Annotated in this window: 115 protein-coding genes and 1 pseudogene (1 of these 116 running past the window's edge); 42 read left to right on the top strand and 74 right to left on the bottom strand. The window is 58.2% G+C overall.

Annotation, left to right across the window (positions count from 1 at the left end; genetic code table 11):
- The 6 genes from infB to pnp form a co-directional block, all read left to right on the top strand.
- Positions 1-1,391, top strand: the 3' portion of a protein-coding gene (infB, locus tag J2S31_RS05715; RefSeq protein WP_336886593.1) for a translation initiation factor IF-2. The gene continues 1,123 nt to the left of window position 1, outside the view; 1,391 of the gene's 2,514 nt are visible here — the last part of the coding sequence; the start codon falls outside the window, past its left edge; its stop codon occupies positions 1,389-1,391.
- A gap of 40 nt (positions 1,392-1,431) precedes the next feature.
- Positions 1,432-1,728, top strand: a complete 297-nt coding sequence (locus J2S31_RS05710; RefSeq protein ID WP_237098103.1) for a DUF503 domain-containing protein — start codon at positions 1,432-1,434, stop codon at positions 1,726-1,728.
- 22 nt (positions 1,729-1,750) lie between these two features.
- Positions 1,751-2,107, top strand: coding sequence for a 30S ribosome-binding factor RbfA (gene rbfA, locus J2S31_RS05705; protein WP_237098102.1), 357 nt, complete (start codon positions 1,751-1,753; stop codon positions 2,105-2,107).
- Positions 2,100-3,029 carry a tRNA pseudouridine(55) synthase TruB gene (gene truB / locus J2S31_RS05700; RefSeq protein WP_237098101.1) on the top strand — a complete coding sequence of 310 codons (930 nt, stop codon included), beginning with the start codon at positions 2,100-2,102 and terminating at the stop codon, positions 3,027-3,029. The genes rbfA and truB overlap by 8 nt, the downstream gene beginning before the upstream one ends.
- A gap of 152 nt (positions 3,030-3,181) precedes the next feature.
- The gene (gene rpsO, locus J2S31_RS05695; protein WP_237098100.1) at positions 3,182-3,451 is read left to right on the top strand and encodes a 30S ribosomal protein S15; all 270 of its coding nucleotides are present in this window, start codon (positions 3,182-3,184) and stop codon (positions 3,449-3,451) included.
- 19 nt (positions 3,452-3,470) lie between these two features.
- The gene (gene pnp, locus J2S31_RS05690; RefSeq protein WP_237098099.1) at positions 3,471-5,576 is read left to right on the top strand and encodes a polyribonucleotide nucleotidyltransferase; all 2,106 of its coding nucleotides are present in this window, start codon (positions 3,471-3,473) and stop codon (positions 5,574-5,576) included.
- 72 nt (positions 5,577-5,648) lie between these two features.
- Here pnp and surE read toward each other — a convergent pair whose 3' ends face one another.
- A complete protein-coding gene (surE, locus tag J2S31_RS05685; protein WP_237098098.1) occupies positions 5,649-6,407 on the bottom strand; it encodes a 5'/3'-nucleotidase SurE in 759 nt (252 codons plus the stop codon).
- Between the two features lie 78 nt (positions 6,408-6,485).
- A complete protein-coding gene (locus J2S31_RS05680) occupies positions 6,486-7,073 on the bottom strand; it encodes a peroxiredoxin (RefSeq protein WP_237098097.1) in 588 nt (195 codons plus the stop codon).
- A 268-nt stretch (positions 7,074-7,341) separates the two neighbouring features.
- On the opposite strand from J2S31_RS05680, the gene J2S31_RS05675 reads away from it, so the two are divergent.
- Both J2S31_RS05675 and J2S31_RS05670 read left to right on the top strand, forming a co-directional pair.
- Positions 7,342-8,241 carry a cation diffusion facilitator family transporter gene (locus tag J2S31_RS05675; protein WP_237098096.1) on the top strand — a complete coding sequence of 300 codons (900 nt, stop codon included), beginning with the start codon at positions 7,342-7,344 and terminating at the stop codon, positions 8,239-8,241.
- A gap of 10 nt (positions 8,242-8,251) precedes the next feature.
- The gene (locus J2S31_RS05670) at positions 8,252-9,016 is read left to right on the top strand and encodes an MBL fold metallo-hydrolase (RefSeq protein ID WP_237098095.1); all 765 of its coding nucleotides are present in this window, start codon (positions 8,252-8,254) and stop codon (positions 9,014-9,016) included.
- On the opposite strand, the gene J2S31_RS05665 is transcribed toward J2S31_RS05670, so the two are convergent.
- Complete coding sequence (locus tag J2S31_RS05665) at positions 9,017-9,304, bottom strand: 2-nitropropane dioxygenase (protein ID WP_237098094.1); 288 nt, start codon at positions 9,302-9,304, stop codon at positions 9,017-9,019. It lies immediately after the preceding gene.
- A 157-nt stretch (positions 9,305-9,461) separates the two neighbouring features.
- Between J2S31_RS05665 and bioD the strand changes: the two genes are divergently transcribed.
- Genes bioD through J2S31_RS05650 form a run of 3 tightly spaced genes read left to right on the top strand, consistent with a single transcriptional unit; the run spans position 9,462 to position 12,870 of the window.
- On the top strand, positions 9,462-10,178 hold the full coding sequence (gene bioD / locus J2S31_RS05660; protein ID WP_237098093.1) for a dethiobiotin synthase: 717 nt from the start codon (positions 9,462-9,464) through the stop codon (positions 10,176-10,178).
- Between the two features lie 7 nt (positions 10,179-10,185).
- Complete coding sequence (locus tag J2S31_RS05655) at positions 10,186-11,193, top strand: NAD-dependent epimerase/dehydratase family protein (RefSeq protein WP_237098092.1); 1,008 nt, start codon at positions 10,186-10,188, stop codon at positions 11,191-11,193.
- Positions 11,194-11,214: 21 nt separating this feature from the next.
- On the top strand, positions 11,215-12,870 hold the full coding sequence (locus J2S31_RS05650) for a formate--tetrahydrofolate ligase (RefSeq protein ID WP_237098091.1): 1,656 nt from the start codon (positions 11,215-11,217) through the stop codon (positions 12,868-12,870).
- A gap of 29 nt (positions 12,871-12,899) precedes the next feature.
- On the opposite strand, the gene queD is transcribed toward J2S31_RS05650, so the two are convergent.
- From queD to J2S31_RS05635, 3 genes are read right to left on the bottom strand one after another with little or no spacing between them, the layout of a single operon-like run.
- Entirely contained in the window at positions 12,900-13,268 is a 369-nt protein-coding gene (gene queD / locus J2S31_RS05645) for a 6-carboxytetrahydropterin synthase QueD (RefSeq protein ID WP_237098090.1), read from the bottom strand.
- On the bottom strand, positions 13,269-14,642 hold the full coding sequence (bioA, locus tag J2S31_RS05640) for an adenosylmethionine--8-amino-7-oxononanoate transaminase (RefSeq protein WP_237098089.1): 1,374 nt from the start codon (positions 14,640-14,642) through the stop codon (positions 13,269-13,271).
- Between the two features lie 16 nt (positions 14,643-14,658).
- Entirely contained in the window at positions 14,659-15,765 is a 1,107-nt protein-coding gene (locus J2S31_RS05635; RefSeq protein ID WP_237098088.1) for an NAD(P)/FAD-dependent oxidoreductase, read from the bottom strand.
- A 262-nt stretch (positions 15,766-16,027) separates the two neighbouring features.
- Between J2S31_RS05635 and J2S31_RS05630 the strand changes: the two genes are divergently transcribed.
- Positions 16,028-16,657: an L-2-amino-thiazoline-4-carboxylic acid hydrolase gene (locus J2S31_RS05630; protein ID WP_237098087.1), complete on the top strand. Its 630-nt coding sequence runs from the start codon at positions 16,028-16,030 to the stop codon at positions 16,655-16,657.
- A gap of 42 nt (positions 16,658-16,699) precedes the next feature.
- On the opposite strand, the gene J2S31_RS05625 is transcribed toward J2S31_RS05630, so the two are convergent.
- From J2S31_RS05625 to era, 7 genes are all read right to left on the bottom strand, one after another.
- Entirely contained in the window at positions 16,700-17,251 is a 552-nt protein-coding gene (locus J2S31_RS05625; RefSeq protein ID WP_237098086.1) for an FMN-binding protein, read from the bottom strand.
- Positions 17,252-17,362: 111 nt separating this feature from the next.
- Complete coding sequence (locus J2S31_RS05620; RefSeq protein ID WP_237098085.1) at positions 17,363-17,935, bottom strand: FMN-binding protein; 573 nt, start codon at positions 17,933-17,935, stop codon at positions 17,363-17,365.
- Between the two features lie 105 nt (positions 17,936-18,040).
- Entirely contained in the window at positions 18,041-19,369 is a 1,329-nt protein-coding gene (locus tag J2S31_RS05615; protein ID WP_237098084.1) for an OprO/OprP family phosphate-selective porin, read from the bottom strand.
- Positions 19,370-19,522: 153 nt separating this feature from the next.
- Positions 19,523-19,777 carry a (2Fe-2S) ferredoxin domain-containing protein gene (locus tag J2S31_RS05610; protein WP_237098083.1) on the bottom strand — a complete coding sequence of 85 codons (255 nt, stop codon included), beginning with the start codon at positions 19,775-19,777 and terminating at the stop codon, positions 19,523-19,525.
- Positions 19,778-20,103: 326 nt separating this feature from the next.
- Positions 20,104-20,580, bottom strand: a complete 477-nt coding sequence (gene bfr / locus J2S31_RS05605) for a bacterioferritin (RefSeq protein ID WP_237098082.1) — start codon at positions 20,578-20,580, stop codon at positions 20,104-20,106.
- 24 nt (positions 20,581-20,604) lie between these two features.
- Entirely contained in the window at positions 20,605-21,366 is a 762-nt protein-coding gene (gene map / locus J2S31_RS05600; RefSeq protein ID WP_237098081.1) for a type I methionyl aminopeptidase, read from the bottom strand.
- Entirely contained in the window at positions 21,353-22,282 is a 930-nt protein-coding gene (era, locus tag J2S31_RS05595; RefSeq protein ID WP_272908604.1) for a GTPase Era, read from the bottom strand. Before era ends, map begins: the two co-directional genes overlap by 14 nt.
- A gap of 70 nt (positions 22,283-22,352) precedes the next feature.
- Here era and hemW point away from each other — a divergent pair, with 70 nt between their 5' ends.
- Together hemW and mazG are read left to right on the top strand one after the other, a co-directional pair.
- The gene (gene hemW / locus J2S31_RS05590) at positions 22,353-23,489 is read left to right on the top strand and encodes a radical SAM family heme chaperone HemW (protein ID WP_237098079.1); all 1,137 of its coding nucleotides are present in this window, start codon (positions 22,353-22,355) and stop codon (positions 23,487-23,489) included.
- Positions 23,486-24,304, top strand: a complete 819-nt coding sequence (gene mazG / locus J2S31_RS05585) for a nucleoside triphosphate pyrophosphohydrolase (protein ID WP_237098078.1) — start codon at positions 23,486-23,488, stop codon at positions 24,302-24,304. The genes hemW and mazG overlap by 4 nt, the downstream gene beginning before the upstream one ends.
- A gap of 18 nt (positions 24,305-24,322) precedes the next feature.
- Here the strand turns inward: mazG and J2S31_RS05580 are convergent, their stop codons facing one another.
- From J2S31_RS05580 to J2S31_RS05565, 4 genes are all read right to left on the bottom strand, one after another.
- A complete protein-coding gene (locus J2S31_RS05580; RefSeq protein ID WP_237098077.1) occupies positions 24,323-24,691 on the bottom strand; it encodes a hypothetical protein in 369 nt (122 codons plus the stop codon).
- A 91-nt stretch (positions 24,692-24,782) separates the two neighbouring features.
- Positions 24,783-25,364, bottom strand: coding sequence for a hypothetical protein (locus J2S31_RS05575; RefSeq protein ID WP_237098076.1), 582 nt, complete (start codon positions 25,362-25,364; stop codon positions 24,783-24,785).
- A 30-nt stretch (positions 25,365-25,394) separates the two neighbouring features.
- Positions 25,395-25,715: a TfoX/Sxy family protein gene (locus J2S31_RS05570; RefSeq protein ID WP_237098075.1), complete on the bottom strand. Its 321-nt coding sequence runs from the start codon at positions 25,713-25,715 to the stop codon at positions 25,395-25,397.
- A gap of 152 nt (positions 25,716-25,867) precedes the next feature.
- Positions 25,868-27,004 carry a glycosyltransferase gene (locus J2S31_RS05565; RefSeq protein WP_237098074.1) on the bottom strand — a complete coding sequence of 379 codons (1,137 nt, stop codon included), beginning with the start codon at positions 27,002-27,004 and terminating at the stop codon, positions 25,868-25,870.
- Between the two features lie 55 nt (positions 27,005-27,059).
- Here J2S31_RS05565 and J2S31_RS05560 point away from each other — a divergent pair, with 55 nt between their 5' ends.
- The 5 genes from J2S31_RS05560 to J2S31_RS05540 all read left to right on the top strand — a co-directional run bounded on the left by J2S31_RS05560 (position 27,060) and on the right by J2S31_RS05540 (position 30,328).
- On the top strand, positions 27,060-28,001 hold the full coding sequence (locus J2S31_RS05560) for a DUF5685 family protein (protein WP_237098073.1): 942 nt from the start codon (positions 27,060-27,062) through the stop codon (positions 27,999-28,001).
- Positions 28,002-28,015: 14 nt separating this feature from the next.
- Positions 28,016-28,294 carry a zinc-ribbon domain-containing protein gene (locus J2S31_RS05555; RefSeq protein ID WP_237098072.1) on the top strand — a complete coding sequence of 93 codons (279 nt, stop codon included), beginning with the start codon at positions 28,016-28,018 and terminating at the stop codon, positions 28,292-28,294.
- On the top strand, positions 28,294-28,878 hold the full coding sequence (locus J2S31_RS05550) for a DedA family protein (protein ID WP_237098071.1): 585 nt from the start codon (positions 28,294-28,296) through the stop codon (positions 28,876-28,878). Before J2S31_RS05555 ends, J2S31_RS05550 begins: the two co-directional genes overlap by 1 nt.
- A gap of 25 nt (positions 28,879-28,903) precedes the next feature.
- Positions 28,904-29,650 (top strand): J domain-containing protein, encoded by a 747-nt coding sequence (locus J2S31_RS05545; protein WP_237098070.1) that lies wholly within the window; start codon positions 28,904-28,906, stop codon positions 29,648-29,650.
- Positions 29,651-29,860: 210 nt separating this feature from the next.
- Positions 29,861-30,328, top strand: a complete 468-nt coding sequence (locus J2S31_RS05540) for an SH3 domain-containing protein (RefSeq protein ID WP_237098069.1) — start codon at positions 29,861-29,863, stop codon at positions 30,326-30,328.
- 36 nt (positions 30,329-30,364) lie between these two features.
- Here J2S31_RS05540 and J2S31_RS05535 read toward each other — a convergent pair whose 3' ends face one another.
- The 11 genes from J2S31_RS05535 to J2S31_RS05485 form a co-directional block, all read right to left on the bottom strand.
- Positions 30,365-32,776 carry a sucrose synthase gene (locus tag J2S31_RS05535; protein WP_237098068.1) on the bottom strand — a complete coding sequence of 804 codons (2,412 nt, stop codon included), beginning with the start codon at positions 32,774-32,776 and terminating at the stop codon, positions 30,365-30,367.
- A 1-nt stretch (position 32,777) separates the two neighbouring features.
- Positions 32,778-34,910, bottom strand: a complete 2,133-nt coding sequence (locus tag J2S31_RS05530; protein ID WP_237098067.1) for an HAD-IIB family hydrolase — start codon at positions 34,908-34,910, stop codon at positions 32,778-32,780.
- Positions 34,911-34,939: 29 nt separating this feature from the next.
- Positions 34,940-35,809, bottom strand: a complete 870-nt coding sequence (locus J2S31_RS05525; protein ID WP_237098066.1) for a PfkB family carbohydrate kinase — start codon at positions 35,807-35,809, stop codon at positions 34,940-34,942.
- An 88-nt stretch (positions 35,810-35,897) separates the two neighbouring features.
- A complete protein-coding gene (locus J2S31_RS05520) occupies positions 35,898-36,926 on the bottom strand; it encodes an ABC transporter ATP-binding protein (protein WP_237098065.1) in 1,029 nt (342 codons plus the stop codon).
- 3 nt (positions 36,927-36,929) lie between these two features.
- Positions 36,930-37,742, bottom strand: a complete 813-nt coding sequence (locus tag J2S31_RS05515) for a carbohydrate ABC transporter permease (RefSeq protein WP_237098064.1) — start codon at positions 37,740-37,742, stop codon at positions 36,930-36,932.
- Complete coding sequence (locus tag J2S31_RS05510) at positions 37,739-38,617, bottom strand: carbohydrate ABC transporter permease (protein WP_237098063.1); 879 nt, start codon at positions 38,615-38,617, stop codon at positions 37,739-37,741. Before J2S31_RS05510 ends, J2S31_RS05515 begins: the two co-directional genes overlap by 4 nt.
- Positions 38,598-39,887 (bottom strand): ABC transporter substrate-binding protein, encoded by a 1,290-nt coding sequence (locus J2S31_RS05505; RefSeq protein ID WP_237098062.1) that lies wholly within the window; start codon positions 39,885-39,887, stop codon positions 38,598-38,600. The genes J2S31_RS05510 and J2S31_RS05505 overlap by 20 nt, the downstream gene beginning before the upstream one ends.
- A gap of 172 nt (positions 39,888-40,059) precedes the next feature.
- On the bottom strand, positions 40,060-41,490 hold the full coding sequence (locus J2S31_RS05500; RefSeq protein ID WP_237098061.1) for a sensor histidine kinase: 1,431 nt from the start codon (positions 41,488-41,490) through the stop codon (positions 40,060-40,062).
- Positions 41,491-41,493: 3 nt separating this feature from the next.
- The gene (locus J2S31_RS05495) at positions 41,494-42,162 is read right to left on the bottom strand and encodes a heavy metal response regulator transcription factor (protein ID WP_237098060.1); all 669 of its coding nucleotides are present in this window, start codon (positions 42,160-42,162) and stop codon (positions 41,494-41,496) included.
- Positions 42,163-42,167: 5 nt separating this feature from the next.
- Positions 42,168-42,383 carry a PA2169 family four-helix-bundle protein gene (locus J2S31_RS05490; protein ID WP_237098059.1) on the bottom strand — a complete coding sequence of 72 codons (216 nt, stop codon included), beginning with the start codon at positions 42,381-42,383 and terminating at the stop codon, positions 42,168-42,170.
- 82 nt (positions 42,384-42,465) lie between these two features.
- Positions 42,466-42,741, bottom strand: coding sequence for a hypothetical protein (locus J2S31_RS05485; protein WP_237098058.1), 276 nt, complete (start codon positions 42,739-42,741; stop codon positions 42,466-42,468).
- A 117-nt stretch (positions 42,742-42,858) separates the two neighbouring features.
- Here J2S31_RS05485 and J2S31_RS05480 point away from each other — a divergent pair, with 117 nt between their 5' ends.
- The 6 genes from J2S31_RS05480 to bcp all read left to right on the top strand — a co-directional run bounded on the left by J2S31_RS05480 (position 42,859) and on the right by bcp (position 48,505).
- The gene (locus tag J2S31_RS05480) at positions 42,859-43,602 is read left to right on the top strand and encodes an SDR family NAD(P)-dependent oxidoreductase (RefSeq protein ID WP_237098057.1); all 744 of its coding nucleotides are present in this window, start codon (positions 42,859-42,861) and stop codon (positions 43,600-43,602) included.
- 108 nt (positions 43,603-43,710) lie between these two features.
- Complete coding sequence (gene gatB / locus J2S31_RS05475) at positions 43,711-45,153, top strand: Asp-tRNA(Asn)/Glu-tRNA(Gln) amidotransferase subunit GatB (protein ID WP_237098056.1); 1,443 nt, start codon at positions 43,711-43,713, stop codon at positions 45,151-45,153.
- Positions 45,154-45,199: 46 nt separating this feature from the next.
- Positions 45,200-45,775 carry an Lcl C-terminal domain-containing protein gene (locus J2S31_RS05470; protein ID WP_237098055.1) on the top strand — a complete coding sequence of 192 codons (576 nt, stop codon included), beginning with the start codon at positions 45,200-45,202 and terminating at the stop codon, positions 45,773-45,775.
- 12 nt (positions 45,776-45,787) lie between these two features.
- Entirely contained in the window at positions 45,788-47,401 is a 1,614-nt protein-coding gene (locus J2S31_RS05465; protein WP_237098054.1) for a tetratricopeptide repeat protein, read from the top strand.
- Between the two features lie 358 nt (positions 47,402-47,759).
- On the top strand, positions 47,760-48,029 hold the full coding sequence (locus tag J2S31_RS05460) for a hypothetical protein (protein WP_237098053.1): 270 nt from the start codon (positions 47,760-47,762) through the stop codon (positions 48,027-48,029).
- A 14-nt stretch (positions 48,030-48,043) separates the two neighbouring features.
- The gene (gene bcp / locus J2S31_RS05455; RefSeq protein WP_237098052.1) at positions 48,044-48,505 is read left to right on the top strand and encodes a thioredoxin-dependent thiol peroxidase; all 462 of its coding nucleotides are present in this window, start codon (positions 48,044-48,046) and stop codon (positions 48,503-48,505) included.
- Positions 48,506-48,508: 3 nt separating this feature from the next.
- On the opposite strand, the gene J2S31_RS05450 is transcribed toward bcp, so the two are convergent.
- Positions 48,509-49,921: an aminopeptidase P family protein gene (locus tag J2S31_RS05450; RefSeq protein ID WP_237098051.1), complete on the bottom strand. Its 1,413-nt coding sequence runs from the start codon at positions 49,919-49,921 to the stop codon at positions 48,509-48,511.
- Between the two features lie 135 nt (positions 49,922-50,056).
- Here J2S31_RS05450 and J2S31_RS05445 point away from each other — a divergent pair, with 135 nt between their 5' ends.
- Positions 50,057-50,722, top strand: coding sequence for an SOS response-associated peptidase (locus J2S31_RS05445; RefSeq protein WP_237098050.1), 666 nt, complete (start codon positions 50,057-50,059; stop codon positions 50,720-50,722).
- 15 nt (positions 50,723-50,737) lie between these two features.
- On the opposite strand, the gene J2S31_RS05440 is transcribed toward J2S31_RS05445, so the two are convergent.
- From J2S31_RS05440 to J2S31_RS05425, 4 genes are read right to left on the bottom strand one after another with little or no spacing between them, the layout of a single operon-like run.
- Entirely contained in the window at positions 50,738-51,358 is a 621-nt protein-coding gene (locus J2S31_RS05440; protein ID WP_237098049.1) for a methyltransferase domain-containing protein, read from the bottom strand.
- Complete coding sequence (locus tag J2S31_RS05435; protein ID WP_237098048.1) at positions 51,355-52,149, bottom strand: formylglycine-generating enzyme family protein; 795 nt, start codon at positions 52,147-52,149, stop codon at positions 51,355-51,357. Before J2S31_RS05435 ends, J2S31_RS05440 begins: the two co-directional genes overlap by 4 nt.
- 10 nt (positions 52,150-52,159) lie before the next feature.
- Entirely contained in the window at positions 52,160-53,098 is a 939-nt protein-coding gene (locus J2S31_RS05430) for a phosphoglycerate dehydrogenase (RefSeq protein ID WP_237098047.1), read from the bottom strand.
- Positions 53,098-54,294 (bottom strand): TraB/GumN family protein, encoded by a 1,197-nt coding sequence (locus J2S31_RS05425; RefSeq protein WP_237098046.1) that lies wholly within the window; start codon positions 54,292-54,294, stop codon positions 53,098-53,100. Before J2S31_RS05425 ends, J2S31_RS05430 begins: the two co-directional genes overlap by 1 nt.
- Before the next feature lie 220 nt (positions 54,295-54,514).
- On the opposite strand from J2S31_RS05425, the gene uvrB reads away from it, so the two are divergent.
- Positions 54,515-56,503 (top strand): excinuclease ABC subunit UvrB, encoded by a 1,989-nt coding sequence (gene uvrB / locus J2S31_RS05420; RefSeq protein ID WP_237098045.1) that lies wholly within the window; start codon positions 54,515-54,517, stop codon positions 56,501-56,503.
- A gap of 21 nt (positions 56,504-56,524) precedes the next feature.
- Here uvrB and mrdA read toward each other — a convergent pair whose 3' ends face one another.
- Genes mrdA through J2S31_RS05400 form a run of 4 tightly spaced genes read right to left on the bottom strand, consistent with a single transcriptional unit; the run spans position 56,525 to position 60,809 of the window.
- Complete coding sequence (gene mrdA, locus J2S31_RS05415) at positions 56,525-58,441, bottom strand: penicillin-binding protein 2 (protein ID WP_237098044.1); 1,917 nt, start codon at positions 58,439-58,441, stop codon at positions 56,525-56,527.
- Positions 58,442-58,465: 24 nt separating this feature from the next.
- Complete coding sequence (mreD, locus tag J2S31_RS05410; RefSeq protein WP_237098043.1) at positions 58,466-58,960, bottom strand: rod shape-determining protein MreD; 495 nt, start codon at positions 58,958-58,960, stop codon at positions 58,466-58,468.
- A gap of 3 nt (positions 58,961-58,963) precedes the next feature.
- The gene (mreC, locus tag J2S31_RS05405; RefSeq protein ID WP_237098042.1) at positions 58,964-59,785 is read right to left on the bottom strand and encodes a rod shape-determining protein MreC; all 822 of its coding nucleotides are present in this window, start codon (positions 59,783-59,785) and stop codon (positions 58,964-58,966) included.
- 1 nt (position 59,786) lies between these two features.
- On the bottom strand, positions 59,787-60,809 hold the full coding sequence (locus J2S31_RS05400; RefSeq protein ID WP_336886592.1) for a rod shape-determining protein: 1,023 nt from the start codon (positions 60,807-60,809) through the stop codon (positions 59,787-59,789).
- Positions 60,810-61,067: 258 nt separating this feature from the next.
- Here J2S31_RS05400 and J2S31_RS05395 point away from each other — a divergent pair, with 258 nt between their 5' ends.
- Positions 61,068-63,014 (top strand): SurA N-terminal domain-containing protein, encoded by a 1,947-nt coding sequence (locus J2S31_RS05395; RefSeq protein WP_237098041.1) that lies wholly within the window; start codon positions 61,068-61,070, stop codon positions 63,012-63,014.
- Between the two features lie 6 nt (positions 63,015-63,020).
- On the opposite strand, the gene thiD is transcribed toward J2S31_RS05395, so the two are convergent.
- The 5 genes from thiD to J2S31_RS05370 all read right to left on the bottom strand — a co-directional run bounded on the left by thiD (position 63,021) and on the right by J2S31_RS05370 (position 68,505).
- Entirely contained in the window at positions 63,021-64,409 is a 1,389-nt protein-coding gene (gene thiD, locus J2S31_RS05390) for a bifunctional hydroxymethylpyrimidine kinase/phosphomethylpyrimidine kinase (protein WP_237098040.1), read from the bottom strand.
- 94 nt (positions 64,410-64,503) lie between these two features.
- Entirely contained in the window at positions 64,504-66,327 is a 1,824-nt protein-coding gene (glmS, locus tag J2S31_RS05385; protein WP_237098039.1) for a glutamine--fructose-6-phosphate transaminase (isomerizing), read from the bottom strand.
- 10 nt (positions 66,328-66,337) lie between these two features.
- Entirely contained in the window at positions 66,338-67,543 is a 1,206-nt protein-coding gene (glmU, locus tag J2S31_RS05380) for a bifunctional sugar-1-phosphate nucleotidylyltransferase/acetyltransferase (protein ID WP_237098038.1), read from the bottom strand.
- 39 nt (positions 67,544-67,582) lie between these two features.
- Positions 67,583-68,335 carry a sugar phosphate nucleotidyltransferase gene (locus tag J2S31_RS05375; protein ID WP_272908603.1) on the bottom strand — a complete coding sequence of 251 codons (753 nt, stop codon included), beginning with the start codon at positions 68,333-68,335 and terminating at the stop codon, positions 67,583-67,585.
- Positions 68,317-68,505 carry a helix-turn-helix domain-containing protein gene (locus tag J2S31_RS05370; RefSeq protein WP_371831645.1) on the bottom strand — a complete coding sequence of 63 codons (189 nt, stop codon included), beginning with the start codon at positions 68,503-68,505 and terminating at the stop codon, positions 68,317-68,319. The genes J2S31_RS05375 and J2S31_RS05370 overlap by 19 nt, the downstream gene beginning before the upstream one ends.
- Positions 68,506-68,759: 254 nt before the next feature.
- Between J2S31_RS05370 and mtaB the strand changes: the two genes are divergently transcribed.
- The 3 genes from mtaB to smpB are packed head-to-tail and all read left to right on the top strand — an operon-like array spanning position 68,760 to position 71,352.
- Positions 68,760-70,103, top strand: coding sequence for a tRNA (N(6)-L-threonylcarbamoyladenosine(37)-C(2))-methylthiotransferase MtaB (gene mtaB / locus J2S31_RS05365; RefSeq protein WP_237098035.1), 1,344 nt, complete (start codon positions 68,760-68,762; stop codon positions 70,101-70,103).
- Positions 70,091-70,879 (top strand): SAM hydrolase/SAM-dependent halogenase family protein, encoded by a 789-nt coding sequence (locus J2S31_RS05360; protein ID WP_237098034.1) that lies wholly within the window; start codon positions 70,091-70,093, stop codon positions 70,877-70,879. Before mtaB ends, J2S31_RS05360 begins: the two co-directional genes overlap by 13 nt.
- An 11-nt stretch (positions 70,880-70,890) precedes the next feature.
- Positions 70,891-71,352, top strand: coding sequence for an SsrA-binding protein SmpB (smpB, locus tag J2S31_RS05355; RefSeq protein ID WP_237098033.1), 462 nt, complete (start codon positions 70,891-70,893; stop codon positions 71,350-71,352).
- Between the two features lie 44 nt (positions 71,353-71,396).
- Here smpB and J2S31_RS05350 read toward each other — a convergent pair whose 3' ends face one another.
- The 5 genes from J2S31_RS05350 to J2S31_RS05330 are packed head-to-tail and all read right to left on the bottom strand — an operon-like array spanning position 71,397 to position 76,425.
- Positions 71,397-72,293, bottom strand: coding sequence for a DMT family transporter (locus J2S31_RS05350; protein ID WP_237098032.1), 897 nt, complete (start codon positions 72,291-72,293; stop codon positions 71,397-71,399).
- Between the two features lie 6 nt (positions 72,294-72,299).
- Complete coding sequence (gene hisH, locus J2S31_RS05345) at positions 72,300-72,914, bottom strand: imidazole glycerol phosphate synthase subunit HisH (protein ID WP_237098031.1); 615 nt, start codon at positions 72,912-72,914, stop codon at positions 72,300-72,302.
- Entirely contained in the window at positions 72,915-73,502 is a 588-nt protein-coding gene (gene hisB / locus J2S31_RS05340) for an imidazoleglycerol-phosphate dehydratase HisB (protein ID WP_237098030.1), read from the bottom strand. It lies immediately after the preceding gene.
- Positions 73,503-73,522: 20 nt separating this feature from the next.
- A complete protein-coding gene (gene dxs, locus J2S31_RS05335; RefSeq protein WP_237098029.1) occupies positions 73,523-75,514 on the bottom strand; it encodes a 1-deoxy-D-xylulose-5-phosphate synthase in 1,992 nt (663 codons plus the stop codon).
- Between the two features lie 20 nt (positions 75,515-75,534).
- On the bottom strand, positions 75,535-76,425 hold the full coding sequence (locus J2S31_RS05330) for a polyprenyl synthetase family protein (protein ID WP_237098028.1): 891 nt from the start codon (positions 76,423-76,425) through the stop codon (positions 75,535-75,537).
- A 593-nt stretch (positions 76,426-77,018) separates the two neighbouring features.
- On the opposite strand from J2S31_RS05330, the gene nhaD reads away from it, so the two are divergent.
- Positions 77,019-78,353 carry a sodium:proton antiporter NhaD gene (gene nhaD / locus J2S31_RS05325; RefSeq protein WP_237098027.1) on the top strand — a complete coding sequence of 445 codons (1,335 nt, stop codon included), beginning with the start codon at positions 77,019-77,021 and terminating at the stop codon, positions 78,351-78,353.
- Between the two features lie 2 nt (positions 78,354-78,355).
- On the opposite strand, the gene J2S31_RS05320 is transcribed toward nhaD, so the two are convergent.
- Together J2S31_RS05320 and J2S31_RS14715 are read right to left on the bottom strand one after the other, a co-directional pair.
- Entirely contained in the window at positions 78,356-78,916 is a 561-nt protein-coding gene (locus tag J2S31_RS05320; protein ID WP_237098026.1) for a ComF family protein, read from the bottom strand.
- Positions 78,917-78,931: 15 nt separating this feature from the next.
- Positions 78,932-79,078, bottom strand: a pseudogene (locus J2S31_RS14715) (double zinc ribbon domain-containing protein); the annotation flags it as partial.
- Between the two features lie 118 nt (positions 79,079-79,196).
- Between J2S31_RS14715 and J2S31_RS05315 the strand changes: the two are divergent.
- From J2S31_RS05315 to tgt, 3 genes are read left to right on the top strand one after another with little or no spacing between them, the layout of a single operon-like run.
- Positions 79,197-80,396, top strand: coding sequence for an aspartate aminotransferase family protein (locus J2S31_RS05315; RefSeq protein WP_237098025.1), 1,200 nt, complete (start codon positions 79,197-79,199; stop codon positions 80,394-80,396).
- Between the two features lie 35 nt (positions 80,397-80,431).
- The gene (locus J2S31_RS05310; protein ID WP_237098024.1) at positions 80,432-82,198 is read left to right on the top strand and encodes a mechanosensitive ion channel family protein; all 1,767 of its coding nucleotides are present in this window, start codon (positions 80,432-80,434) and stop codon (positions 82,196-82,198) included.
- Positions 82,191-83,300, top strand: a complete 1,110-nt coding sequence (tgt, locus tag J2S31_RS05305) for a tRNA guanosine(34) transglycosylase Tgt (RefSeq protein ID WP_237098023.1) — start codon at positions 82,191-82,193, stop codon at positions 83,298-83,300. The genes J2S31_RS05310 and tgt overlap by 8 nt, the downstream gene beginning before the upstream one ends.
- 8 nt (positions 83,301-83,308) lie before the next feature.
- On the opposite strand, the gene J2S31_RS05300 is transcribed toward tgt, so the two are convergent.
- Both J2S31_RS05300 and J2S31_RS05295 read right to left on the bottom strand, forming a co-directional pair.
- The gene (locus tag J2S31_RS05300; protein WP_237098022.1) at positions 83,309-83,656 is read right to left on the bottom strand and encodes a hypothetical protein; all 348 of its coding nucleotides are present in this window, start codon (positions 83,654-83,656) and stop codon (positions 83,309-83,311) included.
- Between the two features lie 104 nt (positions 83,657-83,760).
- On the bottom strand, positions 83,761-84,564 hold the full coding sequence (locus J2S31_RS05295; RefSeq protein WP_237098021.1) for a class I SAM-dependent methyltransferase: 804 nt from the start codon (positions 84,562-84,564) through the stop codon (positions 83,761-83,763).
- A gap of 181 nt (positions 84,565-84,745) precedes the next feature.
- On the opposite strand from J2S31_RS05295, the gene J2S31_RS05290 reads away from it, so the two are divergent.
- A complete protein-coding gene (locus J2S31_RS05290; protein ID WP_237098020.1) occupies positions 84,746-85,222 on the top strand; it encodes a hypothetical protein in 477 nt (158 codons plus the stop codon).
- 6 nt (positions 85,223-85,228) lie between these two features.
- On the opposite strand, the gene sfsA is transcribed toward J2S31_RS05290, so the two are convergent.
- The 17 genes from sfsA to J2S31_RS05205 form a co-directional block, all read right to left on the bottom strand.
- Positions 85,229-85,918, bottom strand: a complete 690-nt coding sequence (sfsA, locus tag J2S31_RS05285; protein ID WP_237098019.1) for a DNA/RNA nuclease SfsA — start codon at positions 85,916-85,918, stop codon at positions 85,229-85,231.
- A 36-nt stretch (positions 85,919-85,954) separates the two neighbouring features.
- Positions 85,955-87,469: a complex I subunit 4 family protein gene (locus J2S31_RS05280; RefSeq protein ID WP_237098018.1), complete on the bottom strand. Its 1,515-nt coding sequence runs from the start codon at positions 87,467-87,469 to the stop codon at positions 85,955-85,957.
- Positions 87,470-87,490: 21 nt separating this feature from the next.
- The gene (gene nuoL, locus J2S31_RS05275; RefSeq protein WP_237098017.1) at positions 87,491-89,362 is read right to left on the bottom strand and encodes an NADH-quinone oxidoreductase subunit L; all 1,872 of its coding nucleotides are present in this window, start codon (positions 89,360-89,362) and stop codon (positions 87,491-87,493) included.
- A 4-nt stretch (positions 89,363-89,366) separates the two neighbouring features.
- Positions 89,367-89,666, bottom strand: a complete 300-nt coding sequence (gene nuoK / locus J2S31_RS05270; protein WP_005011796.1) for an NADH-quinone oxidoreductase subunit NuoK — start codon at positions 89,664-89,666, stop codon at positions 89,367-89,369.
- 8 nt (positions 89,667-89,674) lie between these two features.
- Positions 89,675-90,262, bottom strand: coding sequence for an NADH-quinone oxidoreductase subunit J (locus J2S31_RS05265; RefSeq protein ID WP_371831628.1), 588 nt, complete (start codon positions 90,260-90,262; stop codon positions 89,675-89,677).
- Between the two features lie 157 nt (positions 90,263-90,419).
- A complete protein-coding gene (gene nuoI / locus J2S31_RS05260) occupies positions 90,420-90,917 on the bottom strand; it encodes an NADH-quinone oxidoreductase subunit NuoI (protein WP_237098016.1) in 498 nt (165 codons plus the stop codon).
- A 17-nt stretch (positions 90,918-90,934) separates the two neighbouring features.
- Positions 90,935-91,954, bottom strand: a complete 1,020-nt coding sequence (gene nuoH / locus J2S31_RS05255) for an NADH-quinone oxidoreductase subunit NuoH (protein WP_237098015.1) — start codon at positions 91,952-91,954, stop codon at positions 90,935-90,937.
- A 28-nt stretch (positions 91,955-91,982) separates the two neighbouring features.
- Positions 91,983-94,463, bottom strand: coding sequence for a molybdopterin-dependent oxidoreductase (locus J2S31_RS05250; protein ID WP_237098014.1), 2,481 nt, complete (start codon positions 94,461-94,463; stop codon positions 91,983-91,985).
- Between the two features lie 21 nt (positions 94,464-94,484).
- Positions 94,485-95,759, bottom strand: a complete 1,275-nt coding sequence (gene nuoF, locus J2S31_RS05245; protein ID WP_237098013.1) for an NADH-quinone oxidoreductase subunit NuoF — start codon at positions 95,757-95,759, stop codon at positions 94,485-94,487.
- 3 nt (positions 95,760-95,762) lie between these two features.
- Positions 95,763-96,239: an NADH-quinone oxidoreductase subunit NuoE gene (gene nuoE / locus J2S31_RS05240; protein ID WP_237098012.1), complete on the bottom strand. Its 477-nt coding sequence runs from the start codon at positions 96,237-96,239 to the stop codon at positions 95,763-95,765.
- Positions 96,239-97,441, bottom strand: a complete 1,203-nt coding sequence (gene nuoD, locus J2S31_RS05235) for an NADH dehydrogenase (quinone) subunit D (RefSeq protein WP_237098011.1) — start codon at positions 97,439-97,441, stop codon at positions 96,239-96,241. Before nuoD ends, nuoE begins: the two co-directional genes overlap by 1 nt.
- Positions 97,432-97,977 (bottom strand): NADH-quinone oxidoreductase subunit C, encoded by a 546-nt coding sequence (locus tag J2S31_RS05230; RefSeq protein WP_237098010.1) that lies wholly within the window; start codon positions 97,975-97,977, stop codon positions 97,432-97,434. The genes nuoD and J2S31_RS05230 overlap by 10 nt, the downstream gene beginning before the upstream one ends.
- Positions 97,974-98,558 (bottom strand): NADH-quinone oxidoreductase subunit B, encoded by a 585-nt coding sequence (locus tag J2S31_RS05225; protein ID WP_005011814.1) that lies wholly within the window; start codon positions 98,556-98,558, stop codon positions 97,974-97,976. Before J2S31_RS05225 ends, J2S31_RS05230 begins: the two co-directional genes overlap by 4 nt.
- On the bottom strand, positions 98,549-98,902 hold the full coding sequence (locus J2S31_RS05220) for an NADH-quinone oxidoreductase subunit A (protein ID WP_237098009.1): 354 nt from the start codon (positions 98,900-98,902) through the stop codon (positions 98,549-98,551). The genes J2S31_RS05225 and J2S31_RS05220 overlap by 10 nt, the downstream gene beginning before the upstream one ends.
- 437 nt (positions 98,903-99,339) lie before the next feature.
- Positions 99,340-100,680, bottom strand: coding sequence for a hypothetical protein (locus tag J2S31_RS05215; RefSeq protein WP_237098008.1), 1,341 nt, complete (start codon positions 100,678-100,680; stop codon positions 99,340-99,342).
- A 105-nt stretch (positions 100,681-100,785) separates the two neighbouring features.
- A complete protein-coding gene (locus tag J2S31_RS05210; RefSeq protein WP_237098007.1) occupies positions 100,786-103,089 on the bottom strand; it encodes a glutamine amidotransferase in 2,304 nt (767 codons plus the stop codon).
- On the bottom strand, positions 103,086-103,802 hold the full coding sequence (locus tag J2S31_RS05205; protein ID WP_237098006.1) for a DUF4159 domain-containing protein: 717 nt from the start codon (positions 103,800-103,802) through the stop codon (positions 103,086-103,088). Before J2S31_RS05205 ends, J2S31_RS05210 begins: the two co-directional genes overlap by 4 nt.
- A 208-nt stretch (positions 103,803-104,010) precedes the next feature.
- Between J2S31_RS05205 and J2S31_RS05200 the strand changes: the two genes are divergently transcribed.
- The 4 genes from J2S31_RS05200 (at position 104,011) to J2S31_RS05185 (ending at position 108,768) form a co-directional block, all read left to right on the top strand.
- Positions 104,011-105,111 carry a 2-aminoethylphosphonate aminotransferase gene (locus J2S31_RS05200; protein ID WP_237098005.1) on the top strand — a complete coding sequence of 367 codons (1,101 nt, stop codon included), beginning with the start codon at positions 104,011-104,013 and terminating at the stop codon, positions 105,109-105,111.
- 3 nt (positions 105,112-105,114) lie between these two features.
- Positions 105,115-105,810, top strand: coding sequence for a hypothetical protein (locus J2S31_RS05195; protein WP_237098004.1), 696 nt, complete (start codon positions 105,115-105,117; stop codon positions 105,808-105,810).
- A 161-nt stretch (positions 105,811-105,971) separates the two neighbouring features.
- A complete protein-coding gene (locus tag J2S31_RS05190; protein ID WP_237098003.1) occupies positions 105,972-107,507 on the top strand; it encodes an NADH-quinone oxidoreductase subunit N in 1,536 nt (511 codons plus the stop codon).
- 76 nt (positions 107,508-107,583) lie between these two features.
- Positions 107,584-108,768 (top strand): tetratricopeptide repeat protein, encoded by a 1,185-nt coding sequence (locus tag J2S31_RS05185; protein WP_237098002.1) that lies wholly within the window; start codon positions 107,584-107,586, stop codon positions 108,766-108,768.
- Here J2S31_RS05185 and dtd read toward each other — a convergent pair.
- From dtd to J2S31_RS05160, 5 genes are all read right to left on the bottom strand, one after another.
- A complete protein-coding gene (dtd, locus tag J2S31_RS05180; RefSeq protein WP_237098001.1) occupies positions 108,752-109,189 on the bottom strand; it encodes a D-aminoacyl-tRNA deacylase in 438 nt (145 codons plus the stop codon). The two genes, J2S31_RS05185 and dtd, sit on opposite strands and share 17 nt — an antisense overlap.
- A gap of 24 nt (positions 109,190-109,213) precedes the next feature.
- Entirely contained in the window at positions 109,214-109,399 is a 186-nt protein-coding gene (locus J2S31_RS05175) for a hypothetical protein (protein WP_237098000.1), read from the bottom strand.
- Between the two features lie 62 nt (positions 109,400-109,461).
- Positions 109,462-110,367: a tellurite resistance TerB family protein gene (locus tag J2S31_RS05170; protein ID WP_237097999.1), complete on the bottom strand. Its 906-nt coding sequence runs from the start codon at positions 110,365-110,367 to the stop codon at positions 109,462-109,464.
- 25 nt (positions 110,368-110,392) lie between these two features.
- Complete coding sequence (locus tag J2S31_RS05165) at positions 110,393-111,646, bottom strand: FG-GAP repeat domain-containing protein (protein WP_237097998.1); 1,254 nt, start codon at positions 111,644-111,646, stop codon at positions 110,393-110,395.
- Positions 111,647-111,678: 32 nt separating this feature from the next.
- Positions 111,679-112,500 carry a lipoate--protein ligase family protein gene (locus J2S31_RS05160; RefSeq protein ID WP_237097997.1) on the bottom strand — a complete coding sequence of 274 codons (822 nt, stop codon included), beginning with the start codon at positions 112,498-112,500 and terminating at the stop codon, positions 111,679-111,681.
- A gap of 118 nt (positions 112,501-112,618) precedes the next feature.
- On the opposite strand from J2S31_RS05160, the gene J2S31_RS05155 reads away from it, so the two are divergent.
- Both J2S31_RS05155 and J2S31_RS05150 read left to right on the top strand, forming a co-directional pair.
- Positions 112,619-113,701, top strand: coding sequence for a formylglycine-generating enzyme family protein (locus J2S31_RS05155; RefSeq protein ID WP_237097996.1), 1,083 nt, complete (start codon positions 112,619-112,621; stop codon positions 113,699-113,701).
- 23 nt (positions 113,702-113,724) lie between these two features.
- Positions 113,725-113,862 (top strand): hypothetical protein, encoded by a 138-nt coding sequence (locus J2S31_RS05150; protein ID WP_237097995.1) that lies wholly within the window; start codon positions 113,725-113,727, stop codon positions 113,860-113,862.
- Positions 113,863-113,872: 10 nt separating this feature from the next.
- Here the strand turns inward: J2S31_RS05150 and J2S31_RS05145 are convergent, their stop codons facing one another.
- Positions 113,873-114,790 carry a hypothetical protein gene (locus J2S31_RS05145; protein ID WP_237097994.1) on the bottom strand — a complete coding sequence of 306 codons (918 nt, stop codon included), beginning with the start codon at positions 114,788-114,790 and terminating at the stop codon, positions 113,873-113,875.
- Positions 114,791-114,939 lie beyond the last annotated feature (149 nt).

The raw sequence follows: 114,939 nt of genomic DNA, 5'->3' as shown, positions 1-114,939 counted from the left end.
CCCAGCACATCGGCGCGTACCAGGCCAAAATCAACGGCAAGCCCATCACCTTCCTCGACACGCCCGGCCATGAAGCCTTCACCGCCATGCGGGCGCGCGGCGCACAGGTGACGGACATCGTCGTGCTCGTGGTGGCGGCCGACGACGGCCTGAAACCGCAGACCAAGGAAGCGATCCACCACGCCACCGCGGCGGGCACCCCGCTGGTCGTGGCCATCAACAAGATCGACAAGCCCGACGCCAAACCGGACGAAGTGAAAAAACAACTGGCCGACCAGGGCCTCATTCCGGAAGAATGGGGCGGGCAAACCATCATCGCCGAAGTATCCGCCAAAATGGGGACTGGGCTTGAAAACCTGCTCGAAATGCTACTCCTGCAGGCGGAGATCATGGAACTGAAAGCCAACCCCAAAGTGCGGGCGCGCGGCACGGTCATCGAGTCGCACCTCGACAAGGGACGCGGCCCTGTTGCCACCATCATCGTCGAAAAAGGCCGCCTGAAAGTGGGCGACCCGTTCATCGTCGGCAACTACTTCGGTAAGGTGCGCGCATTGACCAACGACCAGGGCCACCCCATCGACGAGGCGACGCTCGCCATGCCGGTGGAAGTGGTCGGCATCCCGGAAGTGCCGGATGCGGGCGACAAATTCATGGTGGTCAAGGATGAGAAACGCGCGCGGCAGTTGAGCCAGCTCAAACTTCAGCGTCAGCGCGAGACCGCACTTTCCGCCAAGCCGCGCATCAGCATGGAAGACCTGCACCAGCAGATCATGGAAGGCAAGATCCAGGAGTTGAACCTCATCCTCAAGGCCGACGTGCAGGGTTCCATCCAGGCGGTGCAGGAAGCCGTGACGCGCGTCGGTACGGACAAGGTGCGCATCAAGGTCATCCACGACGCGGTGGGCGGCATCACCGAATCCGACGTGCTTCTGGCCAGCGCCTCGAACGCTATCGTCATCGGTTTCAACGTGCGGCCCACGGAGCAGGCGGCGACCATGGCCCAGCAGGAAAACGTGGACGTGCGCATGTACGGCATCATTTACGACGCCATCGAAGATATCAAAAAAGCGATGGAAGGCCTGCTGGAGCCGACGTTCCGGGAAAAAATCACCGGGCGGGCGGAGATCCGCGAGGTATTCACCATCCCGAAGGTCGGTGTGGTGGCGGGCTGTCACGTGCTTTCCGGCACGCTGGAGCGCAACCGCCGCGCCCGCCTCCTGCGCGACAACGTGGTGGTGTACGAGGGCAAGATCCAGACGCTCCGCCGGTTCAAGGAAGACGTGAAGGAAGTCGCCTCCGGGTACGAGTGTGGCCTGTCGCTGGAGAAATTTCAGGATGTGAAGCAAGGCGACATCATCGAGCCGTTCGTGCTCGAGGAAGTCGCCCCGTAAACGCATTCGGCACGGCGCCGGTTCTTTGCAAGGGCTCGCCATGAAAGTGGGATGTTGCGCCATCAAATTGTTTCTGCACGGCAACGAGTCGCTGAAAGGCAAGCGCAAGGTCATCCGCGCCATCAAGGACCGGGTGAAAAACAAATTCAATATCAGCATCGCCGAGGTGGGAGACCAGGACAGGCACCAGAGCATCCATCTCGGCATTGCGGCGGTCAGCGGTGACGGTCCTTATGTGGAGGGCCTCATGCAACAGGTGGTCAATTTCATCGACCAGATGCACCTGGCCGAAATGACGGATTACCAGATAGAAGTTTTGAACCTCGGCAAAGGCTGATCCAGGAAGCCGGGAAATCATCATGTTTCGCTATAAACGGTCCGAACGGGTCCAGGAACTGCTCCTGGAAGAGCTGTCTAAAATGGTCCAGCACGAGCTGAAGGACCCGCGGATCGGCTTCGTGACGCTGACCCGGATCGCCCTTTCGGACAACCTGAAACACGCCAAGGTGTTTGTCAGTATTCTGGGCACCGATCAGGTACGGGAAGAAGGCCTGAAGGGGCTGAACAGCGCAAAGGGTTTTCTGCGCAGTCAGTTGGGCAAACGGCTGTACCTGAAAGCGATCCCCGAGCTGGATTTCAAGCTGGATACCTCCGGGGACCAGGTGGACCGCATCACCCAGCTCCTGAGGCAAATCCACAAAGACGACGATGAATAAAATCATCAATCTGTACAAGCCCGCCGGGCCCACCTCGTTCGACATGGTGCGGTCGGTCCGGCGCCTGCTGAAAGTCAAAAAAGCCGGACACATCGGCACCCTGGACCCCCTGGCCGAGGGCGTCCTGCCCATCTGCCTCGGCCAATCCACCAGAGTCATCCAGTTCCTGACCCCGCTGACCAAAGTGTACCGGGCGACGATGACGCTGGGTGTCAGCACCGACACGCAGGACCAGCAGGGCAAGGTGCTGGAGCGGCGCGATCCCGCCGGGGTGACGGAAGAGGATGTGAAAGACCTTCTGGCCCGGTTCGTGGGGCCCCAGAAACAGGTGCCCCCGATGTATTCGGCCAAAAAAAAGAATGGGATTCCCCTTTACAAATTGGCCAGAAATGGTATTACTATCGACAGAAAACCGGTGGATATCCGGATCCATGCCACCGAGTTTATCGAGAAGATCGACGAGCAGGTCCATTTTCGCGTGCATTGTTCCGCGGGGACCTATGTCCGCACCTTGTGTCATGATATCGGCGAAACGCTGGGGTGCGGCGCCCACATGTCGCACCTGATTCGGGAGAAGGTGGGCGAATTCGATTTGGAGTCTTCCCTGTCTTTGGAAGAGTTGGAACTCGCCAAGGAACAAGGCAACCTTTCCACCAAACTCCTGCAAACGGAACAGGCTCTGGATTTCCTGCCCGAAATTCAGGTCCATCCGGATCGAGTCCAATCCATTGCCCACGGCCGTGCCCTTTCCAAGGCCTGGGTTCAGCATTCTCCCAACCGGTTTGGACCGGGAATGAATTTCCGTGTGACAAACGAAGACAACCGCCTCGTGGCCATCGTCGAGCCGCTGGTGGATCAGGACCGGTTTATCAATCTGGAACCGGACGAAATTGCTTTTAAGCTCAAACGCGTTTTGATTTGAGTTTGTGACTTACCTGCCGGAGGGGCTGGAATGTTTTCGCAGGGAAAATTCCGCGGACACACTGAACTGAACGACCGTGGTGTGAATTTTTTCTACGAAAACATTCGGCACATCTCCGGCAGAACGCAGAACCAATTTAGGAGGTGTCAGCAATGGCATTAACGAAGGAGAAGAAACAAAACATTATTGAGAAGTACAAGGTAACCGAGCAGGATACCGGGTCTTCCGAGGTGCAGATCGCACTCTTGACCGAGCGCCTGAACTACCTGAACGACCATTTCAAAACCCACGGCAAAGATCATCATTCCCGCCGGGGTTTGATCCGTATCGTCAACAGGCGGCGCAAACTTTTGGACTATTTGAAACGGGAAGACCTGGAACGATACCAGAAGATCATTCAGGATCTGGGTATCCGACGCTAATTTTATTGGAGACAAGTGAATGCAAAAGAAGGTAGAGACCGTCCTGGACGGCAAAACCCTGTCGCTGGAAGCCGGATGGCTGGCCAAGCAGGCCAACGGCTCCGTCGTCGTCCGCCAGGGCGACACCATGGTGCTGGTCACCGCAACGATGGCCGCCAGCGCCCGCGAGGGTATCGATTTTTTTCCGCTGACTGTTGATTTTCGCGAACGCACTTACGCCGCGGGACGCTTCCCCGGCGGTTTTCTGAAACGGGAGGCACGGCCTTCCGATCCCGAAACGCTGGTCTGCCGGTTGATCGACCGGCCGATCCGTCCCATGTTTGAGGACAATTTCAAAAACGAAACGCAGGTCGTTTGTTTCGTCATTTCTCACGATCAGGAAAACCCGGCAGACGTCGCCGCCATCACCGGCGCCTCCGCCGCCCTGCTCATCTCTGACATTCCCTTCCACACTCCCGTTGCCGGCGCCCGCGTCGCACGCGACAAGGAAGGCAAGTTCCTCATCAACCCGACTCTCGAACAGATGGCGGAAAGCGACCTGAACCTGGTCATGGCCGGAACGGCCGACGCCATCACCATGGTCGAAGCGGGAGCGCAGGAACTGGACGAGGCGACCATGATCGAAGCTCTGGCTTTCGGCCACGAGCACATCAAGGAAATCGTGAAAATCCAGGTCGAACTGCGCGAGATGCTGGGCAAGGAAAAAGCGAAGGTTGAGGTTCCGGAGGTCAATACCGAGCTTCAGGACAAGATCGTCGCCTTCCTGACCCCCGGCATGGAAAAAGCCATGCAGATCCCCGGCAAGCAGGACCGCCAGGATGCCATCGATCAGTTGAAGGAATCCATGAAGGAGCAGTTCAACCCGGAAGCCGATCCGGACCTGGAAGCGGAGATCAAGGGGCACTTCAAGAAAGTGGAAAAGGAAGTCATGCGTCGCCAGACTCTGGAAACGCAGACCCGGGTGGATGGACGCAAACCGGACGAAATCCGGCCCATCACCTGCCAGACGGGCTTCCTGCCCCGCGCGCACGGTTCGTCCATCTTCACCCGCGGCGAGACCCAGGCGCTGGTCACCACCACGCTCGGCACCTCGTCTGACGAACAGCGCATGGACACGCTGGACTTCCGCGGCAGTAAAAGCTTTCTGCTCCATTACAATTTCCCGGCGTTCTGCACCGGCGAGGTGAAATTCATCTCCGGTCCGGGCCGCCGCGAAATCGGCCACGGCATGCTGGCGGAACGCGGCCTCGCGCCGATGCTCCCCAGCCGTGACGACTTCCCCTACACCATCCGCATCGTCTCCGACATCCTGGAATCCAACGGATCGTCCTCGATGGCCTCGGTGTGCGGCGGCAGTCTGTCGCTCATGGACGCGGGCGTGCCGGTGAAAAAAGCGGTAGCGGGCATCGCCATGGGCCTCATCAAGGAGCAGGACCACATCGCCATTCTGTCGGACATCACCGGCACCGAAGATCATCTCGGTGACATGGACTTCAAGGTTGTCGGCACCGATGCCGGCATCACCGCCCTGCAGATGGACATCAAGATCGACGGGTTGACCAAGGAGCTGATGGCACAGGCACTGGAACAGGCCCGCGCCGGACGCCTGTTCATCCTGGGCGAGATGGCCAAGGCGCTGGAAGCACCGCGCCCGCAGATGTCCAAGTACGCGCCGCGCATCACCACCATAACGGTTCCGGTGGACAAGATCCGCGACGTCATCGGCCCGGGCGGCAAGGTGATCCGCGACATCATCGACAAAACCGGTGTCCAGATCGACATCAACGACAGCGGTCTGGTGACCATCGCCTCGGCGGACGAAGCCGCCGCGGAAAAGGCGATCGGCATCATCCAGAACCTCGTGCAGGACGTCGAGGTCGGCAAGATTTACATGGGCAAGGTGAAGAAGATCATGGACTTCGGCGCCTTCGTCGAAATCTTCCCCGGCACCGACGGGTTGGTTCACATCTCGCAAATCTGCGACCGCCGCATCAAGCGCGTCAGCGATGAAATCTCCGAAGGAGACGAAATCGTGGTCAAGGTGATCGACGTGGACCGCAACGGCAAAGTCAAGCTGAGCCGCAAAGAGGCCATGCGCGACGAAGCCGAAGCCGCTCTGCACTGAGTCGCAAACCAAACGCAAAACGGGTTCAGGGATTGTCCCTGAACCCGTTTTTTTTGTTCCTCGCTTAGAGGTTCAAAACTCCAGCTTCCATTCCTTGATGCGGTCCAGCGCATCGTGCCGCGTCAGGTCGTAATGAATGGGCGTGACGCTGATGTAGTTCTCGCGCACCATCTCGCAATCGGTGCCCGGCTCCACTTCCATGAATGTCATCTCTCCCGCCAGCCAGTAATAAATGTTGTTTCTCGGGTCCACGCGTTTGTCGAATTTTTCAATAACCCTCGACTTGCCCTGCCGCGTCACCGCCACGCCTTTGATCTTCTCGCGCGGCACGGCGGGAATATTGACGTTCAACGACACGCCTTCCGGCAGGCCGTGTTCCAGCACCAGCGGGTAAAGCTTGCGGATGAACTCGGTGGCCACGCTGAAGTCGCGGCTCTCCCACGAATCCAAAGACACCGCAATGGCGGGCAGGCCCATGGTCGCCGCCTCCGTCGCCGCCGAAACGGTACCGGAATAAATGATGCTGGTGCCCACGTTGCCGCCGTGGTTGACGCCGGAGATCACCATGGCCGGAGGCTCGTCCAGCAGTTCCGTCACCGCAATCTTAACGCAGTCCGCCGGGGTGCCGGTGACGGCATAGCCGATGAGGCCGTGCTCCTGGTTTTTCACCGGAAGCGCTTTCAGCGGGCTGGCCAGGGTGATGGCATGCCCGACGGCGCTCTGTTCGCTTTCCGGCGCTACGATGATCACGTCGGTCAGCGGCTGGAGCGCCCGCCACACGGACTGGATGCCGGCGGCGTAAAATCCATCGTCATTGGTCAGAACAATCATAAGCAAAAAAAACAGGCGGAGCCCGCAGGTTCCGCCTGCCTGTCTGGAAGAGCCGTCAATAATGAAGCTCTCGGTGAATCAACCGTGTTTCTGGAAATACTCCTGCGACTCCTGCGGGCCGGGCTTCATGGCATCCTTGCCCTGGCTCCAGTTGGCCGGACACACTTCGCCATGCTGTTCATGATGCTGGAGTGCGTCGAGCATGCGGATGGCTTCGTCGATGTTGCGGCCGAGAGGCAGATTGTTGATGAGCTGGTGTTGCACCACACCGTCCTTGTCGATCAAAAACAGGCCGCGGAAGGCGATGCCACCGTCGGCGAGCACGTCGAAAGAAGCGCTGATATTTTTATCCAGATCCGCAACCAGCGGGTAATCGATCTTGCCGAGACCGCCCTTTTTGCGGTCGGTGTTGCGCCACGCGAGATGGGAAAAATGGCTGTCGATAGAGACGCCCAGCACCTCGGCATTGCGTTTTTTGAATTCGTTGATCTTGTCGCTGAAAGCAATGATTTCCGTCGGGCACACGAAGGTGAAGTCGAGCGGGTAGAAAAAGAGGATTACATATTTTCCACGGTAGTCCGAGAGTTTGATCTCTTTGAAGCTCCCATCCGGCATGACGGCCTGAGCGGTAAAATCGGGGGCTTGCTTTGCAACTAATGTCGCCATGTTCAACTCCTCTTTCTATAAATGTTAAATTAAAAGGGTTTCAATGTAGCACAAACGATTGTCCGGCTTCAAATGAAGCGAACGGCGGCAGGGGGCCCCGAAAACCCGCGCACAACCCCGGTTTTCCGCGCCCTGCGGACCGCCTTGACAGGCTTTCCGGCTCCACCTAAAATGAGAAAGCTCTTATAAAACTGGAATCTATCTGGTTTTCCGGAATGGGTGTCGCTTTTAGAATTAGATGCCCCTCCCCCACCAAAGTTTCAAAATAATGAAAACCGTCCTCGTCCAAAACAAACTGAAACTGGCCATCTTCCTGACCTCCTTCGTCATGGTGGCGGAAGCCGTGGGCGGCGTTCTGGCGCACAGCCTGTCCCTTCTGAGCGATGCCGCTCATATGCTGACGGACGTCTTTTCGCTGAGCCTCAGTTGGCTGGCCCTCAAAATCGCCGACAAACCGGTCACCGCCACCAAAACCTACGGCTACCACCGGATGGAGATCTTCGCCGCCCTGCTCAACGGAATTCTCCTGTTTATCATGGCGTTGTGGATTCTTTGGGAGGCGTTCGAGCGGTTTCAGTCGCCCCTCCCGGTGCACACGCCGACGGTCATGGTGGTCGCCCTGCTGGGCCTCGCCACCAACCTGTGCGTCATGTATTTTCTGAAGGATTCCGTCGGCCACGGGCATCACCACGACCTCAACCTGAAAGGCGCGTTTTACCATGTGATCGGCGACACCCTTGCTTCCGTGGCGGTGCTCCTGGGCGGCGTGGTGATGTGGTACACTCAATGGTACGTGCTGGACGTGGCGATCGCCACCCCGATTTCGCTCATCCTGATGTGGGGCGCGCGCTCGATCATCGCCGACTCTTTCCACATCCTGCTGGAGGGCGTGCCGCGCGGCATCTCGCTGAAAGATGTGGAGCGGGAGCTCACGGCCATCCCGGCGGTGGAGGACATCCACGAACTGCATGTGTGGTGCATCTGTTCGAATATCTATGCGCTCAGCACGCACGCACTGGTGAACAACAGCAAGGTCTCCCAGGTGGAAGACACTTTGAAGGAAATAAAGGCGCTGTTGAAGGACCGCTTCAACATCACCCATTCAACCATCCAGTTCGAGTTCAGCCCGTGCGGTGCGTCGGAAGCGTTGTGTGACATGAAACACTGAACGGTCTGATATGAAACTCGTCTTTCTCGGAACGGGCACCTCCACCGGCGTGCCCACCATCTGCTGTCCCTGCGATGTCTGCCGCTCCGACGACCCGCGCAACAAACGCCTGCGCGCTTCGGTCATGGTGCAGAACAACGGCTTCAACCTGTTGATCGATACGTCCACCGATCTGCGCCAGCAGTGCCTCAACCACGACATCGACCGCATCCACGCCGTGCTCTACACGCACCATCATGCCGACCACGTGCACGGCATCGACGAACTGCGCGTGTTCAATTTCTTTCACAAAAGCGTCATCCCCTGCTACGGCAACGCCATGACGCTGGAGGCGATTCAGCGCAACTTCAACTACATCTTCAACGGCCACAAACCGATGGGCGGCGGCATCCCGCAACTCGACCCGATCGTGATCGATTCCAACCCGTTCGAACTGGGCGGCCTCCGCATCCTGCCCGTGGACATCACCCACGGCAACATGACCATTCTCGGCTACCGCATCAACGACCTCGCGTACGTCACCGACTGCTCCGGCATCCCGGAGGAAAGCGTGGACAAGCTGGAGGGGCTGGATGTGCTGGTGCTGAACGCACTCGGCTTCGAGCCGCACCCGACGCACTTCTGCCTCGACGACGCACTCAGGGCCATCGACAGGCTGAAACCGAAACGCGCCATCCTCACGCACATCAATCACAAGTTCGATCACGAATCGGTGAATAAAGAACTGCCGGAAAATGTGGAACTGGCTTACGACCGGATGGAAGTGGAGGCGTGATCAGTCGAGGTCGAAATCGCGGAGGGGTTTGGAGCTGTCCTTGTCCACGTGCTTCTGCGCTTCCTTGAACTTCTCGTCGAGCAGGCGGGAGCGGTCCTTTTCAATTTCATTCTGCTTCTTGAACAGGCTCTCGGCTTCCTTGCGGTGGCGGTCGAGGTCTTTCACCATGTCGGAAAGGTTGCCGACGGGCTTTTTCTTCTCTTCTTTCCACACCACCTGCCCGGTCTTCTGATCCACCTGCAATTTGGCTTCACAGCAGGGACAGAGAATTTCAATCTTGTTGCTCATAAAACGCCTTGTGGGTTGAACCGATAAAACGACTCCAATGACCCAAATTATATCAGAGAGCCGGGGCCCTGAAAAGGGAGCCTCCGGCCAAATTCACATTGGCAACGCCCGCCGCCTTGCCTACAATGAACGAGTTTATTAACGGAGATCCCTGTTCATGTCCGCAAATGGATACTTCATCACCGCCACCGACACCGGCATTGGCAAAACCGTGGTCACGGCGGCGCTGTTGACGCTGTTTCGCCAGCACGGGCGGAACGCGGGATTCATCAAGCCCATCGAAACCGGCGTGGACACTCATTGCAGTTCCGCCGCCAACTCCGATGCCAAATTTCTGCTGGAATGTTCCGGACTCAATGAGCCGCTGGAAGTCATCTGCCCCCTGCGGCTCAAAACCCCCGCCGCGCCGTACCAGGCCGCCGAGGTCGAGAACAAGGAAATCGACCCCACGGCCATCGAGGCCGCCTGCCGCAAACTCGCGGAGCGGTACCATCCGTTATTGGTCGAAGGCGTCGGCGGACTGCGCGTGCCCATCACCCCGAGTTATCATGTGATCGACCTCATCGCCGCGCTGGGCTTTCCGGTCATCCTCGTTGCTGGGTTCCAGCTGGGCACGCTCAACCACACCCTGCTCAGCCTCGACGCCCTCCACGCACGCGGCATCCCGGTCAAGGGCGTGATCTTCAGCGACCGCAAGGAGGAGGGGCTGACGGACGTTGAAGCCCTGCAACCGGCGCTCATCTCGCACCTGTCTAAAGTCCCGGTGCTGGGCCGCCTGCCGTTCATCGACGACCTGTCCACCGACAGCTTCACGCCGGAAGTGTGCGCCCACCTGGAACAGATGATCAACCTGCCCGCGCTCCTCGATGGATAACGAAGCCATGTCCGACGCACCCGACCTGAACGGCGCGCGCGTGCTGGTGACGGGTGCCGGCGGATTCATCGGCAGTCACCTGGCGGATGCGCTTCATCGACAAAACTGCACGGTGCACGCGCTGGTGCGGAATCCCAAACGCGCAAGGTGGCTCGACGAAAATCGCATTCAAGTCCATACCGGCGATCTCCTGCAACCGTCCACCTACCGCGACCTGCTGAAACAAGTGAACGTCGTTCTCCACTGCGGCGGCACGGTGCGGGCGCGCCATCTCTCCGACTTCAACCGCAACAACGTCACCGCCTGCAACAGCCTGTACGAAACCTGCCTCGAACACGGCAGGCACCTGAAGTCCATCGTGCACCTGAGCAGTATCGCCGCCTCCGGTCCCTCGCCCGTGGACACGCCAATCGACGAGACCGCGTCGTGCCGGCCGCAATCGGATTACGGCCATTCCAAGCTGGCGGGGGAAGTGATCGCCCTCACCTTCTCGCGCTTCCTGCCGATCACCGTCCTGCGCCCGCCGGTGGTGTACGGCGAACGCGACAAAAATCTTCTCGACTACATCAAACTCATCCGTAAAGGCTGGAACGTGCACCTCGGGCGCAAACCCAAAATCCTGTCGCTCATTTATATCGACGATCTCACCCGCGCCATCCTGCACGCCGCCGCACGCACGCAGAAAACAGACCGGGTGCTGTTCGTCACCGACGGCAAGTGCTACTCGTGGGATCAAGTCGCCGGGGTGGTGCAGGAAATATTGAATGTCCGCGCGCGGCGTATCGTGCTGTCGCAGACCGCGCTCACGGCGTTGGCTTTTTTGTCCGAAACCTTTTCGAAATTCAGCAAGGAACCGCCGCTTCTCGACCGCCAGCGTGTGCGCGACATCGATCAGGGTGCGTGGACCGCCTCGCCCCAGCGTTTTTTTGACACGTACGGATTTCGACCGCGTTATGATTTAAAGGAGGGGCTGACCCGCACCATCGACTGGTACCGCGAACACCGCTGGCTGTAATCTTAAAGAAGAGGAGACGCCATGCCATCCGATTCCCCCACGCCGCAACTGCAACCCATCGCCGAAATCGGCGCGAAGCTGGGCCTGACGGAAACCGACCTCGTGCCCTACGGCCACACCAAGGCCAAGGTGCGGCTGAACGTGCTGGAGAAGCATCCGCCGAAGGGCAAGCTGATCCTCGTTTCCGCCATCACTCCCACCGCCGCGGGCGAAGGCAAGACCACGACCACCATCGGCCTGGGCCAGGGTCTGGCGAAGCTGGGTCAGCGCGTGTGTCTGGCTCTCCGCGAGCCCTCGCTGGGACCGTGCCTCGGCATGAAGGGCGGAGCCACCGGCGGTGGTAAAAGCCAGGTGCACCCGGCCGACGAGATCAACCTCCACTTCACCGGCGACTTTCACGCCGTCACTTCCGCCAACAACCTGCTCTCGGCACTCCTCGACAACCGCATCTACCACGAGGGCATGAGCCAGATCGACCCGCGCCGCGTTCAGTGGCGGCGCGTCATGGACATGAATGACCGCGCCCTGCGCCACATCGTGCTGGGCCTCGGCGGTATCCTGCAGGGCGTGCCGCGCGAGGGAGGATTCGACATCACCGCCGCCTCGGAAATCATGGCCATCCTGTGCCTGGCGGAAAACTTTGACGACCTCAAGAAACGGCTGGCGCGCATCCTCGTGGCGTTCACCCACAACGACGAACCGGTGACCGCCGACTCGCTCCACGCCACCGGCGCGATGACGGCGCTCCTTAAAGACGCGCTCATGCCCAACCTCGTGCAATCGACCGAAGGCGTGCCCGCGTTCATCCACGGCGGCCCCTTCGCCAACATCGCGCACGGTTGCAACTCGGTGATCGCCACCAAGATGGCGATGGGCCTCGCCGACTGGGCGGTGACGGAGGCGGGATTCGGCTTCGACCTCGGCGCCGAAAAATTTTTCGACATCAAGTGCGTGAGCGCGGGGCTGGACACCGCCGCGGTGGTGCTGGTCGCCACCTGCCGTGCGCTCAAACTGCATGGAGACGGCAAGTCCAACGACCTCACCCGGCCCGATCCGGAAAAAGTTGCGAGAGGCCTGGTCAACCTCGACAAGCACGTCGAGAACATCAAAAAGTTTTGCGAACCGCCCATTGTCTGCCTCAACCGTTTCGACACCGACACCGACGCCGAAATCCAGATCGTACGCGAACATTGTGAGAACAAACTGAAAGTGCCGTTTGCGGTGAGCGATCATTTCTCCAACGGCGGCGCGGGCGCGATGGAGCTGGCGCGGGCTGTGATGCAACATGCGGAGAAAGTACCCGATCCGTTTCATCCCCTCTACGACTGGACCGAAGACATCCCGACCAAAATCTGGAAGGTCGCCAACGGCATGTACGGCGCGGAGAAGATCGAGTACAGCAAAAAAGCGGAACGCGATCTCAAAAGCCTGGTCAAATGGGGTTACGACAAATTGCCGGTGTGCATCGCCAAAACGCAGTCGTCGCTCTCCGACGACCCCAAGCTGTACGGGCGGCCTTTGGGATTTACGGTGACGGTGCGGGAGATTCTATTGTCGGCGGGGGCGGGATTCGTCATCCCGGTGACGGGCGAGATCATGCGCATGCCGGGCCTGCCCGCCAAGCCGCAGGCGGAGAACATCGACGTCGTCGATGGACACATTGAGGGGATTAAATAAACCGCAGCATGTTGTTGGGCTAAGGGAATTTATTCAAAATAGGCGGCGCCGCTTTCCGGAGTTTCGTACACCTCGACCCGCTTGACGCGGGCGTGCTGTTTGGTGATGGATGCCTCCAGCTGCTTGAACAGCCAGCGCGCGATGTTCTCCGCCGACGGATTTTGCGTATCAAACGGCGGCACCTCGTTGATGTTGTGGTAATCGAGCTGAGAGAGAATATCATCCACCTTCTTTTTCAACTCGACAAAGTCGATGCCGACGCCGATCTCGTCGAGTTCCTTCGCCTCGACGGTGACGTTCGCCGTCCAGTTGTGGCCGTGCAGGTTTTCGTACTGGCCGTCGTAGCCGCGCAGTTGGTGCGCGGAGGAAAATCGGGTGGTGATATAGACTTCGTACATTCAGACCTCGCTCAACACGTCATGGATACAGTCGCGCGCCGTCATCATCATCGATCGGATGCTGTCCGGATCGATGACCAACGGCGGAATGAAATAAACCACGTTGCCCAGCGGGCGCAGGAACAGTCCGCGCTGGAGCGCCTTCTTATAAATCCGGTACCCCACCCTCTGCGTGATGGGAAATTCGGCGAGCGTGTCGCGGTCGCGCACCAGTTCGACGGCACCGATGAGTCCCGTTTGCCGAAACTCGCCACACCACTTGAGTTCCTTTAAAACCTCGCCGCATTCTTTCATGGTGGCGATGCGCTCCTTGAGCGCATCCCAGAATCCGTCTTCCGCGAACAGTTCGAAGGTGGCATTGGCGGCGGCGCAGGCCAGGGGGTTGGCGCTGTAACTGTGGCTGTGGATGAACAGCTTGAACGTCTCGTAGTCGCCGTAAAACGCCTGGTAGATGCGGTCCTCGGTGAGCGTCGCCGCAAGCGGCAGATAACCGGAAGTAATGCCTTTCGACAGGCACAGGAACGTCGGCTTGTGGCGCAGTTGTTCGGAGACGAACAGTCCTCCGGTGCGGCCGAAACCGACGGCGACCTCGTCATAAATCGTATGCACGCGCAGGGTCTCGCAGGTGGTCTGCAGTTTTTCGAGGTACACCGGCGGGTACATCTTCATCCCCGCCGCGCCTTGCACGAGGGGTTCGACGATGACGGCGGCGATGTTCTGGTGTTCCTCCACCAGCGCCTTTTCCATGGGTTCAAAACATTCCGCCTGACAGGTGTCGCGCGTGAGGCCGTAGGGACAGCGCAAGCAGTCGGGCCCTTCCACTTCCAGGTTATCCATCAATACCGGTTCGAACTTGTCGCGGAACAGGCTGATGCCGGACACCGACAGCGCGCCCAGCGTTTCACCGTGGTACCCGCCTTTTAAATAGATGAAGCGTTTTTTCTCCGGCCTGCCGGTCTGCGCCCAGAACTGGAGGCTCATCTTGAGCGCCACCTCGACCGACGTCGAGCCGTTGTCGGAGAAAAACACCTTGGTGAGGTTCGGCGACGACCATTCAATCAGCTTGTGCGCCAGGTCCACCGCCGGCTGGTGCGTGATGCCGGCGAACATGACGTGCGCCATCTTCTGCAATTGATCGGTGATGGCCCGGTTGATATGCGGGTGGTTGTGGCCGAACAGGTTCACCCACCACGACGAGATGCAGTCCAGGTACCCTTTCCCTTCCCGGTCATACAGATAGAGGCCCTCGGCGCGGTCGATCAGCAGAGGCGGTTCGGCCTCGTGATCCTTCATCTGCGTGCACGGATGCCAGATGTAATGGAAGTCGCGGATGAGATCTTCGTCGCGCGGCGGTGCGTTTTTGGGGAGTTTCATAACGTCCGGTTTGCGTTCACATGTCGTAGCGCGCCGGATCGAACTCGGCGATCAATTCCGGCACGTCGCCTGTCACGATCCCGGCCATGTAGTCGGCCTGGTTCGGCGTCTGTAAAATTCCGTTACGGAAATGGCCCGTGGAGTAAAACAGGTTGCCGAATTTACTGCTGGCCCCCATGACGGGCATGCGGTCCTCCGCGGCGGGACGCAGGCCCGCCCAGGTTTCGATGAGCGGCGCATCCTTGATGGCGGGCAGGATGGCGGCGGCGCGATCGATGATGGCCTGAATGACATCGTCCTGGATGAGGCCGTCGAATCCCTTGTCCTCCATCGTCGAGCCCAGCACGAATCCGTTGCCCTGCCGCCACGGTGCGATATAAGTGCACATGCCGTGGATGGTGTAGGCGAGCTTCACTTCGTCCACATCGACGCGGCACATCTGGCCTTTTATGGGACGCACCGGCAGGGAGACGCCGAGCACCGTGCCCAGTTGTTGCGACCAGCTCCCGGCCGCCAGCACGAAGCGTTTCCCCAAAATCTCGCCGGTGTCCGTGACGGCGGCGTACACTTCCGAGTTGTCGCGGCGGAACCCGGTGACGCTTGCGGTCTCGACCATGACGCCGAGTTTCGCCGATGCCGCCACCAGCGCGTCGTGCAGTTGCCGGTTGTTGATCTGTGCCTCGCCGACCCAGATGCAGGCGCCGACGTCCGGCGACAGGTGCGGCAATCTTTCCTTCACTTCGGCAGGCGACCACACCGCGTGCGGCACGTTTTCCGATTTGAAGAATTGCAGACGCTCGTCCCACTGGTCATCAAGGGATTTCTCCGGCATGATCGATCCCGCGTCGGACAGAAAAACGTCTTTCCCGCTCACCGCGGACACCTCTTCGATGAAACGCGGGTATTTGTCGAGCGACTCGCGGCAGAAGCGGAAAAAGCGGTTGGCCTCCCGGCATTCGCAGTAGGGAGCCAGCATGCCCGCGGCGGCACGCGAAGCCGCAAGGGAGTGCATGGGGTCGCCCAGCACCACGATGTTCCAGTCGGGGCGGGCCTGTTTGATTTTGAAGGCGATGCTGTGGCCGATGACCCCGGCCCCGACGATCACCACATCATACTGCGGCACTGCGTGAATCCTTGTTCCATTGCGGGTTATTCAAAGCCTCATTGTATACGACTTTCCCGGGCCAGACCACACAAAGCCCGGATTTTACATGCCTCCAGCCGTCGGGCGGCCGGGCGCCCGCCCGGAGTTTGCTTGAACTGCCGGCGTGGGATGTGGTACTTTTTTACCTGTCCAGAACTCTTGCCAGGCGGTTCCCGATCCATTTCATCCGATCCCTGGACGCCCGGCCTCAATTCACGTCACGCAACCTGAAGGATGGACCATGTCCAAGAATACCGAACAGACCGAGACCAACGCTTCCGAACGCATTGAACCGATGCTGGCGCACCTGAAGGTGGGCGGCCAGAACATCGACCTCGACCGTATTCGCACCCACTTCAACCAGATGTGGGAATTTGAGAACGGCGACACCCTGTCTGAGGAAGAGCAGTATCTGACCACCATCGGGCTGTTCATCTACACCTGCCACAACGCGCTGGAGGACTACAGCATCAACGTCATCCGGGCGCGGCAGTACATCACCGACGCGCTGGCGGCGTGGCTGGCCCCGGAAACGGACAAACAGGTGGCGGAAGAGAAGGCCTCGGACAATCCCTTCAAGACCTTCGTGGAGAAGGAACAGCCGCGGGCGGAGGATTACTTCAGTTGGCGGCACTTCCTGATGGAAGTCAAAAAGGCGAGCGACAAGGAATTCCAGTTCAAAATGAAATCCTGCTGGTTCCACAGCCTGTTCATCCGGCTGGGACGGGCGGACTACATCGAGACCGCCTGCAACTTCGACCGCATTCCGGCCGAAGCCCGCACCGATTACGTGAACCTGAAGCTCAACAACACCTTCGCCAAACTGGGCACGTTCTGCCAGTTCCGCTACACCCCCGCAGAAGGCGAGTGATCCACCGCGCGCTCCTGTCAGGGGGCGTCAGGACCCACTTCCTCAGCCCAGGATGCCTTCCACCTTGTCGATGAAAATCACTTTATAGGCGGCGACGGCCTTCTTCACGCCGCGCGTCATGGACCGCACCGAAAGGGTGGCGCCGGTGATGTTGTTGATATTATTGAAGGGGTCTTCTGAGTCTCTGCCGAAAAACTGGCGCATGAAGGGCTCGAACCGCACCTCCCAGCCATGCGGCTCGCGGTACACCATGATTTCCACATCGCGCACCGTACCGTCCGGATTGATGACCACCATGAAGGTGATGGGGTAAGAACGGCCGATTTCATTGCCCACCACCATGTACCCCGTGGGTTTTTGATTGTCGTCCAGGCCAATGTACCAGGTGAGACGGCGTTCGTCGTAGCTTTCTCCCAGAATGTTGGAGATGGCCTCACGCTGGGCTTCACTGAGCCACACTTTTTTCTTTTTGACGACGCGGACATTGGGAAACGCGAGCTTCAGCGCTTCCATCTTGGTCAGAAAGACGGTCTCCACGTACTCTTCTTCACCGAACACCGCGAGGGTGGGGAGAAGGACAAAGGTGGCAATCAAAATTAAAAATACAAACCCGCCCAACCCGGACCGGCAGTCCGGGTGGACGGGTTTATAACCCGGTGTTTGCATAGGGCGATATTATAAACAACTAACTGGATTTGTCCAAAATCATTTGGTTTTGTCCAAAAACAGCACCTTATACACGGCTACGGCCTTTTTCACACCATTGGCGATGACCCGTGCGGAAACGGTAGCCCCCGTGATGATGGTCGGGGTGAAGTCCGAGTCGGCCTTTTTCCCCTGAAACTGCTCGGCCCACGACTCGTAACCGCCCCGCCAAACGCGGGCTCCTTCAAAGCTCAGAACTTCGACAGCCTTGACGGATCCGTCCTGATTCAACACGGTCACGTAGCTGATGGGCCAGGACCGGTTTTTGACCGTTTCAAAAACGGCGTAGCCGAGCGGAGTGCTGCCCTGCATGCCGACGTACACGTTGATGCGCTGCTCGTGTACTTTCTGATCGGACATTCTGGCAATGGCGTTGCGCTGTGCCTCACTGAGCCAGATTTTTTTCTTAATGACCTTGGTGACTCCAGGGAACAGGTGCTGAAGCGCCTCTTCCTTGGTGCTGACACTCAACGCATGGGCCGGAACTGCTGTCAGCCCGATCCACATTGCCAGCATGATCAACGCCAGGCCCCCATAAAGCGGGTTGGGTTTCTTCGCGTTCAATTTATTCATGAGCGATCCTCTTTGTGAACAGCTAAATATTAACAAATTTATTATGACCGGGCGGCTGAACAGCCGATTTTTTCCTCCTCTCAAACCACCCGGTAACGGTTTTTCTTAGAAGAACATGTAAGCCATGCCCAGGTTGACCTCCTGCGAGCTGGTGTTATTACCCCGGTCCTGATTGGTGTAATCCAGCTTGATGGCCACGTTCGGCGTCGGGAACCAGGCCACACCGCCGGTGAATACATCGGCTTCCTGGCTGGGATCCGCCGCAGAGCCGATCGGCATTTCGTCCTGGGTGTCGATGCGCTCATACATGCCGTGCAAAACCAGATCATGCGTGGTTGCCACCTTCGCCAACTGGAAAAGATGGATACCTGCCTGCAGATTCCATGCAAAAATATTGGTCGGAACCTGCGAGGTGGTAGACGTCCCCGGCGTGATCACGTTGTTGGCGGCATTGAACTTGTTAATTTCCCGCGCATTATTGATGTGAATGTTGACAATGGTGGCGTTCATTTCGAACCAGCGTTTCCGGAACTTAACGTCCGCTTCCACCAGCGTCGTCCGGGCACTGCTGTCGATGAAGTTGTGCGAGGTGTCGCCGGTGTAGAAAGACATGCCGAACTGAAGACCCGGCACCATATTGGGCAACTCCACGCGACCCGTCACAGCCAGGTCAGAGGCGATCGCCTCATCGGGCTGAAGCCGTCCACTGCGGATACCGCTGGAACCGGTGAATTGCCCCTGATTTCCACCAGCACCATGACCGTTGCTGAAACCCACCGGGCGCAAGGATTGCAGGGAATTGACTACGTAGAAACGGTAGTTCATACCACCCAGCACGTTCCCAAAGGTACCGAACAAACCACCACCGGTGCCGTTCCAGGACGTCGGGATGACCCGGGTTTGGATTTGCGGGCGCTCCACCGTCCAGAAGAAAACCGGCTCGTGGAATTCGTTGAGGAAGCCCACGGGGATCAATACCGTACCCGCCCGGACGTTCACGCGCGGATCCAGCAGGAAGTCGAGGTAACCCATCTCGAATTCCAACTCCTGCGCCGCGTGCTCGTAATCGATTTCCGCGTTCAGGAAGATCCAGTCGTTGAACTTGGCGTTGATGCCGATGACGAAGCGGTGCGCGTCGAACTCGCTGGTCCGTTCGTCCATGGGCATCTTCAGATGGGTTTCACCGTAACCGGTGACGTTGACGTTCCTGCGGAAAGTGCCGACTTCGTCGCGCAGACCGTCGATTTCTTCCGCCATCAACTCAACCTGTTTCTCCAAAGCTTCCAGGCTGGCGCCCTCTTCCTCGATGATGATGATCTCACCACCTTTGCCGATTTCCTGCTCTTCAATGATCAGATCTCCGGGCTCGGCCCAGGCGGGAGCCCCGCCCAGAATCATGCCCAGACACACTAACGTTGCAAGTGTTTTTTTCATTACCTCCTCCAGATTTTTCAGATCGCGCCCGTATGGGATAGCTAAATCTTTCAGGGCGAATAGACTACAAAAAAATGCCGACACCCCACCCTTACGGGAAGCCGACACCTACCTTGGCAACCATCTTTTTTAACTGTTATGGAAAATGGAATTTCACTCAGGAGACCTGCGCAACAACTTGAGAAGCACATCCTTCGGTTTGCGCACTTTGATCACACGATCCGGCGAGTCGATCTGCACCGCCGCCCCCCCGCCGCAACGGCCCATGCACCTGGACCCGCGAACCTGTCCCATAGCTTCGGGATGCTCCCGGTAATGACACCGCAATGTGCGCAGAACACTCTTCGATCCCCAGGCTTTACAGCCTGGGCCCTGACATACCTTGATGGAAGTGTCGTGGCCAATCATGGATCTGGATGCCTCCAAAAATCAAAGATTCTGAAATTCATTATCATTCTTATAAAACCATTAATAGCGAAATTGAGAATCATTGTCAATAGAGTTTCACAAATATTTTCCAAATACAACCTAACCTATTTATTTACAACTATTTATGACAAAGAAAGGCGGGCGGACGTCTTTGCAAAATCGCTGGGTTTTGCCGGTTTGAAAAATGAAAATGGTGGGTCGGGTTAGCCGGTATAAGGGAGACACGGAACGCGTTCAGATAAAAAAAAACCGCCCGGGTTTCCCCGGGCGGCCTGGAAAACGGGTTGGAGTCCGTGTGAGAAGTTTTATTCTTCGGTCTTCATGTGTTCGGTGAGGTAATTCTGAATGCCAATGTCCTTGATCCGCGAGAACTGGGTTTCCAACCAATCACAGCTCTCTTCGGAGTCTTTCAGAATGTCATCCAGCAGTTCCTTGGTGACGAAGTCGTTTTTGTCGAGGCACAGGCGAATGTGCTTCTTCAATTTATCGACATGGTCCTTTTCGTACGCGTATTCGCTTTTGAGTTGCTCTTCGCAATTTTTGCCGACCGGAATTTCCTCATACCGGGCCATATTGGGGATGCCTTCCAGAAACAGGATTCGCTCGATGAGCTGGTTGGCGTGTTTCATCTCATCCATCGACTCTTCCCGGCTGTGCGCGGCCAGCTTTTCATATCCCCAGTTTTCCTGCATCTTGTAATGCAGGTAATAAATATTGATGGCGGTCAATTCCCCCGTCAAAATATCGTTGAGCGCGTCGATGATTTTTTTATCACCTTTCATTAGTCGCTCCTCCAGATAGAACGTTTAAAAAGTGGTTCCTTCGGTTCGAGTTAGAACTTCCGCTCCATCCGCCGTGACCAGAATGGTGTGCTCGAACTGCGCGGACAGGGAGCCGTCCAGCGTGACAGCGGTCCAGTTGTCGTCCAGAATCCGCAGTTCGCGCCCACCCATGTTGACCATCGGCTCGATGGTGAACGTCATGCCCTGCCTCAGCTCCATGCCCTGCCCAAACTGGCCGAAGTGAAGCACCTGGGGTTCGTCATGAAATTTGATTCCAATGCCATGTCCGCAGAACTCCCGCACCACGGAATAGCCCTGCCTTTCCACGTACTGCTGAATGGTGGCGCCGATGTCGCCCAGGTGGGCGCCCGGGCGCACCACGTCGATGGCCTTGTGCAGGGCGATCTTGGTGGCTTCGGTGAGTTTCTGGGCATTCTTCCGCGGCGACCCCACGAAGAAGGTCTTGTTGGTGTCGCCATGGTATCCGTCCACAATGGTGGTGATGTCCAGGTTGACGATGTCTCCGTTGCGCAGCTTGCGGTCGGAGGGAATGCCGTGGCACACTTCATCGTTCACCGAAGTGCAGATGCTTTTGGGAAAACCACGATAGTTCAGGGGAGCCGGAATGGCCCCTTTCTTGATGATGTAATCGTGACAGATCTGATTGAGCTCGTTGGTCGTCACACCCGGTTTGATATACGACTCAATCATCACCAGAACCTCCGCGGCCAACCGGCCGGTCACCCGCATCTTTTCTATTTCTTCATCCGTTTTAATGGAAACCATGTTTGTATCCGAACTCTTTCAGGTCGCGAACATTGTCGCGCCACCGCTCTTTCACTTTAACATACAGGTTGAGGAATACCTTGTTACCGAACCGCCGCTCGATCTCTTCGCGTGACCAGGTGCCGATCTTCTTCAGCAATTTTCCACCGCCACCGATGACGATTTTTTTTTGAGATGCCTTTTCCACGAAAATGGTTGCATCGATCACCAACATACCACGTTTTCCTTCACGCAAACCATCCACCACCACCGCCACGGAGTAGGGGATTTCCATCGCGGTGAGCTTGAACACTTTTTCGCGAATGATTTCCATTATCAGAAATTCTTCGGGTGCGTCGGTGACCATGTCTTCAGGAAAATAGCGCGGCCCTTCGGGAAGGCGCTTGAGAATCACCCGCTCCAGCAGGTCCAGCCCGTCTTCTTTCAATGCCGAAATGGGCACGGTTTCGACAAACGTCCCACGCGCGTTGATCTCGCTGGTCAATTCCAGAATACGCGCCTTGGGGATCAGGTCGATCTTGTTGATCACCAGGATTTTCGGCGTGCGCGACTGCTTCAGGGATTCCAGCACGAACGCATCGTCCTCCCCAAACCCCTGGCGGGCGTCGACCATAAACAGGATCAGGTCCACATCGCCGCAGGTGCTGAGCGAGGTCTTCACCATCTCCTCATTCAACTTGCGCGCGCCCTGGTGGATGCCCGGCGTGTCCATGAGGATGATCTGCCCTCCTTCCAGATGGCAGACGCCGGTGATCCGGTTGCGCGTGGTCTGAGGACGGCGCGACATGGCCGCCAGCTTCTCGCGGACAAGCCGGTTCAGCAACGTCGATTTGCCGACGTTGGGCTTGCCGATCAGGCTCACGTATCCAGATTTGAATCCTGCGTCGTGGGTGGTGATGTTGTGGGCACTCCTCAAAAATGCGGGCTATACGCCGAAAATGTTAGATTGTATTATAGGTGAAACCAGAAACCAAGTCGTTAACGCAATGGACCCTGTCGGCCTTTACATCCACATTCCCTACTGCCTGCACAAGTGCGGCTACTGCGATTTCAACTCGCATCCGGAGAACGCCTCCGAGCGGGAGCGGTACGTCCCGGCGCTGATCGAGGAAATCCGTCACTACGCCCCCCGGCTGGAGGGTCGGCGGGTGGCGACGATCTTCTTCGGCGGAGGCACGCCCACCACGCTCCCGGCGGGCGACCAGATCCGCGTCCTCAAAGCCTGCAAGCGCTATTTCGACGTGACCGACGATGCGGAGATCACCACCGAGGCCAATCCCTCCACCGTGGAGACGGAAAACCTGAAATGCCTGCACGCCGCCGGGATCAACCGCCTGAGTGTCGGCGTGCAGTCGTTCGATGCGGCCGAGTTGAAAACCCTCGACCGCGTCCACAGCGTCGAGGAAATTCACCAGACGGTCGAGCGCGCCCGCCGGGCGGGATTCGACAACCTGTCGCTCGACCTCATGTTCGCCCTGCCGGGGCAGTCGAAAGCCCGCTGGCAGGATAACCTGGAGCAGGCCATCGCCAAAAACCCGGAGCACCTCTCCGCCTACAACCTGACTATCGAACCGGGCACGGCATTTCATAAACTGCACGAGGCGGGGGAACTCGCCGTGCCCTCGGAAGATTTTCAACTGGAGCTGTACCAGTACAGCATCGAACGCCTGGCCGAAGCGGGTTACGAGCATTACGAGATTTCCAATTTCGCCAAACCCGGTTACGAGAGCCGTCACAACACACTGTACTGGGAAAACGGCGAGTACCTGGGACTCGGCGCCGGGGCGTCGTCTTATCTCGACGGGGTTCGGTTCAAAAACTTCAACACGCCCGCGCACTACATCGACCGGGTTCAAGCTGATGGTCATGCGGTGCAGACCGAGGAAACCCTCGACGCCCGCCGCGCCATGGGCGAAACCCTGATGCTGGGCCTGCGCCTGAAACGCGGCGTCAGCATCCCGAAATTCGAGCAACGCTTTCAGGTGGCGTTCGAGAAAGTGTTCGGCTCCGTCGTCGAGCGCCTGCGCGAGCAGGAACTGGTGTCGGTGCACGGCGACCGGCTGGCCCTGTCCACGCGCGGCTTGTACCTGGCCGACTCGGTCATCCTCGAATTCATCGAATGAACCATTCCAACACCAACAAGGAAGGCAACATGAACGAAAACGCCGCCAAAGCGTTCGGAGAGCTGGTCGACATCGTGGACCGGCTGATGGGAGAAAACGGTTGTCCGTGGGACCGCGTGCAGACGCGCGAGTCGCTCAAGCCCTACCTCGTGGAGGAAGCCTACGAGGCGCTGGAAGCGCTCGACCACAACGATCCGGAAAAGATCAAGGACGAGTTGGGCGACCTGCTCTACCAGATCCTGTTCCACGCCAAGATTTCCGAACTGCAGAAGGAGTTTGATATTCGGGACGTGGTCAACACCATCGCCGACAAGATGGTGCGGCGGCATCCGCACGTCTTTAAGGAAGGCGAACTGCACACGCCCGACCAGGTGGTGGACCAGTGGGAGAAGATCAAGAAAACCGAGAAGGCCAGCCGGGACCGCCAGTCGGTGCTGGACGGCGTGCCCCTGCATTTGCCCGGACTCAAACGCGCGCAGAAGTTACAGAAGAAGGCGGCGAAGCACGGCTTCGACTGGGACCGGATCGACGAGGTGTTCGCCAAGCTGGATGAGGAGATCGCCGAGTTCAAGGAAGCGGTGCGGCACGGCGACGAGGCCCACGTGGAAAGCGAACTGGGCGACATCTTATTCGTGCTGGCCAACGTGGCGCGCTTTCAGAAGCTGGACGCGGAGGAAGCGCTCCGCCAGACCAACAACAAGTTCGTACAGCGCTTTCATTATATCGAAGAGCAGGTGACGAAGCAGGGCAAGACGCTCAAGGACACGCCGCTCGAAGAGATGGAACGCTACTGGCAGGAATCGAAAAAGAAATAGCAGGCCCCCCTCCCCTTCTTAAAGATGCTCACCCAGCAGGATGAACGGCGCCATGGCTCCGGCGATGTGCCACAACGAACAGGCGACGATCCACGCCAGGTGGCAGAACATGGGAAGCGCGTGCGGCGCACGGTTGGCGGTATCACCAGCGCGGTGCACACCCCAGGCGACGTTTCCGATCAGTGACACGATGCCAAGGATCGGCCACAGCATCACCGTCGCCTCGTTGGCAAACACCACTGTGATGCGCGGCCAGTAGTGAACGGGCGCAATCGCCTCCAGGTGCTGATTGAGCAGAGCGAGCCCGGAGATCACCATCACGTTGTACCCGGCGGTGACGATCAAAAGCAAAACATAAGCCCAGCAGTTACCGGGAGTGAGTTTCATAACCACCTCTCTTGAAAGCGTTCAAGGGAACTTCACCAACCACGTCACTCCGCGCCATCTCATGGCCGAAAAGACGTTCCCTTCCCCTGTCTCAACCACAACTGTCCTTGCCTCCAAAACTTTCCGGATGGTCCGTCCAGCCTACGGTACCGCCGGCGTTTTTCATTTGCACCCACCACACGCTTTCCTCCGCTTTTTGCAACTGTCCCCAGCAGTCCTCGCGCGGGGTTTTGCACAGGGGGTCGTCCTCCGCCAGGTTCAGGATAAAAATGAATTCTTCCTCGCCGACTTTTCCCTGGTGCCAGTACTTGAAATACCCTTCGCCAATATAGTGGAGGATATAAATCGTATCGCCCTTTTTGAACTGCTTGTGCGGGACCACCACTTTCATGATGCCGGGCTTCGCGTGGACCTCCCCCGTAACGGCCTCGACGTGTTCGCCCTCCTTCACATCCCCAATCACCTTGCCGTTGGGCGAGTCCTTCAGGTCCACGGATTCCACCGCACGCCAGCGACCGTAGGTACAGCACTCGAACGGGCAGATGTTTTTGGAAATATAAAACTCAGGCGGGCTGTCAGCAGATTCCGCTTCTCCGCAAAGAGCGGGGCTTGCCATCCCGATCCAGACAAACAGGATGAGTGCGCTCCTCCCACACTTAGATGTCCAATTCATAAAAAGGTCTCCACTTTCATGCGCGCCCCCTCATTTTTTGGAATCGTCCACCGCCACGGCCTGCCTGGCCCACGCCATCAGCATGTCAGCGTTTTCCAGCACCTTTGTAGGAACTTCGTAATAGTTTTTGAGGGTCTGGCCCGGGCGCGGCTCAAACGGTTGCATGCCCTCTTTCACATACTGGGAGACGGTGCCTCTATCGGTTTTGAAATAAAGCGTATTGTTATAAATGATAGCGAAAAAAACGTCATTGACGTACAGCCCGTGGCCGCCGAACATGGCGCGGCAACGCACCGGTCCCAGCCCCGCGAGCTGTTCCAGAACAAAATCGGTGTAGGAGGAATCGGTCATACATAGACTCAGAAAAACGGCAAGGCCCCGCGAAGCCAGGAATCGCCGCAAAAGGGCCCTCTCTATCATAACGCCAAATGGATTTACCTTGAGGAAATTTCAGGCCGCCGGAAACCCTGAACGGGTGCAGGCACCCCGCTCAATACGGCCATTCAGGTAGGCGAGGCGTAGCGGCGTCCCCGCCACATGGATTGCTTTTTAAACAGCACGTGGATCATGGAGTTGACGAGGATACCACTCACCACGATGCCGCCCAGGGGCAGAATCCAGATGCACCAGCCGGAAAGACCCAGTTCCTCGCACAGGCTGACTTCGGTAAACAGCACCACGAGCAGGGCAACGGTGGACACCGCCTGCATCCACGCCGAGGCATCGAACGCCGCGTTGGCGATTGCCAGCAACCAGGGTGTCACGGTGACGCCGAGGATCATCGCAATGTAGTAAACCGTTTTCGGGATCGACTGTTTGAAGGCGAGGAACACGTTCTTGCGCCAGCCCTCCCAGATTTCCTTGAACGAGTGGTACATGCGTATGGAGAACAGGGCTTTGCCGTCGGCGGCAAGCATGCGCGCTCCGTTGTGCTTGGCCACACGGGCCAGGCTGATGTCCTCCAGGATGCGGGCACGCACAGCCTCGTGCCCGCCCATCTTGCGGTACAGGTCGCGGGTGATCAGGATGAATGCGCCGAAACCCATCGCGTGCGGATCGTTGGGGTCGGCGATTTTGCGGAAGCGGCTCAACCCCGCGATCAGGCCGAAGATCACCGGTTGCACCGCGCGCTCCCAGAACGAACCGAACAGCGCGCGCGGCATCAGAGTCAACAGGTCCAGCCGCCGCAGTTGCATGAAATGCACCGCCGACGCCAGCGCGTAGGGTTCGAATATGGGATCGGCGTCGGTGAACAGCAACAGTTTTCCCCTCGCCACCTGGCTGGCCTGGTGCAGGGCGAAGGGTTTGCCGTACCAGCCTTCCGGCAGGGGCGCGCTCTGGATGCTTTTCAGGCGCGGGTGTTTCTCTTTCAACGAGCGGATGATATCGGACGTGCGGTCGGTGGAGTGGTCATCGACAACGATGACTTCGAACTCGGGGTACTCCTGCTGAAGGAGCGACGTCAGACAGGCTTCGATGTCGCGTTCCTCGTTGCGGGCAGGCACGCAGACGGAGACGAACGGCATGCTGGGCAACGGCGCCGCCGCCGGGCGCACCCGCACCAGCGACAGCATGTTGGACCCGAAGTACACCACGACAGTCAGGACCACTATTATTTGCAAAACCGTGAGCCACACCATCTGCTACAATACCGGGAAAAAGTGAAACCCTGCGACCTTCAACACGGACAACTCCATGCTGGGACTGGTCAAACCCTACAAAATGGAACTGCTGGTCAAGGACTGCACGTACTACAAGCTGTACTATTGCAGTGTTTGCCGGCACCTGGTGCGCAACCATTCGCGACCGTACGCCTTCATCAACAGTTACGAGGGCACGTTGTTGGCGATGCTCTACAACGAAATGGTAGTGCAAGACATTGAAGCGGTCAAGGACCGCTGTTCGGGCGTGCCCATCGCCAAAGTCGCCGCCCTGCCGCCGGAACACGAGGCGGTGCAACTGGGCGCGGCGGTGTCCCTGCTCGCTTTTGTCATCAAGTTTCAGGACAACCTGGAAGACGAAACCGGCTTCTGGCTGAAGCAGTACAACGGCTGGGCTCGGCGCCGCCTCAACCGCACCTTCCGCAAAAGCAAAAAGCTGTACGACCGCTTTCACATCGACCTCGAATACGTGGAGAAGGAGATCGCCGCCCTGCACCGCATGGAACAGGATGCGTCGGTGACCAACCTTGACCGTTTTCTCGATCAATGGGGAAACGTGTTCGCACACATCATGACACAGGCGTTCCGGGACAAAATCGCCAAGGACCGCTTCGAGGCGCTGTACGCGTTTTTCTTCGAGCTGGGCCGCCTCATCAACCTGCTCGACGCCATGGCCGACCTGCACGCAGATCATTCGGCACGCCGATTCAATCCCATCCTGCGCGCCGAGCCGGGGTTGAATTTAACCGATGAAAATTGCCTGCGGGATACCTATAATAAGCACTTCGAAACGGTCCACGCGGGCCGCGACCGCATGCTGAACCGCCTTCCGGATCTCGACCTGCGCGACGCCTGGCCGATCGTGAACAACATCGTCACCTACAGTCTGGACCGGGAAGCGCGCAAGGCGCACGACGCCATGGTGCTTCGAAAGCCCGTTTCCGAAAAGATGTTTTTCAACTGCAAGGATTTTTAACAACAGGAGAGACTATGTTTTGCCCCAACTGTGGAGCGGAGAACTCGGATCAGGCCAACTTCTGCACGCGGTGCGGCACGCAGATCGTGGACAATCCCGAAATGCGCACTCCCCAGCAATACCAGCAACCCGGTCCGCCCCAGCAGGGAAATCCGCAGATGCCCCGCGGCTATTACGAGCGCCCGGACTTGAAGGAAACTTTCGTCCACAGCGCCACCTCCGGCGCCGGCACCTATGCCGGATGTTGCTGTATGAACGCCTTGTCCAACCTGCTTTGCGACGCCTGTGAATAATGTCTCCCGAGACCATTGAAGGTCTGGTCGCGGATTACGGGTACGGCATCGTTCTCGTCGGCACCTATTTCGATCATTACGGCATCCCCCTGTTTCTGGTGTTCGGCGGCATCGCCGCGTCCAAAGGTTTGCTGAACGTGTACGGCGTTCTCCTGTGCGGGTTTGCCGGGGGCTGGATCGCCGACCTGTTCCTGTACTTCCTCGGTTACAAAACGGGACTGGCATACTGGATGCGGTTTGCCTGGGTGCGGAGCATGGAAAGCGCCATCGCCACCACGCACCGCATGTTCCAGACACGCCCGGCGGTGGTGGTGATCCTCGGCCGCTTCCTGTTTGCGGTGTCGAAAATCATTCCGCCGTTCGCCGGGATGATCCACTACGATGCGCGCCGTTACATAGTGTATTCGTTTCTGGGCAACGTGCTGTTCTCGGTGGCCTACACCGCCGCCAGCTTTTATTCGGGTCCGGTTGTCCTCGACGCGCTGGGGGAACTGGAGTGGGGCAACGTAGCGGCCACGCTGTGTTTTATTCTGGTGTTGTACTTCATCGCACGTCGTGCCCTGCGCGCACCGCGCCGTCCCTGACCGGACCATTCGATCGGCATCTCCTATGACGCAAAAAAACTATTACGAAATCCTGGGGGTGGCTCCCGACGCAACGTACGCGGAAATCAAAAAAGCCTACCGCGTGCTGGCCAAACAGCATCACCCGGACAAGAACCCGGAAAGCCGCGGCGGCCACCACGATCGTTTCGCGGAAATCGCGGAAGCCTACCGCGTGTTGTCCAATCTGAACCGGCGCAGGGACTACGACGCACAACGGTTCGGTGCCCCGCCGCCGCAATCCGGCCCGCAGGGTCCGCACCGGTTTTATCGCCCGCATTATTCCGGCTATCCCTATTTTCAGTACGACTTCATCACACCCTTCATTCATTCGTTTTTTGTCGGTGATCTGCGGGCGCGTCCCACGGACAAGGACCGCTTTCAGCGCCTGTTCCTGAATCCGAAAGTCCTCGCCGTCGCCATCTTCGGCGCGCTTTACTTTTTCAAGTTCTTCACGTCCATGGCCGGGGAAGTGACGGACAAAAACATCGAAAAGAAACTGTTTCAAACACAGTCCTATTATTTGTCGGTAAAAAACGGCGAGGGCACGGAAAAGAAAAAGCGAGTGAAACCGGATCTGTACAATGAAGTGAAGGTGGGCAACCGCATCGAGAAGGATTTTTTTTCATTCACCTACCGTTTGAACGACCGTGAAATTTCCTACTGGGATCTGCCGCGCTTCCTGTTGCAGGTGGGGATGATCCATCTGGTGCTCTCCGGCGGCCTGTGGTGGCTGGAGCGTGGCCGGCGGTGAATGCGGCTCGCATTTGCGGCCAATTGAATCTGCCCCTCGATGGTGGTAAGCTGGTTGTCAGCATTTCATATTGCGGACGGCCTACGCCCTGCAATTTCAATCCCGCCGGAGCGGCTTGCCGTCTCCGGTTCCGTCGTATCCCACTTTTTCAGCATGTTTCAAGGTTTTCGTACCACAACCCAGCAATCAACTTCAAACCCGGAACCAACCATGCGTCGCTTTAAATATTCTCTCGCGTCCCTTTTGATTCTCGCTGTCGCCGCCCTGTCCGTTCCCTTTACCTCCATTGAGGCGCAGGCTCTGTGCATCAACGTCAAGAAAGCCAATCTGCGAAAAGGTCCCGGCCTGAATTACGAAAAACTGTGGGAGGTGTTCAAATACATGCCGTTCCAGCAGTTGGCCAAGAAAGGCGAATGGTTGCGGGTGCAGGACGTGGATGGCGACATCTACTGGCTCCACGAGAGGCTGATCACCAACGATTTCAAATGCGCCGTGGTGAAGCAGAACAAAACCAACATGCGCACAGGACCCGGCACCAACCATTCACGCGTGCCGTGGAGCCCGGTGGACAAGTACTTTTCGGTGAAAGTCCTCAAGGTGGAAAACAACTGGGTGCACATCGTCGATGCGATGGGCGACAAGGCGTGGGTGTACCAGCCGCTGGTATGGATACGCTGACCTTTCCTGCGCATTCCATTTCATCCCAAGACCGGTTTATTTAGGCATCAATGCATCCGCCCGTTTCTTGTAAAACAGGTGGAACAGCAGGTTGCAGTACTGATCCAGTTCCTTTTTCTCCTCCGACAGCTCCGAGTAGTTCCAGAATCCATACAGCTTCGCGAACTTGAGCAGTTTCTCCGAGTACAGCTTCCACGTGTAGGCTTCTTTCACGCGCGCAATGGCCTGGTTTGAAATCGTTTTCCAGTAAGTGGCGTCCGTACCGGCGCGCGCCAGGAATGTCACCAAAGGTTCGCTGATCAATGACGGATGGGTGGGGTTGATGAGAAATCCGTTTTTACCGTTCTGGATGACCTCCTGCGGCCCGCCAAACTGAGTGGCGAACACGGGCAGGCCACTGGCCATGCCTTCCAACACCGTCAGCCCGAACGCTTCGAACAATGCGGGTTGCACGAACACCCCCTTCCGGTCACCGACGATGCGGTATATCTCCGCCCCGTTCTGACGCGACGAGTTTTCCACCCAGCGGATTTTGGAATACAGATCGTACTGCGCGATCAGCTCGTACATCCTCTTGAGCTGGTGCCGTTCCTCATCGTCGTCCACGCCCTCCTCGCGGATCGATCGCGTCACCACGATGAGGTTGGCGAGTTCCTGCAACTTTGGACTCTGGCCGAACGCCTCGACCAGTCCCGTCAAATTTTTGATTTTATCCAGACGCGCCATGGTGAAGATCGGCGGCTTGCCGGGATCGGCCAACTCGCCATATGCCTCGGGTCCGGCTTGGGAAAACAACCGTTCGGTCAGCTCTTCCGTCTGATTCTCCAACCGCTTGTTCTTCTGCGTGAATGGAAAGTACAACGACTCATCCACTCCCGGCGACACCACATTGAACTTCGGGTGATGCAAATGAATGCCGTTAGCCACCTTGTACAGGCCGGGCATGGAAAACAGGCGGTACGATTCGTACTGTCCCATGCTGGTGTCGGTGCCCGCGATCTCCTGCGCCGTGCTGGAGATGATGATGTCCGCCTTGTTCATCGCAATGAGGTCGGCGGTGAATTGCAAAGAAAAGTTGTAATCGGGTTCGAGGTCTTTCCAGTACAACGCGGAGAACAGGTATTTGGGTTTTTCCAGCGCGTGCGCGATGTTGCACTGAATGACCTGCAACCACGAGGCGAGGAGGGAGGCCACCAGGTTGCCGTCGGAGTAATTGCCGACGATGAGATCGGGCTTGCCGCCGAGTTCCGTAAGCAATTCGTTCTTCGCGTCGAGCGCAAATTGCTCCAGGTACGGCCACACGCGAAATCGCGATACCCAATGCGGCACGATGTTCTGGTTCTCGTCCCTGAACGGCACGCGCAAAATCCAGCAGTTCTGCGTGCCGTGGATTTTCTCCAAGCGGTGATCGCAGGTGGTGCCTTCGCTTTCCGGGATCAGACGGGTGAGGACGAGGATTTTCGGCTGGACCTTGAGCCCTGCGTTCTTGAGCGAAGTCTTCAAAAACTTTTCAAGGGCTTTCACCTGGTCGAGAATGTAAACGATCTGCCCGCCCGTGTCCGGCCTGCCCAGCACGTTTTCCTGGCCAAACCAGCCATGTGGTGAAACGATCGCAACCCGGCTCACCATCGGAATAACACTGATGAATTCCTCCAGGTATTCCGCCCGCGGCTCCTCCAGCAGGTTCGCCAGCAGTTGCAGATTCTTCAGCACCCGCCCGACGGTATCGCCGAACCCGTCGCAAAACCCCAGGCCGCGCAAATAACTTTTTTCATTCTGAATGGATTCCGTTTCCCTGCGCCTCTCCAAATGGCTGATGGCCTTCTGCAACGCATCAAACAACTGGTGGGGATCACGGATGATCTGGCCGTCGATCAGAATCTGCTCGCCGTTGATGCTGTGGATTTTCATGAAGTCGCAAAGGTGGGCCTGCCACTTGCTCCACTCGCCTTGCAGTTTTCCCGCCATGAAGCTGTTCAGAAACCGTTGGCCGGAACCAATTTTCCGGTGATCCCGGATCACGGGACCCAGGCTGTAAAACGGGCCGAAGTTGATCTCCAGTTTTTTTTCCGCCGGCTCGTAAGGGTAGCCCGCGACGACTTCGCGGTAATCGAGAAACTCCTCCGGGTCCAGTTCGTCCACGGTTTCTTCATTTTTATGAAACCGGTAAAAATGGTACTGCCCCACTTTGGCCCGGTACAGAAGTACCGCATACTGATCCATCAACAACATCTCCTGCGTCCGCGAAAGAAAATGCTGCAGGCCTCCAAACCTTCCCATCTCCGGGTGCGCTTCGTGTTTATGTTTCAGGTACGCCTCGGATTTGAGCACAATGTCATTGCGCAGGAAATGCTTCTGCGGTTCGTGATCCAGTTCGTAAATGAACTCGCGAAAGCACCGGACCTCTTCTTCACTCAGAAGCGTTGCGATGGAATACGAATCGTTCACCTCACGACTCCAGGAAGCGGTAACGGTGAATGCCGTCGATCACCCCCGCCGCGTATTTCTGCTTGGAAAAATAAACGCCGCGTTTGCCTCTCAGCATCTCCATTTCCTTGCTGTAGTTGCCGACGACCACGCCCTTGGGATCGCCCCGCATCATTTCCTCGTCATTTCCGGAATCGCCGGCGACCAGAAAGTTTTCCAGCGGAATTTCCCACTTGTAGCTGAGGTAGCGGAGGGCCTTCCCCTTGGAGGCCCGTTGCGGGAGAATGTCCAGAAACTGCTGGTGCGAGTAAATCATCTGGTAGCGGCATCCGTTGCGGGTCAACAGGTCGTGCGCCTGTCTCAGATATTCTTCCTTCGGTTCCATGTAGTAACTGACCTTGAACTCGCGCTCGGTTTCCGGTTCCTGCGGTTCCAAAAATGGCAGCGTCGCCAACAGTCTTTTGATCTTCTCCTTGTCCCATTTCTGGCGCAGATGCATGGCCCATCCCTTGTCCAGGTTGCCGGGCCCGCCGTAATAAATTTCCGCGCCGACGGAGGTGATCAATATTTCCGGAACGGGAACGTTGTGCTCCTTTAAAAATTCCAGAGCGGAATCGATGGTGCGCCCGGTGGCCACGCCGAACGCGATGGATTTTTTATAAGGTTCGATCAATGCCAACAGTTTTTCCAGCGATTCCGGGTCACCGGTCAGCGTGTTGTCAATATCGCAGACGATCATCTTGTTGCGACTCAACATTTTGATGGCAAGAGGATCGCCGTCGATGGCATACAGATCCTTGTGCGAACCACCCCTCAGGCTCTGGATGGTTTCCAGATAACGATCAATGTGCGCATCCCAGGTATAGTGCTGGCGGACGTTGTTGATGCCGTTACCGGAATACTTCTGCCACAGATCCGGGTCCACGAGAATCTGCTTGACCGCGTCGCTGATGTTCTTCGGCTCCGAGACATCGATGAGGATGCCATTCTGACAGTTCTTGGCAATGTCCACCGGCCCGCCGTCGTTGGTGGCGACGATGGGCACGCCGCAGGCGGCGGACTCCAGCAGGGTCAGGCCGAACGGTTCGGTGAGCGCGGGGTTCACGAACACGCCCCGGCGCAGGGCCACCATGCGGTATAACTCCGGCACCTCGTACGTGAAGTCGTGTTTTTTCGGGATGGCGAGTTTGCCGTAGAGATCGTGCTTGTCCATCAGCAGAAGCGTTTCGATGAGCACGGACTTCTCGTTCTCGCCCATGTCCATGATGTTTTTGCGGATGCCCAGGAACACGGCGAGATTGGCGATGGCCTGCAACTCCTTGCTTTCGCCGTAGGCTTGGATAAGCGCGCCGACGTTCTTACGCTTGTCCGGGCGGCACAGGGCGAGGATGAGCGGCTTGTCCGCGTTCAGAAAAAACCGGTTGAGTTCGTCGTTGATAGCCACCCGCGCCTGCCGGCTGTGTTCGTTTTCCTGTTCTTCCGCGTAGTAAGGAAAGAACCGCTCCAGATCAAGCCCCGGCGGATTGACCAGATATTCCGGTACGGTGTTGTGCGCGTACATGCCGTACTGCTGTTCCACCTCCTGATGCGTGCTGGTGACCACCAGGTCGGCGCAACCGATGATTTCCTCTTCAACCTTAATTCTATAATCGATATGGTACTTCTTGTTCATATCCTCATCCGACAATCCGTCATCGTGCAGTTTGGATTTCTTGGATTTGCCGAGCGAATGCCCGGTGAACACAAACGGCACGCCGAACAACGACGCCAGGTGCCGCGCCACGTAACCGCCATCGGCGTAATGCCCGTGCACGAGGTACGGGATGTCATCCTCGCGCTTGATGTACTTCACGGTCTTGTCGATGAATTCATCGAGGTGATTCCACAGCAATTCCTTGCGGATGTACTTGCCGCCACCGCAGGGAATGCGCACGATGCGGACTTTTTCCGAGAGGGTTTCCACCGGAACGGAATAGTCCTCCGAAACACGCCGGTCGCGTATGAGGCGGGTGAACAGGTCCACGCGCCGCACTTCCGGCCGCTTGCCCAGTTCCTCCGCCAGCTCAATGACGTACTTCACCTGGCCCCCGGTGTCCGCGTCCCGGCCCATTTCAATATTCCGGGAGCGGACAAGCCCGTGGATACTGAACATCATGATGTACAGCCCCTGGCTGTTCTGCCCCATTACCTGACGAACCGATAAGGTTGGTAAAATTTGTTGTCACCGGGCAACGCACCCTGCACGCCACACAATCCGGTGGCGAACACGCAGGCGCGTTCCAGAACCGATTGCAACGGCCAACTCGCCATGTAGCCCAACGACAGCATGGCGCTGAACCCGTCTCCCGCACCGACGGAGTCCACCACCTCGTAACTGTCGTCCGGAGTGCAGTGGAACACATTACGGTTCCCGGTTTCATATATAACACTGGCCTTGCTTCCATTCGTCACGCAGACCAGCCCCAGCTTGTAACGTTCCGCCAAATACCGCGGAAGCTCCGCAACCGGCCTGTCAATATTGAGGAGGTTTTTGATCTCCCGCAACTCATGCCGGTTGGCCTTCAGGATGTCGCAGTTCTTGAGTGAGGATTCGATCACGGCCCGATCATAAAACGGGGCACGCAGGTTGATGTCCAGAAAGAACGTGGACTTCAGCCCCATCTTCTTTTGGATTTCGTGCAGGGTTTCGCGCGACGTGCTGTTGCGCTGAATGAGCGTGCCGAAGTACGTCAGCGGGATGTCATCACGAAACCGTTTTTGCAGATAAGGATCGACCTCGATGAAATCGTACGCGCGGTCCGGCAGAATTTCAAAGCGGTGGCCGTTGCCGGAATCGGAGGTGACCGTCACCTCGCCTGTGGGATGATTGGGGTCGATCTGGATGCCCTCGGTGGGGAATCCGTGGCTTCTGGCGAATTCCAGGATTTCGCGGCCCTCCGCGTCGTCGCCGACCCGGCTGATGAAGTGCACGGGGATGCCCATTTTATGCAGATGAAACGCATAGTTGAACGGCGCACCTCCCAGCCGCTTTCCACTTTCAAATTTGTCGAACAAGACCTCCCCCATTACGAGAACCGGTCCGTATGGTCGATGCACCCGCATTTCCGGAATCCTCCTCTTCAATCAATCAGCAAACAAAACATCAATCAAAATGACAATCTGTTATTCTAAAATCCTCATCGTCAAAAAACATCAAATAATTTTTTTCGATGCACAGCGCCACGCGATCTCCCTCTTTCATGTCTGAACCTTCGCACACGCCACAGAGCGGAGCACCCGCCACCTCCACCGCGGCGAAAGTCCGGTCACCAAGCACTTGCGTCCAGAGGATCGTATAGGACCCGCGCGAATCGGGATTGACGATAACGTGTTCGGGACGCAGGCCCGCCCTGGCGACGTTATCCGGTGCCGGTTGCCGAAATAATTCGTTCATCCCTTCCGGTGCCAGGACATTCAGCGGAGGAAAACCAAAAAACCGGGCGATCTCCAGAGTCTCCGGCTCCCGGTATAGAGTGGCAGGCGGTCCCACCTGCCGGATGCGCCCGCCGTCCAAAAATCCCACGCGGTCGCCCAGCACCATCGCCGAATGCGCATCGTGTGTCACGTAAACGAACGTTTTTCTCAACTGCCGGTGCAGTTGTTTCAATTCCATTTGCAAGTGATCGCGCAACCGCGGATCAAGGTTACTGAGCGGCTCGTCGAACAGGAACACCGCCGGATCGCGCACCAGCGCCCGGCCGATGGCCACCCTTTGTTTCTGACCGCCGGAAAGGTGCGCCGGGATTTTCTCGCGCACGTCGGTCAACTGCAGGCGTTCAATCGTCTTGGCCACTTTCTCCATCATGTCCGCCTTCGGCCATTTCATGTTCTCCAGCGGAAACCGGATATTCTCCTCCACCGTCATGTGCGGATAGAGTGCGTAATCCTGAAACACATAGGCAACGTTGCGTTCCCTGACGTCCTTTAACGTGACATCGCATCCTTCAAACCAAACCCGTCCCCTGTCCGGAAATTGCAGGCCCGCGAGCAGGTTGAGCAGGGTGGTTTTGCCTCCCCCGCTTGCGCCGAGGATGATGAAGAACTCCCCCTTCTCCACACCGAGGTCGATGCCGTCCAGCACCGGGCGGCCGCCAAAACCGTGTGTGATGTCTTCAAGCCGAATGGCGTGCATGACCTATCCCTTGATGCCGCTTCCCACCATCCCGCGCACGAGGTGCTTCTGTGCAACGATCACCGCGATCAGGATCGGAAAGGTGACCAGGGAACTGGCGGCGGCAATCTCCCCCCACGGAAATTCGTATTGCCCGGTGAACAGCGTGATGCCGACCGGAATGGTGCGCGACGCGTAGGACGTGGTGTACGTCAACGCAAACAGAAACTCGTTCCAGCAGAAAATGAGTCCGAGAAGCCCCGCGCACACCATGCCCGGCACGCCGAGCGGCAGGTACACGCGATGGAATGCGGTCCACGCCCTGCATCCATCCACCCGCGCCGCGTGATACAGGGTGCGTGGGATTTCCTCGAAGTAACGCGTCATCACCCACACCACCAGGGGCACGGTGAACAGGCTGTACACCAGAATGAGACCCCACACCGTGTCCATCCCTCCCAGCGCACCCAACACTTCATACAGAGGCGTCACCACCGCCACCTGCGGCAACATGAACACCACTAGCAGTGCCAGAAGGATCGCCTCGCGGCCGCGCGCCATCAGCACACACAACCCGAACGCACCCATCGTGCCGACCACGAGCGACACCGCCGTCGCGCCCAGCGACACCCAAAGGCTGTTCGTCACCACGGCAAGGAATGCTTCATTTTGCAAAACCGCGTGGTAGTTTTCAAAACTGAACGACCGTGGCCACACCGGCGGCAGTTGCGCCACCGTTCCCGGTGGCTTGACCGAGGTGAGCCACAGCCAGAAAAAAGGCCCCAGGCTCCATACGCACAAAATAAAGAGAAAGAGGAAATGGTTCATCCGCCTCATGCCGCACGCCTCCTGTCCTTGACGACCGTCACCGCAAGCCAGGTCAACGCGGCCATCATCCCCACCTGCATCAATGCCACGGAAGAGCCATACCCGAACTGCAACGCCTGAAAGTACGTGCGGTAAGCATAAATCGAAAGCGTTTCCGTACTGTTCGCCGGGCCGCCCCCGGTCATCACATAGATCACATCAAATACGCGGAAGGCATCCAGCAGGCGCAGGACTAGCGCCGTAAGAATTGCAGGACGCAGTGCCGGAAGCAAAATGCGCATCAGCAAACGGAGCGGCGGCGTACGGTCCACCCGCGCCGCCATCAGCATTGTCTCCGGAATGCGTTGCAGTCCGGCGAACAGAAGGAGCGTCATGAACGGCATCGTCTTCCACACGTCGGCGAGGATGGCGGCATGGAGCGCCAGATCCGGGTCCGCCAGCCAGTACACGGGACCCTCCACCACGCCCAGCGTCTGCATGATGTGGTTGACGATTCCCGCTTCCGCGTGGAACATCCATTGCCACAACCGCGCGCTGACCACGTTCGGGATCGCCCACGGCAACAGCAGAATCGTTTTCCACCACACCGATCCCGACCCGAACCGCAAATACAACGCGAACGCGAACCCAATGACAAATTCCAATGCCACCGACACGCCGGTGAAGTACAGCGTGTTGGTCACCGCTTTCCAGAAACGCAAATCCTCTCCGAACAGATATTGGTAATTCGACAGGCCCACCCAGCGGTCGATGCCGAACAGCGTCACTTTGTTTTTGAAACCGAGGAGCGCGATTTCGAAAAGCGGCCAGGCCACCAGCAGTCCGGGCAGGACCAACAGCGGGCCGAGAAACAGCAGGCGGTCTTTAAGCTCCGGTTTTATCATTCAGCACCCGTGTCAAACGTTGAAGGTCCGCGTCCATCAGGCGCATCGCCTCATCTATGGAATACACTTTCCCCAACCCGCCGCTCAGGTATGCCTGCATCGACTGCGACAGCGGCATGTACAGCGGGGTTGCCGGACGCGGCACGGCGTGCGTCATCACCTCGAACAAAACGTTCACAGGCGGCGGGTCCGGGGGCGGATCGCTCCGCAAAACCGATTTGCGCGCGGGGATCAATCCCAGCTTATGCCACAGGGTGCGCTGAACTTCCGGTCGCGCCAGAAACGCGATCCAGGCCCGCGCCGCATCCGCAACCGGCGTGTCGCGGTGCATGCCGAGGAGGAACCCGCCCAGCGTGCCGTGCCCGGTCTCACCCGCCGCCACCGCAGGCAATGACGACATCCACACCTTTCCCGCGACTGACGAATCCGCCTGTTGCAACAACCGCCACGCATACGGCCAGTTGCGCATGAACACCGCCTGCCCGTTCTGGAACACGTGACGGCTCGACTCCTCCGCCATCGCCAGCACGGAGGGCGGGGAGACGCCATCGGTCAACAGACTCCGCATGAAGCGGAGACGCGGCTCGATCAGCGCTCGGTTCAAGCGTCCGCCCCCCTGCGGCAACAGCCACGGCTGGCCGCGCGGCAGAAACTCCGTGAAATTACAGATCAATCCCTCGTACTGACGGGCCTGCCAGACGAACCCGTAAAGCCGTTCGTTGGATTCCACCCGCATGATGGTTTTTGCCATCGACACCAGCTCACTCCACGTGGCGGGGGGACGGTCGAATCCGTGTTTCTGCAACAGGTCTTTGCGCGAATACAGCACACCGCCATCGACAAACAACGGCACGCCGTAATGTTTTTCTCCAAACGTGCCTGCCTGCACGCTGGCGGGAAAGAAATCGCTCCACTTCTCCGGCGGCAGAAGATCGGTGAGCGGCGCCAGCAGTCCGGCCCGCGCAAACTCCGCCATCCAGATGACGTCCAGAGCCAGCACGTCGATGCCGCCGGGTCCGCGGGTTTTTAAATGCGTCAGGTAAAACTGGTGCTGGTCGTCGGTGCCGGTGGGAAGCGCATGCACGCGTATGCGATACTTTGGATACAGGCGGTGAAACTGCTCGACCAGGGGATCGAAGGTTGCGTTGAAACCGGGAAGGGAGAACTGGTAGTAGTGAACCGTGGTGTAAGGCTCAGGCGGCGGGCCGGAGAACAAACAGCCCGTAACGGCAAGCAACAGGAACATGAACACAATCCGCAGTCTGACCATGAATCTCCTGTGGAATGTGGATTAGATAATGAACACAGGGTACCACGGAATTTTATGATTTGCAGAGCCGGGCTGAGCCCGGGATCAACGGGGTCCATTCAGTGGGCGAACGAAGATCCGAGGCTCCGTTTGCTGCGGGCCACGCCCGCTGCCATTCCGAGGAGCCGCAGGTTCAGGCGATTTTGCGGCCCGCGGCGCGGTCCTTGGGCAGGCGGATTTTGAACCGGGTGCCCTCGCCCACTTTGCTTTCCACTTCGATGGTGCCGTTGTGCATCTCGACGATGTGTTTGCAGATGCTGAGACCCAGCCCACTGCCGCCTTCGGAACGCGACCGCGCTTTGTCCACGCGGTAAAAGCGGTCGAAAATCCACGGCAGGTCCGCTTCCGGGATGCCGATGCCGTTGTCCTGAATGCTCAGGAACGCGTAATCGCCCAGATCCTGCAGGGTGATTTTGATGAGGCCTTTCTCCGGCGTGTACTTGACCGCGTTGTGCAACAGCGTCCACACCATCTGCTTGAGGCGGTGGCCGTCGCCGACGACTTCCGCCGATTCCAGGTAGGCGATCTTGATTTCGATTTCCTTTTCCTCGGCGAGAATTTCCACGTTCTTGCACACGTCCTCGATGACGGTGACGAGGTTGACGCGTTCCGACTCCATGGGCAACTGTCCCTCGTCTGCCCGCGCGAGGATGAAGAGATCATCCAGAATGTGCGACATGTAGTTGATCTCTTCCAGGTTGCTGGACAACACCTCCTGGTACTCCGAGGGTTTGCGCAGTTTGCTGAGAGCGAGTTCGCTCTGTCCTTTCATCACCGTGAGCGGTGTACGCAGTTCGTGCGAGGCATCACTGCTGAACTGGCGGATTTTAGCGAACGACCGCTCCAGCCGGTCCATCATATCGTTGAAGGTGAGAGCGAGGTTGCCGATTTCATCCTGCACCGCGGGAACCGGAATGCGCCGGCTGAGGTCGCCGCCGCTGGCGATGTCGCGCGCAGTGTGAGTGATCTTCGCCACCGGTTCCAGAGACCGCCGCGCCAGGAACCGTCCCACCAGCGCGCTCAACAGCAGGACCGTCGGCACTCCGGTGAACAGAAAAATGCGCAGGTTGCGCATGGTTTCCTTGACGCCTTCGAGCGACGTGCCCACCTGGATGAGGTTCACCAGCGTGCCGTCACGGAGCACCGGCATGGTGATGACACGGATGGGGTGGCCGTCGGCGACGGTGAACGTCTCGTACGTCATCTCGCCTTTCAGCGCCCGCCCGTAGGCATCCTGCGACAACGGAAACTTGGAGGCGTCGATGTTTTTCGAGCGCGAGCCGACGTTGCCGGAGCCGTCGTAGATGCGGTAGAACTTGTTCAGGTTGCCGTAGCCCAGAAACTGCTCGAAGAAAAACTCGAGACCCGGAAGCGGTGTGCGCGAGTAATCGAGTTGCGCGGTCTTGCGCACCACGCTGGCAGACAGCTTCAGCGAATGGTCAATACTCTCGTACAGGCGGTTGTTGAGGAAGTAATAGAGAATGATGCTGAACAGAATCAGGATGATTCCCAGCAGGGCGACGTACAGGGCGGTCAGTCTGGAGCGAATGGAATTGAATACCATCTTCTATTCCCTCATCACATATCCGACGCCCCTCAAGGTGTGCAGTAATTTGTGATCGTATTGCTTGTCGATCTTCTTGCGAAGGTGGTTGACGTACACGTCGATGACATTGGTGAATGTGTCGAAATTGTAATCCCACACATGCTCGGCGATCATCGTCCGCGTGAGCACCTTGCCGGCGTTGCGCATGAAGTATTCCAGCAGGCTGTACTCCTTACCCGTCAGTTCGATCTCCTCGCCGCCACGCTTCACCTTGTGGCTGACCAGGTCGAGCGTCAGGTCGCCGACCTGCAGAACGGTCTTGGTCTCGCTCTGCCCCCGCCGCAACAGCGAGCGGATGCGCGCCAGCAGTTCTGAAAAAGCGAAGGGCTTGGTCAGGTAGTCGTCGGCGCCCTGATTGAGCCCCGTCACCTTGTCTTCGACGGAATCCTTGGCGGTCAGCAGGATGATCGGGGTGTTGATGTTCTTCGTCCGCAGGTGGGCGAGCACATCGAGTCCCTTGATCTTCGGCAACATGAGGTCGAGGATGATGAGGTCGTAGTGGTTCATCTCCGCCAGGTTCTGGCCTTCCTCGCCGTCCGTGGCGACATCCACGGCGTAGGTCTCCTCTTCCAAACCTTTCTTGATGAATCCGGCGACTTTTTTCTCGTCCTCAACGATCAAGATACGCATACCCACTACTTTTTGTTGTCATCCCATTTTTTCTGGACTTTGTGGAGATCGATCTCCCCTTTCAGCATCTGGACGTGCTTTTCACAATCCTTGATCATGGCCGCATACATGGCGCGGCAGGTTTCGTCGTTGGCGTCTTCCATCGCCTCTTTGCATATTTTCAGCGCCTCTTCCGTGGTGCTGAGGGCTTTCAGGATATTTTCGTTGAACTTGCTGGTCATGAAATCGTGTCAGAAGATATTGATATTTTTATTGTATCACCGATTCAATCGGTGGGTATTGTAAACATTGCAGTTTTTGGTTTCAATCTTCTTTGCCGGCATCGTTTTGATTTTCCTCGGCAAATTGCTTTCCGAACATGTAATGCACAAGCAGAACCCCCAGGGCCACGCCCATGTAGGGGATGCCCTCGACAAGATAAATCAGGATACGCCCCAGCACGCCGTAATCGCGGGCAAAGTTACCCAGAATGAGGGTGCCGGAGCGTTCCAGCGCCATGAAAATCATCTGGATGATGAGCCCGCAGACGAATCCAATGAATCCGCCGAACAGGTAGTACACGTACTTCAGATTGGCCATGCCGGTGCCTCCGGAACCGTTGAAGGAATTGCGGTGTTTTGCGGCGGCCTGAAATGGTATATTTCAGACAAAGCCATTATATAGATGAAGCAACCATATTTGTATGGGGAATCGGCCATGAGACTTGAAAACAAGACCGTCATCATCACCGGCGGCGGCACCGGTATCGGGTTCGCCTGCGCAGAATTGTTTCACAAGGAAGGCGCGCGCCTCGCCCTGTTCGGCCGTCGCAAGGAACTGTTGAAGGCGGCGGCAAAGCGGCTCGGCGAAAACGTGCTGGCCGTGCCGGGGGACATCACCCGCCAGGACGATGTGGACATGCTGGTCGAACTCACCCTCAAAGAGTTCGGGCAGATCGACGTGCTGGTCAACAATGCCGGGACGCTGGGCGGCTGGCCCCTGCACCAAACCGAAAACGATGCCTGGGACGAGGTGCTGAACGTCAATCTGCGCGGCCTGTTCCTGTTGACCCGCCGTGTGCTGGCGCACATGGTCGAGCGCAAATCCGGCTCCATCGTCCACATCAGCTCCATCCTCGGCCTTGTCGCCGTGCCGCAGACCGGAGCCTACAACGTCTCCAAAGGGGCGCTCAACCAGCTTTCCCGCTCCATCGCGGTGGAGTATGGCCCCTTGAACATCCGCTCGAATGCCCTCTGCCCCGGCATGGTGGAAACCGACATGACGGAGGCATTGCGCGACAACAAGGAGTTGATGGAAGACTGGAAAGAGCATTATTATCCGATGCGCCGCTTCGCGAAGCCGGAGGAAGTGGCCAACGCCTGCCTGTTTCTGGCCAGCGACGAGTCGTCCTTCATCACCGGCACGGTGCTTCCCGTGGACGGAGGCTTCACCGCCATGTAGAGAAAGTTGACGGCTTTTTCCACCATGTAATAGAATCTCAAAAATCAACCCATAGCCCGGCCTCCAGCCGCAATGCAAACCGGCCCCGGCCCCGAACACGTACGCCTCATGAAATACGAAACGGTCATCGGACTCGAAGTCCATGCCCAACTCAAGACCCGGTCCAAGATTTTCTGTTCCTGCTCCACGGAATTCGGCAAAGCACCCAACGAAAACACCTGCCCCGTGTGCCTGGGCATGCCCGGTGTCCTGCCGGTGCTGAACCGCAAGGTGGTGGAATTCGCCATGAAGGCGTGCCTGGCCACGCACTGCGAAATCCAGCCGATGAACCAGTTCGCGCGCAAAAACTATTTTTATCCCGACCTGCCGAAGGGCTACCAGGTATCGCAGTTCGACCGGCCCATCGGGCTCAGCGGCCACCTGACCATCCAGACGGCGGACGGGCCGAAGCGCATCGGCCTCACCCGCATCCACATGGAGGAAGACGCGGGCAAATCCATCCACGGTGAGAACCTGGGCGACCCGGATAAGAGCTATGTCGATTACAACCGCACCGGCGTGCCGTTGATCGAGATCGTCAGCGAGCCGGAACTGCGGAGCGCCGAAGACGCGCGCGAATACCTCGTTGCTCTCAAATCCGTTTTGCAGTACGCGGACGTGAGCGACTGCAACATGGAAGAAGGCAGTTTCCGTTGCGACGCCAACGTGTCGCTTCGCCCCGCCGGGCAGAAAGAGTTCGGCACCCGGGTCGAGTTGAAAAACATCAACTCCTTCAAGTTCGTGCAGAAGGCCATCGAACACGAGGTCGAACGGCAGACCAAGATCCTCGACCAGGGCGACCAAGTGGTGCAGGAGACGCGGCTGTACGACGCCAACCGCGGCGTCACCTACTCCATGCGCTCCAAGGAAGAAGCGCACGACTACCGCTATTTCCCGGAACCGGATCTCGTACCCGTGGTGTGCGACGCGGACTGGATCGAGTCCATCCGCCGCGAACTGCCGGAGATGCCGGAGGAAAAACGCCAGCGTTTCGTCGAGCAGTACGCCATTCCCGAGTACGACGCCGGGGTGCTGACCACCTCGCGCGCGCTCGCCGATTATTTCGAGCAGTGCGTTGAGTTGTTCAATCAGCCGAAGCTGGTCAGCAATTGGATCATGGGCGAACTCCTGCGCCTGCTCAACCAGGACGACCGCGACATCGGCGACTGCCCGGTGACGCCGAGGAAGCTGGCCGGCATGCTGAAGTTGATCGATGCCGGGACCATCAGCGGCAAGATTGCCAAAACCGTGTTCGAGGAGATGTACCGGACCGGCAAGGAACCCGCCGCCATCATCGAGGAACAGGGGCTGACGCAGATTTCCGACGAGGGAGCGCTGGGCCAGATCGTGGACGACATCATCGCCGCCAGCCCGGAACAGGTTCAGCAGTTCAAGGACGGGCGGGACAAGGTGCTGGGGTATTTCATCGGGCAGGCGATGAAGGCGAGCAAGGGCCAGGCCAACCCCGGCCTGCTCAACAAATTGTTCAAGGAGAAGCTGGGGCAGGCCTGAAGCGCCGGGGTTTTGTTTCGGACGGGTTTTTTATAATATGAAAGGAATGAAACCGAAAACGCAATCTCTCCAGTCCGCCCTGTTTTGCCTTGTGGTGTGTACCGCGCTGGTGTTTGCGGGCGCGCCTTCCGCTTCTGCTTTTGATATGGCGGTGGAGGCGTGGTCGGCCGACAAACGCTTTGCCGACCACGGCGACGGCACCATCAGCGACACGCGGACGGGCCTCATGTGGGTCAAAAAGGATTCGTATCTCGACACCGGCCGCTGGATGGACTGGCGCGAAATCTTCACCTACGTGCAAGACCTGAACGACACCACCTTTGCGGGATACATCGACTGGCGTGTGCCGACGCTGGAAGAGTTGCGGACCTTGTACGAAGCCGAAAAAATCAACAGCGCGCAGGTCGGGCGGGAGATGATGATTCACATCGACCCGATCTTTGCAAAGGAAGGATGCGGCGCCCTGTGGTCTTCCGAAGACAACGGTCATTTCAATTCCTTCGGCCTGATTTTCAACACCGGCACCCGCTTCTCGGCCAACAAAAAATCGCGGAGCCGCAAAGCGACGCGCGCAGTGCGGATCATACAAAATCCCGACTTTCGCAAAAAATATCTTCAATAAAGGAAAACCATTTTGAAACGTTCGAAACTTTGGATTGGAATAACGGGCCTGTTGTTCGCCCTCGCATTGCAGGCCTCCCCCGCTTTCGCCACCTGGCCGAGCATCGACATCGCCCTTTGGGACCCGCACTTCGCCAAGCAGGACCGGCAGGACCCTGAATACCTGAAAGTGCTGGAGCACGCCGAAAAAGGCGAATTCGCCCAGGCGCTGGAGCTCGCAGAACGCCTCATCCAGGAACGGCCGAGCAAGGGCACGCCCGTCATTCTGAAATCGCTCCTGCTGTACGAGCTGGGCCGCTACCGTGACGCGCATGAAACACTGCTGCATGGACGCCGTATCCAGCCGCGCCACCCCGCCATCCATTACGCCAACTGCGAAATCTACCGGATGCTGGGCGTGGTCGACCTCTCCAAGCGCGGGTGCGGCATTGCCGTCAACCAACACCAGAAACTGCCGGAAGCCCATTACGAGTACGCACTGACGCTGGCGGCGAACGGCGAGATGAACGAAGCCAATCTGGAACTCGAACTGGCCTCGGAGCTGGCCCCGAAGAACCCCGTTTACCCCTACGAGCGGGGCATGAACTATTTTTATCTGAACGATCTGGCCGCCGCCGAGAAGGCGTTTCTGAAAGCCGTCGAACTCGATCCCAAGCATCTGGACGCGCTGTATCAACTGGGTTACCTGCACGCCATCCGCGGCGAGCTTGAAAAATCCCAGTCTTACCTCGAACGCCTGTACGAGATGCGCACCAACCACCCGAAGGTCGACTCCGCACGCCAGTTGATTGAAATGATCAAGACCGGCCGTGTCGATGAACTGCCGAAGACGGTGATTCCGCACCAGTATCATATGAGCCGGTCGCGCTCGCTGTACCAGTCCGGAGAATACGGGCTGGCCCTGTTCGAAATCCAGACGGCGGCGCGCCTGAATCCAACCGACAAACCAACGCAGGAAATCCTGGTGGGGCTGTCCAGCCTGCTACTCCGGCTGGAATTGACGGAAATCTCCATCGAAAACCTGCTGGCCCACATCGATAACGACCCCATCCTGCGCGCCAAATCCTACCAGGAAATGGGCGACCTGCAGGCCCTTCGCGGCAACATGAAAGAAGCGCGGAAGTTTTATCAGAAAGCCATGGAACTGGGCGATCCAGACAACCTGGCCAAAACCAGCCTGTCGGAACTGCCGCCCAACGACCACGGCATTCCCAGCGCCCTCGATCAGGATGAGTTGTTTTTTCTTCCGGCAGAGGCCTTGAACCGGCGCGGTGAGCTGTTTTCTCATTATGGCATGTATAAACGCGCACTGGCGGTTTACTCTATGGTTTTGCGCATGGCGCCCACCCACCTGATGGCGAAGTTGAACACCGCCACCACTCATTACAATACCGGGGAATATGGACAGGCCATCTCCATGCTGGAAAAAATTTCCATGAACCATCCCAATCACAAGTACATTTTGTCGCACCACGTTCTGCTTGCAAAATGTTACGCGCAAAAAGGCGACGAACCGCAGATGGTGCGGAACCTCCAGTTCGTTCGGGAAAACAAACCGGAGATCCTGCCCACTCTTCGGGAAGACCCGGCCTTTGCCCGGTACCGGGACCTCGCTTTGTTCCGGTGACGGATTGGAAGGTACTGAGGCGCTGTATTTTCAATATTTTGGCAACGATCGCACGACAAATAAAATTTGACACCACTGGTCAATAAATGATTATATGGCGGCGAGTTAATCATAAAAGTGTAAGGCTCTGAACAACTGGGCCGATCTGTGACCGCCCCCAAAGGAGGTTAGGATGGTTGTTAATGTGAGGAATCACCGCCCAGTCCATACTGTTGCGCGTCTTCTGGGCTTTTTTTTGATTTTCGTCTTATGTTTTGCCGATGTGGGGCTCGCGGAGAAGTCAATTTGTGAGAAAGCCGCAAAACAATTGCGGGGAAGCCTGCAAACCACTCAGTCCCAAGGGGGCATCTGGGGCTATATGGAAAAAGCCACGTCACTGAGGGGGGAGTCCATGCTCGGCTTCCAGGTGGACAGTAAGCTGGCCCGGTTGGTGACCCACTGGGATACCCTGTGTACCAAGGACAACGCCCCGCCGCAGGAAACCTACAATATCATCTCCGGCAATCTGGACCTGGCCCGGCAGATCGTCAATAAAACTCCTGGCCGCACCCCGCCGCAGGAACTGCTGAAACTGATCAAGGAACTCAATCAAAGCCTCGACAAGGCTTACGGTCAACTGGGGCTGTAATCGAGGACGGGTGCATGATTAAAGAAGGCAGTAAAGCGCCGGACTTCACGGCTGTCGATCAGGACGGCAACAAAGTCAAGCTGAGTTCCTTCAAGGGGAAGAAAAACGTTGTCCTCTATTTCTACCCCAAAGACATGACCCCCGGTTGCACCACGGAAGCGTGCGACTTCCGCGACCTGCATAATAAATTCAAAAACACGCAGGTACTCGGTGTCAGCGTCGATTCGCCCGAGCGCCACCAGAAATTCATCGAAAAATACGAACTGCCCTTCACTCTTGTCAGCGATGAAGATAAAAAGGTGGTGCAGAAGTACGGCGTGTGGCAGGAAAAGAAACTCTACGGCAAGACATTCATGGGCATCGTGCGCAGTACGTTTCTGATCGACAAAGAAGGCGTCGTGCGCAAGGTCTGGCCGAAGGTGAAGGTCAAGGGACACGCCGAGGAAGTGTTGGAATCCCTCAAAGAATTGAAATAGCCCTCACTCCCCTCCGCTCATCAGTTTTTCAACCTCCGCAACCCGTTTCGGCACCGATTGCGACAGGTTCCTGCACCCCTTTTCCGTAATCAGCAGGTTGTCCTCGATGCGGATGCCGATCTCCTGCTCGTAGCTTTTTCCGTTCAACTTCATTTTGAACTCGCCGTACAGGCCGGGCTCGTTGCTGATCAACCAGCCGGGTTTCATTGGCTGCACCGCGTAGTTGCGGAACGGATCGCCGTCGTGCTCCTGCTCGCCGATGAGATGACTCACCCCATGCGGCCGCTCTTTGTACTTGAGCTTGCATTTTCCGCCCTGATCGAGGAAATCCCGTTTCAGGTGATGGTTCACCGTGTTCCAGCAAAGCTCGTTGAGTTCCTGGATGGTGCGGCCGGCGCAGGCCTGCCGCTCGACCTCCAACTGCGCTTTCAACACGATCTCGTACAGCAGCTTCTGTAACGGATTGTACTTGCCGGACGCGGGAACCGTTCTGCTGATGTCCGCATGCATGGTCATCCAGCGCACGCCGAAATCCAGCAGAACCATCTCATGTTTCTTCACCGGATCGTCGTTTTTCACATAGTGCAGAACCGTGGCATTGTGGCCGGAGGCGATGATGGACGGAAAACTCAATCCGTACGGAGAACGCATCAGCATCTGCCCTTCGATGAATCCCTGGATCTCGTACTCGGTTTTCAACTCGCGGAACCGCCCCAGCGTTTCCTTGAATGCCGCGGCGGTCAGGCGGTTCGCCTTCAGCGTGTTCTCCACGTCGTACTTGTCCAGCGGCAGGCGCAGATCGAAATGCGTTTCCATGATGTTGTGCAAAGCTCCCTTCGGCGCCTTCCACTTGCGCAACATGCGTTCGACCTGTTGCTTGAAATTCCAGTTGTGGTCGGACTTGATGGTCGTCCGCCTGCCGTTGCGGATGCCTTCCAGCCAGAACGTGCCGACTCTTTTTTTCGACTGCCTCTTGAACCGGTCCCTGAACACCGCCTCGAAATCGTCGATGTCGCGCACATCCTTGATTCCGGTTACGCGCTTGGCCTCGTTCACGCTTTTCGGATCGCCCACGCCGAAGCGGATGCCGTCCCAGAACTCCTTGCTCGGGTCCTTCTTCTTGACGAACAGGATTTCATCCGATTCCTTCGAATGGGGATCGAGCAAAAGGATCACTTCCGTCTGGTTGACCCCCGTCAGGTACATGAGGCTGGGTTCCTGATAGGTCGGCACGAAGGCGTAGGTCCACAACGTCTCCTGACCGGGCCCGTACGGCACACCGGTCAATACCATCAACATGTTTTCCGCATCCATCAATTTTTTACGGCGCTCCCGGAAGCGGCGCTTGGCATAAGCCCCGGCGCCACCGTCGCGGAAAATGCCGGAATAGATTTTTTTACCGTCTCTCTGCATCATAAAATTCCAACCTCATTGTGACCGTGAACAATCCGGTTATCGGTTGCAGCGTGTGTTCGTATTATTATATTCATAGGAGGCGCGATCGAAACCCCTCATCCGGAAACTTCAGGAAAAACAGGGAATGAAACTACCATGTGCGGACGCTACAGCCTGACCCAACCCGTCAAAACCCTTCAGCAACATTTTGGAGCGCGCCCGGCGGGCGTGCCGCATGAAGCGCGTTACAACATCGCACCCAGCCAGATCCTGCCCATCGTCGTAGCTGAAAACGGCGATCGCCAATTGCGTCCCATGCGCTGGGGATTGCTTCCCGCGTGGGCGAAGGACGAAAAGCTCGGGCACAAGCTCATCAACGCGCGCGCCGAAACCGTACACGAGAAGCCCAGCTTCAAAACCGCGTTCCGGCACACCCGCTGTCTGGTTCCCGCTGACGGATTTTACGAATGGAAGCGGGACAAGGACGGCAAAACGCCGCAGTACATCCGCATGCAGGACGGCGGTCTGTTTGCGTTTGCGGGATTGTGGTCCACCTGGAAAGGCCCGAAGGGACCGGTGGACACTTTCACCATCATCACCACCGAAGCCAACCGGCAACTGCAGGCGTTGCATCACCGCATGCCGGTGATCCTGATGCCGGACGATTACGCCGCATGGCTGGATAGCGCCGCGCCGCTCCAGTCGTTAAAAACGCTCCTGCGTCCTTTGACCGGCGACATGCTTGGGTTCCATCCCATCTCCACACTGGTCAACTCACCGAAAAACGACTTTCCGGAATGCCGGCAACCGCTCACAAACTGAGCCCACGGCCTCCCCTCACTGGCGTTGCAGGATGGCCAGCCACTCCTTACCTTGACGCTTGTCGATGGAATGGTCGCACTTTTCCAGGTTGCGGATGGAAAACCGCCCGCTGAAATGGTGGAGAATGTCGTCGGCCGTGGTGTTGAACGGCGGTCCGCCTCTCTCACCGGTTTCATAAAATAACCCGATCAACAACCCACCGGGCTTTAGGATGCGGTGTGCCACGTTCACATAAGTGGCGCGCAGAATGGGGTGGATAGCGCAGAAGAACGTCTGTTCCAGGAACACGTCGTAAAATGCATCGTGTTCGCTGTTCAACGAAAAAAAATCGTCATGCAACACCCGCGCACTCACCCCGGCATTCTTCAGATGGTGGCGGAGCCGCTCCACCGCGCCAGGCGCGATATCCACCGCCGTCACCTGCATGCCATTGCCTGCGAAAAACTTCACCTCGTGGCCCTGGCCGCAACCGGGGACGATCATGCGGCCTTTCGGCACGCGCCCGTCTTCCCACAAACGCACGAACGGCGGAGCGACCTCGCCCAGGTCCCACGGCATGTCGTCGTCGTCATAATGCTTCTGCCAGTCGGCGTGGGTGTAGCCCTCGCCGGTCAGGCCATCCGATTCATCGTTCATGGTTTCGCATCCCTGGCACAGCGGAAACCGACGTTGATGTAGCGCGTGTCCGGTTCCTTGAAATCACGGTAGGCGTGGGCCTGCAACTCCGGCGGGACGCCCCATCCGCCGCCGCGTACCGATTTCAACGTACCCGTTTCAGGCCCCCGCGGGTTTTTCGCCGGAGCGGTTTTATAATAGTCGCGGCTGTACCAGTCGGCCACCCATTCCCACACATTCCCCGTCATGTCGTAGAGGCCGAAGGCGTTGGGTCTGCGCTGGCCCACCGGCTGGGTGCGTCCGCCGGAATTGTTGCCGTACCACGCATAAAAATCGATCAGGTCCTTTCCCCAGTGATACGTGGTCTGCGTGCCGGCCCGTGCCGCTTTTTCCCACTCTGCCTCGGTCGGCAGGCGCTTTCCCAGCTTACTGCAATACTCCGCCGCCTGGTAGTACGTCACCTTCTCCACCGGACACAGCGAACATTCATTGAAGTAGCTGGGATTGGACTTCATCACTTCCAAATACTGCAATTGCGTCACTTCGTAGGTGTCGATGTAAAACGCATCGAGGTACACCGTGCGCGCGGGAGCCTCGTTTTTGTTGACGCCGTTGCGCCCCATCACAAACTCCCCGGCGGGGATTTTCTGCATGGTGGACAGGCGTTTCAGCTCTTTCTCTTCAAACTCTTTCTTCTGGCGGAGCAGTTCCAGGGCCTCCAGCGGGTCCACCGCCTGTGCCGTCGCCACGACCAGCAAGCTCAACCCGATCACCAGCATGCCGCCCAGCCACTTCCGGTTTGGGAAATTCATGAGCGTCGCCTCATTTCTTGAAGTAATCCACAATGTGCGAAATGGCCGACCGCGCCATCGCCTCCACCGCCTCTTTGGCATTGCCGCCGATATGCGGCGTGGCGAACAGGTTGGGACAGGCCAGCAGTTCGTCATCCTCCGGCGGCTCCTGCGCGAACACGTCGAGCGCCGCTCCGGCAATCGTGCCCGTGATGAGTGCGCGCTTGAGCACCTGTTCATCCACCACCTCGCCGCGGCTGGTGTTCACCAGAAACGCCGACGGCTTCATTTCCCCAAACGCCCGGGCATCGATCATGTTCCGCGTCTGGTCGGTCAAGGGGATGTGCAGGGTGACGATGTCCGACTCCCGGATCACCGTATCAAACTCCACCTGTTGCGCGCCCATTTCCGCACAGAACGGATGCTTGTTCAGGATATCACGAACGAGGATGCGGCAGGCAAAGGGTTGCAGGAGGCGCACCACGTCGGAGCCGATATGGCCGCACCCGATGACGCCGACGGTCTTGCCCTCCAGCACGACGCCGCCGTCTTTTTCCCACCGTCCCTGTTTGAGCGCGTTTCCACTGGCAAATACGTTGTGGCACAGGCCGAGGATGAAGGTCATCGTCAACTCCGCCGCCGAGCGCCGGTTGACGCCCGCCGTCCAACCCAGCCGGACGCCACACCGCTCCATTGCCGGAATGTCCAGGTTGTCCAGCCCGACTCCATACTTGGCGACCAGGCGCAATCCGGGCAATGCGGCCAGTACCCGCTCGGTGAGAGGATCGCGGCCGATCAACAGCGCCTCCGCCCCTTCACTGAAAGCGATCAATTGATCTTCAGTCAGATACTGGCCGGTGTCGTTGAACCGCGCGTCGGGAAACAGGCCGGCGATGACTTCACGCAGGACGGGGGATTTGCAGACCGCGGGGGGAGTCACCGCCACCCGTGCCGGTTTCTCCGCCACCATCAGCGCACCAGTTGATGGACAATGGAGGTGCCGGCCAGGAAGGTTCCGGCGGCGGACCCCAGGTTGGCGAAAAAGAAGATGAGAAACACCCGCACCACGCGGTTCTTCCACCACATGGACCACTGTGCGATGTCCGACCGCATGGACTCGAAATCCGCGACCCGGGGCTTACGGATGAAGGATTCGACGATGCCCACAACCATGCCCGCGCCAATGGTGGGGTTGAGCGAGGTGATCGGCGCCGCCACGAACGCGGTGAGGATGGACAACGGGTGCGCGAACGCCAGCGCCGCACCCAGCGCGCTCAGACTGCCGTTCAACACCACCCAGGTGACGATGAGATCGGTGCCCAGCTCCGGCGAGCGCATATAGCCCACGCCGAACATGCTGATGATGAACAAGCCGATGCCCCAGCCGACATAGTACCCCACCCGGCTGGGCGACGGTTTTTGCTCCAGGGTTTCCACCGCCTGCGTGTCCGGCGGCGACTCGAACGCGGGCACCATGCCGATCAGGTGCCCCGCGCCGACGAGGGCGAGGATGTTTTTCGGCGCGGAGGGCGACTCCGCCAGCTTCACCAGCTTGCCCACCATGTACTGGTCGCGCTCGTCGATCAGCACTTCCTTGATCTCGGGCAACTCCTCGCCGAACTCTTCCACCAGCGACTGCAACATGTCGCCTTCCTTGAGGTTTTCGATCTGCTCTTCCGTGACCTCCTCGCCGACAAAGATGCTGGCGATCATGCCGCCCACCAGTTTCATCTTCTGCCAGAATCCCACACGGCGATACATGCGCTGGAGGGTGGTGGTGATGTCGCGGTCGATCACCTCCAGCCGCAGGTCGTGCTCTTTGGCGAGTTCGATGGCCCGCGCCATTTCTTTGCCCGGCTCGATGCCCAGCTTGTCCGCCAGCCGCCGCTGGTAGGCGGAAAGCGCCAGGTTGATGAGCAACAGCGAGCCCTTGCCGCTTTTCAGGATCTGGTAGATGTCGAGGTTCTTCCACCACGACTGGTTGACCATGTTTTCGTAGCGCGGCGGGCACAGCTCCACAGCGACGCAATCGTAATCGCCGGTGCGGATTTTTTCTTCCACCAGTTCCACGCTTTTCTGCGAGACGTGCGCGGTGCCGATGAGGGTGATCGTCGTGCCGTTGTGCTGAAGTGTTTTGATCACATCTGCGTTGGAGGCGGCTTCCACTAAAATCGTTTCCTTCGTGGGTTGGAGGTGTCGTAAACTGTACCGAGGGCCGCCCTCGCTGTCTGTCCGCGAGCACCGGCGCCGGAGATCAATCCGGCGTCCGCCGGGCCGGGAACCGTCCGGGGAGGACGCTGGGGTTCAAGAATTTTGAAAAGTCAGAATTTTCAGGCCTTTAATGTAGCACACTTGCCGAAAACCAAACAATAACGCAATTCCGCCCATGCAACCCTTTCAACTGAAAGCCGATTTTTCCCCCTCCGGGCACCAGCCGCGGGCCATCGAACAACTGGTCCGCCAGTACACGGAAGGCGGCCACCAGACGCTGTTGGGCGTCACCGGCTCGGGGAAAACCTACACCGTCGCCAACGTGGTGGAAACACTCCAGCGGCCGACTCTGGTGATCGCCCACAACAAGACCCTCGCCGCCCAGTTGTACAACGAGTTCAAGGACTTCTTTCCCGACAACGCGGTGGGGTATTTCGTCAGTTATTACGACTACTACCAGCCGGAAGCCTACCTGCCGACCACCGACACCTACATCGAGAAAGATGCCTCGATCAACGACGAGATCGACAAGATGCGCCACGCCGCCACGCACGCCTTGTTCGAGCGGCGCGACGTGCTGATCGTCGCCAGTGTTTCCTGCATCTACGGCCTCGGCTCGCCGGAGGCCTACCACGGTATGCTGCTGTTTCTGGAACGCGGCATGGAAACCGACCGCGAGAAGGTTCTGCGCAAGCTGGTGGACATTCAGTACAAACGCAACGACATGGATTTCCAGCGCGGCACCTTCCGCGTGCGCGGCGACATTGTGGAAGTCCTTCCGGTGTACGAACGCAACGAGGCGGTGCGCATCGAGTTTTTCGGCGACGAGGTCGAGCGGCTCTCCACGTTCGACCCGCTGACGCTGGAGACGTTGAACGAGATCGACCGCATCGCCATCTACCCGGCAAGCCACTACACCACGCCGAAAGACCAACTGGAGCGGGCGATCTCCGACATCCAGGACGAACTGCGCGAGCGCATCCAGTATTTCCGCAGTCAGAACCTGCTCATAGAAGCCCAGCGCATCGAACAACGCACGATGTTTGACCTGGAGATGATCCGCGAGATCGGCTACTGCCAGGGCATCGAAAACTACTCGCGGCACCTGATGGGACGCGAACCGGGAAGCCCGCCGCCGACGCTACTCGATTACTTTCCCGACGACGCGCTGTTCGTCATCGACGAAAGCCACGTCACCATCCCGCAACTGCACGGCATGTACAACGGCGACCGCGCGCGCAAGGAGACGCTCATCCGCTACGGCTTCCGCCTGCCGTCGGCGTTCGACAACCGGCCGCTGAAGTGGGAGGAGTTTTCAGCCCGCCATAACAGCATGCTGTACGTCAGTGCCACGCCGGGCTCTTACGAGCTGGAACAATCGCAGGACAGGGTGGCGGAACTGATCGTACGCCCGACGGGACTGGTGGACCCGCCCATCGAGGTGCGCCCGGTGAGCGGACAGGTGGACGATCTGTACCACGAGATCCTGAAACGCGCCGAGCGCGGCGAGCGCACGCTGGTCACCACGCTGACCAAGCGTTTCGCCGAGGATTTGACCGAACACTTCACCGAGATGGGAATGAAGGTGAAATACCTGCACTCGGACATCGTGACCATCGAGCGCATTCAGATCATCCGCGAATTACGGCTGGGCGAGTTCGACGCGTTGATCGGCATCAACCTCCTGCGCGAAGGGCTGGACATTCCCGAAGTGTCGCTGATCGCCATCCTCGACGCCGACAAAGAGGGATTCCTGCGTTCGGCGACGTCGCTCATCCAGACGTCAGGCCGCGCCGCGCGCAACGTGTCGGGCCACGTCATCATGTATGCCGACAAGGTCACTCCCGCCATGCAACAGGCGATCGACGAAACCGAACGCCGCCGCGCCATCCAGACCGAGTACAACGAACTGCACGGCATCACGCCCACGTCCATCCAGAAATCCATCAAGGACACGATGGGCGACTGGGAACGGCACACGGTGGTGCCGATGGTGCAGGAAGAGGAGGAAGAATACATGGCGGGCGGCAATGTGCTGGACTTCATCGCGCAGCTGGAAAAACGCATGCACGCCCACGCCAAAAACCTGGAATTCGAAAAGGCGGCGGAATTGCGCGACCGCGTCAAGTCGCTGAGACAGAAAGAGCTGGAATTCGGTTCGTAAGAAAAACCGGCGCCGGGTGTTCTACAAGGCGCGTCCGGATTCCCGGCTGGTGCCGCCCATTTCCGGAGGCAGGCCGTCGGGCGTGGCGGGCTTGTCCAGCGTGTTGACCTTGTTGTAGGCTTCGATGATTTTGCGCACCAGCGGCGCCGCCACCTTGCCGCCGGAGCCGCCATGCTCCAGAATCACCGCCACGCCGACCTTGGGGTTGTCGTACGGGGCGAAACCGACGAACCACGAGTGGTCGCGGAACTCGAAGGGGATGTCCTCATCCTCCTCGTACTTGCTGAGTGCGCTCAATGCCACCACCTGCGCCGTGCCCGTCTTTCCCGCCACCTTGATCTTGCGCGAGCCCGCGCGCCGACCGGTACCCTTCTTGTCGTACACCACGCCCAGCAACGCTTTGCGGATCACGTCCAGCGCATGGGTTTTCGGCTGAATCTGTTCCACCAGTTCCGGCTGGTTGGCGGTGAGGACCTGGTTGTCCTTATCCTTGATCTGCTTGATGAGGATAGGCCGGAACAGCTTGCCGCCGTTGGCCACGGCGGCGATCAGGCGCGCCTGCTGGATCGGGGTCACCAGGTTGTAGCCCTGTCCGATGGACGCGGCGATGGTGTCGCCGGGCAACCACAATCCCCGCTGAGAGGTGGTTTTCCATTTGACGGTCGGCACCAGGCCCGGCCTCTCGCCGTTCATGCGCACCTGCGTGAAGTCGCCCAGCCCCAATTGCCGCGCATACCGGGCAATGCGATCAACGCCCAGTTCATAACCGATGTGATAAAAGAACACGTCGCAGGACTGGACCAGCGCGTCGTACAGGTTCACCGGCCCGTGTCCACTGCGTTTCCAGCAGTTGAAACGCCCCTTGCCCGGACCGAAGGTGAAAAAACCGGGGCATTTGTATTCCGTGCCTTCCTGAATAATGCCCTCTTCCATCGCCGCGTAGGCGGTGACGATCTTGTAGGTCGAAGCCGGAGGGTACACCCCGTTGACCGCACGGTTCTGCAGGGGGTTGTTCGGCGCGGTCTGCATGGTCCGCCATTCCTCCAACGTGATGCCGCGGGCGAACAGGTTGGGATTGAAGTCCGGCTTGCTGACAATGGCGATGATCTCGCCGTTGGTGACATCCATCACCACGGCAGAGCCGACGATGGGGTTTTCCTTGGTGCCGGTCATCAGCTCATCGACTTTCTTCTGCACCTCGAAATCCAGTGTCAGCACCAGGTTGCGTCCGCTTTGCGGCGGCAGTTTGCGCAGGGTGCGCAGTTGGCGGCCGGCAACGTCCACTTCGATTTCCTTGTATCCCTTCTTCCCGGTGAGTTCCGACTCGTAGAACAATTCCAGCCCGTACTGGCCGATCATGTCGCCCATCATGTAGTCGGCTTCTTTCATGGCTTCGAGGCGCGCCTCGGAAATTTCTCCCAGGTACCCCATGAGGTGCGAGGCGAGATGGTCGTGCAGATAATTGCGGAGCGGCTCCACCTTGATCTGCACGCCGGGCAGGATGCGGTTGTTTTCCTCGATGAACGCCACCGCATCGCGGTCGATGTCGGCGCGCACCAGCACCGGCTTGAACGGACGCGACATGCGCGCGTTTTCGAGGACGCGGTCGATGTCGAACTCAATATGGCGTTTCAGCGTGCGGAGCGTCTGGTTGAGATTGCCCGCGTCTTCCGGTGTGATGTACAGGTTGAACGATGGGCGGATGGAGGCCAGTACGGTGCCGTTGCGGTCAAGGATCTTGCCGCGGAACGACGGCAGGGAGACCAGCCGCACGCGGTTGTTTTCGGAAAGCGTCTCGAAGTTTTCGCCCTTGAGGATCTGCAGGTACCACACCCGCATCCACAGGACGAGGAAGCACACGCCGACCAGAATGACGAAGATCCGCACCTTGCGGCGGACTTCGTCGGAAACGTCGTGGCTGTAGAGGTATTTGCTCACGGAACCGGCCTCACATGAAACCCGTCACAACCCCTGCCGCTGGAACCTCCGGCGGCGGACCCAATTGAAAAGATAAAACCCGGCCACGCCCACCCCGGCGTTGTACGCCGTGAAGATCAGCAACGACGGAAAGAACACGCCGAAGGAGAGATGGGCTTTGAATATGAACACGGATACGAGATAGTAAATCATCCCGTCGAACAACGACGCAAGCGCGAAAAACGTGCCGATGGGGCCGAACCCTTCCAGCACCAGTTTGCCTTTCAGGTTGGCGAACACAAAGCCGATGAGCCCCTTCGACAGCGTGTTGACGCCAAGCAGGTCGCCGGACAGGCAGTCCTGAAAAAAGCCCAGCGCCACCGCCATGACGACGCCCGCGTCTCCATCCAAAATGATCGCACAATACACGGCCAGGATCAAAACCAGATCGGGCCGCACGCCGCCCACAGAGACCACGTCCAAAAGCGTGGTCTGAAAGGTGAACAGCACCAGAAATGTGACTGCAATACGCCACCACATGATTCAACTCTGGAGAAGAAGGACCAGCACTTCTTCCAGGCGGGACAAATCCGCACTGGGAGCGAGGGTCACTTCCTGGAACAGGCCCTGCGTCGCCTTCTGCACCTGGATCACCCGCCCGAGGCGGAGGCCTTTCGGAAACACCCCGCCCAGTCCGGAAGACAACACATCGTCCCCGACTTCCACCCTGGCATTGATGGGGACGTACTTCATTTCACAATGCTCGTCGCCGGTGCCCACCACCACGCCCGTCGCCCGGTCGTCCTGGAACAGGGAATCGACCGCACTGCGGCTGTCGGTGATCAGCATGACCTTGGCCGAGTTGAATCCCACCTGAATAATGTGGCCCACCACGCCCTGCGCGGTGACCACCGGCAGGTTTTCGCGCAGGCCATCGTTCGATCCCTTATTGATGACCACCGTCTTCGCCCACTGCGACGCGTCGTAGGCGATGACCGTGGCAACCACCGACTCCACTTGCGCCTCGGCCTGGTACTGGGTCAGGTTGTAGATGCGGTTGAGGCGCGCCACCTCTTCTTCCAACTCGGTCTTTTCCTTGATCAGCGTGTTGATGCGCTTTTTGAGGTGTTCGTTTTCCTCGGCGGTGTTGAGCAGGAGGAAGTAATCGTCGATGACCCCGACGATGGCGCGGGTGGTGTGGGTGACAGCGCCCTGGATGGGACTGACGATCCAGAGCACGGCTTTTTCGAAGAAGGTGGGGTGTTCCGACCGCTTGATGTTGACCGTCATGAGGGTTAGGGAGACCAGAACGATGGCGGCGAAAATGACGGTCTTTTTTCGGTCTTTGAGTCCTTTTTTCAACACGTCACAGAGCGACTTTTTTCAGGAGTTTGGGGTCCGACAGCAGTTTGCCCACTCCGTTGGCCACGGCGGACAGCGGATCTTCCGCGACGGTCACCGGCAGGCCGGTGGCTTCCCGCAACAGGGTGTCGAGGCCGCGGATCAACGCGCCTCCCCCGGCCAGCACCACGCCCTTGTCGACGATGTCCGCCGCCAGCTCCGGCGGCGTGCGCTCCAGCGCGATCTTCACCGACTCGACGATGGTGCCGAAAATCTCCTGCAGGGCTTCGGCGATTTCCTCATCGGAAATGATGAGCGTCTTCGGGATGCCCGCCACCAGGTCGCGCCCCTTGACCTCCATGGTCTGCCGGGGCTCGGTGGGGTAGGCGGTGCCGATTTGAATCTTCACGCTCTCCGCCGTACGCTCGCCGATGAGCAGGTTGTATTTCTTTTTGACGTAGTTGACGATGGCTTCGTCCATCTCGTCCCCCGCCACCCGCACGGACTTGCTGTACACGGTGCCGGAAAGCGACATGATGGCGACCTCCGTGGTGCCGCCGCCGATGTCGATGATCATGTTGCCGGTCGGCTCCTCGATAGGCAAATCCACGCCGATGGCCGCAGCCATGGGCTCCTCGATCAAAAACACCTCGCGCGCACCGGCGGAGTGTGCGGAGTCGCGCACCGCGCGTTTTTCCACCTGCGTCACGCCGGAAGGGATGGCGATGATCACCCGCGGCGACACAAACGTTTTGCGGTTGTTGTGCACCTTGCGGATGAAGTGGCTGATCATCTGCTGGGTTTCTTCGAAGTGGGCGATGACTCCGTCTTTCATGGGACGGATGGCCTGGATGCTTCCCGGCGCCCGGCCCAGCATCTTCTTGGCCTCCTCGCCCACCGCCAGAATTTCCTTGCTGTGGCTGTTGGTGGCCACCACCGAAGGCTCGCGGAGCACCACTCCGCGCCCCTTCACATACACCAGTGTGTTGGCGGTTCCAAGATCGATGGCGAGGTCATTGGAAAACAGATCGGCGAATAGATTGAACACGCAGTCATCCTGTTGCTGTTGGAGTGAGTAAGGGCTTGATAAATACTTGTTTTTATAGAACTTAATATATAGCAAGGGCCTGCGGAAAATGCAAATAATAAAACACGTCCGCGTAACCCGTCCTGGCCTCGGATGCGGTACAATGGCTGGAGATCTGGAGGAAATCCCGCCTGCAATAAAGGCTTGCGAACCCGCGGAGGGTTCTATACTATGACAGGTCGATTTTAACATTATTTTTTAGGGACTTGGAGTGTTTGCATGCTGAATTTGATCCGACAACATGCGGATTCATGGATGATCAAGGGCATCCTGTGGATGATCGTTCTCGCCTTCGTCGGCACCATTTTCTATTCCTGGGGCATGGGCGGACCCGTGGAAGGCCGCAGTGGCATCCTCGGAACGGTCAATGGAAAGAACATCACCCTCGCCGAGTACGATCGTTCTTTCGAAAACCTGGTCAGCTTTTACCGCGACCAGTTTCAGGGCCGGTTCTCGGAGGACATGGTCGAGAAGATGGACCTCAAAAACTCCGCACTGGAAGCCCTCATTCAGAAAAAACTCCTGCTCATGGAAGCAGAGAAGCAGGGAATCCAGATCAGCGACGCGGAACTGGCCGATCGCATTCTCACCAATCCCAATTTCCAGAGGGAAAAGAAATTCAGCCGCGCTCTCTATGACCGGTTCCTGACTTTCAATCGCATGACGGCGCAGGAGTTCGAAGAAAATCAGCGCCAGTTCCTGCTGATGGAAAAGATCGAAACCTTCATCAAAAACAACACGCAGGTTTCGGATTCGGAAGTTGAGGAAGCGTGGGCCAAGGAAAACCGCAAGGTCAAGATCGAGTACGTGGAGTTTTCCAAGGATTATTACCAATCGCAGATCACCCCCACCGACGAGCAGCTAAAACAATACTTCGAGGCGCACACGCGCGACTTCGAAGTGCCCCTGCAAGTCAAGGCGGAGTTCGTCAAGCTGACCCCGGATCAGGTGATCGAAGAGATCAAGATTTACGACGAGGACATCAAGGATTATTACGAAAGCAATCAGGCGGAGTACCTGGTGAAAAAGCGGTACAAAGCCAAGCATATCCTGGTACGCACGGAACTCAATACGCTGGGCGGCGACGACCTTTCCACCGATGAAAAAGAGAAACGGCTGAACGAGTCGGACGCCAAGGCCAAAACCAAGGCGGAAAACATCCTGAAACAAATCAGGGAAGAGGGCAAATCGTTTGAGGACATGGCGAAGGAACACTCCGACGACAAAATGTCCGGCGCCAAGGGCGGCGACCTGGGTCAGTTCCCGAAAGGCACCATGGTTCCGGAATTTGAAGCAGCCCTGGAAACGATGAAACCCGGCGATATCTCCGACCCGGTGCAAACGGCGTTCGGCTTCCACCTCATCAAACTGGAGGAAGTGCACCCGCAACGTATGAAGCCGCTGGAGGAGGTGAAGGAAGAGATCGTCGAAAAGCTGAAAAAGATGAAAGCGACGCAACGCATCCGCCGCATCGCCAAAAAGATTTACCAGGATGCCGAAAAGGATCAGGACCTGTCCCGCGCCGCGCAGAAACACGGGCAATCGACGAAAACCACCGGTTTCTTCTCCGGCAAGGATCACGATATCCCAGAAATCGGCGTGGTGCCGGAATTCTTCAACACCGCCTTCACCCTGCAGGACAACGTGATCAGCAATCCCATCAACACGTTTGAAGCAACTTATTTGATGAAGGTCGTGGAGCGCAAGCCGCCGTTCATTCCGGATTTTGAAGACGTGAAGGCGGAAGTGAAGGAAGCGTTCATGCAGAGCCGCCACCTGGAGGTGACGCAGGCGAAATGGGAGCAGATGGCCAAGGATCTCGCAAAGGATGGCAATCTGGAGGCGCTGGCGGAGGCCAACTCTTTGACCGTCGAGGAGACGCCGTTTTTCAGCCAGGTGGATTCCATTCCCGGCATCGGCAACATTCAATCGATCAAAGCCAAGGCTTTCGATACCGCCCCCGGCAAAACCACGACGGGTGAGTCACCGCAGACCTATTACCTGATCAAGGTCGTGGACTTGCAGAAAGCAGAGAAGCCGGGCAAGAAAGACCTGCAGCAGACCTACCAACGTCTGAAACAGGAGAAGGCGAACATCATATTCCGCAACTGGCTGGAAAACACCAAGGCCGAAGCGCGCATCATGGTGGACAAAACCCTGCTGTAAACCGCGTCAGCCTTTGCGCCAGCGGTCGGTTTCTTTCGCCGGGCGGATCTTGAGCGCCATCTGGTGGATTCTCAGCACCTTGTCCAACAGAGCCCCGATGTCCGGTGCCAGCACGCGGATCATCTCCTCCTTGCCCTGTCCGCCCAGGTCGTAAATGATGTCCGGCACACCGCCAAATCTTTCAATGGCGGTGTAGGTGCCCCACTCCAGAGACGAGCCTTCCAACTGCTTGACCGACTTCGGTTCCTTCGCCCGGTCGAACGACGCGATGCGGAACCTCAACCGCTTGCACGCGTTCAGAATGGTGTCGCTGAATTTGATGTTCATCACCGCGCGCATGTTGGGATCGAATCGCATTGCCGTGAGCACGATCTTCGCCACGTGACGCGATGCGCCGAACTGGGGCGCGGCGACCGTACGGATTTCATCGCCGAGTTTGATGATGCGGCCGGGCACGGCAATGACATCATTTACCCCACTCGCGTCGGGAACACCGACACCGATATTTGACTGCACTTCAGGGATCAAGTGGCCGATGTGGTTTGCCTTCAGCACCTCCAGCGCGGCCGACACGCCCTGCAACAGCTCGAACCGTTGATGCACCTGCATCATGCGCGCCATGGGGTCGACATGGCCCTTGCCCTTCCCCGCCTGAACGCCGCCGCGAATGGCGGCATGGATGAAGCCTTTCGCATTCTCCACGGCGTCATGCACGGCCAGCCCCTTCGCCAGTCCGCAGGCGATGGCGGAAGCCAGGGCACACCCGGTGCCGTGCAGATTTTCGTTGTCGAGCCGTTGAGATTCGAACACCCACGAGCGCTTGCCGTCGAACAACCAGTCGTCGGCATTCTTCTTCGCATGGCCGCCCTTGATGAGCACGTGCTTGACGCCGGTTTTCAGGATCGCCTTCGCCGCGTTCTTCAAATCCTTTTCATTGCGGATACGCACGCCGGAAAGGATTTCCGCTTCCGGCAGATTGGGCGTCACCACCTTTGCGAGCGGTAGCAACTGCTCCTTCAGAATCTGCACGCCTTTTTTCGACAGCAACGGCGTTCCGTTGGAAGACCGGATGACAGGGTCCACCACGAGGTTCTTCACTTTGAATTTTTTGAACAAGTGGACCACGCATTCCACGATCTCCTCGTTGCCCAGCATGCCGGTCTTGACGGCGGCGGGCTTGCCGTCTTCCAGAATGGTCTGCAGTTGCGCCGCCACCACTTCCTCTTCCAGGTCATAGGCGGTTTTGACGCCCTGCGAGTTCTGGATGGTGATGGACGCGATCACCGACGTGGCGAATAGGTCGTGCGCGGTGATGGTTTTGATATCGGCAGGCACCCCGGCGCCGCCGGAGGAATCCGAGCCGCCAACGGCCAGTACAGTCGAAACGGTTTTCATGTGCTTCGTATGGTGAAGGGTTGGATACGATATTAAATCCCGGCGGTGCGATGTGGAATCAACCACTCACTTCCGGCCGGGACGGTTGCACAGCCTAACCCACTGTCACCGATTTGGCAAGACTGCGCGGTTTGTCCACGTTGCGCTTGAGGGAGGTCGCGGTGAAATAGGCGAACAGTTGCGAAATCACCAGGTGGATGAAGGGGGCGACGATGTCCGGAACCTGCGGGATGATGAGTTCCTCGCTGAACAGTTCCTTGTCCTTGCCGCGTTCGTCGAAGTGAATACCCAGCACGAATCCCGAGCGCGCGCGGATTTCCGCCACGCTGGCCAGTGTCGCCTGATACATGGCCTTGTCGCTTTTCGGCGGGACAAATACGATGGAATACACGTCGTCGTCGATCATCGCCAAGGTGCCGTGCTTGAGGAATCCGCAGGGCATGCCCTCTGCATGGACGTACGCGACTTCCTTCATCTTGAGCGCCGACTCCAGGGCGATGGGGTAATAGATGCCGCGCCCCAGGTACAGCCAGTTTTTCACGCCGCGGTGCTGGTGCGCGATGCGGTGAATGAACCCGGAGCGTTCGTTGAGAATGCCGTTGATGACTTCCGGCAGGTCGTGCAGGGATTTGAGCGACGCCTTGTACTGGCGGTCGGTGATGCGTTTCCTGCGCAGGCCGAGCTTCAATGCCATGTGGGTAAGAATGACCATCTGCGCCAGGGCCGCCTTGGTGCTGATCACGCAAATCTCAGGTCCCGATCCTTGCAGAATGGTTTTGTCCGCCAGCCGTGAAATGGTCGAACCCATCACATTGACGATGGCACCCGTCGCCGCACCCTGCGCCTTCGCGTGTTTGAGGGCGGAGATGGTGTCGTATGTTTCGCCCGACTGCGAGATGGCCAGCACGAAGCTGTCCTTGTCCACCGGCGACAGCGACACGAACTCGTCGGAGCTGATGGCAGGAATGTACTTCCCCGAAACCTGGCTGAAAATGTAGTTGGCGTACATGGTCACGTAAAACGTGGTGCCCACGCCCACCAGTTGAGCGGTGTGTTTTGTGTCGAGCAGTTCCACGAACTCGTCCACCTTTTTCTCATCCACATCCAGCGCGTTGTTGATGGTCTGCGGCTGTTCGTAGATTTCCTTCAGCATGTAATGAGGGTAGCCACCCTTGCGCGTGGTTTCACTGTCCCATTCGATGCGCGTCACCGGCTTCGCCACCACCTCCTGCGTGAGCGTGCTTTTCACCACGTACGCGTCGCGGGACACGATGGCGTACTCGTCGTCGTCCATGATGACGGCGTTTTTGGTGTGGTCGATGAAGGCGTTGAAGTCGGAACCGACGTACTTCACCTCGTCGTCGATACCGAGCAGAAGCGGCGACTCCCGCCGCGCGCAGTAAATCTGGTCGGGCTGGTGGATGCTGATAAAAGCGATGGCATACGAGCCTTCCAACTGGCGGAGCGTTTTGACGAACGCCGCTTCCACCGCGCCGGTCTCCTGGTAATACTTTTCAAGCAGGTGAGGCACCACCTCGGTGTCCGTCTCGGAGATGAACTTGTGCCCTTCCGCTTTCAACTGCTTACGCAGAACCTGGTAATTGGAAATGATGCCGTTGTGCACCACGGCGAATTTTTTGTCGCAGGACAAAAACGGATGCGTGTTGTTTTTGGTCACTTGCCCGTGCGTGGCCCAACGGGTGTGGGCGATGCCGGTGTGACCATGATGATGCAGGACATTTTCCTTCTTGTACACATCGTCCACGTAACCGACGTTCTTTTTGACGACGATCGCCCGCTTGCCGTTCATCAACGCCACGCCGCAGGAATCGTAACCCCGGTACTCGAGGTTGCGGATGCCTTCGAACAGTTGATTCGAGATGTCTTTCAAGCCGACCGCGCCGGTGATGCCGCACATGATGGATTCGTTATCCGTTTTTGACTGAATAATTGGATGGAAAAATCTTGCCCGGGGGAATCACGATACCGGGTTCGATGGTGTTGCCCGCGCCGATGACCACGTTGTCGCCGATGAAAGCGCCCAGCTTGGTCCGGCCTGTTTTAAACGTTTTCTTGTTCTGCTTCACCTCGACCGGCTCCCACGTCATCGTCCGGTTGACGGTCATGGTGCCCGCGCCGATGTCCACGTTCTCGCCCAGAACGCTGTCGCCGATGAACGACAGCCTGCCGATGCGCGAGTCCTTGTGGATCACACAGTTTTTCAACTCAACGCCGTAGCCGACCGAACAGTTCGCGCCGACCGCCGTGTAACTGCGGATCAGCGAGTTGTTGCCGATGTAACTGCCCGCACCGATGGAACATGGCCCTTCCAGCACGGCCCCGGCCTTGATGCGCACACCTTCTTCAATCTGTACCGGACCGGTGATGGTGACGTTCGATTCCAGCTTCGCGGTTTTGGCGATCGACGACTCCTCCCAGCTATCCATGATGATCTGGTTGGCCGTTAGGATTTCCCACGGGTACACGATGTCGAGCCAGTCCTCTTCCCACATCGAGGCGCGCAGGCCCTCGCCATCCACCAGTTCCTTGAGGGCTTTTTCCATCGACCGCTTGTTTTTCTGCAGAAGATCGAAAAACATCTCCGGCAGGATGTACACGCCGGACAGGACGTAGTTGCCCAGGTTGTCGCCCTTGGGCTTTTCGATGATCCGCGTGATCTTCATGTTCGCGTTCAGGAACACGTTGCCGAACATGTCGTTCGATGGCGGCAGACAAATGGACGCCACCGGCGACTTGAACGTGTGGAACGACTGCTGGGTTTTGCTGAAAATGTTGTCGGCGGTCACGATATCGCCGTAAATCAGCAGAAAATATTCGCCGTGCAGGATCTTGTCGCGCACCTGCATGACCGCATCACCGATGCCCGCGGGCTTTTTCTGCTCGACCACATTCAGATTGAGGCCGTTGAGCGCATGCTGGTGGACTTCCTCCAGCAGTTTGTCCTTTTTATGCCCCACCACCACGTACACATCGCTGATGCCCGATTTCTGAAGCAGGCTGAGGCAGTGATTGAACAGGTACCGTCCAGCCACACTGAGCATGGGGTTCGGGCGGGTGTCGGAAAAGGGAGTCAGGTTGTTTCCTTTTCCTCCCGCAAGGATGACCGCTTTCATCAGTGTGAATCCTTAGAACAAAATGCGAAGACGGAAAGCTCAGGGGTTCGAGGCGCGTTGGGAAAAGAGCCGCTCCGCGGCGACCAGATCTTCGAGCGAATTGATACCGATCAATTCGGAGGCGTCCGAGGTTTGAATCGCCTCGACCGCAAGCCCCTCCTGGTTGATGCGAGCGATGGTATCGGTCAGGTAGTATTCCTGTTGCGCGTTGCGGTTGTCAACGCCCTTTAAAGCCTTGAAAAGAATACTCTTTTGAAAACAATAAACTCCCGAATTGTATTCGTCAACTGTTTTTTCCTGGGGGGTCGCGTCCTTGTTTTCCACAATGCGGTCCACCCGCCCATCGGGAGTTCGGATCACCCGCCCGAAATCTTTTTTCTCCTTTGATTTCAAGCTCAACAGGGTGCAGGCGGCCGCCGATTCCCGGTGCCTGGCGATGAGATTTTGCAGGGTTTCGGGACGGATCAACGGCATGTCGCCGCACAGGATGAGGACATCGCCGTCAAATTCCGAAAGCGCCGCCTCCGCCTGCTGGACGGCGTGGCCCGTACCCAACTGCTCGGTCTGTTCGACAAACTCCACCGATCCGTCCGGCACGGCCTGGCGCACGCGATCGGACTGGTATCCGACCACGACCGCTACGCGTTCCGGAGCCAACGGGCACAGTCCATCCAAGACGTGGAGGAGCAGCGGACGGCCACCCAGCGGATGCAGGACCTTCGGCAGGTCGGAGTGCATCCGCGTTCCCTTCCCCGCCGCCAGAACGACTGCGGCTAAACCTTTACCTTGCATTGAATGCCATGATCTTGGATTTTTTTGCGGAGGGTGTTGCGGTTGATGCCCAGGATATTGGCCGCCTTGGTCTGGTTGCCGTTGGTTTCTTCCAGAACAATTTCAAGAAGGGGTTTTTCCAATCCCAGGACCAACAGGTCGTACAGGTCGCCTTTTTCATTGCCATCCATTTTGGCAACGTACTGTTTGACGCTCTTATGGAGCCATTTTTCCAAAAAGGTGCGAATATCTTTGGAAGTTCTATCCATAGAAAGCGACCCGGCGCAAAGAGGTATTCGGCAAATGCAAAAGGATGGGATAAGATGACGGCATGCTAGCAAACTCCCCCAAGGCGGTCAACTGAAAAGCCCGTAGCACTGGTGGGACGGGGATTTATCGGTTGATTCGGTATAATTGCCTCGTTTAATATGAATTTTCAACATCAATGCCGAAACTCCTGAAAATCATGAAAGTCGCCTTCAACACACTCGGTTGCCGGACCAACCAGAACGACACCGCGGAAATGCAAACCCTTCTGGAAAATGAAGGGTTCACCATCGTCGAACCGGACGATCCAGCGGACATCTACATCGTCAACTCCTGTACGGTCACGGCCAAAAGCGATGCCTCCTCCCGGCAGGCGGTGAAGCGCTCGCTCTCCATCAATGAGGACGCGATGGTCGTCTTCACCGGATGCTATGCGCAGAACAATCCGAAAGAAGCCGGCCAGATCGCCGGGCTGGACGTCCTGCTGGGCAACGCCAACAAGCTGGACATCGCCGAGGCCATCCGCAAGCGGCTGGACCACCTGCAAAGCGAAGACGAATTCGGTGACCCCGACGTGGTGATGACGGACATCACCAAAAGCTGGGATTTCAAGACCATTCCGGTGACGGAATTCGGCGGCAAATCGAAGGCCTTCATCAAGGTGCAGACCGGATGCGACGAGGCGTGCACGTTCTGCACCGTGGCGCGGGCGCGTGGCCGCTCCATCAGCGACGACCGCGAAAACATTCTGAACAACGTACGCTGTTCGATCGACGCGGGATTCAAGGAAATCACGCTGACGGGCATCAACCTCGGCACCTATGGCATGGACAAGGAAACGCCGGAGACGTTTTCGTCCCTGGTGGAGGAGATCGCGGACCTGCCCGGCGATTTCCGCCTGCGCATCAGCAGTATCAATCCCATGGAGATCGACGACCGGCTGATCGACCTGATGGCGGAGCGCAGCAACATCTGCCCGCACTTTCACATTCCACTGCAAAGCGGCGACGACACGGTGCTGGCCGCCATGAAGCGCAATTACAACTCGGCGCACTACCGCGACGTGGTGGAACGCGCGGCGGCGCGCATGCCAAACCTCGGGCTGGGCGCCGACATCATCGTGGGATTTCCCGGCGAGACGCAGGCCATGTTTGAAAACACGTACAAATTGGTGCGGGACCTGCCCTTCAGCTACCTGCACGTGTTCACCTACTCGCCGCGCAAGGGAACGACGGCATTCGCCATGAAAAACGATGTGCCCAAGGCGGAGAAAAAAGAACGCAACCGCAGGCTCACCGAACTGGGACGCGACAAGGCCCTCGCTTTCCGCCAGTCGCTGGAAGGGGGGACCGCCAACGTGCTGGTCGAAACCAGCCGCGACCCGGCGACCGGCCGCCTGCGGGGTCATTCCGAACATTTCATCCCGGTTTTGCTGAACGGCGGCGATGCCTTGATGAACCGGATCGTGCCGGTCCGCATCAAAGACGCATCCGGCCAACAGGTTTCGGGATGCGTCCTGTAATCACGCTCACCACAGATTTCGGCCTGAATGATCCGTACGTCGGCATCATGAAGGGTGTGATCCTCAACATCGCGCCCGATGTACAGCTTGTCGACCTCACACATCAGATCCAGCCGCAGAATATTTTACAGGCGGCGCTGGTGGTGAAAACGGCGTACCCTTATTTCCCGAAAGGGACGGTGCATGTGGTGGTGGTGGACCCTGGTGTCGGCGGCGTGCGCCGCCCCATTGGTATCCGGAGCTACGGCTACTGGTTCGTCGGCCCCGACAACGGCGTGTTCACTTCCGTGATCGACTCGCAGGCCAACTGCTACGAGCTGACCACGGAGAAATATTTTTTAAAAGACATCTCGACCACGTTTCACGGGCGAGACATTTTTTCCCCCGTGTCCGCATGGTTGGCGCGGGGAAAAACCCTGCGCGCATTCGGGCGAAAGATTGCCGATCCGGTGATGCTGGATCTGCCTTTGCCCAAGTTCGACGGAACCAGCATCGCGGGACAGGTTATTTACGTCGATCACTTCGGCAACCTGATGACCAACATCGACGCGGGCCTGCTGGAAGGCGTGTTCGAACGCCCGGAGAGCCTGGAGGTACAAATCGGCCGCCGCACATTGCAGGGGCCCGTCTCCAGTTACTCGGAAGCGCCGGAAGATGCGGTGGGCATCATCATCAACAGTTGGAATGCACTGGAAATTTTCCACCGGGAAGGCAACGCCGCCCAAAAGCTGAAGGTGACGGTCGGCACTCCAGTGCGCGTCACCCAAGCCGAATAACGGTTTCTATCATGTCGGATATCAAGATTGTCTGTCAAAACAAGAAAGCCCGCCACGATTATTTCATCGAGGACACGATGGAGGCGGGCATCGCCCTGATGGGGACGGAGGTGAAGTCCCTGCGGGACGGGCGCGCCAACTTGGTGGACAGCTACGCCTGGGTGGAGCGGAACGAGGTGTACCTGCACCACTGCCACATCAGCCCGTACACTCCCGCAACGCAGTTCAACCACGATCCCATGCGCAAACGCAAACTGCTTTTGCACCGCAAGGAGATCAACCGCCTCATCGGCGCGAGCAACGAAAAGGGATACAGCCTGATCCCGCTCAAGATCTATTTCAAAAACGGCATCGCCAAGGTCGAGCTGGCCATCGCCAAGGGCAAAAAACAGCACGACAAACGGGAGTCCATCAAGAAGCGCGAATCCGACCGAGAAATCCGCAAGGCCATGAAAGGCGATTTCAAGAGCTGAGTCCGCAGTCCTGCTCTCCGCCGCGGGCGGCGCTCTCCCCTCACTCATCTCTTCCGGATGACCAGGACCACCCCGCCGATCGCCGTCGCCGCTCCCAGGTAACCCAGCGCCCCGATCCGTTCCGGCTCCACCACTCCCGGCAAGACCAGCGGCAGCAGTTTCATCACCACCAGCGTGATGAAGGGATTGAGCGTGACGATCACGCTGATCAGCCACAACGGGATGTGTTTGATGGCTTCCGCCAGAAACCCGTACGCCAGCAGGGTGTTCATACCGAGAAACAGCATGAGTGCCCACGCCCCCCACTCCGCTTTCGGGTAATCGTTCCAACTCACCGCACTCAATAAAACCAGCGATGCGACGCCATAAACCAGCAGGTTCAACTGCTGGGCTTCGTGGTCTGGCGCCAGCGATTTCTGAAACGTCATGTACGCCGCCCACAACACCCCGGCGATCAGCACATATCCATTGGCGGTGTTATAGAGGTTCACGTCCAACGCGTGGGCATGCTGGTCGCGGAAGAACAGGAAGAAGCCAATAGCCGCGATGGCCAGTCCACCCGCTTGCGGACGGGAGAACCGTTCCCTGAAAACAGCAACTCCGATCAACACGACGAGAACCGGAGCGGTCTGGATCAGTATTGCCGCATTGGACGGGGAACTGGCGCTGATGCCACGCAGGAAATAATAATAGTTTCCCGACAGGCACAACCCGGCGAGGAGGCTGAACAGTGGCGGCTTCCGGAAGATCCGCTCCGGCGGGCGTCCTTTTACGCGCAAGAACAGCCACAACGCGAAGAACGCAAACGTGAAGCGGAACCAGACGATGGAGCCGGGAGAAAAATCGGCAAGCGCGATCTGCATGGCCACCGGCAAGAGGCCCCACAGCACGGCGGTGGTCAGTGCGAACAACACACCGCGCGCGTAGTCGGTCCGGAACATGGAAGCTCAGTTCAGCCGGGCGAACTTCTCCAGCAGCTTCAAGCCGGTCTTCTGGCTCTTTTCGGGATGGAACTGGAAGGCGTGGATGTTTTCGTGCTCGATGCCGGAGACGAACTCGCGTCCATACTCGGTGGTGGTGACCACGGTGTCGGGATTGTCCGGTTGCACGTAATACGAGTGCACGAAGTAAAAATAAGGATGGGGATCGACGTCGTCGAACAGCGGCGACTCTTTTTTAATGTTCACCGTATTCCACCCCATGTGCGGCACCTTGAAATCGGAGCCATCGTCAAACTCAAAACGGATCACCTTGCCCGGCAGAACGCCCAACCCCGGCACGGTGCCGAACTCCACGCTCTGCTCGAATAGAAGTTGCAGGCCGAGGCAGATGCCGAGAAACGGTTTGCCGCTCCGGATGGCTTTGTGGACGGGATCGATCAGGCCGTATTCATCGAGGTTGGCCATGCAGTCCTTGAACGCCCCGACACCGGGAAGCACGACGGATGGGGCGTCTGCAATGACTTGGGGGTCGCGGGTGACGCAGGCTTCCGCGCCTACCGCCTCGAAGGCTTTGTGCACCGACCGCAGGTTGCCCATCCCGTAGTCGATGATGGCGATCATTTACAATTTGCCCTTGGTGGAGGGAATCGCATTTGACCGCGGGTCCAGCGCGCACGCCTGGTCGAGCGCCCGCGCAAATGCCTTGAAGGACGCTTCCACGATGTGATGCAGGTTGCTCCAATACGGTGAGTTGAGGTGCAGGGTGATGCCGCTGTTGGCGGAAAACGCCTGAAAAAATTCCGGCACCAGTTCCACATCGAACTGGCCGAGCTTGGTCTTAGGCAGGTCGATGTTGAAAACGAAAAACGAACGGCCGCTGATATCCACCACGCATTCGGCCAGAGCCTCGTTGAGCGGGACGCTGGTGCTGGCAAAACGGCGGATGCCCTTTTTGTCGCCCAGCGCCTTGTCGAACGCCTGTCCGAGGGTGATGCCGACATCCTCCACCGTGTGGTGGAAATCGATTTCAATATCTCCCTGGGCTTTGACTTGCAGGTCGAAATAACCGTGGCGGCTCAATTGTGCCAGCATGTGATCGAGAAACGGAATCGGAGTTTGGATTTCGCTTTGCCCGCTTCCGTCAATGACCAGGCTGACTTCAATTTCAGTTTCGCTGGTTTTGCGTGTGATCTGGGAACATCTATCCATTTACAAGATGCCCGGCCTGTTCAAGCCGTCCTGAGAGTGGGTTTGGATACGGTTTCTTTGGTGCCATTCGACGGGTGATTGTGCTTGCTCCCGTTATTCTGGAGATTCATGCCGGAAATCAGGGACACTTCCATAACCTGGTCGTAGAACTGGGAGATGGTTTCGAAAAGTCCGTCTTCGTCGATTTTAAGGTCCCGGCGAACCAGAGCCGGTGCGCCGTGCTCGACCACGATGTCGGCGACGCCGATGCACTTCACTTGGTATGGACGCTCGGCCGGTTCTTTGTGGAGCGCTTCCAGTACGGCGGAACCGAACCCACCCTGCACGGAATGTTCTTCCAATGTCACCATGCACTTCGTGCCGCGGGCGTAGCGAAGCACCAGATCTTCGTCGAGCGGCTTGACGAAGCGAGCGTTGATGACCGCAACACTGAGGCCCTGCTCTTCGAGTTTCTCCGCCACATTTTCCGCAGGACGCACCATATGGCCGTAGGCCACAAGCGCGATGTCCGTGCCGTCTTTCACCACCTCGCCCTTGCCGATCTCCAGTTCCTTCATTTCCGGGTCGAGTTCCACACCCAGACCGGCACCGCGCGGATAGCGCAGTGCGGCGGGGCCGTTGTGGTAAATGGCGGTTTTCAACATATGCCGCATTTCGTTTTCATCCTTCGGCGCCATGATGACCATGTTCGGCAGGGTGCGCAGGTACGCGATGTCGTACAAACCCTGGTGCGTCGCACCATCTTCGCCGACGATGCCCGCACGATCCATGGCAAACACAACCGGAATGTTCATCAGACACACGTCGTGCACCACCTGGTCGTAAGCGCGTTGCAGGAACGTGGAGTAGATCGCCGCAACGGGACGCAGTCCCTTGAGCGCCAGAGCGCCGGCGAAATCCACTGCGTGCTGTTCGGCCATGCCCACGTCGAAGGTTCGTTCCGGGAATTCCTTGCCGAATTTGCTGATGCCCGTGCCGTCCGGCATGGCGGCAGTGATGCCTATGATGCTCTCGTCTTCCTTGGCCAGGTCGATGAGCGCCTGCGCGAAGATAGAGGTGTAATTCGGGTTCGACGCCTTCTTGTGAAAAACGCCGGTTTCGATGTCGAACGGCGACGCGCCGTGCCACACATCGGCTTTCTCCTCCGCCACCTTGTAGCCTTTGCCCTTGCGGGTGATGACATGCACCAAAGTCGGCCCCTTGAGCCCCTTGATGGATTCGAAGGTATCGATCAGCGCATCCGTATTGTGACCATCCACCGGGCCGATGTAACGGAAGCCCAAGTCCTCGAACAACCTTCCGGGAATGAACACGCCCTTGATGGCTTCGTCGATCTTGTGCGCGTAGCGGGAAATGTCCTTGCCGATGCCCGGAATGGCGAGCAGAAGCTGATCGATCTCGCGCTTGATCTTGGTCATCACCTGTCCGGTCATGATCTGGCTCAGGTGCGCGGACATGCCGCCGACGTTGGTGGAGATGGACATCTCATTGTCGTTCAACACGACCACCATGTCTGTCTGCAAATGCCCGGTGTGGTTGAGGCCTTCAAACGCCATGCCCGCCGTCATGGAACCGTCTCCGATGACCGCGAGCACGCTGTAATCTTCTTTCTTCAGGTCGCGCGCCTTGGCAAATGCCACCGCCGCGGAGATGGAGGTGCCGCCATGCCCGCAGTTCCAGTGATCGTGCTCGTTTTCCTCGCGCTTGGTGAACCCGCTCAGGCCGTCATACTGGCGGAGCGTATGGAATCGTTCGCGGCGGCCGGTCAACAGTTTGTGCACGTAGGTCTGGTGTCCCACGTCCCAAATGAACATGTCCTTCGGACTTTCATAAACGTAGTGCATGGCGATGGTCAACTCCACCACGCCCATGTTCGATCCCAGGTGCCCACCTGTTTTAGAGATGGTATTCAGCAGAGCATCGCGGATCTCCGCCGCAAGGTCCGGCAGGTTCTCCCGGTCCACCGATTTCAGGTCCTGGGGACTGTTGATTTTATGCAAGAATTTGCTCATAACGATTCCACTGGTTTTATTTAAAAAGTCCGTTGAACAAAAAAGAGGGCGATTTCACGAAGAGGATTGGCGCGCTCATCAAAACCCTCCAAGCAGAGGATGGCCTCCTCAACCAGACGGTCGGCTTTCTTTCTGGACTCTTCCAAGCCGAACAACGCCGGATACGTCGCCTTGTTTTTACTGATGTCGCTCCCGACATCCTTGCCGATTTTAGCCTTATCGCCAACGATATCGAGGATATCATCTATGATTTGAAAGGCCAAACCAATATGTGCCCCGAAACGGGAAATGGCCCCAAGTTGTTGCGCGTCCGCGCGGCCCAGGATGGCGCCCACCCGGACGCATGATTTAAAAAAGAAACCTGTCTTGTAGATATGAATGTATTCCAGTGTGGAAGCCTCGATGGGCTTCCCTTCCGACTCCAGGTCCACCACCTGCCCGCCAATGACCCCGGTGGAACTGAGTGCTTGAGCCATTTCATGAGATGCGCGAAGGATGCTCTCGTGCGGGATGGCCTCCATCAAAAAGGCGTTGGTCATCAAAACAAACGCCTGGGTGAGCAACGCGTCGCCCGCCAGAATGGCGATGGCCTCTCCAAACACCTTGTGATTGGTCGGCTTACCCCTCCGCAAGCTGTCATTGTCCAGCGCGGGCAGGTCATCGTGAATCAGCGTGTACGTGTGGAGGAATTCGGCGGCTACTGCAAATGGCAACACATCCCTGCGGTTGCCACCCACTGCTTCCGCGGCGGCAATCAATAAGGTAGGCCTCAGCCGTTTCCCCCCAGCGGACAAGCTGTAGTGCATCGACTCATGGATGCTTACCGGATAGGTGTCGGGCTCCGGAAGGAACAGGGGAATCGCCTCGTCGATATATTCCTTACATTCGGCTAAATAATCCTCGGCGGGCAACGCTTCCTTATTCCCTTATCTTATTAAATTTGCGGGAGAAACACTTATCCACTATTTTCACAAAACAAGATGGTAACACACTTTCAACCACAGTCAACCTTTAATCCATTCCGGCCCTAGCACAAAACCAATTGAAAAATAACCAATTCTTCGCATAGTCCCACGCCGGGTCGGGGGTGCGGAAAGTTCCTTTCCTCCGTATCCGACCTGGGATTCCTTCCCATTTTCAAATGCCTGCCCGGCCTCATTTATCGCAGGTGCCCCGACCCGGCGCAACTCCTGCATGGCATCAGGATGGCTCCTTGTTGGATTGAGCCGGGACGAACCCACGGCTCCTTCGACCCGCGCTTTCCTCATTCACGAATCGCTAATATGAATTCGAATGAATTGGACAAGAAAAACAAATAAATTCGCTTTCAACTTAATAAAATTGGGGGTGTTGCGTTCCATTGGGTTTGATTACAATTGCACTTCCTTTAGAATTAGAGTCTGACTCAATGTTCTTTTTTCCCCTTAACTCTCAGTTCCGGTCTAAAAACGTCTGATCCCTTCCGTTCAGCGCCAAACCCCCGGATTAAACTTAGGAGCCGTCGATGCACCAATTGACTACCACCTGGGCGGGTTACATTTGTCTCATTTCATTTGTGGTCGGTTATTCGCTCGTGGTGCTGGAAGAAAAGCTTCATTTGCGCAAATCCAAACCGGTGATCATCGCCGGCTGTTTCATGTGGTTCATCATCGGTGTGTACCAGGCTTCCAATGGTATGGACGGCGACGCCGCACACCACTACATAAAAGAACTCATCGCGGAAATCGGGGAATTGTTTTTCTTTCTCCTCTCCGCCATGACCTACATCAATACCCTTGCGGAGCGCAACGTCTTTAATTCCCTGCGGTCCTGGCTGTTGAGCAAGAACCTGGGGTTCCGCAAGTTGTTCTGGGCAACGGGACTCATTACGTTTTTCCTGTCACCGCTCGCCGACAACCTGACCAGCGCTCTGCTCATGTCCACCGTCGCTTTGGCCGTCAGCCAGGGCAACGGACGCTTCATCACGTTGTCCTTCATCAACATTGTGGTCGCGGCCAACGCGGGCGGCGCTTACAGTCCGTTCGGCGACATCACCACGCTCATGGTCTGGACATCGCACAAAGTGGAAACGGGAGAATTCATTTACCTGATCATTCCCTCGTTCGTGAACTGGATCATCCCGGCTCTGTGCATGTTTCCGTTCCTGCCCAAAAAATTCCCGGAAGTTGCCAAGGAACGCATTCCCATCAAGCAGGGTGGAAAGGTGGTCATCGCCCTGGGCATCATGACCATTGCCACCGCCGTCAGCTTTCACCACTTCCTGCACCTGCCGCCGTACCTCGGCATGATGTTCGGTCTGGGCGTGCTGATGATTTACGGTTACTGGCTGAAGATCCGGCCGGACAAGAAGGAATATGAAACCGGCCTCTACGGCGAGATCCATAAGGGCGAGCCGAAGCATTTCGACATCTTCAATAAAATCGCCACGGTGGAATTCGACACCCTGCTGTTTTTCTTCGGGGTGCTGACGGCGGTGGGCGCGCTTCAGTACATCGGCTACCTTGCCCTGGTGAGCAAGAACATGTACGAGACCATCGGTCCCACCTGGTCCAACATCATCGTCGGCATCCTTTCCGCCATCGTGGACAACATCCCCGTCATGTTCGCCGTGCTCAAAATGGACCCGAACATGGGACTGGACCAGTGGCTGTTGATCACCCTCACCGCGGGCGTCGGTGGCAGTCTGCTGTCGATCGGGTCCGCCGCGGGTGTGGCCGTCATGGGCGTGGACCGGAAGCACTACACGTTCATGAGCCACCTGAAATGGTCCTGGACCATCGCCGTGGGTTATGTGGCCAGTATCCTGAGCTGGTATCTGGTGACCATACCACTGCGCTGAAGTCAGGCGCGGGCCAGGGTGAACGCCTCCACCCGGTCCGCGCCGGCCCGCTTCAGCACCTTCGCCACCTCATTCATCGTCGCCCCGGTGGTGAGCACATCGTCCACCACCAGCAGGCGGCGTCCGGATACCCACTCCGGCCGGACCACCTCGAACGCCCCCTTCACGTTTTCCATACGCTCGGCGCGGGTTTTCCTCGCCTGCGGCGGGGTGTCGCGCACCCGGCGTAGAGCGCCTTCCACAAGCGGCAAGCCACACAGCCGCGCCAGGCGGTCGGCCAGCACATAGGATTGATCGAACCCCCGCTCCTTCAGTTTGTCCGGATGCAACGGCACCCACACCACCTCCAACCCGGCATGGGTTTCGTTGTGTTCCCTTAGGTACTGCTCCAGCAATGGAGCAATCTCACGGATGGCGCCGGGATGGCGCTGGTATTTGAAAAAGTGCACCAGTTCCTTGAGGACGGACGCATACACGCCCAGCGACCGCGCGCGGTCGAAGCGATACGTGTTCTTCCGGCAAAGCCCGCACTCGAAATCCTTAGTCGGGTATTCGTATTCCATCTCCCCAGGACAGCCGCAGGTAGCGCAAAAGGGTGGCAGAATGAAGGGGACATGATCCCGGCACAGCTCGCAAAGAAATTCGCCGCCGCCGTTGCGATCTCCGTCGCAACCGATGCACGGTCGCGGGAACAGAACGTCGAATAGTTTCCGTATCCAGACCACAGCCTGGCTCCCAAAAATGCTTTTAAAATTAGCCCAAAATACTATATGTTAAATGTGCGCTCGTTAAGCAGGGAATTTCCCCCTCCGGCGACCCGTTCACCCAACGCGAACCGTGACCATGAAAAAGACCGCGGACATCATCAAGCTCACCGACAAACACGTCGCCCGCACTTACGGACGGCTCCCTCTCGCCCTCGTCCGGGGCAAGGGATGCTACGTGTGGGACGCCGATGGGAAGAAGTACCTCGACTGCGTCACCGGCCTTGCCGTGGACAACCTCGGCCATTGCCACCCGGAAGTCGTCAAGGCCATCCGCAAGCAGGCGGGCGCGTTGATCCACGTCTCCAACCTGTATCACATCGAGCCGCAGTCCCGGCTTGCAAAGAGCCTCACCCGCCTCAGTTTCGCCGACAAGGTGTTTTTCTGCAACAGCGGCACCGAGGCCAACGAAGCGGCCATCAAGCTCGCGCGCAAACATTCCGCCGACCAGGGATACAACAACCGGTACGAGATTCTCACGTTCACCAACTCGTTTCACGGACGCACGCTGGGTTCCTTAAGCGCCACCGCGCAGAAAAAGTTTCATGCCGGATTCAAACCCCTGCTTTCCGGTTTCAAATACGTGCGCTTCAACGACATCGACGCCGTGGCCAAAACGGTCTCCCCCAAAACCTGCGCGGTGCTCATCGAACCGGTGCAAGGCGAAGGCGGCGTGAACGTGCCGGACAAACAGTTTATGAAGGACCTGCAACAGCTCTGCCGGGACAACGGACTGCTGTTGATGTTCGACGAGGTGCAGACGGGATTCGGCCGGACCGGCTCCCTGTTTGCCTACGAGCGGTTCGGCGTGAAACCGGACGTCATCACCCTCGCCAAGGCGCTGGGCGGAGGCATGGCCATCGGCGCCATGATGGCCACCGATGCAGTGATGAAATCGTTCGTGCCCGGCACGCACGCGGCAACCTTCGGCGGCAATCCGCTGGCCTGCGCCGCGGCGCAGGCGGCGCTGGACGTTGTGGCGCAGAAAAGTTTTCTTAAAACCGTGCGGGAGGCGGGTGACTACTTCGCCAAACAACTGCATGCGCTGGCCCGCAAGCACCCGGTGGTCAAGGAAGTGCGGGGGCTGGGCATGATGCTGGCCATGGAACTGAAAGTCCCCGGCCTGCCCGTGCTCAACAATTGCATGGAAAAGGGAATTCTGATTAACTGTGTGCAGAACTCGACGCTCCGGTTCCTGCCACCCCTGATCATCACGCGAAAAGAAATCGACACCGTTATCCGAACGCTTTCGGAGAGCCTGTCGCGGCTGGAGCCCTGAGCGGCCGCCAAACCGATTGTGGAGGACGTTCCACAATGCCCCAAAACCATTGCCTGCATTTTGCCCGCCATCCTCATTTTCTACGGGCCGTGTTTTTGATCGCGTTGTTGCTTGCCGCCCTCGCCTTTCCCGTTCCCGCTCCAGCGCAAAGCGGGGAAGCCCCCTCCGGCGATGCCCCGCCCCGTCAAAACGTGCAAAAGATGCTGTTCCTGCTGTCCAAGCAGATCACACAGGTACAGTCCCGCCTCAAAGCGCTCAACGACATGCCGGCCACGCCTTCCGTCAACAAGAAGCGGGAGGAGTTGCTGTCGCAGATCGACGGACTGCAACGCAATTTCGAATCGCTGGCCACCCAACTGAGCGCCGACCAGTTGTTCGAAGGCGACCCGAAAAAATCGGACTGGAGCCAGAAGCTGGAATCGCTCATCATGCCGCTTCTCGAAGCAACCAGCGACCTGACGGAAAAGCCGCGCCGAATCGAAAATCTGAAAACACGAATAGAACTTCTGGGCGCGCAATTGCGCAATTATGAAGAGGGACGGAAAAATATCGAGGCTTTGTTGAGCACGGCCCGGCAGGAAAGAGAGCCGTTGGACGAGCAGGAACAGCAGTTCCTGATGCGCCTGGAAAACCTGAAAGACAAATACAACCCGGAGTTGATCCGCCTGAAACTGCACGAAGCCCGCCGCGCCTTGAAAAAAGAACTCGCAAACAGCGAACCGTTTATCGACACCGCCACACGGTCCATCAAAAACTTTTTCAAACACCGCGGCCTGAACCTGCTCATCTCGGCGGGCATCTTCATCGCCATCTGGTACCTGCTCATCAAACTGCGGCTGTTCATCGTCGGTGAAAAAAGCCTGTTTTCGTTCGAGCCGTGGATGCAGAAAGTACTGATGACGGCCTACACCGGCCTGGTGCTGGTGCTGTGCATCATCTCCAGCCTCGTGTCGCTGTACCTGTTGAACGACTGGCTGTTGCTCAGCATCGTCATTCTGTTTCTTCTCGCGGTGGCGTGGGCGTCGCGGCAATTCATCCCGCGCCTGTTTCAGGAGATGCGCCTCGCCCTCAACCTGGGCACGGTCAAGGAAAACGAACGCCTCATCTGGAAAGGCGTGCCGTGGTATGTGGAAGGCATCGGCCTGCAGGCCGCGCTCAAAAACCCGAGCCTGGAAGCGGGCAGTGTCCTGCTTCCCGTGGGTGAACTGGTCGGGCAACATTCACGGCCTGTGGTGGAAGATGAACCCTGGTTCCCCACCGAGGTCGGCGACTGGGTGATCCTCGCCGACGGCACCTACGGTCGGGTGCAGCACCAGACCATGGAACAGGTGGTGCTCGAACTCAAGGGTGGCACCGAGCATTTTTACACGACGACGGATTTTCTGTCGAAAACGCCGAAGAACATCTCGCGTGGGTTCCGCTACGATATCGTTTTCGGTCTCGATTACGAAACCCAGCCGCGGGTGTGCGACGAGATTCCAGGTCTGTTCAGCAAGGGACTGCGCGAACACCTGAAAAACCATTTTCAGGAGGGCGAACCGGACTTCACGCATCTGGAGATCACCTTCGACGAGGCGGGAAGCAGTTCTCTCAATCTTCGCGTCGTGGTTCACGTGGACGGCCGGTGCGCGGAATGGTACGATGAACTCAAACGGGAAATTCAGACGGCGCTGGTCCGCATCTGCAACGAAAACCGACTGCGTATTCCGTTCACCCAGCTCACTGTCACGCTATCGGATAACAGCAAGCAACAAATGCAAACCGCCTCTCAACGGAAAGACGACCCTCCCTCCCGTGTTTGAATTCGAAATCCAGAAACGGCACGCCCACTCGCGGGCGCGGCTTGGCGCCATCACCACATTGCACGGCCGCATCCGGACACCCGCGTTCATGCCCGTCGGCACCCAGGCCACCGTGAAGGCGCTGTCTCCGGAAGACTTGACAGACTGCGGCGCTGAAATCATTCTTGGCAACACGTACCACCTGTACCTCAGGCCGGGGCACAAACTGATCGAACAACTGGGCGGCCTGCACCGGTTCATGAACTGGGACCGGCCGATCCTCACCGACAGCGGCGGTTACCAGGTGTTCAGCCTGAACGACCTCGCCAAGATCACCGAGGACGGCGTCACCTTCCGCTCGCACCTCGACGGGTCCCAACACCTGCTGTCGCCGGAGCTCGCCATCGAAATCCAGCAGGCCCTGGGCGCGGATATCATCATGACCTTCGACGAACCGACGCCGCCCGATGCCGATGAGGCGCAAACCTTGAAGTCGCTGGAGCTGTCCACGCGCTGGGCCAGGCGTTGCCGGGAAGCGCACACGCGCAAAGGGCAGACGCTGTTCGGCATCGTGCAGGGCGGCATGTTCAAAAACCTGAGAAACGAAAGCGCGCGGCAGATCATCGACCTCGACTTCAAGGGATACGCCATCGGCGGGCTCAGCGTGGGCGAGGAAAAAAACCTGATGCTGGAGTTGGCCGACCACACCGCGCCGCTGTTGCCGGAGGCCGCACCGCGTTACCTGATGGGTGTCGGCACTCCGGACGATCTGATCCAGTGCGTGAAGATGGGCATCGACATGTTCGACTGCGTCCTGCCCACCAGGAACGCACGCAACGGCACGCTCTACACGAGCGAGGGCAAGATCAACATCCGCAATGCGCGCCATCGCGACAGCGACCGGCCGCTCGATCCCGCATGCGCCTGCTACACCTGCAAGCATTACTCGCGCGCGTACCTGCGGCATCTCTACATGGCCGACGAAATCTTCGCCATGCGGCTCAACTCACTGCACAACACCGCGTTCTTTCAGAAATGGATGGCGGACATCCGCCGCGCCATTGAGGAAGACCGCCCACTGGACTGGCGCCTGCCGGAATCGGGAGAGAACAACGGAGGCTGAGGGAAGGGTCAGGATGCGCCGTGCCCGGGATCGTCGAGGACGCCCTTGATCTTGAACTCGTTGATGATGTAGCCGGAGCGGTCGGGGATCACGTTCTGGATGACCTGCTTCAACTCCATCACCTTGTCCTCAACCAAATCGTCCAGCAACCGCTCGAACTGTTTTTCGGGAAAGTACAGCGTGAGGTTCAATCCGGCCTGTCTGTACTGGTAGGTGTAGCCCGCGCGCATGGGGTTGTTGCGGATGGGTTTGTACTCGACCACGCCGGAAGGCAGGCACTCGATGACGGTCTGCCAGTAACCGGGCTCTTCCTTCAAAGCCTGCCTCACCCGCGAAAGCAGTTCACGGCCATCCATCAATTCGTATGTGTAACTTCTATTACGCCGCATAACGAAATGTTTTCAGGTTCCGGTTTGGGATTCATCGCCGTGCGTAGAAGGCCACGCACAACTCGCCCTCATCACTCCTTCGCCCGCACCGCTCGCAGAGCGAGAAACAGCGGAATTTCCTGACGCGCCCGGTTTTCCGCCTTGGCGCGCTTGCCCGGCTCGCTGGTCTTGTGCGAGGGCCATTCTTCCAGCAGGTCCACCTGCAATTCCGCCGCGTTGAGCGCCGCAAAATAATCCTGCAGAGACCGGTGATACGTCATCGTGTACACGTGCGACCGTGCCATCGGCGGCGTGAGGATCGGAATGGTGTTCGGCGACAGGTACAGATCGACCCGGCGGTACTGGATTTTCTTTTCCTCGTCCCAGCCCCAGTGCGTCTGCCGGGGAATGCGGAAACAGGGATGCGTCGTCACCATCACAAAACGTCCCTGCGGTTTCAACCACCGCCGCACGTTTTCGAACACCGGTTGCAGGTGCTCGATGTTCTGAATGGCGAGCAGGCAGGCAACGGCATCGAACGTTTTGTCCTGGAGCGCCTTGGGGTCGGCCGCGTCCGCGCACACAAAGCGCACCCCCCTGCCGCTCCGCCTTCCGGCAAAGCGGATCAACTCGGCCGACACGTCGAGCCCCGTCACCTGCAATCCCTTCTGCGCGAGGTGGCGCGACAGCACCCCCTGCCCGCAGGCGAGATCCAGAACCTCCCTGCCCTTTTTCAGATCGAGCAGGCGTTCAGTGCCGGGCAGGATGATGTTCTGCTGATATTCACTGCCCTTGAAGCCGACGAGTGAATCGTACCAGCGCGCGGCCTGGTCCCACAGCGCCGTGCCGGGTTTGCCGCCGCTCCGTGCTGGAGCGCGACCGGACCCACGGTGCACAGATCCACCCCGCCTGTGCTCGCGATGGGGGCCCGGCGATTTCGATGACTTCGGGGATTTTGCCAAGAAGATTGCCTTTCGCAAAGAGGGGCTTGCGCGAATTAAAATAACCCTATATAATTCAAAAGGTTATTTGTTAGCGCAATCCGGGTTCATCAATCTTACCACACGAGGTTCCAACATGATACGCCGCAACCCCGCCTTTCAACTCGTTTCCGGTCTCTGTCTATTTCTTGCCCTGTCAGCCTTGCAGGCCTGCGCTACCATACCGCAGGAGCGATTGGAAGATCTGGAAATCACCACCCGCGCGTACAACAATTACTTTGAAAGCCGCCATCCGGACGGCGGTGTCGCCTATGTGCGGGATGATCTGAAATCTTCTTACCTGATGCAATACGCGCAGGTCAAGGACCGCGTGATCTTCGGCCAGAGCCAGCGCATCAATCAGGCGCTGTACAAGGATGACGAACTGGTGCCAATCACCGAACAGGTCCTGCAGGCGGAACAGCCGCCGTTCAATAAAGCGGTGATCACCATGCGCTATGAAGTGTCAACCAAGCCCAGCAACCGGGTACGCACGGTGGTGTACGATCAGGAATGGCTGTTGCAGAACGGCCGCTGGGTGCTGGTGCCCAACCTCGACCCTTTCATCAAGTAACCGTTCTTACAGAACCACATTTAACGGGCGGTTCAGGGAAACGGATGAGGCGGTGACGCGGCAGTTGTAGCCGTACAGTTCGACTCCCGCATCCCGCGCCTGCCTCAAGATTTCACCGAAGGCGGGATCGATGTCATCGTAGCTGGTAATGGTCCGTGTGTCCGAACGTTGTGATACGAACAGCACCGCCGCGCGGTTTCCCTTTTTCTTTAATTCGATCAATTCCTCAATGTGCCGCCTGCCGCGTTCCGTCGGCGCATCCGGAAACTTTCCCACCGTCTTCTCCACGCAACTGACCGACTTCACCTCGACGTAGCAGTCCTGCCCGCCAAACCGAAGACGAAAGTCAAACCGGCTTTTGCCGTGTTTCACCTCGGCGTCGAAACGGTCGTATCCGGTGAGCACTTCAAGCGATCCCGCTCCCAGCGCGTCACGTACCAAGGCGTTGGCGAACACGGGATAGACGGAAACCCAGATGCGGCCGTGCCGCACCAGCACCAGGCTGTAATCGGTTTTGCGTTGCGGACCGGGATTGTACAGAAGCCGCACGCGGCGGCCGGGGATCATCAGGCCGGGCAAGCGGCCCGGATCGGGAACATGGGCGGGAACGGTGTTGCCATCGACCACCACCTGCGCCAGATACCGGTTCGGCCGTTCCTGAAACACGCCGTCCACGATGCGCTGTCCCAGTTTCATGGCGAGATGGGCTCCGTCAGCCAGGAAGGCCGGAGATCAATGTCCGCCGCCACCCTGCGACGGCACATGCACGGTTTTCTCGATCTGAAGCAGTTTGTCCACCGAGGCGGACATGGTGTCGATGAAAGGTTTGGGGTAGAGACCGATGAACAGGATCAGGATGCACGCCGGAACGAGCAGACCCGCTTCGGTTTCGTTGACATCCTTCAACCCCTGTGGAAGATTTTTGCCTTTATCCTGCATCGATCCCTGAAACATGAAAAGCATGTAAATGGACGCAAACACGATGGTCAGCCCCGCGCCCAGAACAAACAGGACGGCCATGTCTTTCTGCACGGCGGAAGTCCAGACGCCAACCAGAATAAGGAATTCGCCGACGAAGCCGTTCAGCCCCGGCATGCCCAAAGCCGCCAGCGTGACCAGCATGAACATGCCGTACAGGATGGGCATGGATTTTTTTAGGCCGGAGAATTCATCCAGGTTGCGCGTACCGAGGCGGCGCTCGATGATACCCACAATGATGAACAGGGCAGAGGCGATGATGCCGTGGTTCACCATCTGCAGGACACTGCCTTCAACGCCGTTGCCGTTGACCGCAAAAATGCCGAGGGCAACGAAACCGAGGTGGCTGATGCTGGAGTATGCGACCAGCGATTTGAGATCTTTCTGCGCGATGGCGATCCACGCGCCGTAAATGATGCCGCCCACCGCGGCCGCACCGATCCACGTGCCCCATTGCTGGATGAAATCCGGAAACAGCGGCAGACAGAAACGGATGAGTCCATACGCGCCGGTCTTCGACATCGCGCCGGTGACCAGGATCAACACCGGGATCGGGCACGAAACGTAGGCATGCGGCAACCAACTGTGGAACGGGAAGATCGGCACCTTGATGGCGAAAGCCAGAAAGAAGAACAGGAACAGGATCCATTCCAGGTCGTGCGGCACCGCAGTGTGCACCAGTTCCTGGATGTTGAACGTCAACTCATGCGTTGCCGTGTAGTGCAGGACGGTGATCCAGATCATGCCGATCAGCATAAGGAGACTGCCCACCAGCGTGAAGATGACGAATTTCGTCGTGGCGTACACGCGGCGTCCTTCGCCCCACAGGCCGATGAGGAAGTACGTCGGGATCAGCATCACTTCCCAGAACACGTAGAACAGGATGAGATCGAGCGCGACGAACACGCCCAGCATGCCCGTTTCCAGGATGAGGATGAGCGCGAGGTAGTATTTCGGATTCTGTGTCTGCCCGGCGGAAAAGCGTACCGCCATGATGGAAAGAAACGCCGTCAGCACCACCATCCACAGGCTGATGCCATCGACCCCGACCATGAACTGAATGTGGAGGAGCGGCACCCAGTGGAAGGAGTTGACGTATTGCATGCCCGGGTCGGAGGCGTCGTAACCGAACAAAAGGACCAGCGAACCAAGAAACGTCAGCAGAACGGCAATGGTCGCCGTTCTCTGGATGGCCGCGACTTTTTGCCCATCCATGAACAGGATGAGGATGGCCGCCGCCAGCGGAAGCAGTAGAACCGTAGTCAGCATGACGTTTCCAATACCCTTTCGTTACAGAAAAATCACGAACAGGAGGACGGTGATCATCCCCGCCACCATGTTGAGCGCATAGAGCCGTACGTTACCGGACTGCCAGATGCTGATCTGGCGGCTCACCTCGCGCACCTGTTCGCCCACCTGATCGACCGAGAAATCGATGCCGAACTTCTCCGCCCGCTCCTCGAGAAACTTGCCCGTCGCCTTGACCGGCTTGACGATCAAAAGATCATACAACTCATCGACATAATACTTGTTGTAAAGCAGGTCGTGTACCGGAGCGAACACCTGTTGCAGGAATCCCAACTGGCCGCTTCCCGTCATGAACAGACCCACCGCCCCCAGGATACCGATCAGCGCCACCACCAGCGGCACCGTTTCGAGCACGATGTTTTTGTGATGCACCGGCACCGCGCCGCCAAACACCGGCGCGAGGAACGTATCGACTGAATGGCCAAAGGCGCCGCCCAGGATAGAGAACACGGCCAGGATCAACAGCGGTCCCGTCATCACCAGAGGCGACTCGTGAGGGTGCGCGTTTGGAGAACGCAGGTTGCCAAGGAACGTGTAGAAGAACAGGCGGAACGTGTAAAAACCCGTCAGACCCGTCGCCGCCACCGCCATCAGCCAGAAAAACCAGTTGCCGTATTCCTCGGCGAACCACGAATGCATGATGATGGCTTCCTTACTGTAGAACCCGGCGGTCAGCGGAAACCCGGTGAGCGCCAGCGATGCGATCAAAAAGGTGCCGAAGGTGATGGGCATGGTTCGCATGAGTCCGCCCATCTTGCGGATGTCCTGCTCGTCGTTGAGCGAATGAATGACACTGCCCGCGCCCAGAAACAACAGCGCTTTGAAAAACGCGTGGGTCATCAGGTGAAACATGCCCGCGCTGAACACGCCAACGCCCACCGCGAGGAACATGTAACCGATCTGGCTCATGGTGGAATACGCGATGACGCGCTTGATGTCATATTGTGTGAGCGCGATGGTGCCCGCGAAAATCGCCGTCGCCGCGCCGACAAAGGCGACGAAATACATCACCCACGGCGCCAGCGTATAGAGAGAATGACACCGCGCCACCAGGTACACACCGGCGGTGACCATCGTCGCCGCGTGGATGAGCGCGCTGACCGGCGTGGGACCTTCCATCGCGTCGGGCAACCAGGTGTGGAGCGGCAACTGCGCCGATTTGGCGAACGCCCCCACCAGCAGAAGAAGGGTGATCATCAGGATCGTGCCCTCGTTCGGGATGAACCCGGACTGCGTCTGCGCAAACACTTCGGTGTAGGTGAGCGAGCCGAACCGCTCAAAAATCATGAGCGCGGCGATGACCATGCCGACGTCGCCGATGACGTTCATGACGAACGCCTTGCGTGCGGCCAGCACCGCTGAACGTTTTTCCGTCCAGAACCCGATCAACAGATACGAGGCGAGACCCACCAGCGCCCAGCCGACGATGAGGAAAAAGAAATCCGCCGCCAGCACCAGCACCGACATCGAGAAAATGAACAGGTTCATGTACGAGAAGAACCGCGCGTATTCCGGGTCGTGGTGCATGTAGCCGATGGAATAGACGTGGATGACAAACCCGACGCCCGTCACCACCAGCAGCATGAAAATGGAAAGGCGGTCAACCAGAATGGCAAGGTCGAGCTTGAACGTTTCCGATTCTATCCAGTGGTAGAGAACCTCAACGGAGCCGCCGGGGTCGCCTTCGCCTCCCGCCATGCTGGCGAAGATCAAGAGCACCACGCCGAACGCCGCGCCGATGGTGCCGCTTCCGCCCCATCCCACCCAGGTTTTGGGCAGGCGCGAGCCGAACCAGCTCAGGACCAGAAACCCGAGAAGCGGAAACAGCAGTATGAGCCAGGCGATCGAATACAACGGTCTATCCTTTCAGCACGTCGATGTGGTCCACATTCAAATCGTGACGCGTCCGGAAAATGGTGAGAATGATGGCCAGCCCCACCACCACCTCTGCGGCGGCAACGGTCATGATGATCAACGCGAAGATCTGGCCGTCCAGCGACTGCAACTCGCGCGAATAGCCGACCAGCAAAAAGTTGACCGCGTTCAGCATCAGTTCCACCGACATGAACATGACCAGCGGGTTCTTGCGGATGACAAACCCCACCGCGCCGATGGAAAAAATCGCGGCGCTGACTATCAGGACGAATTCGCTTTCCATAATTTAAATTACCTCGAGCGCTTTCTCACGGGACGGTAATGAAACTTGGCCAGGGTGATGATGCCCACCGTGGCGACCAGAAGCAGGATCGACGCCAGCTCGAACGGAACAATGTGATTGGAAAACAACTCGATGCCGATGGCCTTGGCGGAGCCGACTTCGCTCAGCACTTCCGGGGTGATGTTGCCGGTGACGGGACGGCTCGTACCGATGCGGAGCGTCATCAGCAGTTCGCAGAACAACGCGCCGACAAAGGCGAATCCCGCCATGGCTTGCAGGTTCAACTCCGGCTTTTCCTTGTGCGCGCCCAATAGTGCAATGATGAATAAAAACAGGATCATCACCGCACCGGCATACACCACGACCTGTACGGCGGCGAGGAACTCCGCACTGTAAAGAAGAAACAGCATCGCCAGGCACACCATGTTGCCGATGAGAAACAGCGCGGAATAAATGGGGTTGGTGCAGAGGATGACCCCCAGCGATGCCAGGACGGCAGTCATGCCGACGACAAAGATCACCGTCTGATAAAACAGATCGAATACGACTTCCCGCGGCAGGTTGAAATTCAACGCCTGCTCCAGCATTTCCATCACGGTGTGATGCTCTCCTCTCCTTCAACCGCCCGGGAAAAACAAAAAAATGCCCAGTTGGGTGAGTGTCCGGTGCCCTTACCGGACGATGGTCGTTCACAACGGAGCGTACGTGCCGCTCCGCATGGTCTGTCGAATTAATTACGTTCCGCCTGGGGAACTACTTTTTGTTCACCACGCTGGTATTACCGAGAAAGTTCACACGGAACTGATTGGGTTCCGGGTACACCAGCAGGTCTTCCTTTGTCGCAATGTAATTCCGCCGGTCATAGTCGGCCAATTCATAGTGCTCGCGCAGGACCACCGCGTCCACCGGGCATGCCTCCTCGCAGAACCCGCAGTAGATGCAACGCAGGAGATTGATCTCGTACACTTCCGCGTAGCGTTCGCCCTTCGACTTCGGGTTTTCCGGATCGTTTTCCGCGGCAACCACATGGATGCACCCGACGGGGCAGTTGACGGAACACAGGCTGCACCCGATGCACCGTTCCAAACCATCCTCGTCGCGATTCAGAAAATGCCGTCCGCGGTAACGCTCGGGCATGGTCCGCTTCACTTCCGGATAGCTGAACGTGGTGGGCTTGGACACCATGTTGCGGAAGGTGACCCCCAGACCGATCAACAGGTTTTTCGCTCCATTGAATACGGTTTGTAACATATAAAAATCCTGAAAGTTCAGAGGGTGCTGACTTTAATAAAGCTGTACACCAGCATGTTCACCAGCGACAGCGGCAGAAGAAACTTCCAGCCAAACGCCATCAGCCGGTCATAACGGATGCGCGGAAACGTAGACCGCAACCAGATGAACACGCACAGCAGTAAAAACACTTTGAGGGCGAACCAGACGAACGGAACGTCCGGCAGAACGTATCCATGCCAGCCGCCCAGAAACAAAAGAGTGACCAGGGCACTCATGGTGATCATGTTTACATACTCGCCCAGGAAAAACATGGCGAACTTCATGCCGGAGTACTCGGTGAAAAACCCTGCCACCAGTTCCTGCTCCGCCTCCGGCAGGTCGAACGGCGCGCGATTGGTCTCCGCCACACCGGCGATGAAAAACAGAAGAAACGCCAGCGGTTGCGTCACGATGTTCGGCAACGTCGCCTGGTCGTTCACAATATCGATGAGGCTCAGCGACCCGCTCATGATGATGACGCTCAAAGCCGCCAGTCCCAGCGTCAATTCGTAACTGATCATCTGCGCCGACGAGCGCAGTCCGCCCATCAGCGAATACTTGTTGTTCGACGACAGGCCGGCGAGCACGATGCCGTAAATACCCATCGAGGAGATGGCGAAGATGAACAGGATGCCGATGTTCAGGTTCGCCCCCCACATGCCGATTTCCTGACCGAAGATCGTGAAGCTTTCACCGAACGGAACCGCGGAAAACGTGACGATCGCCGTGAACACCACAATCGACGGCGCCAGCAGAAACAGAAACCGGTCCGCGGACTTCTGAATGATCTCTTCTTTAAAGAGCAGTTTGATCGAGTCGGCAATCCCCTGCGCGAGGCCGAAGGGCCCGACACGGTTCGGACCGAGCCGCACCTGGAAGCGTCCCATCAGCCGCCGCTCCAGCCAGACCAGAGCCGGGACCGTCGTCAACAGGCCGACCACGATGATCACCGCCTTGATGATCCCGATCCACAGGTAGGCGTAGGACGCCAGAAACTCAGTGATGCTGTCGATCACTCCTCAAACCTTTCCTTATAACCCGCCGTTACTTTTTAATCTGTACCCAGGCCACTGTCTGCCCCGGCTCCATGAGACCCGCCACGCGTTGCTCGTCGGAGACGCGCGGCAAAACCACCGATCCCGGATTGCACCGGTTGGAGATCACCACCTCGGCCTTCACCTCGTGACCGTTGCCGGCCACCGTCACCTCCTGCTCGGCCTTGAGGCCCAGCCGGTCGGCGTCGGTTTTATGCAGGTGCACCGTGGACGGCTGGAACTGGTGCGCCAGCCGCGATTCCGCATCCAGAACCTTGTCATGGCAGAACAGCACCTCCGAGACGCGCAACTTGAAAGCGTCGCCGGATCCGTTGGCCATCGGCGCTTCGCCTGCCGGTGCAACGCCATTGGCGGCGGCGACGGGCTGGCGGTTGTGTCCCGCTTTGCGGATCGTCTTCTGCCGGATCTCAGCATAGCCGTTTACTTTTTCCGCGATCTCCTGGGTGACTTCCCACACCGTTTTGTGTTTCCAGTCAGCACCCAGCGCCTTCGCCATGGTGGACACGAGCTTCCAGTCCGACGGATTGTCCGTGGTGAGGCCGCGCTTGCGCATCTGCACCCGCGCGCCGATGCTGGTGGTCGTGCCCTCGTCGAAACCGGGTCCGTTGGACGGGATGACGTAGTCGGCCATCGCCGCGGTCTCCGTCTCCATCATGTCATGCACGACGAGAAGGTCGAGTTTCTCCAAAGCCTGCTTCACCTTGCCGCCGCCGGGAAAACCGACCAGCGGGTTATTACGGTAAACGACCAGCGCTTTCAGTTCGCCCGAGGCTGCCTTCTCGATCATTTGCAAGGCCGTCAAACCCCGCTCCAAGGGTGCGTTCTCGCCCCACTTTTCGCGGATGGCGTCGGCCTGCGCGAGGTCGAGTCCACCGGGATAACAATCCGGAAGCACGCCCATGTCCATCGCCCCCAGCGCGTTGGTCACCGGTGCGGCGGGCATGGCCCCGACCGACGTATCCGGCAATGCGCCCATCGTTTTCAGCAGATGCTTCAGCGTGTGAACGGACGTCCCCGTGAGCGCCGCCGGATTGAACACCACCGTGGTCTTCTGGCTGGCGCGGATTTTATCGGCCAGCGCGCCGATGCGGTCGGCCGCAACCCCCGCCTGCTTTTCAACCTCGCCCGCGGGTGCGGTGCCGCTCAATGCAGAGTTCAAGGCGGCAAACAGCGCGCCGTCGGAAGCAACGTCGTAGCGCAGGGAAAGCGTCGCGTACTTGTCCATCAACGTCGCCTGATCGTTCAACACCACCATCTCGACACCCAGTTGCGTCACCGCTTTTTTGAGCCGCAGGTCGAGGATGGGCAACTCTTCGGTCGGGTCGCTGGCGATCACCACAACCAGTTTGCTCGACTCGATGTCCAGCATGTCGAAGTTCGGCACCGGCAGACCCGGCGTGTCGACATACGTTTTGTGATCGATGTTGTTGGTGCCCAACTGCTCGCGGAAGAACCGCTGGTATAGATACAGCTCCTCATTCAGACCGTAGCCGGAACCGATGAAGCCGACGCTGCTGGGTCCATGCGCATCCACGATCCCCTTCAGTTTCTCCGCCACCTCGCGGCAGGCGTCCTGCGCCGAGATGGGATCGTGCAGACCTTTCTTCCTCGCCTTGGCGATGCGGTTTTTGCTTTTGGTGAAATCGTGACCCCAGCGCGCCTTGTCGCAGATCCAGCCGTCGTCCACCGCATCGTTCGGCGTCTCCGGCGTAGTGACACGGCGCAGTTCGTTGAGCCGCGTGCCGAGGATCATGTTGCAGTTGCAGGCGCAGTGCGCGCAGAGCGTCTTGGTGTTGTCCAGATCCCACGACCGCGCGGAGAAACGGAATTCCGTATTGGTCAGCGCGCCGACGGGGCAGATGTCGATGACGTTGCCGGAGAAGCGCGTGTCGTACGGCCGGTCGTTGAACGTCGAAACCCGGTTCTGAAATCCGCGGTGACGCATGACCAGCGCCTGGTCTTTTTCGATGATGTCGCTGTAGCGCGTGCACCGCTGACAGGCAATGCACCGTTCGCGATCGATGGTGATGACGGGAGACAGAGGCGTCGCCTTGTCGCGGTGGTAACGCTCGAACTGCATGCGCGTGTCCGGCGGGCCGAACTTGAACGTGTTGTCCTGCAGCGGACACTCGCCGCCCTTGTCGCACACCGGGCAGTCCAGAGGATGATTGAGCAGGGTGAACTCGAGCACGCCCTGCTGGGCTTTCTCCACCTTCGGCGTGTTGGTGCGCACCACCATGCCTTCGCTGACCTGCAGGGTGCAGGCGGTGGCGAGCTTCGGCATCTTCTCCACTTCCACCATGCACATGCGGCAACAGCCGAACGGTCCCAGCTTTTCGTGGTAACAGAAGATGGGAATTTCGATGTCCGCGGTCTTCGCCGCGTCCACCACCACCATGCCCTTGGGAACGGTGACCACCTTGTCGTCGATGGTCAGCGTGACGGTATCCTGTGCAGTCTTGGTTTCCATAAAAATCTGAACCTGTATTTTTTATCCGACGGCGTCGGCGGTTTTCAGGGATTCGATCAGTGCTTCATAATCTTCGCGGAAATATTTAATACTGCTGGCCACCGGCCCCACGGCCGCGTCGCCCAGTGGACAAAAACACTTGAAGGACATGTTGTCGCAAATGTCGTTGAGCAGGTCCATCTGGTTGGGCTTGCCCTGCTTGTGAATGATCTCGGACAGAATCTGGTGCATCCAGCGCGTGCCTTCGCGGCAGGGCGTGCACTTGCCGCAGGACTCGTGCATGTAAAAGTACGCGAGGCGCAGGGTTTCCTCTACCACGTTGACCGTTTCATCCATGACGATGAGCGCGCCCGAACCCAGCATGCTCCCGGCTTCCATCAACGATTCGTAGTCGTACGGCACATCCGCCCTGTCGGCAGGCAGGATGGGCACCGACGAGCCTCCGGGGATGAACGCCTTCAGCTTGTTGCCGTTTCTGACACCGCCCGCCCACTTGTCGATGATCTCGCGCGTCGGCGTGCCCATCGGCACTTCGTAGTTGCCCGGCTTGTTGACGTGGCCGGACACGCTGACCATCTTGGTGCCCTTGCTCTTTTCCGTACCGATGGAAGAGTAGGCCTCCGGCCCGTTATTGAAAATATACGGCACCGCGCACAGGGTCTCGACGTTGTTGACCACGGTCGGCTTGCTGTACAACCCCTCCACCGCCGGGAACGGCGGCTTGAGGCGCGGCTCGCCGCGGCAACCTTCGAGCGACGTCAACAGCGCTGACTCCTCGCCGCAGATGTACGCGCCCGCGCCCAAGTGCGAGTGAATGTCGAGATCGAATCCCGATCCCATGATGTTTTTGCCCAGATAGCCGCGGGCGTAGGCCTCTTCGAGAGCCTTGTCAAAAATGTCCGCCAGCTCCGCGAACTCGCCGCGCATGTAGTTGTACGCCGTGTTGATGCGGCAGGCGTAGGAACAGATGATCATGCCTTCGATCAACAGGTGCGGATTTTTCATGAGCAGTTCGCGGTCCTTGCAGGTGCCCGGCTCGCTTTCGTCCGCGTTGCAACAGAGGTAACGCGGGAAGACGTCCTTCGCCAGAAACGACCACTTGAGCCCCGTCGGGAACCCCGCGCCACCGCGGCCGCGCAGACCCGATGCCTTGACCGTCTCGATGATGTCTTCCGGCTTCGTCTCAAACAGTTTTTTCAGCGACTGGTACCCGCCCAGCGTCTTCTCATACACGTCGATCGACGTGAGATTGGGCGTGTCGATGTCCTTCATTAAAATGAGTACGGGTTCTTGCATGGCTTACTTGTATGTTTCCAGAATCTGGTCGATTTTGGTTTCGTTGAGATTCACGTGGTAGGTTTTATTGACCATCATCATCGGCGCCTCCGAACAGGCGGCGAGGCATTCTTCTTTCAGCAGGGTGAACCGTTTGTCCGGCGTGGTCTCACCGATCTGGATGCCCAGCTTCTTCGCCGTGTACGCCATCAACTCGTCGGAACGGTTGAGCTTGCAACTGATGTTGTGGCAGAAGCGGATGACGTTGCGTCCCACCGGTTTGGTGAAGTACATCGTGTAAAACGTGACCACGCCCTCGACGTATGCCGGGGAGACGTTCAGCCTTGCGCCGATCTCCACCATCGCCTCCGGCGTCACATATCCTTCCTGGTCCTGCGCCAGGTGCAACAACGGCAGGACGGCGGATTTTTTCCGTTCCGGCGGGTACTTCGCCATGATCTTTTCGATTTTCTTTTCCGCCTCGTCGGTGAACACGAACATCAGCGATCGACCTCCCCCATCACGATATCAATACTGCCGATGATGGCGACGACGTCGGCGATGTACGCCCCTTCCATCATCTTGCACATGCCCGGAATCCCCATGAACGACGGCGCGCGCAGTTTCATGCGCATGGGCTTGTTCGATCCATCACTGACGATGTAGAACCCGACCTCGCCGCGCGGCCCTTCGGTGGGCACATAGGTTTCGCCCTTCGGCACGTTGATGCCTTCCGACACCAGCTTGAAGTGATGGATGAGCGCTTCCATGCTGGTGTGCAGGGTGTCGCGCGCGGGCAGAGACACCTTGTTGTCCGGAATGCGGTAAGCCCCGCCGGGCAGGCTTTCGATGGCCTGCTTGATGATCTCGCGACTCTGCCGCATCTCTTCCATGCGCACCAGGTAGCGGTCGTAGATGTCGCCATGCTCCTTGACGGGCACGTCGAACTTGAATTCGTTGTAGCGGGAATACGGACGCAGTTTGCGCCAGTCCATGTTGATGCCCGCGGCGCGCAGGACGGGGCCGCTCATGCTCCAGTTCAGGCACTCCTCGCGGTTGAAGGTACCGATGCCCTGGGTGCGGTCCAGCCAGATGGGATTCTTGGTCAGCAGGCTTTCATATTCATCGACCTTGGAAGGGAAAATCTCGACGAACTTTTTGACGCCGTCGATCCATTCCGGCGTCGCGTCCTTGGCGACCCCACCGATGCGGATGAAGCTCGTCATCATACGCACGCCGGACAGCATCTCGTTGAGGTCGAGGATCATCTCCCGTTCGCGCCAGGCGTAGAGGAACACCGTCATCGCGCCGATGTCCAGCGCGTGCGTTCCCAGCCAGATGAGATGACTGCCGATGCGGTTGAGCTCCACCATGATGACGCGGATGTAATCGGCGCGCGGCGGCAGTTCGCCCAACTGCAACAGTTTTTCCGTGGTCAGGCAGAACGCAAGGTTGTTCTGCGGCGGACTCAGGTAATCGAGCCGGTCGGTCATCGGGATGCAGTGCTCGTAGCGTTTGACCTCGCCGGTCTTCTCGATGCCCGTGTGCAGAAAACCGATGTCCGGTTCCGACGACTGCACCAGCTCGCCGTCCATTTCCATGACCATCCGGAACACCCCGTGGGTGCTCGGGTGCTGAGGACCCATATTGAGGGTCATGGTGTCTTTTTCGCGTTCCAGCAGGCCTTGTTCGGTTACTCCCATGGCGTTGGACTCATATCTTTTTTATCTTTGATCAATTCCTGCTTGTGTTCGGGGTTGTGGGAGAAGGCCACTTCCTCGACCACCAGCGGATAATCCTTGCGAAGCGGATGCCCTTCCCAGTCCTCCGGCATGATGAGCCGTTTGAGGTTGGGATGGCCTTCCACCTGGAAACCAAACATGTCGAACAACTCGCGTTCAGGAAACAGCGCGCCTTTCCAGAGTTCCGAGACCGTCGGCACCTTGGGGTCGTCTTCATCCAGCCCGACACGCAGGCGGATGCTGTCGCCCCGGTCCAGGTTGTGCAGTTCGTACACCGCCTCGAAACGCGGCTCGCGCTCCTCTTCCAGGTAATCGACGCCGGTGATGTGCGACAGATAATGGAAATCCAGCTCCGGGCTCTCCTTAAGGAAACCCGCAACCTTCAACAGGTTTTCCGCTTCCACATGCACCACCGCATCGCCGAGCGTGACCTCGGCCTTGATGATGGCGTCCGGCAGGGAGGCCCGCACTTTTTCAACGAGTTCTTCGCCGGTCATGCCACCCTCTGTTTGGCCCGCTCGGTGCCGGCGTCGTTCATGATTTTTTCCTGGAGCTTGATGATGCCGTAGATGAGGGCTTCCGGACCCGGCGGGCACCCCGGCACGTAAACATCCACCGGCACCACGCGGTCCACGCCCTGAACGATGGCGTAGTTGTTGAAGATGCCGCCGCAGGAAGAACACGCGCCCATGGCGATGACCCACTTGGGCTCCGGCATCTGCTGGTAAATCCGCTTGAGGACCGGCGCCATCTTCTGTGACACACGGCCCGACACAATCATCAAATCCGCCTGACGCGGGGAAGCGCGGAACACTTCCGCACCGAAACGGGCGGCGTCCCAGCGGCTGTTGGCCATGGCCATCATCTCAATGGCGCAACAGGCCAACCCGAAAGTCGCGGGCCACAGGGCGTTCTTCTGCGCCCAGCCGATCACCTTCCCCAGCTTGGTGGTGAGAATGGTGTCGTACAGCGCGCCAGAGTAATCCGCGGAAAGCTGGTCCCAGGCGTCTTTGGCGTTCAGTTGCAGGTTCTTGACTTCGGTCTCAAATGCATCGACCGCTTCATCCATCAATCCCATTCCAAACCTCCTCGCCCCCAGATGTACACATAGGCGATAGCCAGAATCGTAATGAAAATGACCATTTCCACCAAGCCAAACAGCTTCAATTCATCGAGCGCGACGGCCCAAGGGTACATGAACACCACTTCGATGTCGAAAATAATGAATAGCATGGCAATGGTGGCGAAACGGACCGGGAACCGGCCCTTGGCCTCTTCGGAGGGGAGCATGCCGCACTCGTAGGCGATGTTCTTTTCAGCGGTGGGTTTGCGCGGGCCCAGAACCATGGAAAGAAAAAGGATTCCGAGCACGATGACCAGCGCCACGACGGCAAATACGCTGACAAAAATATATTCGGTCACTTGGAGTTTCCGTTTGTTTCTTCGGGAAGGGGGGATGCCTGCATAACGAAGGCAATTTCAATCAACTCCACCCTCCGGTCAAATGTTCCTGGAAGGTGAGTAGTCGGCGTCTCCCATCCATATAGACCCATTTTACCCAAAACCCGTTTAAGGGTTCCAGAAACTACTGGAATGGGCGATTATATTAGCCCCACCATACCCTGTCAATTCCTGTTTTCCCTCTCTTTTGCGGGAAAGCCGCCGTGCCGGAAAAATCCTATAATGGGCTGATTTTCAGTAAATTATAAAAATACCGATGAAAAATAAGGGTCGCGGGGCCCCGCCGTCACCAAACTGAGATGCAGCGGGGGGAAGGCGGGTGGTGTACTGGGTTTGCAGGGTCCGGCACAGGTGAACGCTCGATTTTGCGGGTTCCGGGGCCGTGGACCGGCCGCGCCTCACCCTTCCAGGTATTCCAGGTGCAGACGGTAAATCAGCCCGGAGGGGTTGTCTTCCGGCGCGGTCGAATCCGGCTTGGCGTAGTTGATGACCTCGAAGTGGATTTCGTTGGTGCCTTCCCGCAGAAAATCGTCGCAGTTGATGATGAACGGCTCCGGGTACTCCGCCCCGCCGTAATCCTGCTTCAGGCCGACGTCGTTCACCGTAACTCGGCACACGTCGTCGGCACGCAGGAACAGCTCGGCGCGCGGCATGGATTTGGTTCCCGGCGGGATATCGAACTTCAGGCGGAAGCCGTGCTGGGTGCCGGTCTTCGCTTCCTCCAGCGACACCTGCTCCCGGACCCACACCCACATGCTTCCCTTGATGCCGCGCCAGTCGTCACTGCCCTGGCAGATCTCGGCGGGTCGCCAGTTTTCGGTTTCGGTGTCGTACACTTCCGTATCCTTGCCGCTGACGAAAACCTGGGTCCGCGTTTTCGGCCCTTCGCCCACCAGCCAGCTCGGGGTGAGCGGCTGGCTCTCCTGCCACATGGAGTTGTTGAGGTCGCGGTAGTGATCGTACAAGCCGTGTTTCTTGTTGATGAGCACTATGCTCGGCCGCTGGAAATTGCGCCCGAGGTACGGACCGATGTCCGCTACGATGAGTCCGCCCGGCTCCTGCACGTCGAGCGAAATGAACGAGTGCGACGGGATGAACCGGTAGGTGTGCACGATGAACTTGCCCTTGGCCGGCGACTCGACCGACTCGATCTCTTCCTGCAGTTTCTGCAAAAGCAGGATCGAGGTTTTGATCTCATTCAGGAACGTCGACTTGCCGTATGCCTGGCGGCTGATGAGATCGACCACCGGGGACTGCGGGTCCATCAACAACAGTTTCACATTGACCCCGCTCAGCACCTTCTCCCGCAACAAGTCGCGGCTCCCGGTGGAGATCGACAGCAACGACGTGCCGCCGATGAAAATTTCGTGCTTCACCCGCTTGAACAACACCTCAAAGGACGTGGCGTTGCCCAACTCCGAGCGGTTCTTGTAAATGCCCTGGATACCGAGGCGCACCGCGTCGGGATTGACGATCTCCTGCAGGGCCTCCTTGTATTCATTGAAGGTGAGCTCGCGCAGAAACAGCTCGTAGCCCAAAGACACGACACCGATCATGGCGATCAGCAGGGAGAACTCCTTAACCGGGTGGAGCCAGATGCTGTGCGCCGGGAACAACTGCGGTGACAGGATGTATGCCGACGCACCGAACCCGAAAATCATGAGTGCCAGAAACACCACGCGGTCGCGGATCCACATCCGAAGCGCCGGGCCTTTATGTGTTTTCTTGTCTTCGAGCATTTTAAAATGAGCCTGAATGGGTAAAAGGTATTGAATTCGATGGTAACGCAAGGCAAAAGGATTCACAAGAAGGTTGCGCGGGCCTCACGCATTTCTCTTGCATCCTCAACTCAATCCTGACTTCCGGCGCAGGTACCACTCCAGAAAGAGAAATCCGAGGATCAGGCCGTAGGCGGCCCAGGTGTCCCATAACGAGACGAACAGCTTGCTGGTCTTGATCTCCACCTCCGGGTTGGGAAAGGTCAGCGTGTCCAGCCGCGTGTCCGTTTTCAGCACCTGGTAGCGCCCCCCGGAAACCTCGGAGAGCGTCTTCAATAACTCCGGCTGAACGCGCGGTTTCTGAAACTCCACCTGCGGGCTGGTGACGCTGAACAGCTCGCGCTCGGTCAGCGTGCGGTCGCCCTGCTTCACCGAAACCTGCGCGGCGTAGAAACCCTCGCGCCCGGGGTGGAATTCGTAACGACCCTCGCCGTTTTCATCGGTGGCGATCGATTCCGTCTTCAGCGTGTTGCGGTCGGGCCAGGTGCTGAGGGTCAACTCCACCGGCTTGCCCACGAGGGGATTGTAATCCTCGCCAACCAGCTTGAACTGCACCAGCACCTTTTCGTGTTCGCGGTATTTTTCCTTGTCGGTTTCCACTTTAAGCAGGCGCGTTTCAGGGTCGTGCGTCAGCCAGGCAAGGATGTTCTCCCACAGCTTCTGGTAATGGCGTCCACTGCCGCCCTCCCCCACCCGGCGGAAATTCCAGTACCAGGCGGAGTCGGTGGCGATGGCAAGCGTGCGTCCCTCCCCCACCTTGCGCGCCGCGAGCACCGGCAGGGATTTACCATCGACCTTCGCCGTGGCCAGCACCTGCGCTCCCTTCGCCGCCACCAGGCCCAGGTTCAATCCCTGTAGCGGCGGCAAGGACTGCCAGGCTTTCCGGTTCGCATCCTTGCGGCTTTCCAGTTGCAGGATGGGGTGGTTGCCCAGCTTCTCCGTCGCCTGGATCGAATAGGTTTTGTCAGCATAAGGTTGCGAGGCGTGCTGAAGCTCGACGGGCAGGATCTCCTCCACCGGCGTGCGTTCGTATCCCCCGCCCTGAAACGACAGGTCGCCGCCGATCATCAGAAACGCGCCGCCCTCTTCCACATACGATTTCAGATTGGACAGGTATTTTTTATCGAGAAACGGTTTGTAGCGGAAGTTGTGGAACACCACCAGGTCGAACGAGCCCAGGTAGTCGCTGAGCAGAAGGTTCGACGGAAACGGAATGAGACTGAGCTCCGAAGTGGGCGCATCGACATCGTCGCTGAGTGTCCGTAAAATAAAGAACGAAAGCAGGTCCACTTTCGGGTTGTTGATCAGCACCTCGCGCAGAAAGCGCGAGTCCCACGAAGGACGGCCGTTCAGATGCAGGACGCGCAGACGGTCGCGCACCACCTTCACCTGGAAATCCCAGCGGTTGTTCGTCTCCACCGCCTCACCCGCGAAGACGGGCACCGTCACCGAATAAATATGCTTACCCATGCGCACGGGCATGAATTCCATCTCCACCCGGTAATCCTGTTCGTCTTCCTTTAAAGAGACCACCTGCGATACCAGGATCTTGTCGCCTTCCTTCACTACCACGGGAATGTTCTTGTTGCCGATGGCGTACGCCCCCAGTTTCACCGACACCTTGACCGGTTGGTTGACGAAGCCGAAATCCGCCGCGTCCACGGTTTCGATTGCAAGGTCTTTGAACTGCTTGTTCGTGCCTGCCTGCAGAGTGTGGATGGGTCCGGCCAGCTTCACCAGCGTCTGCTCGAAATCCTCGGACAAATCCTCCGGGTCCTGGATGAGGTCCGCACCGTCGGAAAACAGCAGGACGCCCTGCAATGATTTGTTCTCGTACTGCTGAACCACTTCGTGGAACACGCGGGCGAGGTCGGTGTTCACGTTGATCGGCTGGTACCGCGCCGCCACCTCCTCCGCACGAACGGGGTCGATGTGATCCGAGACGAAATAGTAATCGACGTTATAATTCGTACCCAGTCCCGCCAGCCAGTCCTTATGCCGTGTCAGCGCGTCGTCCACCTGTCGTTTGCGCGGCACCTCTTCGGGAAAGGTTTTGATCGACATGCTTTTGCTGTCGTCGATCAGCACGGCAATGGTGTTTTTGAGAGGCTGGATGTTTTTGAGTTCCAGCCGGGGTTGCAGAATGAGGAGCAACAGCAACGCCAGAGCTGCAACGCGCAGGGCATAGAGCACCGTTTTGCGCGGCAGGCTTCGCACCTTGCGCAGACTGGTCCAGAAAAACCACAGCATGAGCGGCGCCAGCACCACGAGCGCCATCAGAATCCAGCGGTTCTCGCCCAGCGCCCAGTGCAGTTCCCACGCGTTGTACTCTTCCCAGTTCTGCCCGAACAGCGTGCCCAGAAAATTCATCGGCCGGAATACCTCCGCAACCGCTCAAGGATGATGGGCAGGTGCACCATGTCTTTTTTGTAATCGAGGGTGAGCGCGTACATGACGATGTTGACGCCGAGGCGCAGACTCAACTTGCGTTGCAGGTAGCCGCCGCCGACCATGTCGAAGTTCCAGTGGCCGAGTTTGTTCTTCGACCACGCACCTCCAAGGTCGTTGTTGGTGTACACCAGCACTGTACGTCCCTTGCTGGTGATGCCTTCCAGGTACGGCTTCACCACCACCCGCCCCACCACCTGGTTGATCAGGTAGAACGAGCGGAAGATCGAGTGGTCACGCGGAATGCGTTCCAGCGGCGTGTTGGGATACAGCCGGTCCAGCATACGGCGCACGGATGCGTCGAATCCGGAATTGGGTTTTCCGGAGTTGTCGTCGATCAACAGAAACCCGCCGAAGTTCAAATAATCGCGGAGCGCGTTGATGGCGTCGTCGGAAAAAGGTTTGAACTCGCGGTCACCCGCCAGATAAAGGAAAGGATGGTGGAACAGAGTGGGGTCGGTCGGCGCGAGGTCCAGCGGTTCGCGCTGAACCTCAATCGAGGTGCGCTTCGCTACCTGTGCCAGCAGGCTCTCCACCGCGTCGGGACGCGGCTTGTACGAACCGCCATCGTACTTCACCTGCGGGATGATGAGCTTCGAGCCTTCGCCCTCGGCCCGCGCAGGCAGGGCGGCCATGAATAAAATCCCGAACCCGGCGAGGGTCCAACAACCCAACTGCTTCAAAAAGGACAACGGCAAACTCCGGTTCGGGTGGCCTGCTCTTGCGCAACGAATCATATAATAATGTTAGCAAATTAATAAAGCCCCGAACCCAATTTCAATTCGTTTGGCCCGCTCCGGGCAGGGTGTTATAGTGGGGCAACTTTCCTAAAGGTTACCGCATATGAACCGCATCATCCTACTGAATCCCGGCCCGGTCAACGTCACCGAACGCGTGCGCCAGGCTTTACTGCAACCGGACCTCTGCCACCGCGAACCGGAATGCGCCGAACTGGTGCAATCCATCCGTGGAAAACTGCTGGATGCCTTCGGGCTGGAGGGAGCTTTTCTGACAGCGCTCATCACCGGCTCCGGCACCGCCGCGCTGGAGATGGCGGTGTCCTCGTGCGTCGCGGAGGGACAGGCCATGCTCGTGGTGCGGAACGGCGTGTACGGCGAACGCATCGCCACCATGGCCGAAACGCATCGCATCCCCACGGTGACCGTCGATTGCGAATGGGGCGTGGCGCCGTCGCTCGACGACATCGAACGCGCGTTGAAAGAACACCCCGAAATCGGACTGGTGGCGCTGGTGCATCACGAAACCACCACGGGCCTGCTCAATCCCGTACACGAAGTCGGAGAACTCGCACACCGTTACGGCAAGAAACTGTTGATCGACGCCATCAGCAGTCTGGCCGGCGACACGCTCGACTTTGAACGCAGTCACGTCGATTACTGTGTCGGCACCGCCAACAAATGCCTGCAGGGATTCCCCGGCGTGTCATTCGTGCTGGTGCGCAAGGAGGAAGTGGACACGCTGGCCACGCACCCGGCACGGTCGGTGTACTTCGATCTGCACAAGAATCTGAAAGCGCAGGAAGCGGGCGAAACCTTGTTCACCCTGGCGGTGCAGGTCCATTATGCGTTCGAAGCAGCGCTTGACGAGTTGATCGAGGAAACCGTGACCGCGCGCATCGCACGCTATGCCGCCGCGGCGGCTCTCCTGAGGAAGGGATTCGACGAGATGGGCCTCGAGTACCTGGTCGATCCCGCAAACCGCTCCAACAGCCTGACCGCACTCAAACTGCCGGACGGGATCACCTACGAAACGCTTCACGACGAGTTGAAAAAACAGGGGTACGTCATTTATGCGGGACAGGGCGGCCTCAAAAAATCCATTTTCCGCATCGCCAACATGGGCGATATCCGCACCGGGGAGTTTCAACGCCTGCTCGAAGTGTTGAAAACGTGCCTCGTCAAGTCGCCCTCGCTACGGGACTGATTCATGGAACTGTACGAGGTGATGAAAGATTATGCCAGATCGCAGGGCATCGCCCCGGCACACGACCAGCCAACGCCCGAGTTGGGCAAAAGCCTATCACTGTTCCACTCGTGCCTGATGGAGTCCGGCCTTGAGTACGTGGAGTTCCCCGACGGCCGGAAAGTGGTCTCGTCACCGATGGAGATCAACCTGGCGCACCTGAGCCGGTTTGTCGTCGGTTTCCTGCCGTTCAACTCCGTATCCACCAAAACCGAGACCAACGAGGTGTTGTTCGATCTGTATTCCTTCTTCCGCTGGCTGGACAAGCGCGACCTCAACCACGGCCTGCAGGGCATCCAGATGGACGCCGTCATCCTGAAGCTCACCAAGTCGCAGGACCGTTGCCTGAAGCTCAGCCACCACCTCGATGAAGCCACCGGCGAAACGCTGAAGGAAATCAGCCACATCGTCGAAACCATCAACGACATCTTTCTCGTCACCAAGATCGACCACGACTTCCTCCACCTGCAGGGGCAGAACCACGAAGACCCCATCCGTGTGCGCCTGCCGCTGGACATCGTCGCGCTCGTCCGCCTGAAAGACAGCCTGGACCTCGTGGTGGGGGACACCTCGGACCGGTGGGTGATCCTCGAAGCCGGGCAGGTGTACCCGGAACTGGGCCAGGAAGAAGGCTCCGCACCCGGCGCATCCACCGGTTAAAAGCCGGAATCGACGGGACTTTCACCACCTCCCCCACTTCGCCGCCAAACCAAACTTTTCTTGAAAATCCGGGGGAAATGATTTACAACACGCACTACGCGTGAACCGGGCTCACCGCCTCGTTTTGATTCCAACCCCAGATTACCGGGATTCAGCACACTATGACCGCCAACATCAACTTCGAAGACATGAACTGGATCGCCATCTCGCCGGAACTGATCCTGATGGCGACGTCACTTCTGCTGTTGTTGATGGGCCTGAAAAAGGCATTCAACGAAAACTCGTACCTGGCCAAGGCGGCCACCGCGGGCATCGTCACCGCCCTTCTGCTGTCGTGCTACCTGTGGAGCTCCGCGCCCACCGTCGCCGACGGTGCGGACCCGGAAATGTTCAGCCGGGCGCTCATCCACGACCGCTTCTCCCAGACCTTCAACCTGATTTTTCTGGTGATGTCGCTGTTCGCGATCATCGCCTCGTTCCGCTACCCGCGGCCCGACCACCAGAACAAAGCCGAATATTTTTCACTGCTGTTGATGTCGGTGGTGGGGATGATGTTCCTCGCCAAGTCCGGCAACCTGATCACTGCGTTCATCTCGCTGGAGATTTTCTCCATTTCGCTATACATCTTATGCGGGTTCAACGCCAAGCACGGAACGGGACGCGAACAACCCGGCGACGTGGATCACCTGCCGTGGGAGACCGTAGCGTCGCAGGAGTCCACCGTCAAGTACCTGCTGATCGGTGCATTCGCCTCCGCCATTCTGGTGTACGGCATGGCGCTCATGTACGCGGGCACCGGCACCACGGAAATCCGCCTGATCGGCAAACTGCTTCACGAAAACCCCTACACGCACAATCCGCTGGTGTACATCGGCATGGCCCTCATGTTCTGTGGGCTGGCGTTTAAAGTTTCGCTGGTGCCGTTTCACTCGTGGACTCCGGATGTGTACCAGGGCGCGCCGACGCCGGTGACGGGCTTCATGTCGGTCGCCACCAAGGCCGCCGCCTTCGCTTTGATCGCGCGGGTGTTCTACATCGCCCTGCCGGAATTGCAGGAAGTCTGGATGCCCTTCCTGTTCGGCATCTCCGTCCTCACCATGCTGGTGGGCAACATCGCCGCCATCTTTCAGGACGACGTCAAGCGCATGCTGGCATATTCCGGTGTGGCGCATGCGGGATACCTGCTGATCGGCATCGTCGCCAACAGCCAGGACGGCATGGCCAGCATCATCTTCTACCTCGCCGTGTACCTGTTCATGAATGTCGGCGCATTCGCCGTGGTGTACATGGTGGAAGGCGAAGGCAAGGGATCGAATTCCATTTACCGCTTCAAGGGCCTGGCCAAGCGCAACCCGCTCATGGCTGCGGCGATGAGCCTGTTCATGTTGTCGCTCGCCGGGTTCCCGCCCACCGCCGGATTCTTCGGTAAGCTCTACGTGTTCGTCGCCGCCATCAAGCAGGACTACGTGCTGATCACCGTGCTTGCCGTGCTGGCCAGCATGATCGCCGTTTACTTCTACCTGCGCATCATTGTCATGATGTATTTCCACGAAAGCGAGACGGAGACCGAACTGGTGAGCAACCGCGGCATGACCGCGCTGGTCACCGTCAGTTCCGCCGCGATTCTGCTGATGGGCATATTCCCCTCCACCTTCATGCAGTTGGCGCTTTCCGCCATTCCCTCGATCCCGCATTGATCGGGACCATTCAAGAAGTCCCCCTCTTTCGCCGTTAAGTCTTGCAGGCCCGATTCATTCCTGCGATCCTTTATTTATGACCCGAACGCTGATGGCGTGCGTCGTGTTGCTTGCGCTTTCGACCGCCGCCTGCACCGATCCCCACACGCAGTACCAGCGGCGCATTGCCGAGTATGCGTCACGCCTGCAAACCAACCCGCAGGACCCCGACGCGCATTACCAATTGGGGGTCGCTTACCTTTCCGCGGGCAACTGGAAGGCCGGCTCGCATCACCTGAAAGACACCGTCCGCCTCAATAAAAGCCACACGCAGGCCCTGCGCGATCTCGGTTGGGCGATGTACCAGTTGGGAGATCTTGCCGCCGCCGAGAAGTGGCTGAGGCAATCGCATCAGTTGCACGGTAAGGATCCCAAAACCGCCGCCAACCTGGGAGCGGTGTTGATCGCGCGGGAGAGATACTCCGCCGCCGTGGCGGTGCTGGAGGGAGCCCTCCGCAACGGCCTGTCGCGGTTCGAGGTGCACAACAACCTCGCCATCGCCTACCGGCATCTGGGAGAAAAAACCAAGGCCGCGCATCAACTGCGCGTTGCGTCCCGCCTCGCCCCGGACGTGGCGCGGGTGCACAGCAACCTGGGCGCGTTGTATGAGACGCTGAACATGGACGACGATGCGTTTCAGCAATACACCGTGGCGCTGAACCTCAACCCGGGTGAGGCGGCCGCGCATTACAACCTGGGCGCGTACCACGCCCGGCACGGCAACAAACTGCTGGCGCTCGGCCACCTGCACGAAGCGCAGAGATTGAGACCCACCGACCCCACCCTGCGCATCGGGCTCGGCCGCGCTTTTGCCGACCTCAAGCAATACGACAAAGCGCTGGAACACTACGAAGCCTCGCTTCGTTACCGCCCCGGCGATGCCGATACGTTCCTGGAGATGGCGGAGCTGTACCACCTCAATCAACAACCGGAAAAAGCCGTGGACGCGTACAATCTCGCCATCAGCCTGGACCCCGACCGGCCGCAGGCGTATTACAAGCTGGCATTGCTGTACGATCAACTGGAAGTGGGAGAAAACGCCCTGCTGTACATGGCGGTGGCGGAACGGGAATTTTCACGGCAGAACAAACTGGAAGAAGCCGAAACCAGCCGCCACAACCTGGGTGTCTTCGCGCGCAAATACCAGTATGGCGACCGGGAATTGAAGCGCCTGCTCAAACGGCATGACCTGAACGTGAACCCCCTCAACGCTCAAGGATGAACGTCACCGGGCCGTCGTTGTGGATTTCCACCTGCATGTCGGCGGCGAAGCGGCCTTCCTGCACGCTCAACCCGGTAGTCGTGAACCGGTCCACAAACAGGCGGTAGAGGCGCTCCGCTTCCTGCGGCGGCGCGGCGTTGTCGAATCCGGGCCGCCGTCCGCGCGAGCAGTCCCCGGCCAGCGTGAACTGCGACACCACCAGCACCTCGCCCTGGATGTCAAGGCACGACCGGTTCATCTTGCCCGCCTCATCCGGAAAGATGCGCAGATTCGCCGTCTTGTCCACTAGCCAATCGACGGCCGCGTCGCCGTCGCCTTTTTCCGCGCTGAACAGGATCATGAGTCCGCGCCCGATGCGCGCGATCTCAAACCCACCCACCGAGACAGCGGAAGCCGAGACTCTCTGCACCACCAGTTTCATGCGAAATGAGAAGTATGAGGAGAATTAATAAGCGCGGAAGAACCGCTGGTCGGTGCCGCCGGGACCGATCACCACCCGCACCTCACGGGAGCAACGCGGACAGCGGCCTTCATACGCGTTGCCGTCCTTGTTGAGATAAATGCGACGGTACACGTTGCAACATTCGAACAGAATGCCAAGAAACTTTTTCCTTTTATTGTCAGGATTCATGGCCCGTCAAACCCACAACCCGGGAACCGGAAAGCGAAATGGTTCCAACACGCTTTCCGTCCTCAACGCCCGCGCAGTTTGTTCAACGCCCGCACCTTGGACGCCTTGAAGGCGCTGTGCGGAATGCGCAAGGCTTTGGTGATGCGGCGGATTTCCTCCGATTCCTCATGCGAGATATTGCCGTCCGCCGCCGCCACGGCAAAGAAACAATCCACCGTTGCCATACGGTCGTTGTACGAATACAGCTTGTTGAACTCGCGCGTCACCTCGTCAAAATCGTAACCGCGCTGGGCCTGTTCGGAAACCACCTCCAGCAACAGATCGAGCTCCTTCGGTGTGAACTCGAAACGCTTCTTCAATTCGCTCTTGAGCGCCTTCTTTTCTTCTTCATGAAATTCCTCGTCCACGTGCGCCACGGAAGCCAGCAGAGTGCCAAACAGGCAGATGAAGTACAGGTCCTCCTCGGAGATGCGGCCCTTCTTCACACTGCCGTTGGATTTCAATTCGATGCTCTTCAAAATCTGGTTGCGGAAATACTGATGCAGTTGCGGATTTTTTTCGTACGCGGGTTGGAAGATGGTGCTTTCGAAAAAATTACGGATCTTGCCCACGGTGCGCCGGGTGATGGACGACTTTTTGAGATGCTTAGCGAAGGTTTCCAGCAATTCGCGTTCCTCGTCCTTCAAACTCTTGTCGGCGGCGGCCATTTCCTCCATCACCTGCACTACCCGGTCACGCTCCTTTTTCGATCCGAACTCGTGCGAGAGTTTTTGCAGTAAGCGGTCCTGTTCTTCCCGGGTCACCGGCGCCAGCAGGTAAGGCTTCAGGCTGTCCATCTCCTTTTGCGTGAGGTGGAACTTGCGGTAGAACCGTTTCAGAATGTTCTTTTCCGATTCGCTCATCTCGCCATCGGCCCACGCAATGGCGGCAAGCGTTTTCAGCAGGGTCATGTTTTTTACGGTCGCCATATCGCACTCTCTGATTTGAAACATGTCATTGGAAACGGTTCACCCACAGATGGCCGCGGCCCGTCCCACGATCGATACCGAATATTTCCAGATGCCCGTCGTTGTTGACGTCAGCGAATGTCAGTTCTTCAAAATGCCGGTTGGCAGGGAGGCGTTTTGCCCCTTCGCTCAGGAAACGCCATTTCCCCAGACCGCGCTGGTAATGAATGCCCTCGCGGCTGAGTATTATGATATCAGGAATTGAATCCGCGTTGGCGTCCAGCAGGTACACGGCACGCGACGGATAACCGGGAAAGACGCGCAGGGGGCCTTTGCGGAAATAGCCGTGGCCGTTGTTCACCAGCACATAACTGTACTCGTTCTCATACGAACGCGAGCGCGGATCGATGCTTTCGTTGACCACCAGCAGGTCGTTGTCGCCGTCCATGTCGAAATCCGCCCAGTCGGCATACATGCTTTTGCTTCGAATGAACGGCACCAGTTCGCGGGTGCGGTCGGTGAACTGGCCGAGGCCGTTGTTGATCAGCAGACGGTTCCTGCCGGTATCGTACACGAGAAAGATATCGATCACCCGGTCGCCGTCATAGTCTGCGAACGAGGTGCCGCGAATGCCCGCGGGCAGGGGCGGCATAAGCAGTTCGGTGGCATCGCGAAACTGCGCGTGCCCGTCGTTGAGCAAAAACTGCACCTGGTGCGTATCCGGCTCGCCCCGGTTCAGCACATGGTGTCCGGTGAAAAACAGGTCGATGTTGCCGTCCTGGTCCACGTCCACCAGGTCCACACGATCCAACCCCATCTTGAACGACGGCAGGTGGAATCCGGGCGGCGTGTAAAAATAACCGCGTCCGTTGTTGATGAACACCTTCACCCTGTCGCCGTCGGCAAATCGGCCGATGAGCACGAGGTCAGCCGTGCGGTCGTGATTGAGATCGCGGGCGCGCATGGAGACAATGACGTCACCCGGCTTTCCCACCCAGCCGGGACGCTCCAGTTTGGACAGCCGCTTGCCTTCCATGTTCTGCCACACGCGGACCACCGGTGCGCCATCGGCGTTCTGCTCCACCACCAACAGATCGGGAAGCGGGTCGCGGTTGACAAATGCGAACCACGCATGCTGAATCGTTTGCTTCTGCAGTCCGGAGAAAAACGTTTCCGTCAGATCCAGATACCGCTGACGAGCAGGGTCCTTTTTGAACAACCCCTTGTTCGGACCACACCCGGCCAGCACCAGACACAGCACCAGCACCATTCCATACAAATAAAATTTTTTAGAGGTCACGGGTCTCCTTGGGAGGGACTAAAAATTTGGAATCATCCAACGGTCCCGGCGATGGTGCGAGACCGTTCCAGCAGATGTTCCGCCAGATCGCGCTCGGCTGCGGTGAGGCCCGCCGTTGTCCATGCTCCATCGAAATGCGCGGTCATGCCCATGTGGAACGCGTCGCGCACGGCTTCAAACGCAACGGCGGAACCCGCGATTTCATTGAGCGTGGTGGTGGAAGCTTTCAGTTTTGCGAGAGATTCGTTCACGGCGACGCCGTCGCGGTAAATCAACAGAGAATGAAACAGATCGTGATCGGTGGCAATCAGCACCGATCCGTGTTGCAGGAACGCCTGTTGCGTGCGGCGTTGCGCACTGCCGATCAGTTTTCTCTCGCGCACGGTGATCTCGCAATGGTTGAGCGAGGCGAAACAGGCGGGCGAACGTTCCTGCCGGGTGGTGCCGTACTGTTTTTCCCTGTTGATGTGCGCGTCGCCGATGTTCAATTCAACCAGGCCCTGCAGAAGCGCCTGGCTGATGACGGAGAACGTGGCTTTGAGCCCGCCGGAGAACAACGGATGCGTCACCGGCCCCACCATGGAATACGTCAGTTCCTCCATGTGCAACAGCGCCCGGCCACCGGTGGGGCGCCGCACCCAGTCGACCTTCTTCTCACGGCACCGTTCCAGATCGATCTCCGCCTCCACCGGTTGCGAGTAACCGATGGAAAGCGTGGGACGCTTCCAGCCGTACAGGCGGAGCGTCGGGACAAACGAAGCATCCCGTTCGCAGGTGCGAAGCAGGGCCTCGTCCACCGCCATGTTCCAGCCGCCGTCCTGCTTGTCGTCTTCGATGTACCGCCAACGGTTCACGCAATCACTCCGGTATTTAATTTTGACTGGTTATTTTTCCTTATTATAGAATCCAAATAAACCCGTTTTTTGCAGGAAGTTGGAAAACGGCCGAATAACAGGCTTTTAACACAGGCGCATGCTCCCTCAAAATTTTCTCAGAATCGCAACCGGTGTGGCGTTTGCCGCCGTTTTTTTTACAGCCGAGGCCTCGCTGGCATTTGAGAGCCTGAAAAACCACACCACCGGTATGGCCACCTGCCAGACCGCGTGTCACCAGCCGGAAAACCTGGTTCGCGCCAAACTGGATAAATTCAACAAGGCCGAGTGCCGCGCCTGCCATGTGGGCCCCGGCGCGGTGGCAAAGCAGAACCCTTTCACCACGCGCTCGTTGCACATCCAGCCGGAGGATGCCGTTCCCAACCGCCGCGTGCGCTCCCTGCGCGGACCGGTGCTCGCCGGCAAAGCCACCGGCACCGCAGGAAACAAAACCTCCTCATCCGTCAAATCCATTCCCGGCATGGTGTACATCCCCGCGGGCGAATTCATCATGGGTTCCAACGACCGCTGGGATGACGAGTCGCCGGAACACATTGCGCTGACCGAGGCGTTTTACATCGACCTGTATGAAGTGACCAACGAGAAATACCGGGAGTTCGTGAAGGCCACCGGGCATGAAGCGCCGTTTCACTGGCCGGACGGCAACCTGCCCAAGGGCAAAGAGAAGCATCCTGTCACCTACGTCAACTGGCACGACGCGGATGCGTATTGCAAATGGAAAGGCAAACGCCTGCCCACCGAGCAGGAATGGGAAAAAGCCGCACGCGGCGAAGACGGCAACATTTACCCGTGGGGCAACGTGTGGGTGCTCACCAAATCCAACAATCCGTATAAAGGCTCCACCGGCACCGAACCGGTCGGCAGTTACCCCGACGGACGCAGTCCCTACGGCCTGTTCGACATGTCGGGCAACGTGTGGGAATGGGTGGACAGCTACTACCTGCCGCATCCGGGCAACCCCATCCCGAAAGCGGAGTACGGCCGCGAAAAGCGCATTCTCAAAGGCGGGTCATGGTTCGACTGCCTGTCTTACGGGTGCGGGTTGAGCGCGCCGACCTTCAACCGCGCTTTCTTCAACCCGGAAGTGCGCAACAACAGCTTCGGTTTCCGTTGCGCCCTGTCTGCAAAACCGGAGAAAGCGGCGCAATCCCAATCGCCCTGACGGGCTGGAGAAGGAAGGCGTCCATGGGCAACCGATTTCGTGAACGCAACCGGGAGTTGCAGGAACGCGGCGACCGGTACAAGGTTCACTGGTTCCGCAAGCTTCTGGTGTGGGTGCTCATCATCGGCTTCTGGATTCTTTTTTACTGGAGCCGGTCCTGATGCGCTCCAGCTAATCCCCTTGCTTCTCCCTTTTCTCGAATTCATGCCGCAGGATGGCGGGGTGTTCGTTCAACAAATCCAACGGCGCGGCTTTCGACGAATCCAGTTTCAACAACGCTTCTCCCGCTACATCCAGCAGGACCCGCATTTCGGGAACCGTCCCGGCATCCACCACCGGCTCTTCCGGCTCCGGTGAGACGGTCTCCGCCTCCTTCGGGGCTATTTCCAGAGAGATTTCGGGCGGCACTCCCGTGGCGCCGGCATGAAACACCACGCCCTTCCCATGGCGGACGGTCTGCAAGCCGTCACGATTGTTTCCATATTCAGGCAATGAATCGAGCGGCACCATGTTTGGCTCCGGTACCGGCAGGGTGTTCAGGCGGAAGGTCAGCCCCTTGTCCGGTTCGAAGCGCCCGATCTCAAATCCCCGGCCCGCCAGAACCAGGCTTTTGTCGCGTACATGGGTGGTTCGGGGGACCGGACGGTTGCTTTCCACCGTCAGCGACTTGGTCGGCTGAGATTCCAGCACCTCGGGCAAAAATTCATACCGCTTCACCTTCCGGTATTCAGACTGGGTGCGTGTCTCCCAATCCGCGCCGGGGTACTTTTTTGGCTTGGGTTCAAAGCGTTGACGCCAGTTTTCCGGCAAAGGTGGAGGTTGTTTTTCTTTCACAGGCCGAGGCGAAAGCGGCCCCGGACCCGGCTCGCTGTACAGCTGCACCACAATGGGAGGCAACTCCACCGGTTCCAGCCACGTGCTCCAGATAAGCAACGCCAGACCTCCGGCCAGCCCGAGCAGTATCTTCCACGTCGTGGAATTCACCTCAATGGATCGGGGTGGTGGAGGCGGCGAAGCCGTATCCGTTTCCTCATAATAATACCGGCGTTCCGGTTTCGGTTCCGGCGGCGGTTCCAGCGTCAGGTCCATGCCTTACCTTCCCTTTCAGTGCAAAGGAGTCCTTTATCCCCATCGGCAAAAAGAGGCAATAATTGATGCTCCCGGACCGGTTTGTGTCCTGCCTCCCGTCTGTCTCGCGCTACCGGCACGCTTCGACCCCCATGCCGGAGGCGTGGCAC

The sequence above is a fragment of the Nitrospina gracilis Nb-211 genome (assembly GCF_021845525.1).
Classification (GTDB): domain Bacteria; phylum Nitrospinota; class Nitrospinia; order Nitrospinales; family Nitrospinaceae; genus Nitrospina; species Nitrospina gracilis_A.
This window is presented reverse-complemented; position numbering and strand designations above follow the sequence as displayed.

Coding starts and splice junctions, on each gene's coding strand:
- J2S31_RS05710 (WP_237098103.1), top strand. CDS start 1,432: ATGAAAGTGGGATGTTGCGCCATCAAATTGTTTCTGCACGGCAACGAG.
- rbfA (WP_237098102.1), top strand. CDS start 1,751: ATGTTTCGCTATAAACGGTCCGAACGGGTCCAGGAACTGCTCCTGGAA.
- truB (WP_237098101.1), top strand. CDS start 2,100: ATGAATAAAATCATCAATCTGTACAAGCCCGCCGGGCCCACCTCGTTC.
- rpsO (WP_237098100.1), top strand. CDS start 3,182: ATGGCATTAACGAAGGAGAAGAAACAAAACATTATTGAGAAGTACAAG.
- pnp (WP_237098099.1), top strand. CDS start 3,471: ATGCAAAAGAAGGTAGAGACCGTCCTGGACGGCAAAACCCTGTCGCTG.
- surE (WP_237098098.1), bottom strand. CDS start 6,407: ATGATTGTTCTGACCAATGACGATGGATTTTACGCCGCCGGCATCCAG.
- J2S31_RS05680 (WP_237098097.1), bottom strand. CDS start 7,073: ATGGCGACATTAGTTGCAAAGCAAGCCCCCGATTTTACCGCTCAGGCC.
- J2S31_RS05675 (WP_237098096.1), top strand. CDS start 7,342: ATGAAAACCGTCCTCGTCCAAAACAAACTGAAACTGGCCATCTTCCTG.
- J2S31_RS05670 (WP_237098095.1), top strand. CDS start 8,252: ATGAAACTCGTCTTTCTCGGAACGGGCACCTCCACCGGCGTGCCCACC.
- J2S31_RS05665 (WP_237098094.1), bottom strand. CDS start 9,304: ATGAGCAACAAGATTGAAATTCTCTGTCCCTGCTGTGAAGCCAAATTG.
- bioD (WP_237098093.1), top strand. CDS start 9,462: ATGTCCGCAAATGGATACTTCATCACCGCCACCGACACCGGCATTGGC.
- J2S31_RS05655 (WP_237098092.1), top strand. CDS start 10,186: ATGTCCGACGCACCCGACCTGAACGGCGCGCGCGTGCTGGTGACGGGT.
- J2S31_RS05650 (WP_237098091.1), top strand. CDS start 11,215: ATGCCATCCGATTCCCCCACGCCGCAACTGCAACCCATCGCCGAAATC.
- queD (WP_237098090.1), bottom strand. CDS start 13,268: ATGTACGAAGTCTATATCACCACCCGATTTTCCTCCGCGCACCAACTG.
- bioA (WP_237098089.1), bottom strand. CDS start 14,642: ATGAAACTCCCCAAAAACGCACCGCCGCGCGACGAAGATCTCATCCGC.
- J2S31_RS05630 (WP_237098087.1), top strand. CDS start 16,028: ATGTCCAAGAATACCGAACAGACCGAGACCAACGCTTCCGAACGCATT.
- J2S31_RS05620 (WP_237098085.1), bottom strand. CDS start 17,935: ATGAATAAATTGAACGCGAAGAAACCCAACCCGCTTTATGGGGGCCTG.
- J2S31_RS05615 (WP_237098084.1), bottom strand. CDS start 19,369: ATGAAAAAAACACTTGCAACGTTAGTGTGTCTGGGCATGATTCTGGGC.
- J2S31_RS05610 (WP_237098083.1), bottom strand. CDS start 19,777: ATGATTGGCCACGACACTTCCATCAAGGTATGTCAGGGCCCAGGCTGT.
- bfr (WP_237098082.1), bottom strand. CDS start 20,580: ATGAAAGGTGATAAAAAAATCATCGACGCGCTCAACGATATTTTGACG.
- map (WP_237098081.1), bottom strand. CDS start 21,366: ATGGTTTCCATTAAAACGGATGAAGAAATAGAAAAGATGCGGGTGACC.
- hemW (WP_237098079.1), top strand. CDS start 22,353: ATGGACCCTGTCGGCCTTTACATCCACATTCCCTACTGCCTGCACAAG.
- mazG (WP_237098078.1), top strand. CDS start 23,486: ATGAACCATTCCAACACCAACAAGGAAGGCAACATGAACGAAAACGCC.
- J2S31_RS05580 (WP_237098077.1), bottom strand. CDS start 24,691: ATGAAACTCACTCCCGGTAACTGCTGGGCTTATGTTTTGCTTTTGATC.
- J2S31_RS05575 (WP_237098076.1), bottom strand. CDS start 25,364: ATGAATTGGACATCTAAGTGTGGGAGGAGCGCACTCATCCTGTTTGTC.
- J2S31_RS05570 (WP_237098075.1), bottom strand. CDS start 25,715: ATGACCGATTCCTCCTACACCGATTTTGTTCTGGAACAGCTCGCGGGG.
- J2S31_RS05565 (WP_237098074.1), bottom strand. CDS start 27,004: ATGGTGTGGCTCACGGTTTTGCAAATAATAGTGGTCCTGACTGTCGTG.
- J2S31_RS05560 (WP_237098073.1), top strand. CDS start 27,060: ATGCTGGGACTGGTCAAACCCTACAAAATGGAACTGCTGGTCAAGGAC.
- J2S31_RS05555 (WP_237098072.1), top strand. CDS start 28,016: ATGTTTTGCCCCAACTGTGGAGCGGAGAACTCGGATCAGGCCAACTTC.
- J2S31_RS05550 (WP_237098071.1), top strand. CDS start 28,294: ATGTCTCCCGAGACCATTGAAGGTCTGGTCGCGGATTACGGGTACGGC.
- J2S31_RS05545 (WP_237098070.1), top strand. CDS start 28,904: ATGACGCAAAAAAACTATTACGAAATCCTGGGGGTGGCTCCCGACGCA.
- J2S31_RS05540 (WP_237098069.1), top strand. CDS start 29,861: ATGCGTCGCTTTAAATATTCTCTCGCGTCCCTTTTGATTCTCGCTGTC.
- J2S31_RS05530 (WP_237098067.1), bottom strand. CDS start 34,910: ATGATGTTCAGTATCCACGGGCTTGTCCGCTCCCGGAATATTGAAATG.
- J2S31_RS05520 (WP_237098065.1), bottom strand. CDS start 36,926: ATGCACGCCATTCGGCTTGAAGACATCACACACGGTTTTGGCGGCCGC.
- J2S31_RS05515 (WP_237098064.1), bottom strand. CDS start 37,742: ATGAGGCGGATGAACCATTTCCTCTTTCTCTTTATTTTGTGCGTATGG.
- J2S31_RS05510 (WP_237098063.1), bottom strand. CDS start 38,617: ATGATAAAACCGGAGCTTAAAGACCGCCTGCTGTTTCTCGGCCCGCTG.
- J2S31_RS05505 (WP_237098062.1), bottom strand. CDS start 39,887: ATGGTCAGACTGCGGATTGTGTTCATGTTCCTGTTGCTTGCCGTTACG.
- J2S31_RS05500 (WP_237098061.1), bottom strand. CDS start 41,490: ATGGTATTCAATTCCATTCGCTCCAGACTGACCGCCCTGTACGTCGCC.
- J2S31_RS05495 (WP_237098060.1), bottom strand. CDS start 42,162: ATGCGTATCTTGATCGTTGAGGACGAGAAAAAAGTCGCCGGATTCATC.
- J2S31_RS05490 (WP_237098059.1), bottom strand. CDS start 42,383: ATGACCAGCAAGTTCAACGAAAATATCCTGAAAGCCCTCAGCACCACG.
- J2S31_RS05485 (WP_237098058.1), bottom strand. CDS start 42,741: ATGGCCAATCTGAAGTACGTGTACTACCTGTTCGGCGGATTCATTGGA.
- J2S31_RS05480 (WP_237098057.1), top strand. CDS start 42,859: ATGAGACTTGAAAACAAGACCGTCATCATCACCGGCGGCGGCACCGGT.
- gatB (WP_237098056.1), top strand. CDS start 43,711: ATGAAATACGAAACGGTCATCGGACTCGAAGTCCATGCCCAACTCAAG.
- J2S31_RS05470 (WP_237098055.1), top strand. CDS start 45,200: ATGAAACCGAAAACGCAATCTCTCCAGTCCGCCCTGTTTTGCCTTGTG.
- J2S31_RS05460 (WP_237098053.1), top strand. CDS start 47,760: ATGGAAAAAGCCACGTCACTGAGGGGGGAGTCCATGCTCGGCTTCCAG.
- bcp (WP_237098052.1), top strand. CDS start 48,044: ATGATTAAAGAAGGCAGTAAAGCGCCGGACTTCACGGCTGTCGATCAG.
- J2S31_RS05450 (WP_237098051.1), bottom strand. CDS start 49,921: ATGATGCAGAGAGACGGTAAAAAAATCTATTCCGGCATTTTCCGCGAC.
- J2S31_RS05445 (WP_237098050.1), top strand. CDS start 50,057: ATGTGCGGACGCTACAGCCTGACCCAACCCGTCAAAACCCTTCAGCAA.
- J2S31_RS05440 (WP_237098049.1), bottom strand. CDS start 51,358: ATGAACGATGAATCGGATGGCCTGACCGGCGAGGGCTACACCCACGCC.
- J2S31_RS05435 (WP_237098048.1), bottom strand. CDS start 52,149: ATGAATTTCCCAAACCGGAAGTGGCTGGGCGGCATGCTGGTGATCGGG.
- J2S31_RS05430 (WP_237098047.1), bottom strand. CDS start 53,098: ATGGTGGCGGAGAAACCGGCACGGGTGGCGGTGACTCCCCCCGCGGTC.
- uvrB (WP_237098045.1), top strand. CDS start 54,515: ATGCAACCCTTTCAACTGAAAGCCGATTTTTCCCCCTCCGGGCACCAG.
- mreD (WP_237098043.1), bottom strand. CDS start 58,960: ATGTGGTGGCGTATTGCAGTCACATTTCTGGTGCTGTTCACCTTTCAG.
- J2S31_RS05395 (WP_237098041.1), top strand. CDS start 61,068: ATGCTGAATTTGATCCGACAACATGCGGATTCATGGATGATCAAGGGC.
- thiD (WP_237098040.1), bottom strand. CDS start 64,409: ATGAAAACCGTTTCGACTGTACTGGCCGTTGGCGGCTCGGATTCCTCC.
- glmS (WP_237098039.1), bottom strand. CDS start 66,327: ATGTGCGGCATCACCGGCGCGGTCGGCTTGAAAGACATCTCGAATCAA.
- glmU (WP_237098038.1), bottom strand. CDS start 67,543: ATGAAAGCGGTCATCCTTGCGGGAGGAAAAGGAAACAACCTGACTCCC.
- J2S31_RS05375 (WP_272908603.1), bottom strand. CDS start 68,335: ATGCAAGGTAAAGGTTTAGCCGCAGTCGTTCTGGCGGCGGGGAAGGGA.
- J2S31_RS05370 (WP_371831645.1), bottom strand. CDS start 68,505: ATGGATGGCAATGAAAAAGGCGACCTGTACGACCTGTTGGTCCTGGGA.
- mtaB (WP_237098035.1), top strand. CDS start 68,760: ATGCCGAAACTCCTGAAAATCATGAAAGTCGCCTTCAACACACTCGGT.
- J2S31_RS05360 (WP_237098034.1), top strand. CDS start 70,091: ATGCGTCCTGTAATCACGCTCACCACAGATTTCGGCCTGAATGATCCG.
- smpB (WP_237098033.1), top strand. CDS start 70,891: ATGTCGGATATCAAGATTGTCTGTCAAAACAAGAAAGCCCGCCACGAT.
- J2S31_RS05350 (WP_237098032.1), bottom strand. CDS start 72,293: ATGTTCCGGACCGACTACGCGCGCGGTGTGTTGTTCGCACTGACCACC.
- hisH (WP_237098031.1), bottom strand. CDS start 72,914: ATGATCGCCATCATCGACTACGGGATGGGCAACCTGCGGTCGGTGCAC.
- hisB (WP_237098030.1), bottom strand. CDS start 73,502: ATGGATAGATGTTCCCAGATCACACGCAAAACCAGCGAAACTGAAATT.
- dxs (WP_237098029.1), bottom strand. CDS start 75,514: ATGAGCAAATTCTTGCATAAAATCAACAGTCCCCAGGACCTGAAATCG.
- nhaD (WP_237098027.1), top strand. CDS start 77,019: ATGCACCAATTGACTACCACCTGGGCGGGTTACATTTGTCTCATTTCA.
- J2S31_RS05320 (WP_237098026.1), bottom strand. CDS start 78,916: ATGGAATACGAATACCCGACTAAGGATTTCGAGTGCGGGCTTTGCCGG.
- J2S31_RS05315 (WP_237098025.1), top strand. CDS start 79,197: ATGAAAAAGACCGCGGACATCATCAAGCTCACCGACAAACACGTCGCC.
- J2S31_RS05310 (WP_237098024.1), top strand. CDS start 80,432: ATGCCCCAAAACCATTGCCTGCATTTTGCCCGCCATCCTCATTTTCTA.
- J2S31_RS05300 (WP_237098022.1), bottom strand. CDS start 83,656: ATGGATGGCCGTGAACTGCTTTCGCGGGTGAGGCAGGCTTTGAAGGAA.
- J2S31_RS05290 (WP_237098020.1), top strand. CDS start 84,746: ATGATACGCCGCAACCCCGCCTTTCAACTCGTTTCCGGTCTCTGTCTA.
- sfsA (WP_237098019.1), bottom strand. CDS start 85,918: ATGAAACTGGGACAGCGCATCGTGGACGGCGTGTTTCAGGAACGGCCG.
- J2S31_RS05280 (WP_237098018.1), bottom strand. CDS start 87,469: ATGCTGACTACGGTTCTACTGCTTCCGCTGGCGGCGGCCATCCTCATC.
- nuoK (WP_005011796.1), bottom strand. CDS start 89,666: ATGGAAAGCGAATTCGTCCTGATAGTCAGCGCCGCGATTTTTTCCATC.
- nuoI (WP_237098016.1), bottom strand. CDS start 90,917: ATGTTACAAACCGTATTCAATGGAGCGAAAAACCTGTTGATCGGTCTG.
- J2S31_RS05250 (WP_237098014.1), bottom strand. CDS start 94,463: ATGGAAACCAAGACTGCACAGGATACCGTCACGCTGACCATCGACGAC.
- nuoF (WP_237098013.1), bottom strand. CDS start 95,759: ATGCAAGAACCCGTACTCATTTTAATGAAGGACATCGACACGCCCAAT.
- nuoE (WP_237098012.1), bottom strand. CDS start 96,239: ATGTTCGTGTTCACCGACGAGGCGGAAAAGAAAATCGAAAAGATCATG.
- nuoD (WP_237098011.1), bottom strand. CDS start 97,441: ATGGGAGTAACCGAACAAGGCCTGCTGGAACGCGAAAAAGACACCATG.
- J2S31_RS05230 (WP_237098010.1), bottom strand. CDS start 97,977: ATGACCGGCGAAGAACTCGTTGAAAAAGTGCGGGCCTCCCTGCCGGAC.
- J2S31_RS05225 (WP_005011814.1), bottom strand. CDS start 98,558: ATGGGATTGATGGATGAAGCGGTCGATGCATTTGAGACCGAAGTCAAG.
- J2S31_RS05215 (WP_237098008.1), bottom strand. CDS start 100,680: ATGCTCGAAGACAAGAAAACACATAAAGGCCCGGCGCTTCGGATGTGG.
- J2S31_RS05210 (WP_237098007.1), bottom strand. CDS start 103,089: ATGAATTTTCTGGGCACGCTGTTCGGGCAGAACTGGGAAGAGTACAAC.
- J2S31_RS05205 (WP_237098006.1), bottom strand. CDS start 103,802: ATGGCCGCCCTGCCTGCGCGGGCCGAGGGCGAAGGCTCGAAGCTCATC.
- J2S31_RS05200 (WP_237098005.1), top strand. CDS start 104,011: ATGAACCGCATCATCCTACTGAATCCCGGCCCGGTCAACGTCACCGAA.
- J2S31_RS05195 (WP_237098004.1), top strand. CDS start 105,115: ATGGAACTGTACGAGGTGATGAAAGATTATGCCAGATCGCAGGGCATC.
- J2S31_RS05190 (WP_237098003.1), top strand. CDS start 105,972: ATGACCGCCAACATCAACTTCGAAGACATGAACTGGATCGCCATCTCG.
- J2S31_RS05185 (WP_237098002.1), top strand. CDS start 107,584: ATGACCCGAACGCTGATGGCGTGCGTCGTGTTGCTTGCGCTTTCGACC.
- dtd (WP_237098001.1), bottom strand. CDS start 109,189: ATGAAACTGGTGGTGCAGAGAGTCTCGGCTTCCGCTGTCTCGGTGGGT.
- J2S31_RS05175 (WP_237098000.1), bottom strand. CDS start 109,399: ATGAATCCTGACAATAAAAGGAAAAAGTTTCTTGGCATTCTGTTCGAA.
- J2S31_RS05170 (WP_237097999.1), bottom strand. CDS start 110,367: ATGGCGACCGTAAAAAACATGACCCTGCTGAAAACGCTTGCCGCCATT.
- J2S31_RS05155 (WP_237097996.1), top strand. CDS start 112,619: ATGCTCCCTCAAAATTTTCTCAGAATCGCAACCGGTGTGGCGTTTGCC.
- J2S31_RS05150 (WP_237097995.1), top strand. CDS start 113,725: ATGGGCAACCGATTTCGTGAACGCAACCGGGAGTTGCAGGAACGCGGC.
- J2S31_RS05145 (WP_237097994.1), bottom strand. CDS start 114,790: ATGGACCTGACGCTGGAACCGCCGCCGGAACCGAAACCGGAACGCCGG.